This is a genomic window from Paenibacillus sp. 7523-1 (assembly GCF_002276415.1).
In the GTDB taxonomy this organism is placed as follows: domain Bacteria; phylum Bacillota; class Bacilli; order Paenibacillales; family Paenibacillaceae; genus Paenibacillus; species Paenibacillus illinoisensis_A.
Map to the genome: position 1 here is coordinate 865,071 of NZ_NPBR01000005.1, position 89,712 is coordinate 954,782.

At 46.1% G+C, this 89,712-nt stretch carries 89 protein-coding genes (1 of these 89 cut by a window edge); all 89 read right to left on the minus strand.

From position 1 onward, the window contains the following. Positions 1 to 162, minus strand: the start of a protein-coding gene (locus tag CHH60_RS07245) for a RicAFT regulatory complex protein RicA family protein (protein ID WP_095358694.1). It extends 252 nt beyond the left edge of the window; the window shows 162 of its 414 coding nt (coding positions 1–162); it begins with the start codon at positions 160 to 162; the stop codon falls past the left edge of the window. Positions 163 to 427: 265 nt separating this feature from the next. Next, entirely contained in the window at positions 428 to 1,984 is a 1,557-nt protein-coding gene (gene miaB / locus CHH60_RS07250; RefSeq protein WP_095358570.1) for a tRNA (N6-isopentenyl adenosine(37)-C2)-methylthiotransferase MiaB, read from the minus strand. 411 nt (positions 1,985 to 2,395) lie between these two features. Further along, a complete protein-coding gene (gene pduL / locus CHH60_RS07255) occupies positions 2,396 to 2,968 on the minus strand; it encodes a phosphate propanoyltransferase (RefSeq protein ID WP_017689107.1) in 573 nt (190 codons plus the stop codon). Positions 2,969 to 3,168: 200 nt separating this feature from the next. Continuing rightward, positions 3,169 to 4,134, minus strand: a complete 966-nt coding sequence (locus CHH60_RS07260) for a dipeptidase (protein ID WP_095358571.1) — start codon at positions 4,132 to 4,134, stop codon at positions 3,169 to 3,171. 102 nt (positions 4,135 to 4,236) lie between these two features. Then, positions 4,237 to 4,497 (minus strand): stage V sporulation protein S, encoded by a 261-nt coding sequence (locus tag CHH60_RS07265; protein ID WP_019005392.1) that lies wholly within the window; start codon positions 4,495 to 4,497, stop codon positions 4,237 to 4,239. Between the two features lie 117 nt (positions 4,498 to 4,614). Then, the gene (locus CHH60_RS07270) at positions 4,615 to 5,409 is read right to left on the minus strand and encodes a TIGR00282 family metallophosphoesterase (protein ID WP_095358572.1); all 795 of its coding nucleotides are present in this window, start codon (positions 5,407 to 5,409) and stop codon (positions 4,615 to 4,617) included. Positions 5,410 to 5,565: 156 nt separating this feature from the next. After that, on the minus strand, positions 5,566 to 7,107 hold the full coding sequence (gene rny, locus CHH60_RS07275; RefSeq protein WP_095287693.1) for a ribonuclease Y: 1,542 nt from the start codon (positions 7,105 to 7,107) through the stop codon (positions 5,566 to 5,568). A 306-nt stretch (positions 7,108 to 7,413) separates the two neighbouring features. Next, entirely contained in the window at positions 7,414 to 8,151 is a 738-nt protein-coding gene (locus tag CHH60_RS07280; protein WP_095358573.1) for a regulatory protein RecX, read from the minus strand. 278 nt (positions 8,152 to 8,429) lie between these two features. Then, positions 8,430 to 9,494, minus strand: coding sequence for a recombinase RecA (recA, locus tag CHH60_RS07285; RefSeq protein ID WP_095358574.1), 1,065 nt, complete (start codon positions 9,492 to 9,494; stop codon positions 8,430 to 8,432). Positions 9,495 to 9,732: 238 nt separating this feature from the next. Then, positions 9,733 to 10,989: a competence/damage-inducible protein A gene (locus CHH60_RS07290; RefSeq protein ID WP_095358575.1), complete on the minus strand. Its 1,257-nt coding sequence runs from the start codon at positions 10,987 to 10,989 to the stop codon at positions 9,733 to 9,735. 108 nt (positions 10,990 to 11,097) lie between these two features. Continuing rightward, a complete protein-coding gene (pgsA, locus tag CHH60_RS07295) occupies positions 11,098 to 11,685 on the minus strand; it encodes a CDP-diacylglycerol--glycerol-3-phosphate 3-phosphatidyltransferase (protein ID WP_095358576.1) in 588 nt (195 codons plus the stop codon). Positions 11,686 to 12,007: 322 nt separating this feature from the next. Continuing rightward, positions 12,008 to 12,499: a YajQ family cyclic di-GMP-binding protein gene (locus CHH60_RS07300; protein ID WP_095287698.1), complete on the minus strand. Its 492-nt coding sequence runs from the start codon at positions 12,497 to 12,499 to the stop codon at positions 12,008 to 12,010. A gap of 149 nt (positions 12,500 to 12,648) precedes the next feature. After that, the gene (locus tag CHH60_RS29725) at positions 12,649 to 12,813 is read right to left on the minus strand and encodes a hypothetical protein (protein ID WP_164848671.1); all 165 of its coding nucleotides are present in this window, start codon (positions 12,811 to 12,813) and stop codon (positions 12,649 to 12,651) included. Positions 12,814 to 12,886: 73 nt separating this feature from the next. Further along, entirely contained in the window at positions 12,887 to 13,942 is a 1,056-nt protein-coding gene (locus CHH60_RS07305; protein WP_095358577.1) for a helix-turn-helix domain-containing protein, read from the minus strand. 71 nt (positions 13,943 to 14,013) lie between these two features. Continuing rightward, positions 14,014 to 14,781 carry a DUF3388 domain-containing protein gene (locus CHH60_RS07310; RefSeq protein ID WP_095287700.1) on the minus strand — a complete coding sequence of 256 codons (768 nt, stop codon included), beginning with the start codon at positions 14,779 to 14,781 and terminating at the stop codon, positions 14,014 to 14,016. A gap of 187 nt (positions 14,782 to 14,968) precedes the next feature. Continuing rightward, entirely contained in the window at positions 14,969 to 15,232 is a 264-nt protein-coding gene (locus tag CHH60_RS07315; protein WP_095287701.1) for a DUF3243 domain-containing protein, read from the minus strand. Between the two features lie 121 nt (positions 15,233 to 15,353). Next, positions 15,354 to 16,103, minus strand: coding sequence for an elongation factor P 5-aminopentanone reductase (gene ymfI / locus CHH60_RS07320; protein ID WP_441339381.1), 750 nt, complete (start codon positions 16,101 to 16,103; stop codon positions 15,354 to 15,356). 22 nt (positions 16,104 to 16,125) lie between these two features. Next, complete coding sequence (gene yfmH / locus CHH60_RS07325) at positions 16,126 to 17,406, minus strand: EF-P 5-aminopentanol modification-associated protein YfmH (RefSeq protein WP_095358579.1); 1,281 nt, start codon at positions 17,404 to 17,406, stop codon at positions 16,126 to 16,128. A gap of 3 nt (positions 17,407 to 17,409) precedes the next feature. Next, positions 17,410 to 18,690, minus strand: coding sequence for an EF-P 5-aminopentanol modification-associated protein YfmF (gene yfmF, locus CHH60_RS07330; protein WP_095358580.1), 1,281 nt, complete (start codon positions 18,688 to 18,690; stop codon positions 17,410 to 17,412). Between the two features lie 130 nt (positions 18,691 to 18,820). Beyond that, positions 18,821 to 19,648: a spore cortex-lytic enzyme gene (gene sleB / locus CHH60_RS07335; RefSeq protein ID WP_095358581.1), complete on the minus strand. Its 828-nt coding sequence runs from the start codon at positions 19,646 to 19,648 to the stop codon at positions 18,821 to 18,823. 189 nt (positions 19,649 to 19,837) lie between these two features. Beyond that, positions 19,838 to 22,570, minus strand: a complete 2,733-nt coding sequence (locus CHH60_RS07340) for an FtsK/SpoIIIE family DNA translocase (RefSeq protein ID WP_095358582.1) — start codon at positions 22,568 to 22,570, stop codon at positions 19,838 to 19,840. 90 nt (positions 22,571 to 22,660) lie between these two features. Beyond that, positions 22,661 to 22,891 (minus strand): YlzJ-like family protein, encoded by a 231-nt coding sequence (locus tag CHH60_RS07345; protein WP_095358583.1) that lies wholly within the window; start codon positions 22,889 to 22,891, stop codon positions 22,661 to 22,663. Beyond that, a complete protein-coding gene (locus tag CHH60_RS07350) occupies positions 22,888 to 23,661 on the minus strand; it encodes a ClpP family protease (RefSeq protein ID WP_371859910.1) in 774 nt (257 codons plus the stop codon). Before CHH60_RS07350 ends, CHH60_RS07345 begins: the two co-directional genes overlap by 4 nt. Before the next feature lie 216 nt (positions 23,662 to 23,877). Then, positions 23,878 to 25,557 carry a ribonuclease J gene (locus CHH60_RS07355; protein WP_095287708.1) on the minus strand — a complete coding sequence of 560 codons (1,680 nt, stop codon included), beginning with the start codon at positions 25,555 to 25,557 and terminating at the stop codon, positions 23,878 to 23,880. Between the two features lie 473 nt (positions 25,558 to 26,030). Further along, positions 26,031 to 26,909 carry a 4-hydroxy-tetrahydrodipicolinate synthase gene (gene dapA / locus CHH60_RS07360; RefSeq protein WP_095358585.1) on the minus strand — a complete coding sequence of 293 codons (879 nt, stop codon included), beginning with the start codon at positions 26,907 to 26,909 and terminating at the stop codon, positions 26,031 to 26,033. Positions 26,910 to 26,954: 45 nt separating this feature from the next. Beyond that, positions 26,955 to 28,172 carry an aspartate kinase gene (gene dapG, locus CHH60_RS07365; RefSeq protein ID WP_095358586.1) on the minus strand — a complete coding sequence of 406 codons (1,218 nt, stop codon included), beginning with the start codon at positions 28,170 to 28,172 and terminating at the stop codon, positions 26,955 to 26,957. Between the two features lie 416 nt (positions 28,173 to 28,588). Further along, the gene (locus CHH60_RS07370) at positions 28,589 to 29,185 is read right to left on the minus strand and encodes a dipicolinate synthase subunit B (protein ID WP_095358587.1); all 597 of its coding nucleotides are present in this window, start codon (positions 29,183 to 29,185) and stop codon (positions 28,589 to 28,591) included. Then, on the minus strand, positions 29,182 to 30,081 hold the full coding sequence (gene dpsA / locus CHH60_RS07375; protein WP_095358588.1) for a dipicolinate synthase subunit DpsA: 900 nt from the start codon (positions 30,079 to 30,081) through the stop codon (positions 29,182 to 29,184). Before dpsA ends, CHH60_RS07370 begins: the two co-directional genes overlap by 4 nt. A gap of 139 nt (positions 30,082 to 30,220) precedes the next feature. After that, on the minus strand, positions 30,221 to 30,667 hold the full coding sequence (dut, locus tag CHH60_RS07380; RefSeq protein WP_170948039.1) for a dUTP diphosphatase: 447 nt from the start codon (positions 30,665 to 30,667) through the stop codon (positions 30,221 to 30,223). After that, the gene (locus tag CHH60_RS07385) at positions 30,627 to 31,910 is read right to left on the minus strand and encodes a M16 family metallopeptidase (RefSeq protein ID WP_095358589.1); all 1,284 of its coding nucleotides are present in this window, start codon (positions 31,908 to 31,910) and stop codon (positions 30,627 to 30,629) included. The genes dut and CHH60_RS07385 overlap by 41 nt, the downstream gene beginning before the upstream one ends. Positions 31,911 to 32,005: 95 nt before the next feature. Further along, complete coding sequence (locus CHH60_RS07390) at positions 32,006 to 33,001, minus strand: polysaccharide deacetylase family protein (RefSeq protein WP_095358590.1); 996 nt, start codon at positions 32,999 to 33,001, stop codon at positions 32,006 to 32,008. Positions 33,002 to 33,178: 177 nt separating this feature from the next. Further along, entirely contained in the window at positions 33,179 to 35,281 is a 2,103-nt protein-coding gene (gene pnp, locus CHH60_RS07395; protein WP_095358591.1) for a polyribonucleotide nucleotidyltransferase, read from the minus strand. Between the two features lie 232 nt (positions 35,282 to 35,513). Continuing rightward, on the minus strand, positions 35,514 to 35,783 hold the full coding sequence (gene rpsO / locus CHH60_RS07400) for a 30S ribosomal protein S15 (RefSeq protein ID WP_056700672.1): 270 nt from the start codon (positions 35,781 to 35,783) through the stop codon (positions 35,514 to 35,516). Between the two features lie 159 nt (positions 35,784 to 35,942). Next, positions 35,943 to 36,881 (minus strand): bifunctional riboflavin kinase/FAD synthetase, encoded by a 939-nt coding sequence (locus CHH60_RS07405; RefSeq protein WP_095358592.1) that lies wholly within the window; start codon positions 36,879 to 36,881, stop codon positions 35,943 to 35,945. Between the two features lie 70 nt (positions 36,882 to 36,951). Further along, positions 36,952 to 37,875 carry a tRNA pseudouridine(55) synthase TruB gene (truB, locus tag CHH60_RS07410; RefSeq protein WP_095358593.1) on the minus strand — a complete coding sequence of 308 codons (924 nt, stop codon included), beginning with the start codon at positions 37,873 to 37,875 and terminating at the stop codon, positions 36,952 to 36,954. Continuing rightward, positions 37,869 to 38,846 (minus strand): DHH family phosphoesterase, encoded by a 978-nt coding sequence (locus CHH60_RS07415; RefSeq protein ID WP_095358594.1) that lies wholly within the window; start codon positions 38,844 to 38,846, stop codon positions 37,869 to 37,871. Before CHH60_RS07415 ends, truB begins: the two co-directional genes overlap by 7 nt. Before the next feature lie 19 nt (positions 38,847 to 38,865). After that, entirely contained in the window at positions 38,866 to 39,225 is a 360-nt protein-coding gene (gene rbfA / locus CHH60_RS07420; RefSeq protein WP_095358595.1) for a 30S ribosome-binding factor RbfA, read from the minus strand. A 25-nt stretch (positions 39,226 to 39,250) separates the two neighbouring features. After that, positions 39,251 to 41,851 carry a translation initiation factor IF-2 gene (infB, locus tag CHH60_RS07425; protein ID WP_095358596.1) on the minus strand — a complete coding sequence of 867 codons (2,601 nt, stop codon included), beginning with the start codon at positions 41,849 to 41,851 and terminating at the stop codon, positions 39,251 to 39,253. Continuing rightward, on the minus strand, positions 41,844 to 42,173 hold the full coding sequence (locus CHH60_RS07430) for a L7Ae/L30e/S12e/Gadd45 family ribosomal protein (protein ID WP_170948040.1): 330 nt from the start codon (positions 42,171 to 42,173) through the stop codon (positions 41,844 to 41,846). The genes infB and CHH60_RS07430 overlap by 8 nt, the downstream gene beginning before the upstream one ends. After that, complete coding sequence (gene rnpM, locus CHH60_RS07435) at positions 42,163 to 42,471, minus strand: RNase P modulator RnpM (protein WP_095287722.1); 309 nt, start codon at positions 42,469 to 42,471, stop codon at positions 42,163 to 42,165. Before rnpM ends, CHH60_RS07430 begins: the two co-directional genes overlap by 11 nt. A 25-nt stretch (positions 42,472 to 42,496) precedes the next feature. Next, positions 42,497 to 43,594: a transcription termination factor NusA gene (gene nusA / locus CHH60_RS07440; protein WP_095358597.1), complete on the minus strand. Its 1,098-nt coding sequence runs from the start codon at positions 43,592 to 43,594 to the stop codon at positions 42,497 to 42,499. A 123-nt stretch (positions 43,595 to 43,717) separates the two neighbouring features. Then, positions 43,718 to 44,179: a ribosome maturation factor RimP gene (gene rimP / locus CHH60_RS07445; RefSeq protein ID WP_095358598.1), complete on the minus strand. Its 462-nt coding sequence runs from the start codon at positions 44,177 to 44,179 to the stop codon at positions 43,718 to 43,720. 257 nt (positions 44,180 to 44,436) lie between these two features. Beyond that, complete coding sequence (locus CHH60_RS07450) at positions 44,437 to 48,759, minus strand: PolC-type DNA polymerase III (protein ID WP_095358599.1); 4,323 nt, start codon at positions 48,757 to 48,759, stop codon at positions 44,437 to 44,439. Between the two features lie 146 nt (positions 48,760 to 48,905). Next, positions 48,906 to 50,360 carry a proline--tRNA ligase gene (gene proS / locus CHH60_RS07455; protein ID WP_095358600.1) on the minus strand — a complete coding sequence of 485 codons (1,455 nt, stop codon included), beginning with the start codon at positions 50,358 to 50,360 and terminating at the stop codon, positions 48,906 to 48,908. A 62-nt stretch (positions 50,361 to 50,422) separates the two neighbouring features. Further along, a complete protein-coding gene (gene rseP / locus CHH60_RS07460; protein ID WP_095358601.1) occupies positions 50,423 to 51,694 on the minus strand; it encodes an RIP metalloprotease RseP in 1,272 nt (423 codons plus the stop codon). A 113-nt stretch (positions 51,695 to 51,807) separates the two neighbouring features. Continuing rightward, positions 51,808 to 52,947: a 1-deoxy-D-xylulose-5-phosphate reductoisomerase gene (locus tag CHH60_RS07465; RefSeq protein ID WP_095358602.1), complete on the minus strand. Its 1,140-nt coding sequence runs from the start codon at positions 52,945 to 52,947 to the stop codon at positions 51,808 to 51,810. Between the two features lie 77 nt (positions 52,948 to 53,024). Continuing rightward, positions 53,025 to 53,819 carry a phosphatidate cytidylyltransferase gene (locus tag CHH60_RS07470; RefSeq protein WP_095358603.1) on the minus strand — a complete coding sequence of 265 codons (795 nt, stop codon included), beginning with the start codon at positions 53,817 to 53,819 and terminating at the stop codon, positions 53,025 to 53,027. A 16-nt stretch (positions 53,820 to 53,835) separates the two neighbouring features. After that, entirely contained in the window at positions 53,836 to 54,603 is a 768-nt protein-coding gene (locus CHH60_RS07475; protein WP_095358604.1) for an isoprenyl transferase, read from the minus strand. Positions 54,604 to 54,692: 89 nt separating this feature from the next. Then, complete coding sequence (frr, locus tag CHH60_RS07480) at positions 54,693 to 55,247, minus strand: ribosome recycling factor (protein ID WP_095287800.1); 555 nt, start codon at positions 55,245 to 55,247, stop codon at positions 54,693 to 54,695. Then, entirely contained in the window at positions 55,247 to 55,975 is a 729-nt protein-coding gene (gene pyrH, locus CHH60_RS07485; protein WP_095287801.1) for a UMP kinase, read from the minus strand. Before pyrH ends, frr begins: the two co-directional genes overlap by 1 nt. Before the next feature lie 229 nt (positions 55,976 to 56,204). After that, positions 56,205 to 56,855: a translation elongation factor Ts gene (gene tsf / locus CHH60_RS07490; RefSeq protein WP_095287802.1), complete on the minus strand. Its 651-nt coding sequence runs from the start codon at positions 56,853 to 56,855 to the stop codon at positions 56,205 to 56,207. 120 nt (positions 56,856 to 56,975) lie between these two features. Beyond that, on the minus strand, positions 56,976 to 57,674 hold the full coding sequence (rpsB, locus tag CHH60_RS07495; RefSeq protein ID WP_047842496.1) for a 30S ribosomal protein S2: 699 nt from the start codon (positions 57,672 to 57,674) through the stop codon (positions 56,976 to 56,978). 273 nt (positions 57,675 to 57,947) lie between these two features. Then, positions 57,948 to 58,583 carry an endolytic transglycosylase MltG gene (locus CHH60_RS07500; protein WP_095358605.1) on the minus strand — a complete coding sequence of 212 codons (636 nt, stop codon included), beginning with the start codon at positions 58,581 to 58,583 and terminating at the stop codon, positions 57,948 to 57,950. A 3-nt stretch (positions 58,584 to 58,586) separates the two neighbouring features. Continuing rightward, complete coding sequence (locus CHH60_RS07505; protein WP_095358606.1) at positions 58,587 to 59,156, minus strand: hypothetical protein; 570 nt, start codon at positions 59,154 to 59,156, stop codon at positions 58,587 to 58,589. A 66-nt stretch (positions 59,157 to 59,222) separates the two neighbouring features. Then, positions 59,223 to 59,537, minus strand: coding sequence for a hypothetical protein (locus CHH60_RS07510; RefSeq protein ID WP_095358607.1), 315 nt, complete (start codon positions 59,535 to 59,537; stop codon positions 59,223 to 59,225). A 51-nt stretch (positions 59,538 to 59,588) separates the two neighbouring features. Continuing rightward, complete coding sequence (locus CHH60_RS07515; RefSeq protein ID WP_095358608.1) at positions 59,589 to 60,998, minus strand: DUF342 domain-containing protein; 1,410 nt, start codon at positions 60,996 to 60,998, stop codon at positions 59,589 to 59,591. A 60-nt stretch (positions 60,999 to 61,058) separates the two neighbouring features. Continuing rightward, positions 61,059 to 61,847, minus strand: coding sequence for a FliA/WhiG family RNA polymerase sigma factor (locus CHH60_RS07520; protein WP_095287807.1), 789 nt, complete (start codon positions 61,845 to 61,847; stop codon positions 61,059 to 61,061). A gap of 15 nt (positions 61,848 to 61,862) precedes the next feature. Then, positions 61,863 to 62,306, minus strand: a complete 444-nt coding sequence (locus tag CHH60_RS07525) for a hypothetical protein (RefSeq protein ID WP_095358609.1) — start codon at positions 62,304 to 62,306, stop codon at positions 61,863 to 61,865. A 4-nt stretch (positions 62,307 to 62,310) separates the two neighbouring features. Then, positions 62,311 to 62,808: a chemotaxis protein CheD gene (locus CHH60_RS07530; RefSeq protein ID WP_095287809.1), complete on the minus strand. Its 498-nt coding sequence runs from the start codon at positions 62,806 to 62,808 to the stop codon at positions 62,311 to 62,313. Continuing rightward, positions 62,801 to 63,421 (minus strand): chemotaxis protein CheC, encoded by a 621-nt coding sequence (locus CHH60_RS07535; RefSeq protein ID WP_095358695.1) that lies wholly within the window; start codon positions 63,419 to 63,421, stop codon positions 62,801 to 62,803. The genes CHH60_RS07530 and CHH60_RS07535 overlap by 8 nt, the downstream gene beginning before the upstream one ends. A 9-nt stretch (positions 63,422 to 63,430) precedes the next feature. After that, on the minus strand, positions 63,431 to 63,889 hold the full coding sequence (locus CHH60_RS07540) for a chemotaxis protein CheW (protein ID WP_095358610.1): 459 nt from the start codon (positions 63,887 to 63,889) through the stop codon (positions 63,431 to 63,433). A 36-nt stretch (positions 63,890 to 63,925) separates the two neighbouring features. Next, entirely contained in the window at positions 63,926 to 65,992 is a 2,067-nt protein-coding gene (locus CHH60_RS07545; RefSeq protein WP_095358611.1) for a chemotaxis protein CheA, read from the minus strand. Between the two features lie 33 nt (positions 65,993 to 66,025). Continuing rightward, positions 66,026 to 67,438, minus strand: coding sequence for a protein-glutamate methylesterase/protein-glutamine glutaminase (locus CHH60_RS07550; RefSeq protein ID WP_095358612.1), 1,413 nt, complete (start codon positions 67,436 to 67,438; stop codon positions 66,026 to 66,028). 33 nt (positions 67,439 to 67,471) lie between these two features. Further along, entirely contained in the window at positions 67,472 to 68,359 is an 888-nt protein-coding gene (locus tag CHH60_RS07555) for a MinD/ParA family protein (RefSeq protein ID WP_095358613.1), read from the minus strand. After that, positions 68,356 to 69,711 carry a flagellar biosynthesis protein FlhF gene (gene flhF, locus CHH60_RS07560; RefSeq protein WP_095358614.1) on the minus strand — a complete coding sequence of 452 codons (1,356 nt, stop codon included), beginning with the start codon at positions 69,709 to 69,711 and terminating at the stop codon, positions 68,356 to 68,358. Before flhF ends, CHH60_RS07555 begins: the two co-directional genes overlap by 4 nt. Beyond that, positions 69,708 to 71,741, minus strand: coding sequence for a flagellar biosynthesis protein FlhA (gene flhA / locus CHH60_RS07565; RefSeq protein WP_095358615.1), 2,034 nt, complete (start codon positions 71,739 to 71,741; stop codon positions 69,708 to 69,710). The genes flhF and flhA overlap by 4 nt, the downstream gene beginning before the upstream one ends. Positions 71,742 to 71,765: 24 nt before the next feature. After that, a complete protein-coding gene (gene flhB / locus CHH60_RS07570) occupies positions 71,766 to 72,848 on the minus strand; it encodes a flagellar biosynthesis protein FlhB (RefSeq protein WP_095287816.1) in 1,083 nt (360 codons plus the stop codon). 23 nt (positions 72,849 to 72,871) lie between these two features. Continuing rightward, positions 72,872 to 73,660: a flagellar biosynthetic protein FliR gene (gene fliR, locus CHH60_RS07575; protein ID WP_095358616.1), complete on the minus strand. Its 789-nt coding sequence runs from the start codon at positions 73,658 to 73,660 to the stop codon at positions 72,872 to 72,874. 10 nt (positions 73,661 to 73,670) lie between these two features. Next, positions 73,671 to 73,940: a flagellar biosynthesis protein FliQ gene (fliQ, locus tag CHH60_RS07580; RefSeq protein ID WP_095358617.1), complete on the minus strand. Its 270-nt coding sequence runs from the start codon at positions 73,938 to 73,940 to the stop codon at positions 73,671 to 73,673. 25 nt (positions 73,941 to 73,965) lie between these two features. Then, complete coding sequence (gene fliP / locus CHH60_RS07585) at positions 73,966 to 74,721, minus strand: flagellar type III secretion system pore protein FliP (RefSeq protein ID WP_095358618.1); 756 nt, start codon at positions 74,719 to 74,721, stop codon at positions 73,966 to 73,968. Then, positions 74,718 to 75,254, minus strand: coding sequence for a flagellar biosynthetic protein FliO (locus tag CHH60_RS07590; protein ID WP_176476006.1), 537 nt, complete (start codon positions 75,252 to 75,254; stop codon positions 74,718 to 74,720). The genes fliP and CHH60_RS07590 overlap by 4 nt, the downstream gene beginning before the upstream one ends. 11 nt (positions 75,255 to 75,265) lie before the next feature. Beyond that, complete coding sequence (locus tag CHH60_RS07595) at positions 75,266 to 75,631, minus strand: response regulator (RefSeq protein ID WP_095287820.1); 366 nt, start codon at positions 75,629 to 75,631, stop codon at positions 75,266 to 75,268. 28 nt (positions 75,632 to 75,659) lie between these two features. Then, positions 75,660 to 76,928, minus strand: a complete 1,269-nt coding sequence (gene fliY, locus CHH60_RS07600; RefSeq protein WP_095287821.1) for a flagellar motor switch phosphatase FliY — start codon at positions 76,926 to 76,928, stop codon at positions 75,660 to 75,662. Continuing rightward, positions 76,918 to 77,916 carry a flagellar motor switch protein FliM gene (gene fliM / locus CHH60_RS07605; protein WP_095287822.1) on the minus strand — a complete coding sequence of 333 codons (999 nt, stop codon included), beginning with the start codon at positions 77,914 to 77,916 and terminating at the stop codon, positions 76,918 to 76,920. The genes fliY and fliM overlap by 11 nt, the downstream gene beginning before the upstream one ends. Positions 77,917 to 77,955: 39 nt before the next feature. Then, positions 77,956 to 78,417, minus strand: coding sequence for a flagellar basal body-associated FliL family protein (locus CHH60_RS07610; RefSeq protein WP_095358620.1), 462 nt, complete (start codon positions 78,415 to 78,417; stop codon positions 77,956 to 77,958). Further along, entirely contained in the window at positions 78,417 to 78,638 is a 222-nt protein-coding gene (locus CHH60_RS07615) for a flagellar FlbD family protein (protein ID WP_056700597.1), read from the minus strand. The genes CHH60_RS07610 and CHH60_RS07615 overlap by 1 nt, the downstream gene beginning before the upstream one ends. A 68-nt stretch (positions 78,639 to 78,706) precedes the next feature. Next, positions 78,707 to 79,522, minus strand: coding sequence for a flagellar basal body rod protein FlgG (gene flgG / locus CHH60_RS07620; protein ID WP_095358621.1), 816 nt, complete (start codon positions 79,520 to 79,522; stop codon positions 78,707 to 78,709). 81 nt (positions 79,523 to 79,603) lie between these two features. After that, positions 79,604 to 79,987: a TIGR02530 family flagellar biosynthesis protein gene (locus CHH60_RS07625; RefSeq protein WP_095358622.1), complete on the minus strand. Its 384-nt coding sequence runs from the start codon at positions 79,985 to 79,987 to the stop codon at positions 79,604 to 79,606. Next, positions 79,984 to 80,526, minus strand: coding sequence for a flagellar hook capping FlgD N-terminal domain-containing protein (locus CHH60_RS07630; protein ID WP_095358696.1), 543 nt, complete (start codon positions 80,524 to 80,526; stop codon positions 79,984 to 79,986). The genes CHH60_RS07625 and CHH60_RS07630 overlap by 4 nt, the downstream gene beginning before the upstream one ends. Positions 80,527 to 80,546: 20 nt before the next feature. Then, a complete protein-coding gene (locus tag CHH60_RS07635) occupies positions 80,547 to 81,917 on the minus strand; it encodes a flagellar hook-length control protein FliK (RefSeq protein WP_095358623.1) in 1,371 nt (456 codons plus the stop codon). 35 nt (positions 81,918 to 81,952) lie between these two features. Continuing rightward, positions 81,953 to 82,891: a MotE family protein gene (locus tag CHH60_RS07640; protein ID WP_095358624.1), complete on the minus strand. Its 939-nt coding sequence runs from the start codon at positions 82,889 to 82,891 to the stop codon at positions 81,953 to 81,955. A 44-nt stretch (positions 82,892 to 82,935) separates the two neighbouring features. Beyond that, the gene (gene fliJ, locus CHH60_RS07645) at positions 82,936 to 83,388 is read right to left on the minus strand and encodes a flagellar export protein FliJ (protein WP_095358625.1); all 453 of its coding nucleotides are present in this window, start codon (positions 83,386 to 83,388) and stop codon (positions 82,936 to 82,938) included. An 11-nt stretch (positions 83,389 to 83,399) separates the two neighbouring features. Continuing rightward, positions 83,400 to 84,719 carry a flagellar protein export ATPase FliI gene (fliI, locus tag CHH60_RS07650; RefSeq protein ID WP_095358626.1) on the minus strand — a complete coding sequence of 440 codons (1,320 nt, stop codon included), beginning with the start codon at positions 84,717 to 84,719 and terminating at the stop codon, positions 83,400 to 83,402. Further along, positions 84,706 to 85,560: a FliH/SctL family protein gene (locus tag CHH60_RS07655; RefSeq protein ID WP_095358627.1), complete on the minus strand. Its 855-nt coding sequence runs from the start codon at positions 85,558 to 85,560 to the stop codon at positions 84,706 to 84,708. The genes fliI and CHH60_RS07655 overlap by 14 nt, the downstream gene beginning before the upstream one ends. Continuing rightward, positions 85,553 to 86,569 (minus strand): flagellar motor switch protein FliG, encoded by a 1,017-nt coding sequence (gene fliG / locus CHH60_RS07660; protein ID WP_095287832.1) that lies wholly within the window; start codon positions 86,567 to 86,569, stop codon positions 85,553 to 85,555. Before fliG ends, CHH60_RS07655 begins: the two co-directional genes overlap by 8 nt. A gap of 11 nt (positions 86,570 to 86,580) precedes the next feature. Beyond that, complete coding sequence (gene fliF, locus CHH60_RS07665) at positions 86,581 to 88,164, minus strand: flagellar basal-body MS-ring/collar protein FliF (RefSeq protein WP_095358628.1); 1,584 nt, start codon at positions 88,162 to 88,164, stop codon at positions 86,581 to 86,583. A 147-nt stretch (positions 88,165 to 88,311) separates the two neighbouring features. Next, entirely contained in the window at positions 88,312 to 88,623 is a 312-nt protein-coding gene (gene fliE / locus CHH60_RS07670; protein ID WP_095358629.1) for a flagellar hook-basal body complex protein FliE, read from the minus strand. A 57-nt stretch (positions 88,624 to 88,680) separates the two neighbouring features. Next, complete coding sequence (gene flgC, locus CHH60_RS07675; RefSeq protein ID WP_095358630.1) at positions 88,681 to 89,130, minus strand: flagellar basal body rod protein FlgC; 450 nt, start codon at positions 89,128 to 89,130, stop codon at positions 88,681 to 88,683. A gap of 5 nt (positions 89,131 to 89,135) precedes the next feature. Beyond that, positions 89,136 to 89,543 (minus strand): flagellar basal body rod protein FlgB, encoded by a 408-nt coding sequence (gene flgB / locus CHH60_RS07680; protein ID WP_095287836.1) that lies wholly within the window; start codon positions 89,541 to 89,543, stop codon positions 89,136 to 89,138. Positions 89,544 to 89,712 lie beyond the last annotated feature (169 nt).

Below are 89,712 nucleotides of genomic sequence, written 5' to 3' on the forward strand. Positions count from 1 at the left end.
TGTTGCAATCAATTGCTGGATACGCTCATGATCGCGAATTTTGGACTCAGCCTGTTGGAAATGTCTTACTTCCTCGCTTGTGCCGAGCATATCAGCCAATTCTTTGGCTTTTCCCATAATGTCGTCGCGTATGACCAGATTGCGCGTATCGTAGGTAGGCATTCCATAATGGTTGTACTGCACTTCTTCTTCCTGCGCCACTGAAATCGCTCCATTTCTATGAGATATTATAAGATGAATTGTTTATTCTCGCCTTAGCCGCTCCGATTCCAGTGCCATCTTTCAATCGCTGTTATAACCGGATTTTCTGAACTATTTTTCATAGGGTAAAATCCGGTTATAAAGGCGAACGCTACGCTTTTCCAGATTGGCACCGCACTCTCCGCTAAGTGCAAATCCAACATTCATCTTATTCGGTTGTCTTGTATTACTGATTGGCGGCTACCGTCTCGGTGAGCAGGTTGCCACGGATATAAAAAGTCATCGGATCGGTAATTTCCACGTTCACAAATGTACCGATCAATTCTTTGGGTCCTTCGAAATGTACCAGCTTATTACTGCGTGTACGTCCTGCAAGGACGCTCGAATTCCGCTTGCTCTCGCCCTCGACGAGCACTTCAACGATCTTGCCACGTTGCTGTTCATTGCTTCTGTGGCTGTATTCGTTGATGGTTTCATTCAGGCGTTTCAAACGTTCCTTCTTCACTTCCATCGGCACGTTATCCTCCATCACCGCAGCAGGCGTACCTTCGCGAGGAGAATAGATAAAGGTATAAGCAAAGTCATATCCTACTTCGCGCACCAGTGACAACGTGTCTTCGAACTGCTCATCTGTCTCACCTGGGAAACCAACGATAATGTCCGTGGTCAGAACGACATTAGGGATGGCTCTCTTAATTTTATCCGCCAGCTGGAGATAATGTTCACGGCTGTACTTACGACTCATGCGCTTCAGCACTTCTGTGCTGCCAGACTGTACTGGCAAGTGGATGTGTTCCACCAGGTTTCCGCCCTTGGCAAGCACCTCAATCAGTCGATCATCGAAATCCCGTGGGTGACTGGTTGTAAACCGTACACGCGGAATGTCGATTTTGCGAATATCGTCCATCAGGTCACCGAAACTGTATTTCAGATCCGTAAAATCCTTGCCATAAGCATTCACGTTCTGCCCAAGCAATGTGATTTCCTTGAATCCCTGTCTTGCCAGCTCACGAACCTCGGCGATTACATCTTCCGGTCTGCGACTGCGCTCTTTCCCCCGTGTAAATGGAACGATGCAATATGTACAGAATTTGTCACAGCCATACATGATATTCACCCAGCCGCGCATGCCTTCACGTTTCTTCGGCAGGTTCTCGATAATGTCGCCTTCCTTGGACCAAACCTCAACAACCATTTCCTTGCTGAAGAGCGCTTCCTGAATCAGATGCGGCAATCGGTGAACGTTATGCGTACCAAAGATCATATCCACAAAGCCATGCTTTTGCATGATCCGGTTCACGACACCTTCTTCCTGAGACATGCACCCGCATACGCCAAGCAGCAGCCCTGGACGCTCCGTCTTCAGCGTTTTGAGGTGACCCAGCTCACCAAACACCTTATCTTCCGCATTTTCACGGATGGCACATGTGTTCAGCAATATAATGTCCGCCTCTTTGCGGTCCTCGGTTGCCTGATATCCCATGGATTCCAGGAGTCCCTTAATGGTCTCGGAATCATGCTCGTTCATCTGACAGCCGTACGTGTATACGATATAGTGTTTGCCTTTACCAATCGTTTTCAGTTCGTCCGGTACTGCATTCTCATAGAGCACCTGAACGTCTTCCTTGCCCCGTTGTTTCTCCTGACGATGATTAGGCTCCGACTTGATGTTGATCTCACGGCCCCGAATTCGAATCTTTTTGCTGAATTCATCTTGCGAAATTACTTTGGCATCGGAGAAATCAAAATACTGGGAGTAATCCTTTTTTGAGTCTTTAGCCATTTCCTTCGGTCACTCCTTACAGCCTCTATTAATAAAAGTTTCAAGTTCTTAAGACAACACGGTGCATCAGGCAGTTGTATATACGTTCGATATGAGCAGCAACCTCTGCAAAAAAGTCACCATCTCATATTTCTAACTTCTTTATCTCTCTTGGATTCTTATCGATTTCATACAACATGCACCAAAAGAGCATTACATCAAATTATAACATGATCTGGGCTGTAATTCCACATTCCAAACCGCCATTGATTTAACAATCCTACCATACAAACTCTGCCTCATACATGACGCAAAATACACAAAAACCCGAGCACAAACCCCTTCGCTGTGTAAAACAGCTTACCAGGATGTACTCAGGTTTTCTAAGTTGCTCCAACCGAAGAAAATTCAGTTGAATGTCGATTCAGTTGATTAGTCGATAATTTCAGCAGTGTCGCCGTTACGTGCGCCAGCAGCATTTGCTTCATCTGTGTCAATATGCATGTCCAGTGCGAAAGAGTCGGATACACGAGCCAGTACATTTTCAAGTACCAGACCACGATCTCCGCCAAGGCGAACTTTCAGCATTTGTTTGTCTTCGATACCCCATTTAGCAGCATCGGAAGTATGGAAGTGGATATGGCGGGCAGCAACGATAACACCTTTATCAATCGTAACTTCACCAGCTGGTCCTTTGATCGTGATGCCAGGTGTACCTTCAATGCTTCCGGACTCGCGAACAGGTGCCTTAACGCCAATGGCGAAAGAGTCTGTCATCGAGATTTCCAGTTGTGTCTCAGGACGCACAGGTCCAAGGATACGCACTTTATCAAACTGTCCTTTGGAACCGATGACTGCTACTGTTTCGTTCGCAGCATATTGACCAGGTTGGGACAGAGGTTTAAACTCAGTCAATTCGTAACCTTTACCAAACAAAATTTCAACGTGCTCTTGGGATACATGAATGTGACGGGCGGATACGCCCACTGGTACTGTTTTACTCATCGTGAATTTCACTCCTTGTTTATCTGTGGCCTACGATTAGGCTCTTAACAATCCAATGGTATTATACCCCTTTTTGACGTGAAATGAAAACGAACTGCTGAAAATTCATGAAATACACTTATTTCACTATCAATAATATCCTTATTCTGTAAAACAATCTGTATTGAATGCAGTGCTTTCGCTGTTGTAATTGGTGTTTATTACAAATTCCCCTCAGGCAGATGTTTCCCAAGATAACTCATGGCATTATCCCACAACCAGCCGCGTACCAGCTTCTCATCGTAGTGTTGGAGAAGGGTTTCGATCAGCCTCGGATATTGGCCTGTGTGTTCAAGATCTTGAATGTATGTGGGTATACCATCAAAATCCGAGCCCATCATCAGGTGCTGCTCCCCGCCAAGCGAACAGATCTGTTCAATATGTGGCAGCAAATGTTCGATTCTAACTTCTCCCTCCTGCTTCACAAACCAGGGAACAAACGTTAGCCCAATCCGCCCTTCCCGTGCAATGATAGCCCGGATCTGATCATCCTTCAGATTACGCACATTTGGACAAACCGTATAGCTGTTGGAATGTGAAGCGATAAACGGACGCTCACTCAGCTCAGCCAGCTCCCAGAATCCCTTCTCCGTGAGATGTGACACATCCAGCAGCATGCCAATCCGGTTACAAAGGCGGACCAGCTCCCTGCCTCTCTCGGTCAATCCTGCTCCTCGCTTCTCCAACACACCATCAGCTGCCCAGTTGGCATAATTCCAGGTGAGCCCTACTATTCTTACTCCCATTTGGTAACATAGCTCTAGATAAAACAGATTCCCCTCGAGTCCGTCTACACCTTCCAGCGTCAACAGCCCCCAAGGATTAGCCGTTTGACCGACCTCACCAACCTGTTCCCGCCATAATAATTTGTTTACGCCCCCAAGCCGTTCAGGGCTCTTCTCCACACGTGTGTGATATACCTCCAGCTGACCAACCACATGTTCAAACTTGCCCCTGCCGAGCACTTCAGGCAAATAAATGGCAAATGCCTGCAGACCCACATTCCCTTGCTTCATCCGCTCCAGATTGACATCCAGTGTTGAACCATCTTCGAAGGACAGTTCAGATTGCATTAACATTTTGCTGAGCGCATCACAGTGGAAATCGGCTACTTGCCACTTGGTCATGATTAACCCTCCCTATGTAAACCTTATTCTTATTAAGCCTATAGACAGAATGCAAAAAAACCTGTCTACTCTGTAAACAGGTTCAATGCATAATCACATGTATTATCTGGGCTCTACAATCAGCTTAATGGCCGTTCGATCCTCACCGTCTATCACAATGTCTGTAAAAGCTGGAATACAAATCAAGTCAACTCCGCTTGGTGCTACAAATCCCCGGGCTATCGCTACCGCTTTAATGGCTTGGTTCAGTGCTCCCGCTCCAATGGCCTGCAGTTCAGCATTTCCACGTTCACGAAGAACTCCTGCAAGTGCGCCGGCTACGGAATTGGGATTGGACTTTGCTGAAACTTTTAATACTTCCATGGTAAGTACCTCCCTGGGAATGTTGAATGTTTGTTTCCACTTACTAGATGTTATTCGCGGGAGGTAAAAAAATTCCTTCTTTTTAGACGGGTTTCCTTGCAAAATGGGGCAATACCCCTATTCCATGCGCCACTCGTCTTCCATCAGGCGGATTTTTTCAATTTTGGTTGCTGCACCTGTGGACTCGTCAATTTCAACGAATACACCATGGAAATGCCACTTGCCGTCATCAACTACAAAACGTACCGGCAGCTGGGTATAAAATTTTCGTAGTACGGCTTCACGCTCCATACCGAGGATTCCATCTCGCGGCCCGACCATGCCCGCATCCGTCAAGTATGCTGTTCCACCAGGTAGAATACGGTCATCATTACTTTGTACATGTGTATGTGTACCTACAACCAGTGACGCACGCCCATCCAGATGCCAGCCCATGGCAATCTTCTCGGAAGTCGCCTCGGCATGCATATCGACCAGAATGCATTTATGATCCCGGCGCAGCTCATCCACAATCTCATCCGCAACGCGGAATGGGCAATCAAGCGCGGGCAAAAACGTACGACCCTGCAAATTCACGATCGCCAGCTCCTTGCCTTCACCTTTGACCACCGTGTATCCTCTGCCTGGTGTTCCTGGTGGAAAGTTGGCAGGTCGGATCATGCGCGGTTCGTCATCTATAAAATCAAAAATGTCCTTATTGTCCCAAGTATGGTTGCCAAGCGTAATCCCGTGCACACCCCAGTTGAAAAATTCGTTGGCAATAGCCCCCGTGATTCCACGGCCAGCGGCTGCATTTTCTCCATTAACAATAACCACATGTGGTTTATATTTCGTCTTCAGATATGGCAAGTTCTCCTTCAAAGCCTTACGTCCTACATTACCCACAATATCACCGATAAACAGCACTTTCATTGCATTGCCTCCTTAATTCCCCGCAAGCTTAACTTGGTATAACCAGCATCAAGTCTTTACGGGCATTCCTAACTCACTAGTTCGTCCTATCAAGCCCATTACCGGGCTTTCAACAGGAAAAGTGGCCCACTACAGCGGCCACTTTTCCGTAAAGCTCTATTTAGCGTATTCAACCGCCCGGGTTTCCCGGATGACGGTGACTTTGATATGACCCGGATAATCGAGTTCATTCTCGATCATCTTCGTGATGTCACGTGCGAGACGGAATGCTTCTGCATCGTCGATTTTCTCAGGCTGCACCATAACGCGAACTTCGCGTCCAGCTTGAATGGCATACGATTTCTCGACACCTTCGAACGATTCCGAAATCTCTTCCAGTTTCTCCAGTCGTTTGATATACGTCTCCAGTGTTTCGCGGCGTGCACCCGGTCTTGCTGCAGACAGTGCATCTGCTGCACCAACCAGCATGGCAATGACCGAAGTTGCTTCGCAATCCCCGTGATGGGACGCGATACTGTTGATTACTACCGGATGTTCTTTGTATTTCTTCGCCAGCTCCACGCCGATTTCAACGTGTGATCCTTCCACTTCGTGATCCAGCGCTTTACCGATGTCATGCAGTAGACCTGCACGTCTTGCAAGTGTAACGTCTTCTCCGAGTTCGCCAGCCATCAGTCCAGCCAGATAAGCGACCTCCATTGAATGCTTCAAGACGTTCTGACCGTAACTTGTACGGAACTTCAACCGGCCCAGTATTTTGATCAGATCCGGATGCAGACCATGTACACCCACTTCAAAGGTAGCTTGCTCACCATATTCACGGATGCGCTCGTCCACTTCTTTGCGGGATTTCTCCACCATCTCTTCAATGCGTGCCGGGTGAATGCGTCCGTCAGCCACCAATTTCTCAAGGGCAGTACGGGCAATCTCACGACGGATCGGGTCAAAGCCCGACAGAATAACTGCTTCTGGCGTATCATCGATAATAAGGTCAATCCCCGTAAGGGTTTCAAGTGCACGGATGTTACGTCCTTCACGACCGATAATCCGGCCTTTCATTTCTTCGTTAGGCAAAGTGACAACAGATACGGTTGTCTCTGCCACATGGTCAGCCGCACAACGCTGAATGGCAAGGGTAATAATTTCGCGGGATTTTTTGTCCGCTTCTTCCTTCGCCTGCTGTTCAATGTCCTTGATCATTTGAGCCGTCTCATGACGAACTTCCTGTTCTACGTTGGACAGTATGATACTGCGTGCATCTTCCATAGTGAGGTTGGATATACGCTCCAGCTCCGTCACCTGATTTTTGTAGATCATTTCGATCTGCTGCTGTGTCTCATCAATACGTTTCTCTTTGTTGGCCACTTGCTCTTCTTTACGTTCGAGTGATTCCATCTTTTTATCCAGCGACTCTTCTTTTTGCAACAATCGTCTTTCTTGTCGTTGAATTTCATTCCGACGTTCACGAGTGTCTTTTTCAGCTTCGGCCCGAATGCGATGAATCTCATCCTTCGCTTCCAGCACCGTCTCTTTCTTCTGTGCTTCTGCCTCTTTCTTCGCGTTCTCAACGATCTGTACGGCAGCTTGTTCCGCACTGGAGATTTTAGCCTCTGCAAGAGATTTGCGAATAAAATATCCGACTCCGAACCCAATAACGAGCGCGGCCACAACGAGAACGATCGTGATTGCAATGTCCATACTGTTCACCTCCTCGTTGGTTCCTCCAAGGCACTCCTTGGGTCAATCTGCTGTTTTCAAACTTACATATGTTTGGGAATAACGTTACCTACGGCGATCCCCCGCCGATTTTCATTTCAAGTGTACATGTTACCACGTACTATTCGCTGCCTTCAGCGAATCCATAATCATGAAGGGTAAATCCTAAGAAACCGAAACCGCTTTTTTGGAAGGAAAAAGGGTTGTCCATTTCTTACAGACTCATGTCCATTTTAGTATTTGACGAAAGAAATTGTCAAGAGAATGCAGTACACTGTGTGGTCTCTGTTAATCCCATGGTAACAACTCGTCATCTTCAGAATCTTCGACTTCATCTTCTTCAATTAAACAATTCACAACTTTACGTACCATATCCATAGGAAAACCGCGTCTCATCAAGAAGGGAAGCGTTTTGCGTTTCTTCTCTGCAACGTCCCCTTTGACTTGGTTCCACTTCTTTCGCCCTGCGGTCAAAGCTGTCTCAAACTCTACATCCGCATCCACGCCTTCAAGCGCTTCAGCGATGAGCTCATTGGCAATGCCCTTTTGACGCAGCTCTTGCCTTATCCACAGTTTTCCCTTCCTCTGCCCTGTCATACGCTGCCTTGTCCATTCCTTCGCAAACCCTTCATCGTCCACAAGCTTCTCCTGCTCAAGCCGATCGAGTACTTCTTCAATTAATGGTGCTGCAAACTCTTTCTGACGAAGTCGCTGGCTTAATTCATGCCTTGTACGCTGTTTGTGCTCTAAGTAACGCAATGCCTGAACATAGGTTTGCTGCCGCTCATCCGCTACTATAATCTCTTCGAGATCTTTCTTCACAAATGTGTTGCCCCGGGTCATTCGATATTTGATCATTACATCTTCCAGAACCGTAATCGAGTACATACCGAACGTGATCCGGTACCGGGCCTGCCTGCTTTTTGTTCGTTCTACCCGTGTAATGACAAGTTCTTCGTTATCCGGGAATTGGGAGATCCCCTCCAGTTCTGCTGTTTCGTACAAATCATCATCATGTTGATCCATTCAGGCCTCTCCCTCCTTTTTGTTCAACTCTGTATCTTTCTAAATTATGAAATACCTATCTTCTTAAAGAAACCTGCAGACCAAAATGCAAAAAGCCGGGAATCCAACCCGGCACCAGCTCACTCAATAAATGTGCTAACAGCCCCTGTCCAATGGACAGGAGCTGTTAGACAGCGCGAGAAACACGCGCCGTCTCCCCTAGCAGGATCGGTACAATTCACCCCAATCCGGGAAGACCAGTAAGCAACGCCTTCTGGATCCTCCTGGCAAGGGAAGAATTACTCGTTAATCTCAAACAATTCTTGTTCTTCTGCTTCTTCTTTTTGTTGATCTTCGCTCGTAGGAGCAGGAACTACCGTCGTCAGATTGCTGGCTTCACGAATTTTTTGCTCGATCACTTGAGCGATCTCTTTATGCTCTTTCATAAACTGCTTCGCATTTTCACGACCTTGACCCAGACGTTCGCCTTCGTAAGAATACCAAGCACCACTTTTATTAACGATGTCGAGTTCTGTACCAATATCAATGATACTACCCTCTCTGGAGATACCTTCACCATACATGATATCTACTTCTGCTTGTTTGAACGGTGGTGCAACTTTATTTTTGACAACCTTCACACGGGTACGGTTCCCGATGATGTCATTACCTGATTTAATACTCTCAATACGGCGAACATCCAAACGAACTGTAGAGTAGAATTTCAGGGCACGTCCACCAGGCGTTGTCTCAGGGTTACCAAACATTACACCAACTTTTTCACGAAGCTGGTTGATAAAGATGGCAATGGTTTTGGATTTGCTGATTGCACCAGACAATTTACGCAACGCCTGAGACATCAGACGTGCTTGCAAACCAACGTGGGAGTCCCCCATTTCGCCTTCGATCTCAGCTTTTGGTACCAAGGCAGCAACAGAGTCAACAACGATAATGTCAACAGCACCACTGCGCACAAGTGCTTCAGCAATTTCCAATGCTTGTTCGCCCGTATCCGGCTGGGACAAAAGCAATTCATCAATGTTAACACCCAGTTTACTTGCATATTGAGGGTCAAGAGCATGCTCGGCATCGATAAATGCAGCTTGTCCACCGACTCTTTGCACTTCAGCAATCGCATGCAATGCTACAGTTGTTTTACCTGAAGATTCAGGTCCATATATTTCAACAATCCGGCCTTTTGGCAAGCCGCCTGTTCCAAGTGCTATATCCAGAGCCAAGGATCCGCTGGGTATGATTTCCACTTGCATGTGAGTTGACTCACCCAGTTTCATGATAGATCCTTTACCAAATTGCTTCTCTATTTGACGGAGCGCCATATCAAGCGCGGCACGACGGTCTGACAATATGCTCACACCCTTTACTGTTTATAAGATAATGATACCTTGTTTTAACACGTTTGCCAAGCTTTTTTTCGAACATACATTCGTTTTTTTTTATAAAGGCCGAGGCGCCTCTTCCTAGGCAAAACTTGCAATGAAACAGAAAAAAGAACCGCAAACAAGGCTAAGTGCCTAATTCTACGGTTCTTCCGTCTGCTTAGATTATATCTGATTATCCCTGTAAAAGCAATTCAAGGTATACCTAGTCCATAGCGACAAGTTTGCGCCATAAACGGTACAAAATAGCCTTGGTCGAACGGATGCGGACCGTCTCCCGATTACCGTTAATACGCAATTCGTGAATTTCCGTCTCTTTCCCCCGCTCAGCGAGTGCGATAAAAACCAGACCTGGCGGCTTACGCTCAGAGTATCCTGGACCAGCTACCCCTGTAACGGCCAAACCAAAATCGGAATCACCTATCATGCGTACCTGCTCAGCCAATACTTTAGCAACTTCAGGGCTCACAGCCCCGGGAGCATCTTCACCCTCCAGATAGTCATGAGGAACATTCAGCAGCTTTTCCTTTATCTCGTTGGAATAACATACAATTCCGCCTTTGAGCATGGAAGCACTGCCAGGAACCGAAGTCAGGCTCTGCATAACAAGCCCTCCTGTACAGCTCTCAGCCGCGCTCAGGGTCAGACCCATATCAGCCATCATGGTTACAATTGTGTACTCTATAGGCACATCCTCGTTCGCGTAGAGGTGTTCAGGCAACCGTTCCCGAATGAGTACCTCCATGGCATCCAGCTTCTGTTTGGCCTCATTCTCACTTGGAGCCTTGGTGGACACCCGTACCGTTACCTCTCCCTCACTTGCATAAGGTGCAATCGTAGGGTCGGTTTGACTATCAATCAGGTCAAGCAGACGGTCTTCCAATGCCGACTCACCGATCCCGGCAAATTTCAACATTTTCGAATAAATCGGCATTTCTTTCGTAAGAACATGTTGGAACAACCAAGGTTTGACCTCCTGCTCAAACATGGGAATCAGTTCTTTTGGTGGCCCAGGCATGACAATATAATGCTTCCCATTATCCGAGATGGCATTACCCGCTGCAAGACCCGTTTCATTAGCCAGCGGGGTCCCTCCTTCAACCACGATGGCTTGACGCCGGTTATTCTCCGTCATCTCCACATTGCGATCCCTGAAGAAGCTTTCGATTTTATCCATTGCCATCCGATCAATATGTAGGCTGCGTCCCAACACTGCTGCTATGGCATCCTTGGTTAGATCATCCTGCGTAGGTCCGATACCGCCTGAGAACAAAATGACATCAGCTCGCCCTTGGGCAATTCGAATGGCTTCACTGAGACGATTCAGATTGTCCCCTACCACCGTTTGAAAATAAACGTCAATCCCGATAGCAGCCAATTCACGGGATAAATATCTGGCATTCGTATTTACGATCTGTCCGAGCAGCAACTCTGTTCCGACTGCGATAATTTCTGCCTTCATTCAGCATCCTCCTGTACACAATGTGAGTGATCAAAGGGCAATAGGATGTTTTCCTATTGCCCTTTGCGCAAGCTGTCCTTCATAAATTACCCGTTTTACCTTAAACTTTTACGCTTTTGATAAATTAAGCAAATTTTTGTTTTTGATGAAATAATCAATGCCAGACCAAATCGTAATGATCGCTGCAGCCCAAACGGCTATAACATCAACATGTACCCCAGTATAAGAGAACGGGAAGTTGTTAAGCAGGAGCAAAACGATGGCTACAATCTGTATTACGGTTTTCAGTTTGCCCCAGTTGCTGGCCGCAACAACCGATCCATCCAGCAAAGCAATTTGGCGAAGGCCAGTCACCGCAAACTCCCGGCTGATAATGACGACAGCGATCCATGAGTCCAGCTTACCCATCTCAACAAGTGAAATGAGCACTGCAGTCACTAGCAGCTTGTCAGCCAGCGGGTCGAGCAGCTTGCCCAAATTGGTGACCATATTGTTTTTCCTTGCCAGGTATCCATCAATTCCATCCGTACTGGCTGCAATGATGAAGATAATGGCAGCGATCAGCTGATTATACGGAAGCGAAAAACTTCCAATCTGCATAGGCTCCGGATAAAATGGAAAGTCCACGAGCAGAAACACCATTAAAAAAGGGATTAAGCAAATTCGTGCAAGCGTAATCCGGTTGGGTAAATTCACAAGACGCCCTCCCTCTTATCCTCCAATACTTCAAACAATCATCCTAACCCCGTATCCATCATCCGGAAGGTGAACATGTAAAATACACTGAGTACACCACTGATCTCATATGTAAAAACGCAAAAAATAAAGTCAACCGTTCAAACGCAAAATCGTTTAAAACGTTCCGGCGACCTCCAAAAGGTGTACTGCTTTTCACAAAGTCAGCAAAACGATGATGACTGGGCTTTATGCTTGATTGCTAGCAATGCACACTTAGTATAATATACGCCAATTGCAGTGTCAAAACACGTTTTCCACAACAAAAATGGACGTAACAAACTTATTTGAAATTGGTATATTGCAAATCAAGAGGCAGATTAGCACCATTCAAAAGCTGCATAACGGCTTGCAAATCATTTTTACTCTTTCCAGTTACCCGGAGCTGGTCCCCTTGAATCTGGCTCTTCACTTTCATTTTGGAATCACGAATCAGAATATTGATCTTTTTCGCGATATCCTGATCAATCCCCTGTTTAAAACTCAGACGCTGGCGCACTGTCCCTGATGAAGCTGGCTCCACTTTACCATAGTCAATGTTTTTGAGCGGCAGATTCCGCTTCGCCATTTTGGATTGAAGTACATCAATAACAGCCTTAAGTTTGGTCTCATCGTCCGATACAATTGTCAATGCATCCTTGTCCAGTTTCAAGCTGCTTTTACTACCTTTAAAATCGTAACGTGTACTGATTTCCTTTTCCGTCTGAGTAACGGCATTTGTTAATTCCTGCAAGTCCATTTTGGACACGATATCGAACGAATTCTCTGAGCTCAATCTGGTCACCCTTTCAATTAATCATTTGTTCTGTGTAACATTATAGAGGATTCGCCCGGGAAAAGTCTAATTTTGAGGGGTAAACAAACGAAAAAGCATTTTCAGCCACCGCTTTTGCAGTAACCAAAAATGCTTTAACGCAGAGCAATCTAATATCGGCTGCGGTTGGGCTGTCTGAACATGTCGAGCACACCCAGAATGACGTGCGCAAGTCCGAAGCCCAAAATTCCGTAACCCCAAGCGCTTGGAGTCAAATAATAACCCAGGAGGCTGACAATGATTCCTAAACCTGTGACGATCCAGCTGACTGTCATAGCCATCCACCTCGCTTTACCGAAAGTTAACTGCTAGTGAAGACAAACTTATTGTCCCCCGCAGTTAATGCCCTTATTCGCCGCCTGTGACAGAGCCTTCGGTTCCTACATCGGAGCCTTCGACAGAGCTCGCATTTGTTCCGGTAGACGCGCCTGTGCTTTCATCTCCCAATTGGAGACGAATCCGGTTGGTGGCCTTCCCATCCGTTACGACTTGACCACCAACTTCAATGGTCGTAGCCGCAGCATATCCAGACTTAATGTACAAGCCGGTGCTATCCAGATCAAATGACATACTGTCTCCATCGGCTGTCATACCAAATTGCAGTTTTTCTCCGCTTGAATTCTCACCTTTATACACTTCCAGCCAGCTCTGACCTGAAGCATTAATAGTAACCTTAACCGGTTGACCTGCACTTCCATTTACTTTGAAATTTGTAATATTACCTGATTTTCCATCTTCAGCAACCGTTACAGTCCCTGCATTATCTGCTGGCTCTTGATCTTCGGTGTCATCCGGGGTTTGTTCGTTCGTCTGACCTTCGGTACCCTCACCAGTCACGTCGGTCCCCCCACCATTGCCGCCTGCTTCTCCTTCTGCCTGACCGGTTTCTTGTCCTGCAGCTTCGTTATCCGGTGGAGTGGACGCTTGACCATTGTCCGTCGTCTCATCCGGTTGATCATTCGGCGTTTGCTGACTATCTGTAATTTTGGTTTGATCGACGCCTTGTGTATCCGCATCATCTCTATTCATGACCACATACACGTACAGCAAGGCAACAATCAGAATCGGAAATGTCCACATTAACGCTACTGACATCCACCGATTGCTGCGCTCAACAGGTCGACTTGAACGTTTTTGAATCACGGGCTCCATGGTTGCTTCTGTTTCCTCTGCCGGTACATCTTTCTTGTGTCCCTCCAGCAGCTCATCAGGGTTTAGTCCAACCGTCTCCGCATAGGTTTTAATGAAAGCTCGCACATAGAAGCTGCCAGGAAGCACCTTATAGTCCCCAGCCTCTATTGCTTCCAAGTACCTCTTGCGAATTTTAGTCATTTCCTGTACATCGTCGAGACTCATCCCCTTTTGCAGCCGGGCCTCTCTTAACTGCTGACCCAGTTCAGACATGCTATCTCCTCCTTATGTTTATCTTTTTCTCTTTGGTTGTTGCTATCTATTCCATGATTCCGTACGGAGCATTACAGTTCGTCGGTGTAACTGGCCGTAAACGTATCATAAATAATTTCCTCATTCGGATTGTTGCGAAGTTCAATAATGATATCAAAATCGTTATAGTCATATTCTGATTCCTGCACAAAAATATCAGGATGTTCAATGACCTTGGTACTCGGCATCGTCATAATGTCCTGCAACAGATTATAATGCCGTTCACTGGAACGAATCGTACTTACGATACCATCAATGATGAAGACATTGTTTGGGTTCATTTCGTCCTCGGAAAGTTGGCTCCTTATCGTTTGACGAAGCAAAGTGGACGAAACAAACGTCCATCGTTTCATCGCACAGACGCTACCAGCAATAATGGATTCCGTTTTTCCGACACGAGGCATGCCCCTAAGGCCAATCACCTGATTGCCTTCCCTTTTAAATACTTCACCCAAAAAGTCCACGAGTAACCCAAGTTCGTCTCGTGTGAAACGAAAAGTTTTGCGATCGTCCGAGTCGCGGTCAATGTACCGGCCATGACGCACAGCCAAGATGTCGACCAATTTGGGTTGACGCAGAGCGGAAACCGTAATGCTGTTCACTTTTGCAAGCATTTCACCCAGCAAACGAATCTTCTCATCGTCGTCGGATTCGAGCAGCATTCCTCTTGTTTTGCCCTCAACACCATTAATGGTCAATATATTCACTTCAAGCATCCCCAGCATGGAGGCAATGTCCCCCAACAAACCGGGTCTGTTCTTATGTATTTTATATTCCATATACCATTGTTTAGATTCCATTTAAACACCCCGTAATGCAATATTCCACATTGTTCGACAGCAGCAGATCGTGCCCGAAGGACACCGAACTGAGACATCTTCTAAAAATGGGTCACGTTAATGATATATAAAAAGAAAATGAATTACAAGAACAGGTCTGTAATCATTAGAGAAAAGCCCCCTTGCGGGAGCTCTCCATCGGTGGATCTTATGCGTTTTGTTTGGCCAATTTGACCATCAGGCGCGCAATCGTACGACGCTCTTCGGCATCGCCGACATCCCATATTTCCTTCAATGCCCGGTTGGAATGGTTCGCTGGATCCACTTTCTCATCCAGAAAGTCACCAATCTCATACGCAAGTTTGTTGATGGTATCTTCACTCATCCCCATCTTCTCTGCTTGCTGTACGCGATCACCCAAGAACTTTTTCCATGTGTCAAAACTGCTGAGCACCGTTTTTTCTGTTGACATGATAAATCCTCCTTAGCTGTCGCATGAGATTTAAAATCAACAGTTGTAATATGTGCCTATCGAGCAATTAATATTCAGGATAAATCATCCATTCAGCCGAGACCCGCTAAACTTCCATTCTTCAGGTAAGCCAGCCGCCATTCGGACTAATGATCTGGCCGTTAATATATCCGGATTCCGGTAGCGCGAGAAAATAAACAAGAGAGGAAATTTCATCAGGCTGCGCAAGTCTCCCAGCTGGAATTTCCTCCTCCAGCATTTTCAGTTCATCCTGATCCAGATGATTCAGCATAGAGGTCTGAACGGCTCCGGGGGCAACTGCATTTACAGTAACACCGGAAGGTGCAAGCTCTTTCGCAAGAGCTTTTGTAAAGGCATTTACGCCCCCTTTCGTGGTGGAATACAGTACCTCACAAGATGCACCAGATAATCCCCAGATGGAGGATACGTTAATGATTCGTCCGTATCGCTGTGAAATCATGTGAGGCATCATGATCTGAGTACACAGAAATGTGCCTTTCAAATTAATGGCCATTACTTCATCCCATATTTCTTCCGTCACGTCGGACAACAACCCATAATGTGATATGCCTGCGTTATTTACCAGAATGTCAGGCATTAATCCATGAGACTCCAATTTTTCACGCATACGCTCAATCTGTTCCCGACTGCGGAGATCCGCAGACACCGTCATGACTTTACCGCTGCCCTTTTCCATGCACCTTCTCGCTGCTTCATTGGCTGCCTCATGGGATTTCATATAGTGAATAACCACGTTCATACCGACCAATGCAAATCGTTCTGCAATAGCTGCTCCTATACCACCGCTTGCTCCAGTAACCAGTACTGTCATATCTCCAATCGGCTTCATTTGTCCTGTTCCCCTCTCCATTTTACGGACTCACGACAAGCGATACAGCCAGTTGTTCCCAGCGAATATGCTCTTTCAGTCTGCGATTTACTTCTTCCAGTGTGATGGATTCATATATCGGAATCATGTTGAAGAAATCACCGCCACGGAACTGCTCACGTGTAAATTCATGGGCAATATTCTCCGGTGAATTAAGCATGCGCAAATATCCCCCGATTTTCTTTTTGCGTGCTCGCTCAAAGTCCGAAGCTTCGAATCCCTTTTTAACAATGACATCAACCTCTTCCCGTATGCGGGCCAGCAATAGATCCGGGTCTTTAGTATCACCACCAACTACAGAGAATGCATACTGCGGCGAACTAATGTATTCATGTCCGAAGCTATCCGATATGAGATCCTCATCATATAGTTTTTGAAATAGGGCCGTGCTAGCTCCAAACAGAAGATCCAGCATCAATTTGGTCGTCATATCACGCCGGAGCAGGTCTTCCCCCGAGAATCCAACATCCGTTTCCTTAAAGCCAAACAGACACTTGGGCAATGAAACCGCGAGCCTTGCTTCCCTCCTGGCCTCCACAACCCCACTGGGCTCCTGTTCAAATATCCGTTTGATTTCACCTTGAGGTTCGTAGTTTTTCTCTGCCTGGTTCGAACGAACCATATCCATGACTTCTTGAGGTTCTACTCCACCTACAACAAATAAAAGCATATTACTTGGATGATAAAACGTATTGTAACACGTGTACAGCGTTTCTTTGGTTATCGTGCCGATCGATTCCACCGTTCCCGCAATATCGATATGGACGGGGTGTTTTTGGTACATTGCTTCAATCAATCCAAAATACACACGCCAGTCCGGATTATCGGCATACATATTAATCTCTTGTGCAATAATGCCTTTTTCCTTGTCCACATTCTGGTCCGTAAAATAAGGATTTTGCACAAAGTTGACTAATGTTTGTATATTTTCATTCACATGTTCTGTCGCAGAAAACAAATATACGGTCTGGTCGAAACTCGTAAATGCATTGGCAGATGCCCCATTGGATGCAAAAGTTGCAAAAATATCACCTGTCGGCTCCTCAAACATTTTATGTTCCAGAAAATGAGCGATACCGTCGGGAACCTGAACTTCTTCCTGACCTTTCACCTGAAAATGATTGTCTACAGAGCCGTATTTGGTTGCAAACGTGGCAAACGTTTTTTGGAATCCGGGTTTAGGCAATACATAGACATGAAGCCCATTATCCATGACTTCGTAATACAGCGTTTCCTGCAAATGTTCGTAATGTATGCTCTCCACCAGTTATTCCCCCTTCTCATCCCGCAAGAAGTAGATCGTGTCCAGACGGAATTGCTCTGCCGCCTCACGAACGTTTTCTTTGCTGATTTGCTCAACCTGAGCGAGCAGCTCGTCAGCGGTCCGCTCCTTGCCCGATAACTGACGATTAAAGTCATACGCAATCATCTCAAAAGCCGAATCCTGCATTTCTTTGAGCAGATTGCGGATCATCGCTTTGGTCTGGGACATTTCCAGATCACTAATATTTCCACTTTTCATTTCATCTAACTGCTGCTTGATGATCGTCACAGCTTTTTCATAATTAGGTATTTCAATCCCGGATTGAATCGTCGCGATGCCTTTATGTCCGTCATACCGTGAGGAAGCATAGTACGCCAGACTCTCCTTTTCACGAACATTAACGAACAATTTGGAATGCGGATATCCTCCAAGAATGCCGTTGTACATTAATGCTGCTGCATACTGCGGGTCGCCATACGTAATAGACGTGCGAAGTCCCATATTCAGTTTACCTTGGTTAACATTTAGTCGTTCAACAACCGTCTCCACTTCTTTGTCACCGCGGACGGCCTGGTTTGTCACATAGTTAGAGGAATGGGTACGATTTACATCAAAATGTTTTTGAACTAGACTCTCCACTTCTTCGAGCGTCGTGTCACCTACAACATACAGATCCATGCTGGCCTGCTGCAGCCACGTCTGATAAGCGGTCGTTAGCACATCGGGTTCGATTCCCGGCAGATCCTGAGATTTCCCTAACGGATGCAAGCGGTACGGCTCATTTTTACACATTTCCTCGATACTGCGCTCTGCCGCATAACGCATTTTATCATTAACAACAGACTCCAGCTGTTTGCGGACGGTCTCACGTTCTGAATGCACATAGGCCTTCCTGAAATGCCCATCTTCCATTGCCGGCCGAGTAAGTACCTCTCCCAAAAATGCAAAGGAACGGTCCAAAAGCTGTTCATCCCCGCCTACAAAGGAATCATTAATCGTGTCCATCCGGAATTGTACAATCTGATAGTCTCCACGTTTGTATACGTCAAAACCAAATCCAGCTCCATACAAATGCTCCAACTGTTCACGAAACTCCGTTGTTTCAGGATAAGACTGAGTTCCACGACGAAGCACAAATGGCGTAAGCGCTACTTTGGTGACCGTTTCTTCTTGCAGCGGGACTCCTGCATACAACGAAATGGCAAAAGTCTTGAAACGTTTAGTGGGCAGTACATGGATACGAAACTCCTTTTGACTGCCCCGTTCAAATCCTGATGTATTCAAATGTCAAAACCCCTTTACGGCGTCATTTGTTAGGCAATATTTCAGTAACTCTCAAGTGCAACAACCATTTTAACCCATGCAAAAGGCAAGAAGCAACCGAAGACGCGTCTTCTGGTTGCTTCCAACATCATCACATACAAAAGATATGCTGACCGATTGTTTTCACCTGAGGACGGGTCCAGATCCACTTGGAAGTAGCCGTCTTGGGATTGAAGTAATACAGGCAGCCACCAGATGGGTCCCAGCCATTCATTGCCTGCTCAACTGCTTTACGGGCTTGAGCATTGGGTTCCAGATAGATCTGCCCGTCAGCTACAGCGGTAAATGCACCAGGCTGGAAAATGACGCCGGATGGTGTATTTGGAAAACTCGGTGATTTAACACGGTTCAATATGACTGCTGCTACAGCAACCTGACCTTCAAAGGGTTCTCCCCTAGATTCGCCATATACCGCATTGGCCATAATCTTAATCTCATTCTCCGATAAGCCCATGGAATTGGCGGAACCCATGTTGTCCTGCTCTTTGTTTGCATTGTCGGTTTTGTCCGTACCCTGGCCTGACGATTCCTTGTGGAGTGGAGGCTCGGTCGGGGACCATTGTTTAGTTGCATTGTACAATCTCAGTTTAGTTTTAGCGCCAACCACGCCATCCGCTTTCATACCGAATTCAGATTGAAACCACTTTACGGATTTTAGTGTGCTGCTGCCAAAGTTACTATCGATTTTACCATTGTAAAAACCTAAGTACTTCAGTCTGCCTTGTAGCTCGTATACATCCTGTCCATAACTTCCATATTGCACGGTGTTGCTGCTGAAGGTGGGCAGCGATTTCTCTTCCACCTGGGAAGTATTTGGTTTGGATTCTTGGATTGCCGAATGGTCAGGGAGCAAATAACGAATTCCCAATGCAGACATCAGCAAGATCGCAGTGAAAAGCCATATGTTCATTTTTCGCATCGACTGTGCTCTACCTTTCTCTTGTGGGATTAACAGAATCGCTAACGTTATTATGACAAGCCTGCTTGCTTCCTATGCACCAAATCATCCGATCATTGGACAACATGGCAAAACCTCAACGACCATCAACAACAAAAAAGCCCCCAACTTATTGTCAGGGGCTTGCATAGATACAATTCTTAGTGGTACTTAAGAACTTATTTTGTTTTGTTGATATTGTTCCAGCGAAATTAGAACCTCCCTTGGCTTACTGCCCTCATACGGGCCAATAACGCCACGAGCCTCCATCGAATCGATCAGACGTGCAGCGCGAGTATAACCCACACGCATGCGCCGCTGAAGCAAGGATACGGAAGCTTGCTTCGCTTCCAATATAATTTGCACAGCCTGCTCGTACAGTTCATCCTGTACTTCATCTGCCGCTTGAACGGAGTCATCGACTTCAGGAACAATCGATTCATCGTACTGGGCTTCGCCTTGTCCACGCACATAATTAACAATATTCTCAACTTCTTCATCACTCATGAAAGCTCCCTGCACCCGTACAGGCTTGGAAGCCCCCATTGGCATGAACAGCATATCACCGCGACCCAGCAGTTTCTCGGCTCCACCCATATCTAAGATCGTCCGGGAGTCCACCTGTGAAGACACACCGAATGCGATCCGGGAAGGGATATTGGCTTTGATGACACCTGTAATGACATCTACAGAAGGCCGCTGCGTGGCGATGATGAGATGGATTCCGGCTGCACGCGCCATTTGCGCAAGACGGGCAATGGCATCTTCCACATCCCCGGCTGCAACCATCATCAGATCCGCAAGCTCGTCCACTATAACAACGATGTATGGCAACACGGCTGCCGGGTTATCCTTCATCAGGTTGTTGTAACCTTCGACGTTCCGTGTACCCGATTTGGAGAACAGCTCATACCTTTTCTCCATCTCGACCACAATCTTTTTGAGGGCCAGCGAGGCTCTCTTGGGATCCGTAACTACCGGTGCCATCAGATGAGGAATGCCATTGTATACGTTAAGCTCAACCATTTTCGGGTCGACCATCAGAAATTTCACTTCATCCGGTTTCGCTTTGTACAGAATACTTGTGATAATCCCGTTAATACATACCGATTTACCAGAACCCGTAGCACCTGCAACAAGCAAATGGGGCATACGGGCAAGGTTGCCGATGATGGTCTGACCAGAAATATCCCGTCCAAATGCAATAGTCACTTTGGATTCTGCATCCTGAAACGTGGATGTTTCCATAACCTCACGCATCGTTACAACGGAAACTTCACCGTTAGGCACTTCAATACCGATCGCTGATTTACCCGGAATCGGTGCTTCCATCCGGATATCCTTGGCCGCTAATGCCAGTGCGATATCATCAGTCAAACTTACAATCCGGCTAACTTTTACACCTATATCCGGCTGAATCTCATATCGCGTAACTGCTGGTCCTCTAACAACTTCAAGCACTTTCGCCCGCACACCGAAGCTTTCCAGTGTGGCTTCAAGCTTCCGGGCAGTTTGCATATAATCTTTTTGATCCCCACCCTTACCGCCGTTGTTAGGCTTCGCAAGCAGGCGGAACGAAGGGAGTTTATAGGGCTTCGGAGGTGGTGGAGGCGGTTTAACAGGCTCCATCTCCTGCCCCTCAACACTTTCACCGTCCATCACCGAAGATGAATTATTTAACCCACCAGGTTGTCCTTCCGGGCTGTTTTCCATCTCACTCAGGTCATCAGCACTCGCCTCGTTTACAGGCCAATCCGCTCCATCTACCAGTTCATCACTAATTTTGATCGGAATGTCGGCTTCTCGGCTGGAATCTGAAAAGTCCTCAGGAAAAGGATACGCATCGTCCAAATCGTCATCCTTCACATGATCCTCGGATCTGACGTGTTCGAAGAAATCACGAATAATCGGAGCCGAACTGGTTTTCGGTGAAGCAGTCTTTCCAGCAGAGGATGGAACATCCGAGACAAATGATGGCTCTTCATTCCATGATTCTGCGAAATGATCCGGCTCAGCGCGATATAACACTTGCTCTGCTGCCGGTGGCTGCTCTTGCTCCATCTCTCGGTCTGATTTGGTTGTCTCCCGATCCGAACCCCACTTACCAAACAATTGGAAGAAAATGGGTGCTTTCCGCTTGGGAAGATGCATCTCTTCCAAGTCATCCTCTTCATCCTCTTCAATATCTGCCGGAATAGGAACCACTTTACGTGCTGCTCCACCTTTTTTTCCCGAGGATGTTGCAGCAGATCGTGCTGATGGTCTGGACTCCAGCTTTTTGTAGATCGAACTGCCGGCATCCCATACCTTCGTTCTGAATATACGCACCAGATCGACATAGGACAGATTCGTAATCAGCATAAAACTGATAATAAACATCACGATCATGATCAAACGCGCGCCAAGACTACCGAACAGCCAGAGGAACAGAGCAAACTGAGCAGCCCCAATGTAGCCACCACTTATGTCCTTATTTAACATGGAATCACGTTCACCTGGGGCAGGTTGAAGCAGTTCGGTCTGCATATCATTATGTACTTGTGTAATCACCGCACCAGGCTCGAGAGCCCCCACAGGAATAAGCTTCTGATGCATTGCAGATACGGTGCTCATCAACGTTAAAGCAAACACCAGAAGAACAAGCCCGGTCTTGCGAGTAGTCCAACCGCTTGGCCACTTTCGATGAATCATAACCATCAATCCGTAGTAGATCCCAACCAGCGGAATGGCAAAATAGAACTTCCCTAGCATTAATCCGAACATTTTGGATAGTGAACGTCCTACCGTTGCTTCTCCGGATAGAGCGATAACCGCCAGAGTAATGAGCACTATACCATAGATTTCATATTTTAAAACGCCGCTGAACGCAGCGCCTTTTTTCTTCTTCTTTTTTCTTCTGGCCAAAATCAGGTCACCCCCAGAAGAATATTATACCATACAAATTTAATCCGTACATATGTTCTTTTCTTGCCCTATTTGTCTTTTTTCGTCATGTTATGTTGGTCCCGCGTTACCTGAAAGAGGAACTTTGGAGCCAGGCATATTGGCGGGATCAAGGTACGCTTCAAGCGGGCAGTCAAGCAAACGCACTATAACAGCTTCGCTCTCACTAACCGGTCTGATCTGCATCAATAAACCGTTAATCTTGACTTCACGCGTATCCTCCCCTTCATTCCACATCCCCGACCAGAGATGTTCCGGCGGCATTACAGTATACATGGTCATTGTGTAAGGCCTCCTGCCTGCAGGGTCTGTCTCTTGTCTCCCATAAGTTTGTTCAGCTGTGCAATGGCTTGTCCAATACCGCCAACCGCATCCATTAATCCGTATTTGACTGCATCAGCACTCCCCACGGCGGTACCGATATCCCTGTTCAATTCCCCTGTCTTAAACATAAGTTCTTTGAACATGTCCTCCGAAATATTCGAATGCGTGGTGACAAAGCGAACAACCCGTTCCTGCATTTTCTCCATATACTCGAATGTTTGAGGCACCCCAATGACCAGTCCGTTCATCCGGATGGGATGAATCGTCATTGTTGCACTTCCGGCAATCAATGAATAGGTGGATGCTACTGCAATTGGAACCCCAATGCTGTGTCCTCCCCCAATAACAACGGTAACGGTAGGCTTGCTCAGAGAAGCAATCATCTCGGCAATGGCCAACCCTGCCTCCACGTCTCCTCCCACGGTGTTCAGAATAATCAGGATGCCTTCAATCCGGGGATTCTGTTCAGCAGCAACCAATTGCGGGATAATATGCTCGTACTTCGTGGTTTTGTTTTGCGGAGGCAGAATCAAGTGACCTTCGACCTGTCCAATAATCGTCATACAGAAAATATTGGACTCTCCTGCAGGTGATTGAGTCTGTCCGAACTGCTGGATGGCCTCTGTAACTGGAGCCAACCCTTTGTCATCTTGGGCAGGCATGCCCGGTGTCTCTGTCTCGGGTTGATTCGACTTGGATGTCTGTTTGCCATTTATATACTCACTCATTAGATTAATCCCCTTCCCCATAACCATTTTAATGTATTCCTTAGTATGGGGAATTTTCCAGTCTACTTATACCCAATGACCTGCCAAAAATCTCTCACATCCTCCATGGATCCAAACCGTAAAAAACAAAAAAAGCCCCTGATCTACGAGGAACCGTCCAATATTACTCGTAGATCAGGGGCGACTGTGTGCCTGAATATATGATTTTAATGTATTTTAAACTTCCATGATAATTGGCAAAATCATCGGTCTGCGACGAGTTTGCTCATACAGGAAGCGTCCCAGTGCGTCTTTTACATTCGTTTTGAGTGAAGCCCACTCGTTTACGTTCTCACTCATCAACTTTTGCAGAGTGCTGCTGACAATACGGTTGGCTTCATCAAGCAATCCTTCGGATTCCCGTACGTATACAAATCCACGGGAGATGATATCCGGACCGGATACAATTTTACCATCCTGTTTGCTCAGGGTAACTACAACGACAAGAATACCATCTTGGGATAACAGTTTGCGATCACGCAATACGATGTTACCTACATCGCCTACACCCAATCCGTCGATCAATACGTTGCCTGCAGTAACTTTACCGGCCTTGCGTGCTGCTCCGCCTTGAATCTCAACCACTTCACCGATATCCGTGATGAAGATGTTATCAGGGTCGATACCTACAGATTCAGCAAGAACGGCGTGGCGGCGCTGCATACGGAACTCGCCGTGAATTGGCAAGAAGAATTTAGGTTTCATCAGGTTAAGCATCAGCTTGAGCTCTTCCTGGCTACCGTGTCCGGATACGTGTACACCGCTGTTCGCACCACTGTAATGCACATTAGCTCCGAGACGGAACAGTTCATCAATGGTACGGCCTACATACTTCTCATTACCTGGTACCGGCGTTGCTGCAATAATAACCGTGTCACCAGGAAGAATGTCTACTTTACGATGAGTAGAACGAGCCATCCGAGTCAATGCAGACATTGGCTCGCCTTGACTTCCTGTGCAGAGAATAACAACACGGTCAGCAGCCATTTTACCAACTTCTTCAGGTTCAATGATCATGCCGTCCGGAATATCCAGATAGCCCAGATCCGAAGCAATACCTACAACATTCACCATGCTGCGTCCAATGACAGCCACTTTGCGGCCAGTCACTTCTGCTGCATTAATGACCTGTTGAATCCGGTGTACGTTGGAAGCAAAGGTAGCGACAACAACACGCTGGCTCGCTTTACGGAAGATATCTTCCAGAACGATACCCACATTTTTCTCAGAAGGCGTAAAGCCTGGTTTCTCGGCATTGGTACTATCTGACAAAAGCGCAAGTACGCCATTTGTACCGATCTGTGCCATACGTTGAAGATCGGCATATTGACCATTGACTGGTGTGTGGTCGAATTTGAAGTCACCTGTATGAACTACAGCACCTTCTGGTGTTTCAACACATACACCAACGGAATCCGGAATACTATGGTTAGTAGCAAAGAATGTTGCTTTCAATACCGATCCAAGTTGAATCTCGGAATCAGCATCAATCAGAATGCGTTTTGTTTCACCCAGCAAATTGGCTTCTTTCAGCTTGTTTTCCACCAGTCCGAGTGTAAGCTTGGTTCCGTATACAGGGACGTTAAGGTGTTTCAGAACATACGGCAATCCACCGATATGATCTTCGTGACCGTGAGTCAAAATGATACCTCTTACTTTGTCACGGTTCTCAGTCAAGTACGAAATGTCAGGAATGACAATGTCTATTCCAAGCATATCTTCTTCAGGGAACTTAAGGCCAGCATCTACGACAACAATGTCGTTAGCGTATTGGATGACATACATATTTTTACCAATCTCGCCTACGCCGCCCAGTGCAAAAATCATCAGTTTATCGTTATTATTTTTCTTAGACAAATGAATCTGAACCTCCTATGGTAGTTGGACGTCGTACCTTATTATTTTATTTATTGTAAGTTAAAAAAGTAATCTCCACATAACAAACCAATAGATAGGCATGTATGCAAAAGAACACCTTTATTCACGATATTTGGAAGAAGTTCTTCGAAGTAATTCCCCTTCACCAACAAGTTGGGTTTGAAATCATTCCTTCTTAGCCGTTCCTTCCCTTTTCACCGCAAAGCCACATCTCGAAACGATGTCGCTTTCAATTTCAAAAAAATACCGCACCCAGTCACTTGACATCATTATACATGATTAAAAACAAAAAAAACAAGTCACTCTGTCGTTGAGCCCTAGGTTTCCCTTTATCAGCAAGGATGAAACAACCCAAAAAAGCGAAAAAAGAACCGCTTCTTCTTTTCCAGAAGAGCGGTTCCTGTCTGTTTAAAAAAGGTTGCCAAGATTAATAATTTCAAGACTTGTGCCTGCTATTCATTAAACAAGCCACGGATAAAGCTCTGCTCGTCTTCGGTTGGAGCAATGAGCGGTAGACGTACAGAACCCACATTCATCCCACGTAACGTCAGTGCATATTTCACTGCAACCGGGTTCGGCAAAGGCTGAGGACACTCAAACAAACCTTTGAACACCGGGAAAAGCTGCTGATGCAACTTCGTTGCCTTTTGAGTGTCTCCGCCGACAAAGGAATCAATCATCTGCTTCATCTCTGAACCAACCACATGACTCGCGACGCTAACAATGCCGTATGCCCCCACCGTGATAGCTGGTAAGCCTGACGCATCGTCTCCCGTATATACTTTAAAATGATCGGGTGCACCTGCAGCGACGAGTGTCACATGCTCCAAAGAAGCACATTCTTTCGTAGCCACGATATTCGGTATCTGAGCCAGACGAAGCGTTGTGGCCGCAGACAAGCAGGCTGAGGTACGCCCTGGTACGTTATATAGCATAACAGGCAGTTTGGTTGAGCTCGCGATGGCTTCAAAATGTTGGAACATGCCTTCCTGGCTTGGTTTGTTGTAATAAGGAACGACCAAAAGGACCCCATCCACGCCGACACGTTCAGCTTCTTGAGTCAGATGAATCGAATGGGCAGTATTGTTAGACCCTGTTCCGGCAATGATTTTGCATCTTCCTGCAGCATGCTTTACTGCAAACTCAAAAAGCTGCACCTTCTCACTGTCGCTAAGTGTAGGAGATTCACCGGTTGTACCGGACACCACAAGTGCTTCAGATTTTTGATCTGCAATTAAATAGTCTATAAGCCTTGCAGTTTCCTCCCAATGAATCTCCCCCTGTTCGTTGAACGGAGTGACCATTGCTGTAATCAATCTTCCAAAGTCCAATTCGATTTCCTCCTTCAAAACAGGTCTGGCTCCGATCGCTTCTATTTACAGATGAAGTTCGAATGAGGTATGAAGCGCCCTCAGGGCCTGAACCATATCTTCTTTTTTTACAAGTACCCAGATGGTTGTGTTCGAATCTGCCGATTGCAAAATCTGAATGTCAGCCAGTGTTAACGATTCAACGATTCTTGCCATGATGCCAGGCACACCGTTAATTCCACCGCCGATCACCGAAACTTTGGCACAGCCGGACAGACTTTGAGGTTTAAGACCAATCTCTTGCAATACTTGAATTGCTTTTTCAGAGTCACTGTCAAATACGGTATAGACGACTCCTGAAGGGGTAACATTAATAAAATCAACACTAATCGAATTTTCAGCCATTGTTTTGAAGACTTTCAGCTGCAGCCGATCTGCGCCTCCAGGTACATCCACTGTGATTTGGGTAACATTGCTAACGTAAGCAATACCCGTCACATAACGATCTACTATGCCTGTCTGCACATCCTGGAAGCCTTCCGGATGGGTAACAAGGGTTCCTTCGCTGTCGGCAAAAGTGGAACGCACGCGTACAGGAATCTGGGATTGCATTGCAATTTCAACTGCTCGGGGGTGAATAACCTTGGCCCCATGATGCGCCATATTACAGATCTCCGCATAACTCACCACAGTTAACGGACGTGCATCCTCAACAATTCGCGGATCGGCAGTTAAAATGCCGTTTACATCCGTATAGATATCCACCATCTCCGCATGAAGAGCAGCCCCCAGTGCCGTCGCTGATGTATCACTACCCCCACGACCTAAAGTGGTAAAGTCCCCGCTCTCTGTCTGCCCTTGGAAACCAGTAACAATAACAACACGATTCTTTTGAAGCTCCTCCAGCACACGAACAGGACGGACATCCAAAATCCGGGCATTCCCGAAATTGTCGTCCGTCACAAAGCCTGCCTGCGCACCAGTCAGTACAGTGGTGGGGATGTTTTCATGTTCCAGAAGACTGCTGAGCGTTGTAGCTGATATGATTTCACCGCAGCACAATAATAAATCCTTTTCACGTGCAGACAGCGAATTACCATTTTGTGCTGCCCAGTCGAGCAGTGTATCTGTAGCATAGGGTTCACCCCGGCGGCCCATAGCGGACACAACAATGACAAGACTAAGTCCTGCCTCAAGTTCACGTTTAATATGACGGAGCACGTGCTCTCTCGCCTGAACTGTAGAGAGCGACGTGCCTCCAAATTTCTGTACCATGATACGCATCTTAATTCCTCCATTTGTGTACGCAAGAAGACTGGACACGGTCAAATCAACAAATGGATCAACCCAGGGAGCGTTCCGATGCAATAAATTCAGCAATGATTACGACATTATATGCCGTTTTTCCTCTGTAGATTGCTCAAAGCAATTCACAAACTGAAGCTCGGTTGTCACCGATCACGACATGCATATCTTCATGAACGCATCCCGCTTGCGATCATTTCACTGCAAGCAGGAATGCCCTTCAACGACAGGAACGCGTACACAGAAAGCTGTTAAACTTCCGACATATCGTCCCCCATGATTTTCTTTGTCTACCCTAACCAAGTTCAATTCTTCATGCGTATAACCGTTATCCTGGAACTTCTCCACTCCGAAATCAAACCCGTAAGCATTAGTTAAACTTGGTTAATAAACGATTAAGCCTGTGCAGAACGTTCCACAATCATTGGCTGTAACTGTTTACCTTCCAGTGCACTCCAGCATGCCTCCGGAATAAGTTCCATTTTAGCTACTAACGAGTTTGGTTTCTTCACCGGATCATCCTGCCCGAACGGTACAAAGTACATATATTTTGCCACAAGCAGTTTGGCGATGTTCGCGGCATTCAGTCCTAGACCATCATTTGTGGAGATAGCAAGCACTACCGGACGCTGATTCCGCATCTGGGCTTTGGCTGCCATCAGCACAGGGCTATCGGTCATCGCATTAGCCAGCTTACTGGTGGTGTTCCCTGTGCAGGGAGCAATCACGAGCACATCAAGCAATTTGGCTGGCCCGAGCGGTTCCGCCTCAACAATTGTAGAAATAATATCATTACCGGTTATATCTTTCAACTGTTTTTGCCAGTTCTGAGCCGTACCAAAGCGTGTATCCGTTGTTAATACCGAATTAGAAATAATCGGAATGACATTTGCGCCCTCAGCCACAAACCGGCTAATTACCGGCATAACCTCTTCAAACGTACAATGAGAACCTGTAATCGCATAACCTACCGTTTTACCCTTCCAGTTCATAGTTCAACCTCCCGTGCGTTTTGTTCTTCCAAAAGCAAACGGATCAACACGTCGGCAATAATGCCGCCAGCCGTTTTGGGAGCAACAATGCCGGGGAGGCCTGGCGCCAGAAGCGCTTTAATGCCGCGTTTTTCAGCATATCTGAAATCGCAGCCGCCAGGAGCGGATGCGAGGTCAATAATGACTGCTTTTTGCGGCATTCTGGACAGGATTTGTGCTGTGATTATCATAGTCGGTATCGTATTAAAAAGCAAGTCAACTGCCCCGGTTTGAGCGGCCAAATCCGTTGTCATGAAAGGCTTCCAGCCCATGATGTTAGCCCTAGCTGCATCTTCTTCCCGTCTGATTCCCACCCGTACATTTGCCCCAAGACCCTGGAGCGTTTTCGCCATTGTGAATCCCGTTCGGCCGAGCCCAAGCACAATACATTCCGACCCGTGGATCGTGAAGTCCGTCTCCCGAATCGCCATCGCGACCGCTCCCTCAGCTGTCGGTATCGAGTTGTAGAGCGCAATATCGTCACGATCCAATACCTCAATAAGCCGCAAGCCGTTATCCACGCACAACTCACGCAAAAATGGCTTTGCCATTCCTGTGAAAACAATACAATGCTCTGGCAATGCCGCTATCTGTTCTTTTTTGAGGAAAATCGGCAAGTCACTGAATGAGGTGCTTACTTTCCCCTGATCATCACATCCAACCACGGGCAGCACCAGCACATCCGCAGATGCCAACACCTCATCCTCCAGCTCATGATGTTCGATCCCCGGAATAGAACGCTCCAGCTTGTCGAAACCGACCACACTCACTGTGGCATCCAGCTCTGCGCATTTTTGAATGACTTCAAGCTGCCGCGCATCTCCGCCCAGGACTACTATCCGGACTCCGGTCAGCATCGGGACGTCACTCCTTTCACCACATGTATGCCTTATCGTATGCAGGGGCCCACAGGGGGGTGAAAACATTTCCTATCTCTTCTTCAAACAAAAAAGGCCTTCCCACATGGGAAGGCCCTTCATCATTCGTAGTCGTTTATTATTTTCCGGTATGACCGAATCCACCTTCGCCGCGAACCGTTTCCGAAAGTTCGCTCACTTCGGTTAGTTCAACAGCAGGCACAGTTTGAAACACGATCTGGGCAATGCGTTCACCCCGTACAATCGTGAATGGCTCCTGGCCTAGATTAATCAAAAGCACTTTAACCTCACCCCGGTAATCCGCATCGATGGTACCCGGTGTGTTTAAACAGGTAATGCCATGTTTGAACGCCAGGCCACTGCGTGGGCGAATCTGTGCTTCAAGGCCCGCAGGCATAGCCATAGCCAGACCTGTCGGAATCAGCGTGCGCTGTCCCGGCTGCAGTACAACGTCCTCCTGAAGCGCAGCAACTACATCAAAGCCAGATGCAAGCTCCGACATTTTTTGAGGCAGTTTTATATCTTCATTGCCCGGTAACTTTTGAATTTGAACGTAATGCAACAAAATCATCCCTTCTTAATCCAGCAATGGTGCGATCAGAGGCACCGACCATAGCAAGCGCAAATGGCTCCGCGAACATCAGGTCAAGTACAGCATCGATATCTTCCATCGTTACTTGTTCAATTTTGGCAATCATTTCATCCAGCGTATGGTGTCTGCCCAGCATCAGTTCGTTTTTGCCCAAACGATTCATCCGGCTTCCCGTGCTTTCCAAACTGAGAATCAGACTTCCCTTCAGCTGTTCTTTTCCTTTGCGCAGTTCATCTTCCGTCAGACCGTTAACTGCAAGATCCTGTAGTACCTCTTTGGTCAGGTCCAACACTTCTTTTGTTTGTTTTGGTGCAGTACCTGCATATATCGTGAACAGACCGCTATCCGCATGTGAACTGTGATACGAATATACGGAGTATGCCAGTCCGCGTTTTTCACGAATTTCCTGGAACAGTCTGGAGCTCATGCCGCCACCAATAGCATTGTTCAATACAACCATGGCAAACTGCAGTGGGTCTCCTATTTTGCAGCCCGGGAACGAAATACAGATATGGTTCTGTTCCGTTTTCTTCTTGTGAAAGAGCTGCCCGCTCTGGAATTTGGGAACGGTAATCTGTTCTGCCTCACCATGAACGTCAAATGATCCAAAGTGTTTTTCCATCAACTCAATTACACTGTCATCAATATTACCTGCAATACTAATCACTGTGTTCTCAATGGTGTAGTGCTCTTTCATATAAGCACGCAGATCGTTCGAACCCATCGCTTTGAGTCGTTCCTCCGTACCCAAAATCGGGTAAGCCAGTGGATGCTCTCCATAAGCAGCCGTAGCCATCAGATCATGTACCATATCATCCGGGGTATCCTCGTACATTGAAATCTCTTCCAGGATGACATTTTTCTCTTTGATGAGCTCGCCATCATCCATTTTGGAACGGAAAAACATGTCAGACAATACATCTACAGCGATAGGCAGATGTTCATCCAGTACTTTAGCATAATAACACGTGTATTCTTTTGAAGTGAACGCGTTCACGTTACCGCCGATAGCATCAAACTGTTCCGCAATTGCCTTGGCATCGTAACGATCCGTTCCCTTGAACAACATGTGCTCAATAAAATGTGATACTCCATTGTTAACAGGCTGCTCGTTGCGCGATCCTGTCTTGACCCATATACCAAAAGACACGGAACGACAGGTCGGAATCTGTTCCATGACTACCCTGAGGCCATTGCCCAGCTGAATTTTTTTCACGGTTGGCCCTCCTACATCTCTATAATTGCCCTGATCTCCAAAAAACGAAATCGACATTTGGTTCCAACTGTTTGATATTAACAAAAAAACGCCGCTCACTCAACCGCTGGAGCTTTTATGCGTTCCGAAGATAACGTCTCACTCACTGTACCCAGAACGAGGCCTTTCGCACGAATCGAATCAATCATGCCTTTTAGTGCTCCTGATGAGGATGCAGTGGGATGCATCAAAATTAACGTACCCGCTTCCACTTTTGCCCCAATTTTATTTACAATGGAAGCTGAACTTGGCTTTCTCCAATCGACGGTATCCAGTGTCCAGAGGACCGTTTGCAACCCCATGCTTGAGGCAATGTCTACGGTTTTCTGATTAAAGTCACCTGACGGGGGGGCAAACCAGCGGTTTTCCACCCCTAGCGTCTCTTTGAGCAGATCCTCTGTCTTGCTTATCTCAAGTCTGGCCCGTTCTGCACTCAATCGACTCATGTTCGGATGAGAGTAGGCATGGTTGGACAGTTCATGACCTCGTTTCTGAATCTCTTTGGCGAGCTCGGCATTTTTCTTTAACCAGCTTCCATCCAGAAAAAAGGTCGCCTTCACCTTCTCGGCATCGAGCGTGTCAAGCATCGGGATGATATACTCATTCCCCCAAGCCACATTAATCATAAACGAAACCATCGGTTTTGCCGGATTCCCCCGGTATACCGGATGAGCCCCAAGATCCTTGAGTTGGATTTCTGGTTCAACCTGACGATAAACATATGCAATTTTGGTATTGAGGTTACCACCCAGTGCCTTGCGATACGTGGCTTCCACATCAATCTCCAAGCCGTTATATCCCGGTATCGCCTTCCACACCCTGTCCACTTTGGCGTTGACCGGAGCTACTCTTGTTTCGGCCGCTTTATCCCGGATCGCCGACAACAGGGCATCCTCTCCAGTCGCCTCTTGAAACATATCGAATGCATTTTGTGTCCCCGGGCCATCCCGAATCTCCGTAATGTATGTACGTACACTGCCTACTTGTCCGACCAGTATGACAGCCGCCACACCCGCCAGAACTGCAACCAGCTTTTTGGATTGGTTTTTCACAGTTCCATCCTCCCGCCGTCTTTGTCCCCATCATATGAGGACAAGGGCAAGAATATGAACAAATTCAGGCAGTCTTTTGAAACCCATTACCGTTTCCGATTTTAGACGTTAAAAAAAGAGCCAGAAATACACATTCTGTCTCTTCATTCAATGGATCTGTAAAAATCAAGGCAGAGCTTAGGACTGCGCCGGAGCTTCAGCCGTCAATACTGCTTTGCGGGACAAGTTGATACGACCTTGTTGGTCAATTTCCGTTACTTTAACGGTAATGGAATCACCTACGGCTACAACATCTTCTACTTTGGCAACACGCTCTGTTGACAGTTGTGAGATGTGAACCAGACCCTCTTTGTTCGGCAGAACTTCGACAAATGCACCGAATTTCTCAACACGTTTTACTTTGCCGACATAAATCTCGCCGACCAGCACTTCACGTACGATTCCTTCGATAATCGATTTTGCCTTATCGTTCATGTCCTGGTTGGAAGAAGCGATAAATACGCGTCCATCCTGTTCAATATCAATTTTAACACCAGTTTCCTCGATGATTTTATTGATAATTTTACCACCCGCACCAATAACATCACGGATCTTATCCGGATTAATATGCATAGTCGTAATCTTAGGCGCATATTGAGACAGCTGCTCACGCGGTGTTTTCATTACTTCAGTCATTTTGCCCAGGATATGCATACGACCTTCTTTGGCTTGAGCCAAAGCTTCGGACAAAATTTGACGATCAATACCATCAATTTTAATATCCATCTGGATCGCTGTTACACCTTCAGGTGTTCCTGCCACTTTGAAGTCCATGTCGCCCAGGTGATCTTCCATACCTTGAATATCACTAAGAATGGACACATGCTCTCCATCTTTGATCAGACCCATAGCTACCCCAGCAACCGGAGCTTTAATTGGTACACCAGCATCCATCATCGCAAGCGTACTTGCGCAGATACTTGCTTGTGAAGTTGATCCGTTTGATTCCAATACTTCTGATACCAGACGAATTGTGTACGGGAAGTCCGTCTCCGAAGGAATAACTTTAGAAAGAGCACGTTCACCCAATGCACCATGTCCAATCTCACGACGGCCTGGAGCACGCAATGGACGAGCTTCACCCACGCTAAATGGCGGGAAGTTGTAATGATGCATGAAGCGTTTGGTTTCTTCCAAACTGATTCCGTCCAGAATCTGAACATCACCCAATGCACCCAAGGTACAAATGCTAAGCGCTTGTGTTTGACCACGTGTGAACAAGCCGGAACCATGTGTACGCGGCAGCAAAGATGTATCACACTCAATTGGACGAATCTCAGCAAGTCCGCGTCCATCCGGACGAACCTTATCATGTGTGATCAAGCGGCGCACTTCTTCTTTGACGATGTCGTGCAGCACTTCTTTCACGTCTTTGAGCAGTTCAGGAGTCTCGATGTATTGCTCTTCAAAATGAGCAACGGTTTCGTCATTCACTGCATCAATCGCATCTTGACGAGCATGCTTCTCAGCGATTTTAACTGCTTCTACCAAGCGAGCACTCGCATATTCACGTACAGCACTGTTCACTTCCGCATTTACAGCGTGCAGTTTTACAGCCATTTTTTCTTTGCCGGCCACTTGAACCAGTTCTTCAATGACAGCCACAATGTTCTTGATTTCATCATGTCCGAACATGATAGCTTCAAGCATGACTTCTTCCGGAACTTCGTTTGCTTCTGCCTCTACCATCATGATGGCATCTTTGGTTCCTGCAACAACGAGTTCAATTTCACTGACTTCAAGCTGTGCAATGGTTGGGTTGATAATGAATTCGCCATCAATACGTCCCACTTTTACGCCACCGATTGGCCCGTTGAATGGTACATCCGAAATGCTCAGTGCAGCCGATGTACCGATCATGGCAGCAATCTGTGGTTCACAGTCCTGATCAACACTCATAACGATGTTTAGAACTTGTACATCATTACGGAAACCTTCAGGGAACAGTGGACGAATTGGACGGTCTGTCAGACGACTAGCAAGAATGGCTTTCTCGCTTGGTCTTCCTTCCCGTTTAATGAATCCGCCTGGAATTTTACCTACAGCATACAATCTTTCCTCATAATTCACCGTGAGTGGGAAAAAGTCCAGATCTTTCGGTTCGCTTGATGCTGTAACGGTACACAAAACAACCGTATCTCCGTATGTTACTTTAACAGCAGCATTTGCCTGTTTAGCCAAACGTCCTGTTTCAAGCACAAGCGTTCTTCCACCAAGCTGCATTTCAACACGTTTTTCCATGAAATCCCTCCTTCTAATCGTTCCTAACACAATGGATTCTGCATTTTCTCAGTATTTCCTGCTTGTCCTGCATTCATTAACTTGCAAAACAAAAGCTCCTTGCGGAGCTGTCATCTACAAATATATGGCAACATGTTCATCTACAAAACAACCCGGCTGTAAACTCCGCTTGTCCTCAATACAGAGGAACGTCGGAAAACAGCCAGGTTGGTTTTGAAAACATGTACGATAATTAGCGACGCAATCCGAGTTTCTCGATCAATGCGCTGTAACGTTTAACATCTTTGTTTTTCACGTAAGCCAAAAGCTTACGACGTTGACCTACCATTTTCAAAAGTCCACGACGTGAGTGGTGGTCTTTCTTATGCGTACGCAAGTGGTCTGTCAAACTTCTGATGTTTTCCGTAAGGATAGCAACTTGCACCTCAGGTGATCCAGTATCGGACTCATGAGTTTTGTGCTCGTCGATCAGTTGTTGTTTACGTTCTTGAGTCAATGCCATCCTATTCACCTCCTTCATTATAATCGCCATTAGCCTCGTTACCGCCGGTGAGAGCGTGCAACCAAGCCAAGGTTGTCTGTTGTCCAAAACGACAACGTAGTACATTATATCATAGTTGCCTAACCAAAGTAAATGTAAACATACATTTTACTCAAAATTTCAACCTAAGAGTCTTGCCGCAGTCAAGGCATCTTCCCGAATCTGGCTGATCAGAGCGTCGATGGAGTCAAACTTGCGTTCTTCCCGAATATAGTGAACCAGTTCAACCTTCAGTTCCTCATCATAAAGATGCCCTTCAAAATCAAGCACATGTACTTCAAATGTAGGCTTCATCCCGCTATCGTGGAACGTAGGTTTCACACCGAGGTTCATTACCCCTCGCAACGACTGCTTCCCATGATATACGCGTACGGCATACACACCTTTTGCTGGTGCCACATAATGATCTGTTAATTCGAGATTGGCAGTAGGGAAACCAATAGTCCGGCCGCGTTTCTCTCCGTGGATAACGGTTCCTCTGATACTGTATGGTCGTCCAAGCCACTGACTTGCCTCATCCAGTTCTCCACGTTTAAGCAAACCACGAATTAAAGAACTGCTAACCTTCTCGCCATTAAGCAGGAATGGAGGTACAGTTTCTACAGCCATCTCATTGCTGCCCAGCGAACGAAGCATCTGTTCATCACCAGCTCCCTTGTGACCAAAACGGAAGTCAAAACCAACGACCGCCGTTCGTGTCTGAAGCGGAATCAACAGATCATGTACAAACTGCTCCGGTGTCAAATGTGAAAATTCTTCATTAAACTCCACAACATATAACACGTCAACGCCCATCTCTGCCAAGATATCTTCCTTATCTCTCAGGGGCGTCAAATAACCTTCATAATCTCCTTTGCGCATGACTTCCTTCGGATGCGGATGGAAGGTCATTACCGCTGACTGCATGCCCTTTTCACGAGCAATGCGGACAGCTGACAGAATGACGCTTGCATGTCCGAGATGCATTCCGTCGAATTGGCCAATGGCCAGCACCTGGGGTTGTCTACGCAATTCATCGGAAGTTAATGTCTGCGGATACGTTAGCATTACGGTTTTCATACAATCATTCACCTGCATTTCACTTGATAGACCGAGCTTAACATCACATGAACCTAAACTCAAGGCCTCTTTATTCCGGTAAAAATACCTTAACAGCTCGAACTGTTGGTTTATGTTCATCCCGTTCGAAAATACCGAGAAATGTGCCATCCTGAGCATATAACCGCAAAAGTCCTGGCTGTTCCACGGGCGGTTCCAATAGACGTGCAGACAATTTCTGTCCTTGGAGAGCGCCTTTGGTGTTATCCTCTGGAACTTTATGGGCAGGCATGTAGTCAACCGCATCATCTACCGAAATCAGCACTTCAGCCAGCGTACCTGCGGCCATGTGCTGTTCCACATCCTCAAATCGCAAGCACCGATCCGCTGTGATTCCTGCAGAAATGGTACGCTCAAGCTGTACCATGGTAGATGGGTAACCCAGTTCTCGGCCGATATCTACGCACAATGTTCGAATATATGTTCCTTTAGAACATAATGCCCTGAAGGAAATATCTGTCGTGTCACCATGCGTTTCGATTCCGGTCAGTTCAATCTCGTAAATCGTAACCTCACGGCTCTTACGCTCCACTGTTTTGCCTTCACGTGCAAGCTCATACAGACGTTTACCGTCGACTTTTACCGCTGAATACATGGGTGGAACCTGCGAAATCGTACCCTTAAACTGATTCAGGACCTCAAGCACCTGTTCTTCGGTAACTTGGACTGATTCTTCCGCACGTTCAATAACCGCACCTGTCAGATCCTCCGTGTCCGTAGACAGGCCCAATCGTAGTGTTGCCAAGTACTCTTTCGGAAGTTCCTGCATGTATTCGACTACCCGTGTGGCCCGACCGAGGCACAGCGGAAGTACACCTGTAACTTGTGGGTCCAATGTTCCGGTGTGTCCAATACGCTTCATTTTCAGAATGCGTCGCATTTTGGCTACAACATCATGCGAGGTGAATCCTGCCGGCTTGTATACAGGCAAAATTCCTTCAAGTGGTTTTACCATTGCGCATTCACCTGCTTCAGCACTTTGGCTACGATCTCTTCCAACTCACCTTCCACACGACACCCGGCAGCCAGTACGTGGCCTCCCCCGCCAAATGTCTGTGCAAGCGCAGCAACATCGACTTTGCCTGCCGACCGAAGAGACACTTTCACCGCGTTATTGTTGATGACTTTGAAAAAAATCCCCACTTCTACACCTTGAATATTACGGGGATAGTTTACAACGCCTTCGAGATCCTCATTAGCCGCTCCGCAAGCAATCATATCTTCAGGCGTAATAACCACCCAGGCAATTTTTCCATCCTCTGTCATCTGCAGACTCGAAAGCGCCTGATTCAATATCCGAACTTGGGGAAGCGTAACCTGTTCAAGCAAAATTTGCGCAAGGTACGGTCCATTTACACCATGCTCAAGCAATTTGGATGCTGTTGACATCACATTTGGACTGGTATTCGCGTACCGGAACCCGCCTGTATCCGTAAGCAACCCTGTATAGATAGCCGTTGCAGCATCTTGATTCAACGTCACCGGGAACAAGTTTACAAAATCAAACAGGATCTCTGCAGTAGCTGCTGCATCCGGCTTAATGATATTAACCGTTCCATAAGCATCATTGGTGGGATGGTGATCAATATTTAGAATAACAGCATCTTCTTCGAAATAATGGCGAGTTAGGCCCACTCTTGCAAAATCTGCACAGTCTACACAAATCACTGCTTTATATTTACGCTGCGGTGGTTGCTCGGTCATGTTCACGATTTCATCTGCACCCCACAAAAAGCGCATCCGCTGCGGGATCTCACCTTCATTGATCATCGTGAATGTCTTCCCCAGACATGACAGCAGCCAGCCCACTGTTATCGTCGAGCTGACTGCGTCACCGTCCGGCTGTACATGCGACACGACCAGGTAATCATCATGCTCCAGCAGGAATTGCTTTCCTGCCTGAAGCGCCTGTTCATAAGTGTGCATTGCCGTCTCCTTTATGCTGTTACTGGGATTCGTTCTTGTCGGTACCGATGTCGCCAAGCAGCTTCTCAATACGGCTGCCATAAGCGATCGATTCGTCGATCTTGAATATCAATTCAGGTACATGGCGAAGTCTAATTCGCTTGCCCAGCTCGGAACGCAAAAATCCATTTGCTTTATCGAGTGCTTTAAGCGAGTTATCTTTTTGCTCCTGTTCACCGAAGACACTCAGATAAACTTTGGCTTGCGACAAGTCGTTAGTCACGTCGACACCTGTTACGGTAATGAAGCCGATACGTGGATCTTTCAGTTCGGACTGGATGAGCACGCTCAATTCTTTCTTGATCTGCTCGCCCACTCTACCTGTACGAATCTTGGCCATAGTTGTTCACCTCATGCTTCCTTGCTTATCGTTGTACCGTCTCCATAACAAAGGCTTCGATAACGTCGCCTTCTTTGAGATCGTTATAGTTATCAAGAGTAATACCACATTCGTAGCCTTGAGCTACTTCTTTGGCATCATCTTTGTAACGTTTCAGTGAATCAAGCTTACCTTCGTAAAGAACAATGCCATCACGAATCAAGCGTGCTTCCGCTGAGCGTGTAATTTTGCCGGAGGTAACCATACATCCTGCAATGGTACCCACTTTGCTGATTTTGAACGTACTGCGAACTTCAGCATGACCGATTACATTTTCTTTGTAGATCGGATCAAGCATTCCTTTCATCGCCTGTTCAATCTCTTCAATAACGCTATAGATGACACGGTGAAGACGGATGTCTACTTGCTCTTGATCTGCAGTTATTTTCGCCTGATTGTCAGGACGAACGTTGAAACCGATCACGATGGCATTTGATGCAGCAGCCAAGATGATGTCGGATTCGGTAATTGCACCAGCACCGCTATGAATGATCTTCACGCGCACGCCTTCAACCTCGATTTTTGCAAGTGAACCCTTCAATGCTTCAACAGAACCTTGAACGTCACCTTTGATAATGACATTCAGATCTTTGATTTCGCCATCTTTGATGTGTTGGAACAGATCGTCCAGTGTTACACGTGTGTTGGTACCCAGATCGGATTCACGTTGCGTGATCGCACGTTTATCAGCGATAGAACGAGCTTTACGCTCATCCTCAAATACCATGAATGGATCTCCCGCACCTGGAACTTCAGTCAACCCTGTGATCTCAACAGGAGTAGAAGGTCCAGCTTCTTTCAGACGGCGACCTTTATCATTCACCATCGCACGTACGCGACCGAAGCAGTTACCTGCTACAAAGGCATCTCCAACTTTCAACGTACCATGCTGTACCAAAATACGGGCAACTGGGCCGCGTCCTTTATCCAGCTCGGCTTCGATCACTGTACCACGGGCACGTTTGTCCGGGTTCGCTTTGTACTCGTTCACTTCAGCAACGAGCAGGATCATTTCAAGGAGACCTTCCAGACCCATTCTTTGTTTCGCCGAAACGTTAACAAAGATGGTGTCGCCGCCCCATTCTTCCGGAACGAGTTCATAGTTGGTCAGTTCTTGTTTTACTTTGTCCGGATCTGCACCAGGCTTATCGATTTTGTTAACCGCAACGATAATAGGCAGACCGGCTGCTTTTGCGTGGTTAATAGCTTCAACAGTCTGTGGCATAACGCCGTCATCCGCAGCAACAACGATGATGGTAATATCCGTTACTTGTGCACCACGAGCACGCATCGCTGTAAACGCTTCGTGACCCGGTGTATCCAGGAACGTGATTTTTTTGTTGTTGATTTCTACTTGATAAGCACCGATATGCTGCGTGATTCCGCCAGCTTCGCCGCCCGTTACATTCGTGGAACGAATGGCATCAAGCAGTGTTGTTTTACCATGGTCAACGTGACCCATAATCGTTACAACTGGAGGACGGGATTGCAGATCCGCAGGATCATCGTTCTCTTCCACAGTTTCGAAACGATCGTCTTCAAGCACAATCTTCACTTCAACCTCAACACCGAATTCACCTGCGAGCAGAAGAATGGTATCGATATCGAGCTCTTGGTTAATTGTAGCCATAACACCCATACCAATGAGTTTCTTGATAACTTCGGAAGCATCTTTGTGAAGCAGCTTCGCTGTTTCACCCACAGTCATATCACCACGTACGATGATTTTCTTAGGTGTGTTATCAATTTTCTCGCGTTGTTGGTACTGCTGCTGGTTTCTGTTACGGTTGTTCTTGCCACCACGGTTACCGCGGAAGTTGCCGCCACGGTTGTCATCGTAACGACGTCCACCGCCGCCACTGTTTGAACGGTTGCCGTTGTTATTACCGGAATTCCCTTGACCGCCTCTGCGCTGACCTTGACCTTGATTCTGTCCTTGGCCACCGCTGCGGTTACCGCCATTGCCAGTGTTGCTTGGCCCAGCGCTTCTCACTTGACCGCCACCACTGTTGTTAGGCCGTTGTCCTGAACCTTGTGGACGTGAAGCTGTGCTGCTTGTTCCGCCTTGTGGACGTGAAGACGTACTACTTTGTCCGCCTTGCGAAGGTCTGGAACGATTACCTGTTTGTCCGCCCTGGCTGGAGCCTTGGGAAGAGTTCGTTCTGTTGCGGCTATCTTGGCCGCTGGGTCTTTGGGAGCCGTTGTTATTGTTTGAATTTGGTCTATTGTTCATACCTACCTGCTTTTCCTGTTGTATTTTTGTTTGTACGGGACTACCGGATGAATTACTGTTGTTCGGCGTGTTCGCTCCGCCGGCCGGCTTGTTGCTGTCCACTGTTTTTTCACTGCGCACGGACGAAGTAGCGACTGGTTTAGCCTCGCTGTTCTGTTTCGATGCTGCAGTGGATTTTATATCTTTAAAAAATTGTTCCACCTTACCCACTGAACCATTCTCCATGACGCTCATATGATTGTTTACGGGAATATCCAGTTTTTTAAGAATGGTTATAATTTCTTTGCTGCTCATATTAAGGGACTTCGCATATTCATAAACTCGCAATTTATCCTTGTTTTCCTGTTTACTCAATATACTCCACCTCCGACATTATACCGACTTGCTTGGAGATCATTTTTGCAAACCCACGGTCCGTTACCGCAAGAACAACCCGCGTTTCTTTACCGATACTTGAACCCAGACTATCCCGGTCAAATCCGATCACCAGCGGAACTTTGTAGGTTCCGCATTTGTCGCGAAATTTCTTCTGTGTATTGGCCGAGGCGTCACCCGCAACAATAACCATCTTAGCTTCGGAAGAACGGATCGCCTTGAGCACGATTTCTTCACCTGTCACCAGTTTGCCTGCGCGCATGGAGAGTCCCAGATAAGACAACGCTTTGTTATTCATCATGATCACGCTCCTGCGCTGCGATGAAATCATCTTCAACCGAAGCGAAATCAGCAGCCAATTGCTCGTAAATTTCAGGTGAAACCTTGCCCTTCAACGCCCGATCCAAAGACCGGTTTTTGAGTGCAAGTTTAAAACAGGATTCCTTGCCGCATAAATAAGCACCACGTCCGGACTTTTTGCCAGTCAAATCGATCAGCACTTCATCCTCTGGCGTTTTAACGATACGGATCAGTTGCTTTTTGGGCATCATTTCTTGGCACGCCACACATTTGCGCAGCGGTACTTTTTTCTGTTTCATACGTTAGCGCCCCCCGTGCTTTACTTTAATCGACGGAGACGGAATCTTGGTGCATTTCTGAAGAAGAGTCTTTTTCTCTGCCGAATTCCTGTTCCGCCTGGCTCTCGCTCTTGATGTCGATTTTCCAGCCGGTCAGCTTCGCTGCCAAGCGGGCATTTTGGCCCTTGATGCCGATAGCGAGGGACAGTTGATAGTCCGGTACGATGACACGGGCCATCTTCTCTTCTTCAAATGCTTGAACTTCCAACACTTTGGAAGGACTCAATGCATTAGCCACATATTCGTCTACCTGTTCGGAGTAACGAACGATGTCAATTTTTTCACCGCGCAGCTCACCCACAATGGTCTGCACGCGCATGCCTTTAGGGCCTACACATGATCCAACCGGGTCAACTTCCTCATTGCGAGAATGTACGGCAATTTTGGAGCGGAAGCCCGCTTCACGTGCAACGGAGCGAATCTCAACAACTCCATCAAAGATTTCAGGAACTTCCAGTTCAAAGAGACGTTTCAATAGACCCGGATGTGTGCGGGACAAAATGATTTGCGGCCCTTTGGTCGTATTCTCGACCTTAGTGATGTATGCCTTGATACGGTCACCATGAACAAATTTTTCATTCGGCATCAATTCGGTTAACGGTAATGCCGCTTCGATTTTGCCCAGATCGATGTAGATATTGCGCAAATCCTGACGCTGCACCACTCCCGTAACGATATCCTCTTCCTTGTCTACGAAAGCGTTGTAGATCAGGCCGCGTTCGGCTTCACGAATCCGCTGGGTCACTACCTGTTTGGCAGTCTGTGCGGCGATACGTCCGAAATCGCGCGGCGTAACCTCAATCTCCGCAATATCTTCCAGCTGGAAGTGTGGGTTAATTTCACGTGCAGCAGGCAACGAAATTTCGGTGCGTGAATCGAGGACTTCCTCCACGATTAATTTGCGTGCATATACACGAATAACTCCAGTGTTGCGGTTCATATCAACACGCACGTTTTGAGCGGTGTTGAAATTACGTTTGTAGCTGGAGATTAATGCCGCCTCAATCGCTTCAAACAGCACATCCTTGCTGATCCCTTTTTCCCGCTCCAATTCATTCATTGCTTCAATAAAATCCATACTCATGAATGTTGATCCCCCTTTCAAACATGGCATCTCATACGTAAAACGGCGAAAGGCTCAAAACTCATGAGCACCTTGCCGTTATCGTGAGATGTGTCTTTTTCATTAATAAAGTGAACAAGGCACTTAAAACAGAATGGCCAAGCGCGCACTGGCTACCTTATCATAAGGAACCGAGTACTGCTTCTTGCCTGCTTCGATCACAAGTTCCCCGTTATCAAAGGAAAGCAGTTTACCTTCAAACTCCTTGATTCCATTCACTGCTTCGTAGGTAGTAACAAATACGTTTTTCCCTACGGATTTTGCAACATCCTCCGCTTTTTTCAGTGGACGTTCAGCTCCCGGAGAAGACACTTCAAGGAAATAGACGGTTGGAATCGGATCGTTCTCATCCAGCTTGGCGCTCAGCTGTTCGCTGATCAAGACACAATCATCGATGTCGATGCCACCCTCTTTGTCGACATAAACCCGTAAAAACCAGTTACTGCCTTCTTTGACGTAATCGATGTCAACCAGCTCGAAGCCTTGTTCATTCAAGTAGGGTTGGATCATTTCTTCCACGGTAGATTTAATCTTCGTTGTGCTCAAAACCGATAACCTCCAACTTAGGTTACGCCGACATGTTAAGCCGACAATTTCGTAATACCCAAGATTCTTGTATACCAAAGACTAAAGAGTGGGTTTCCCCACTCTTCAGAAATTCGTACTATCTCGTTCACTTCAGAAATTATAACATAGTCTGGTAATAGTGACAAGTAAGCGATCTTTCAGGTCAATTGCGTACTAATGAAGAAAAAATCACGCAACCCTCTGAAAGGCGTTTTTTTTGACGGGTTAAGCTTCCATCAAAACAGGGATAATTGATTGCTTTCCGGCAGCCCCCGGAAACAGCCCATGCCAGACAATAGTTCGACAATCGTTTTACTTGCCTTGGATTTTTGCTGAAAATCTTCAATCGACAGAAACTCACCATGATCTCTTGCCGCCGCAATATTACGTGCTGCATTATCACCGATTCCCGCCAGTGCAGAAAATGGAGGAACCAGTGCATTTCCGTCTACGATAAATTTGGTAGCTTCAGAACGATACAAATCAATCGGTTTGAGTGAGAATCCACGAGCTGCCATTTCCAGAGCCATCTCAAGCACAGGAAGCATGTTTTTTTCTTTTGGCGGTGCCTGGAAACCCAATTGTTCAATTTCAACAATTTTCCGATAGATCGCATCGTACCCCTGACAAACCAGCTCGATGTCAAACTCATCTGCACGAACTGTAAAATAGGTTGCGTAGAATTCAATAGGATGATACAGCTTGAAGAATGCAGTACGAACTGCCGAAATGACATAAGCGGCCGCGTGGGCCTTCGGGAACATGTACTGGATTTTGAGGCAGGAGTCAATGTACCATTGTGGCACTTTGCAGTTTTTCATCTCATCAATCCACTCCTGAGGCAACCCCCGCCCTTTACGAACACTCTCTGTAATCTTAAAGGCCAGACTTGCATCCATCCCCGCTTTATAAATGAGGAATAACATGATATCATCCCGGCAACCAATTACCGTTTTAATGTTACATGTACCGTTCTTGATCAATTCTTGTGCGTTTCCAAGCCAAACCCCTGTTCCGTGGGACAACCCCGAAATTTGCAATAAATCGGCAAAAGACGACGGCTGGGATTCGACAAGCATTTGTCGCACAAACTTCGTCCCCATCTCCGGCACACCAAAGGTTGCAACAGGTGAACGGATCTGTTCAGGAGTTACTCCCAGTGCTTCCGTAGAGTTGAACATGCTCATGACTTTCGGATCATTCATCGGAATGGTGGTAGGATCGACCCCGGTCAGATCCTGCAGCATCCGCATCATCGTCGGATCATCATGTCCTAGAATATCCAGTTTCAACAAGTTCTCTTCAAAGGCATGATAATCAAAGTGCGTTGTTTTCCACTCTGCATTAACGTCATCCGCAGGATATTGAACAGGAGTGACATCTTCCACTTCAATATAATCCGGCACAACGACAATTCCCCCGGGATGTTGTCCCGTGCTCCGCTTGACCCCTGTACAACCTGAAGCCAGTCGATTCAATTCTGCTCCGCGCCATTTCTTATGATGCTCTTCCTCATATTTCTTGGCGAAACCAAAAGCTGTCTTCTCGGCAACGGTACCAATGGTTCCAGCCCGAAACACGCTTTTTTCACTAAAGAGTACTTTCGTGTAGTTGTGAGCATGTGGCTGGTAATCACCCGAAAAGTTCAAATCGATATCGGGAACCTTGTCCCCCTTAAAGCCAAGGAACGTCTCAAACGGTATATCTTGCCCTTCTCCCTTCAGTCTGCCTCCGCAGTCGGGACATTCCTTCTCTGGAAGGTCGAATCCACTTGGTACACTTCCGTCCAGGAACCATTCGCTGTGCTTACATTCAGAGTTTACACAGATATAGTGAGCCGGAAGCGGATTAACCTCGGAGATGCCAAGGAAGGTTGCGACAACCGATGATCCTACAGATCCCCGGGAGCCAACCAGATAACCATCCTGATTCGATTTTTTCACCAGACGCTCCGAGATCAGATAGTTGGCGGAGAAACCGTATTTGATGATCGGCTGGAGCTCTTTCTCTAGGCGTGCCACTATGACTTCAGGCAGGTCTTCACCATATATCGACTTTGCCGTATTGTAGCAGGTATTCCGAATCTCTTCGTCCGCACCTTCCAGTATTGGCGTAAACAGTTTATCCGGGAACAGCTTGATTTCCTCAAAGCGATCAGCAAGTTCTATCGTATTCGTGACGACAACCTCGTAGGCTTTATCCTGACCCAGGAACTGGAATTCCTCCAACATTTCTGCTGTGGTTCTAAAATGGGCATCCGGTTTGCGCTGGTCTTTCAGCGGACTGAAACCGGTAATTCCGTGGATGGTAATATCCCGATAGATTTTGTCCCTCGGCTCCAAATAGTGCACATTGCCTGTAGCAATAACCGGCTTGTTCAATTTGGCTCCGATATCAATTACTTTACGAACCGCAAGTTTCAGTTCCTCCGGTGTGGCCACAAGTCCCTTGTCCACTAGATGCATATACATCGTAAGGGGTTGAATCTCCAAAATGTCGTAAAACTCGGCGATTTCTTCGGCCTCTTCCAGTGATTTATTCAGAACAGCCTCGAAGAATTCTCCTTTTTCACATCCGGATATAATAACCAGTCCTTCGCGCAAGCCGACCAGTTTAGACTTCGGAATACATGGGACACGCTTGAAGTATTCCGTATGAGACAAGGACACCAGTTTATACAAATTCTTCTTGCCGACATCATTCAATGCGTAAATCCCGCAGTGGAATGGACGTGTATTCGACAGATCAACCCCAACGTAATCGTTCAACCGGTCCAGCATGGTTAAGCCTTTTAACTGGGCTGCATCATTCACTAGTCCATTCAGGATTCCAGCAAGTGCAATCGTATCATCAATCGCCCTGTGATGGCTTTCCAGTGCAACTTTGTATTTGTCAGCCAATGTGTTGAGTCGGTGGTTTTTCATTTTTGGATACAAAAGCCGCGCCAATTCCAACGTATCCAGCACAGGGTTTGGCAGCTCAGGCATACCCAAATTTTTAAGGGACGCCTGGATAAAGCCCATATCAAATCGTGCATTGTGCGCGACCAGCACGCCATCACCCGCAAACGCAACAAAGTCACGAATGACCGGTTCAAGCTCCGGTGCATCTTTGACCATCTCATCCGTAATGTTGGTCAATTGCTGAATGTTGTACGGGATTCGTTCATGTGGGTTTACAAAGGTGGCAAACCGGTCGATCTCTTTGCCCTCTTGCACTTTAACCGCAGCAATCTCAATAATCTTGTTCTGTGTAACGGAAAGACCCGTCGTCTCGATATCGAATACGATGTAGGTCGCAGTTTTCAGATCAATTGGCTGTGGTGCCAGAACAACGGCAACGGAATCATTCACTACATTGGCCTCTAGGCCGTATATCATTTTGATGCCGTTTTTCTTCGCTGCTTTGGCTGCCTCCGGATAGACTTGTACTCCACCGTGATCGGTGACGGCAATTGCCTTGTGTCCCCACTCCGCAGCAGTTTTCACATATTTATCGATGGAGGTTACAGCATCCATGGTACTCATAGTTGAATGCAGATGGAATTCCACCCGTTTCTCCTGCGCGGTATCTTTTCTTGATGGAGGTGCTTTGATTTCGGTCAGATCCGAAGGAATCATGGCCAGTTCAGGAATTTGCATAAACCGGTCGTACTCTACGCGTCCGCGAACCTTGACCCATTTCCCATTGGCCAGGAGGCTCAAGATTTTAACATCCTCTTTTGTCTTCGCAAACATCTTCATCTGCATCGAATCTGTAAAGTCGGTCAGATAGAAGGTAAACAGCGTATTTCCGTTCCGCAGCTCCTTGCGGTCCAGACCAAAGATCGAGCCCTGAAGTGTAATTTTCTTCTCTTCATCCTGAACGTCCTGCATCGGTACAGCTGGCTCTTTGATCTCATAGCCCATCTGCAAGCGTACATCGCCCTGATCTTCGTCTTCTGGAGCTTCCATTTCGGTCACTTCGCTCATCATCTGTTCGATGACCTGTCGCTCCTCAACCTTCTTCTGCGCCTGGAACTGCTCCATCGCTTCCTTATTGCTTCCCACTTCACCAACTTGTAGTTTAATGCGGAGCGGGAGATGAAAATACTTTTCATAGAATGTTGTAATCGCTTGATCAATCTGTTTCTTGCGCGCCAGCTCCATCGATGTAGAATCACTCATGGTCAATTGCAGCAAATCTGCTTCACATTCAAAGGTAGTTCGGTTCATCCATCCATTTACGGATGGAATCTCGCGAGTAACCCATTCTAGAAACAAATTCCAATATTCACTGACAATATCACCGGGCTGCACTTGCTCTGTATACTTAAAACCAAATGTAATTTTGGCGATATGATTCATTTTCTCCTGAATATGCAGGCTAAACGTACGATAGATCGGCGCAGGGACCAACGTATCCTTACAGATCAGGATATGCCATTCCCGGTTGCTGCGGTTCGTCTCTACCTGTTCAATCCATCCGTCCAGAAAATAGGGATCGGTCAAACCTGCAGGCAGCTCTGCCTGTTTCATCAACAATTCAAACCGTTTTCGTTTCTCCTCGAATCCACTCATCGTGTTCCTCCTTGTACCCCCTTAAAACATGAAAAGCTCCTGCAATCAAAAATGTCCCCGATCCGAACCCGCACCGACTCATTTTATCCGACAGAAGCCTTCCACTACTTACTCATACGGAGAATATTCCTGATGTTAATGATGACCTAGTAGGCTCTTGCAAACACTACTGTGTTCTTCGCCTTTTCACCACAAGCCAGGCACGTATGCTTTTCTTCCGCAGGCTGGAACGGAATGTTCCGGCTTGTTGCACCTGTTACTTCTCTTACTTTATCTTCGCAAGCTTCGGAGCCGCACCAGCCGGCCAGCGTAAAGCCACGTTTGTTTTCCATCAATTCCTTCATCTCATCGAGCGTATCTACAGAGTAGAAGTTGTCCGACATAAATGTCCGTGCACGTTCCAGCATATCAGATTGAACCTGATTCAGCATATTCTGAATTTCTTCCACCAGATTCGCCTGCTCTACTACTTTTTTCTCACCAGTGATCCGAGACACAAGCACACATACACCATTTTCCATATCGCGAGGACCAATCTCGAGACGAATTGGAACTCCGCGCATCTCGTATTCATTGAATTTCCAGCCTGGACGAACGTCGCTGCGGTCATCCATTTTAACACGAATGCCTGCTTTTTTCAGTTCAGCGAACAATTCGTCCGCACGACCCACAACGGCATCACGTGTTTTTGGCGGTCCAATCGGAATCATCACGACTTGGGTTGGTGCCACTTTTGGAGGAAGTGCCAGGCCACGATCATCACCGTGCACCATGATCAGCGCACCGATCAAGCGTGTACTTACGCCCCACGATGTCGTATACGCATGCTCAAGCACATTTTCCCTGCTGAGATACTGAATTTCAAATGCTTTTGCAAAGTTAGTACCCATGAAGTGAGAAGTTCCGGCCTGTACGGCACGTCCATCTTTCATCATCGCTTCGATGGAGTATGTATCCACCGCACCTGCAAATTTCTCTGATGGCGTTTTTTGACCAGTGATGACCGGGATTGCCAAATACTCTTCTACGACTTCGCGATAGATTTCAAGCATGCGCATCGTTTCTTCACGTGCTTCTTCTTCCGTTTCGTGAGCCGTATGACCTTCCTGCCAGAGGAATTCGCTTGTCCGCAGGAAAGGCAATGTTCTTTTCTCCCAACGAACAACGTTAGCCCACTGGTTGATCAGAACTGGCAGATCACGATAGGATTGAATCCATTTGGAATACATGTGACCAATGATGGTTTCGGAAGTCGGACGAATTGCCAGGCGTTCTTCCAGCTTTTCACCACCAGCTTCGGTAACCCAAGGCAATTCCGGGTTAAATCCTTCAACATGTTCTTTTTCTTTTTGGAAAAAGCTCTCTGGAATGAACATCGGGAAATACGCATTGCGATGGCCCGTTTCGCGGAAACGACGATCAAGTTCATCCTTGATATGTTCCCAGATTTCAAATCCGTCAGGCTTGAACACAATACATCCGCGAACCGGCGAATAATCCATCAGATCGGCCTTTTTTATAACATCAATGTACCAACGGGAGAAATCCTCGCCCTGTGGTGTGATTTCAGTCACGAATTGTTTATCATTTTCCTTTGACATAAGACTCCAGCGTCCTCCCATAACGACCCTCTCTGCAAATTCAGAGTGTAGTCAAACCATAATTATCCGTTAATTAAACGTAGTATATCATTATATGTTACAGCCAGCATCAGTACAAACAGCATGGCAAAGCCTACAAAGTGAACCATACCTTCACGGTTAGGATCAACAGGCCGTCCTCTTAGCGCTTCAATTCCAAGGAATACCAATCGGCTGCCATCCAGCGCAGGTATTGGCAACAGGTTGAAGATTCCAAGATACAAACTCAAAATAGCAGCCCATCTTGTTAGTTGTTCAATGCCCTGTTTGGCAATCTGACCTGTTACTTCAAATGTACGTACCGGTCCGCCAATGTCGTCCATGTTAAACTGATTAATCAGATGTTTGAAACCTTCAAAGATGACTTTTGTGGTATCCACCATGGCTAAACCTGATACTTTGAACGTTTCTGCAAATCCAACAGATCGGGTGGGCAGTGTTGGCACGATTCCCACCTTACCACCCTCTTGTCCCTCTACAGTACGGGGCGTAATCGTTATATTGAACGTTTCATCTCCCCGACGCAGGGTCCATTCCATCGGCTTGTCTTTCGACTCAGCAATCATAGCCACCATTTTTTGCGAATCAATACCTATAGCCGTACCATTGATGGTCTCAATGATATCTCCTTCTTTCAGGTTGGCCTGGTCGGCAGCGCCGCCCTCAAGTACTTCACCGATTTGCAGATTTTTAGGGTTTTCCACCGGAACTCCGGCCATTTGTGCATACACAGCAAACAAGACAAAAGCCAGAATGAAGTTCATCAATGGTCCAGCAAAAATCGCCATCGCCCGTTGTCCAACCGTCTTGCTGCCAAACTGCCGGTCTTTCGGAGCAATTTGTGTTTGTTTACCGCGACTAACGAGCATTGCTTGTGGATGTATGCGGTAGTGTTGTACCTCTCCATCAACATCCAATTGCATTTTCAACGCATTCTCCATATCAATGGAGATCACTTCGCCACGTATTACATTTTTACGATTATCCAATTGGTCCAGATAAATCATTTTCACTTGATCATCCATCGGTCTAACCGCAATAGTCTGACCCTCTTGGATTTCTACAAGCTCGGGGTCTTCACCAGCCATACGTGCATATCCGCCAAATGGAAGCAAACGCAATGTAAACTGGGTCTCGTTTCTTTTATATGAGAACAATTTGGGACCAAAACCGATCGCAAATTCCCTTACAAGAATACCGGCGCGTTTGGCAAAATAATAATGCCCCCATTCATGAACCGTCACGATGACAAAGAACATGAGCACCGTTAAAAATACAACTTGTATGGTTTCCAATCCCTATCCATCCTCCTTCACGGCACGAACCGAAGTCTGTCCCTTTAGATTATCATTATTCCAAGGTGCCGCACAAGAGAATCACTTCTTCCATATTTGTGATGAAAAAAGGATTACAGACTAAAAGCATGTTTACGACTTTCCTGGTCACATCTTGCAATTTCTTCGAGATCAGGATTGTCCACATTGCGGTGTGCATCCAGCACGGAAGCAATAATATCCTCTATTTTAAGGAACGAAATCTCTTTGCGCAAGAAGCGTGCCACAGCAACCTCATTCGCGGCATTAAATGCCGTAGTTGCAGTCCCTCCCATTTTACCACACTCATAAGCAAGTCTTAAACAAGGGAACCGTTCCATATCCATCTCACGGAATTGCAGCTTGCCTGCTTGGGCCAAAGAGAGTCGCTGTGCTGGTGAAGGCAGCCGATCCGGATAAGTTAACGCGTACTGAATCGGAACACGCATGTCCGGATTGCCAAGTTGAGCAATGATGCTCGTATCCTCAAATTCAACATAGGAATGTATAATACTCTCTGGGTGAAGCAGCACGTCAATCTGGTCATAGGTCAACCCGAACAACCAATGAGCCTCTATCACTTCCAAGCCTTTATTCACCATCGTTGCGGAATCAATCGTGATTTTGGAGCCCATCGACCAATTGGGATGCTTCAGGGCATCTTCAACCGTAACATCCCGCAGCTGTTCACGTGAGAAATCGCGGAAAGAACCCCCTGAGGCCGTAAGGGTAATTCCTGCTACCCGGTTACGGTTTTCTCCGTTAAAACATTGAAATATCGCAGAGTGCTCGCTATCGATCGGCAGCAGAGAGACACCTTTTTCCACAGCTCGCGCTGTCACAATATGTCCTGCTGTCACCAGAGTTTCCTTATTGGCAAGCCCTATTTGTTTGCCTGCTTCAATGGCAGCCAGTGTTGATTCGAGTCCTACGCTCCCCATGACAGCTGTCACCACAGTATCTGCGTCTGTCCCGGCTGCTACTTCCACCAAGCCCTCTTTTCCATAAAAGAGCTGCGTTCCCGCAGGTAAGTGCGGGGCGACCGTCTCAGCCAATTCTTTGGTACCTACAGATACCTTTTTTGGCCGATAGCGATTGGCTTGTTTGATTAAAAGTTCCGTATTCCCTCCGGCAGCCAGGCCCTCCACCTGAAAAAGCTCAGGATGCATGTCAACGACATCCAATGTTTGAGTTCCAATCGAACCGGTGGATCCGAGAATTGCTATTTTCTTCATGCTGCACCTCATCTTTATTTATCCATCGCGTGCATAATTTCGAATCCATTGGTTATACACGTCTTATGTTCAAAACATTAGTAAGGCAGAAGCATTAGTATATGTACAAATGGAAACACAACAATCCAGCTGTCGCACCGATCCAGAATACCTCCATGCCCCGGAAGAAGGTTGCCGGAATCCTTAATATTGTACACACGTTTGTAAGCGGATTGGATTAGGTCCCCCATTTGGCCGACTACAGCACATGCGAGCCCAATCAATATTGCTCTCTGCCAAGATAACAAGCCATCCGATAACACCGCAAACACAACAGATGTTACAACGGCAATCACAATACCGCCCAACGCGCCTTCCACCGTTTTGTTAGGACTTATTGATGGCCATAATTTGTTCTTCCCCATGAGCTTCCCAACAAAGTAGGCACCAGCGTCACTGGCCCAGATTGAGCCTAATAATAGGAATGTCCAAAAGAGCCCGTGATGAAGATGTCTGGACTCAGCAATATAATAAAAACCGATGCCTATATACAGCACACCCAAAAAGAGCATGGCGATTGTATTCACAGGAATCCTGTTCTTGGTTATCACCGAGGCCGTCATTAAAACAAGCATAACCAGCCAACTAATCTGGAACAGCGTCAGCGGTCTGCCTTCCCACACCATTTCCCATGGAAAGACAAGTGCAAAAACACCTGCATATCCAATCAGGGCTACACCTGAAAAAGGTTGTACCCCCGTCATTTTCACAAATTCATAATAACCGATGAGAGCCATAAGCAGTACCAGGCCATGATACCAAGGTCCGCCCAGCATGCAAAAACCCAAAAACAACACACCTGCTACTATCCCTGTCGTTAATCGCTGTTTCAACGGCTTCATCCTCCATCTATTTCAAACCGCCGTAACGCCTTGTTCTGCGCTGATATTCGGCTACTGCTTCAAGCAAGTGCTGTTTGCCAAATTCGGGCCAGTATATATCCGTAAACCATAACTCGCTATATGCAAGCTGCCAAAGCATAAAATTACTGAGCCTTAATTCTCCACTTGTCCGGATTAACAGATCCGGATCAGGCATATCCACAGTCAACATATGTTTGTCTATGAGCTCAGGTGTAATGTCTTCTGCCGAGAGTTCCCCCGACTGGACCTGCAGCGCAATCTGCTTCACACAGTCCGTCATTTCTCGACGACTTCCATAATTCATTGCAAAGTTCAATACAAGCCCCGTATTGTGTTCCGTAAGACGAATTGCTTCACGTAGGGCATTAACGGTATGTGAAGGTAACTTCTCTTCCTGCCCCATCATGCGTATGCGGACATTCTTCTCTATAAGTTCATCTAACTCAATCGCCAGAAATTCTTGTGGAAGTCTCATTAGAAAATCCACTTCTTCTTTTGGACGTGTCCAGTTTTCTGTCGAAAAAGCATACATCGTCAGATATTTGATGCCCAGTTCATCCGCCGCGATGGTTGCACGTTTCACTGCCTTCATGCCATTCTGATGCCCAGCTATGCGTGGCAGACCCAGACGTTTGGCCCATCGACCATTCCCGTCCATAATAATGGCAACGTGCTGCGGGATATTATCCTCGGATATAGTCAGCGTTTCCTGCTTTTCAGCCCCATTCCACCACGACCGAACCCGTTTGATCATTCCTGTTCCTCCAAAATCCCTGAAGTTTCTTCACCTGAAGACTAGAAAAAGAGACAAAACCCCACCGTATTGGAGGGGCTGCGCTTGTCTTACACTTCCATAATTTCTTTTTCTTTGGCAGCGAGTACCTTATCGACTTCAGCAATAAACTTGTCGGTCGATTTTTGGATATCGTCCTGATGTCTCCGGGACTCGTCCTCGGAAATCTCTGACTTCTCCATTTTTTTGATATCATCATTCGCATCACGACGAATGTTACGAATCGCAACTTTCCCTTCTTCGCCGAACTTTTTCGTCAGTTTAACGAGTTCTGTTCTGCGCTCCTCTGTAAGTGGAGGAATGGACAAACGAATCATGTTACCATCGTTGGCCGGTGTTAATCCCAGATCCGACTTCATGATCGCACGTTCAATTTCGCCCATAGAAGATTTGTCCCACGGCTGAATCATCAGCGTACGGGAATCTGGTGTGCTAATATTTGCAAGTTGATTAAGTGGTGTCATTGCTCCATAATACTCTACCTGAACCCGGTCCAGAAGAGCCGGAGTTGCACGTCCTGCACGCAAAGTGGCAAGATCACGACGTAACGCTTGAATGGCTTTATCCATACGTTCTTCGGCATGTTTTTTAACCGCTTCTGGCATTAATCTACACTCCCTTTAACGATTGTTCCGATGCGTTCACCGAGAACTACACGTTTGATGTTACCTTGTTCTGTAATGGCAAATACGATCAACGGAATGTTGTTGTCCATACAGAGCGAGGACGCCGTCGAATCCATTACACCAAGATTTTTGTTAAGTACATCGAGGTAAGTCAGTTGCTCATATTTCTCAGCAGTACTATCCTTGAACGGATCGGCCGAGTATACGCCATCAACTTTGTTTTTAGCCATCAGGATGACCTCTGCTTCGATCTCCGCTGCGCGCAGTGCTGCTGTTGTATCCGTGGAGAAGAACGGGTTACCTGTACCTGCTGCAAAAATAACGACACGGCCTTTCTCTAGATGACGAATAGCTCTGCGACGGATATATGGCTCTGCAATTTGCTGCATGGCAATAGAAGTCTGTACACGTGTAGGCACTTCAATCTGCTCCAATGCATCTTGCAGTGCTAGCGAGTTCATTACTGTAGCTAACATTCCCATATAGTCGGCTGTTGCTCGATCGATGCCGTTTTCGCTGCCGGCGATTCCACGCCAGATGTTTCCACCACCACATACGATGGCAACCTGCACACCAAGTTCAACAACTTCTTTTACCTGCTGAGCAATCGACGAGATCGTCTCTGCATCAATACCATAGCCGTTTTGACCGGAAAGGGACTCCCCACTAACCTTTAAGACAACGCGTTTGAATACTGGCTGTTCCAATTGTTCACCCTCCACTTTAAACTTGAGCACCTTCGGTGTTCAATCAACAAAACTTCTCGCGCATGGCCTCCTGCTTAAAAAGAAAGGAACACGACTGTGTTCCACTCTTTTAGAAAAACGATTAACCGGTTAGGCACTGTTTTCCTGAGATATAAGGGAGCTCTGCTTCGAAGTTTTATCATTCTTATATCTTCGAAAACCAATTTCTGCTTACCGGTATAAAACCGTCTTATTTGTTCACTTGGGACATAACTTCTTCTACGAAGTTATCTACTTTTTTCTCCAAACCTTCACCCAGTTCGTAACGAACGAAACGACGGATGGAGATGTTCTCACCGATTTGGCTGATTTTTTCGTTCAGCAATTGGGAGATTGTTTTGTCTGGATCTTTGACGAAAGTTTGTTCCATCAGGCAGTACTCTTCGTAGTATTTACCGATACGGCCTTCAACCATTTTCTCAACGATTTTTTCTGGTTTGCCTTCGTTCAGCGCTTGAGCTTTCAAGATTTCTTTTTCTTTTTCCAGCTCTTCTGCAGGAACTTCTTCACGAGTTACGAATTTCGGACTAGCTGCAGCGATTTGCATAGCGATGTCTTTAACGAAATCTTTGAATTGGTCTGTTTTACCTACGAAGTCAGTTTCGCAGTTAACTTCTACCAAGACACCAATACGGCCACCAGCGTGGATGTAAGATTCTACAGTACCTTCAGTAGCTGCACGTCCTGCTTTGTTTGCAGCTGCGGAAAGACCTTTCTCACGCAGAATTTCAGCCGCTTTTGTGATATCACCATTTGCTTCTTCCAGTGCTTTTTTGCAATCGAGCATACCAGCGCCCGTTTTTTCACGAAGTTCTTTTACTGCACTCGCGTTAACTGCCATTATTAATTCCCTCCAAAATAAGTATTGTACGTACACGTACACTCTAAAAAAAGGGCAGTGAGAGGTTATCCACCTACCAACCACCCTTTTCATTTAGTTCATTCGTTATGTTCGAATCTATTAAGCGGAAGTTTCTTCGCCTTGGTTAGCTTCGATTACGGCATCAGCCATTTTACCTGTCAACAGCTTAACAGCGCGGATTGCGTCGTCGTTACCTGGGATAACATAATCGATTTCGTCCGGATCGCAGTTAGTATCAACGATACCTACAATTGGGATACCCAATTTGCGAGCTTCAGCAACAGCGATACGCTCTTTGCGTGGATCGATGATGAACAGGGCGCTTGGCAGGCCTTTCATATTTTTAATACCGCCGAGGAATTTCTCCAGACGATCTTTTTCTTTGCGAAGCAAGATAACTTCTTTTTTAGGCAATACAGCGAATGTACCGTCTTCTTCCCAAGCTTCCAATTGTTTCAAACGATCAATACGTTTTTGAATCGTTTGGAAGTTAGTCAGAGTACCGCCCAACCAACGTTGGTTAATGTAGAATTGACCAGCGCGTTCAGCTTCTTCTTTAACAGAATCTTGAGCTTGTTTCTTAGTACCCACGAAAAGAATTGTACCATTCTCTCCTGCGATTCCTTTAACGAAGTTGTAAGCCTCTTCGACTTTTTTCACCGTTTTTTGCAAATCGATGATGTAAATTCCGTTTCTTTCAGTGAAGATATAACGATCCATTTTTGGGTTCCAACGACGAGTTTGGTGACCGAAGTGTACCCCAGCTTCGAGAAGCTGCTTCATGGAGATTACTGCCATCTTCACACACCTCCTAATATGGTTTTTATTGTGTCCTCCGCCGGCATCATTTTTCGCCAAGACTCTCCATCAGGAAAGCACCCTCAACAAAATTAGCACATGCGTGTGTTTTAACACCGTTATCTAATATAGCATAACTGCTTGGCTGATGCAACAGTCTTTGAAAGCAAAAAATACCTAGTCGCACAACGTTTTTATGTTATGTGAAATCTCCGACTATAATTATTGCCCAATTGGACTATAAAATAAAAGAACCGTCTTGCCTGAGTGTACTCAGCTTGACGGTTCTTGAGTAATTTTGGCGATGATCGATTTGAAGCTTTCCCCTTTTTCAAGTGCGTACGTTCCCACCTGAATCTTGGTGTTAATTCGCTCTGCCTTTCCCGCCTTAATGAAGGCCTGAGCATCATCTACTATGCCAGCTTTCTCGAGATTTCCAGCGACAATCGCCAAACTGTTACCAGAACGCACTCTAAATGTGACTGTTGCCTTTTGAGGCGTATTCGGTGACGATGGCTCTGCTGCTTTTGGCTCGCTCACATTATTCGGACTCTCATTGCCACTTGAAGCGGGCTGCTGAGGCTCCGTGGGAGCTTCCGGATCACTTGTATCCTCTGCCTTCTCCGGAGCAGTAGCCGTTTCCCCCTGCATTTCACTGCTCTCCTGCTTCTTCTTTTGTACCCATTCGGCTTCCGTGTATAGTTCGTCCTCTGTACCGACTAGCTTCAAATCCATGCTTTTGGCAGCCAACTCCAACTCTTCCTTCGTCAGATTGGCTGCAGTTGCAGTCGGATCCGTTTCCAAACTGCTGTCAGATAGGGCGTTTTGTCCCACTGTGGCAAGCTGAAGCAGCACTGCTCCAATGATCATGCCCGTTCCAATTCCAATCCATAGGGAGCGCTTGTCCATCTCTTAGCCTTCCTCCCGTTCTGCCAGCTGAAGAATCAGCTGTACTTCTCCACGCTGTATGCCTGTCTGTTTTGCGATCGCATCCACTGATTTGCCTTCATCATACAAATGAAACACTTCTGAATATCGATCTTTGATTGACTCTCGCTCATTGACAGGCTCTTGGCCACTTGGTGTTGGCTCGGTTTCTGAAATCTGCTTAGCGGCGTCATCTCTCACACTGGCCACAAGAGCCTGAGCCTGCAACGCATTGAATTCATCCTTTGATATATCTGAAACATGATGGGTGTCGGACTCTTTGCTTTTTTCAAGTTCATTGAGACGCTTCTGCAATTCTTCAAGCTGCATTTGCATGCGCTGATCTGCAGCAGCTGCCTCTCCCTTCATTTCAGCAACACGCTGAATAAGGGCATCATTATCGCTTTCGATTTCAGCCATATAATGTTCCAGTGTGGATTCCATCTCTTGCACTAATTGTTGGCTCGGTTCTGGCTTCTTATTTTTCTTGGGCATGATGAATGCATATGCAATGGCACAGGCACCTAATATGACAATAATAACCCATGGTGACAAATTGGTTCCTCTCCTTTGGATATCGCCTTCAAAGCTCAAGTCTTCATTTTTGCAATACGGAAAGGGTTACAATGACAGGTCCACATGCTTTCCTTTGTACGGATGCTCCGCAGGTTTGACTTGCTCTGACATCTGGATCGTTTCCTGCTCCCGGGAACCCCCTTCGTGCTCTCCATTACTAGATTGACCGTCTCGTACACCTGTATGTGCTGTTTCTTCCATCGCTTCACTGCGCTGTCTTGCCTCTTCTGCTTCCTTGGCCGTTTGCACTGCCAGTAAATTCTGGTCCGTGACCGGCCGCTGCTGATATTCGCTCTGATACCGACCGGCTTCACTTGTTCGTGGTACTGCAATCTGCAACTCTACTGCCTTAAAACTCATACGCTCACCTCACGGTTTCGAATGGTTTTCTACCTGTGCCTGATGCTGTACTTAAACGAATGGAGTCATCGTAATGTCCCCGTCATGATAATAAAATGAAATTCTACTCACAGGATCTTTAATAAATTTGGTGTATCTGCCGATAACTATCTTAGAGCCTCCGTAAATCATCTTGAGAATATCCACCCGGGCTCTGCTCGTATCTTCCAATACTTTTTCAATTTCGAAAATACGTGACTTGGTTTCCTCATTAAGACGAAGTGCAGACTTTTGTGTAGCCGTAAGCTTAACTCGCATTGCCATTTTGTCAGGACTCAGTTGTCCAGCAGCAGCTAATTGGTCCAGCAGTACCAATGCTTTTTTCGTTTTGTCCAAGGAATCCATCTGTTCCCTGAGCCCTTTACGCAATTCACTCAGTTCGTTACGCAGTTTGGGTAGAACACCAACTTCAATCGAAGTTACTGTCGACATGCTGTTCCCCACAATTCGTGCTGAAACATTTTCACCGGCTTGAATGGATCCACCAACAATAAGGCCTTTAGTGCCGGCACAGATCACGCCCCTGCCTGCACGGATATTGGAATGCATAATGCTTTGGGAGACGAGAACATCTTCACCTGCATCTACGTTACCTTCCTGAATGAAGGTGCATTTGACATTGTGACCCGCCTGAACGAGCCCTTTGTTATATCCGATAATACCACCAGTGATCTCAACAGAGCCCCCTGCTTCTAGCTCTGCGCCTTCGACACCGCCGACAACGCGAATGTCACCCGCAGCTTTAATTTTAAAACCAGTCAGTACATTGCCGCGTATGACCACCGTACCTACAAAATCAATATTACCGATATTGTAGTCTACATCGCCATTTATCTCGTATACCGGGAATACATTCAGTTTGTTCCCTTCCGTTTTGGTCACGAGTCCATCCAATGCGGCATACATTGCAGATCCATCCGGATTAATAACAACATTTTTCCCCACTTTGAATCGTGCGTCTTTCCCTGGTCGAAAAGGAATTTCCTCACCAGTAACGGCCTGACCTACTGAACCATCTACTGGAGGAATGCGCTCGGCAATGATTTGACCTGATTTTACATTATTCAACCGAGTTACTTCTTTGTAATCCACCCTGCCATCTTCTGCTTCCAGAGGCCGCCGTTCACTCGCATCGTCCATGCCAACCAATACCTTGATGTATCCGTCTGTTCCAGGAACAGCCGCGATGCCTTCGGCGATCTTCAACTGCGTATTCATATATGTTTCAGGTTGATTCACAAACACGAGCAGTGCTTCACGCAGCACACCATACTTAATGCCCTGACCCGCAATAAACTGTTCCAGTTCATCCAGCGTGCAGGTGAAACCTTCTTCCTGCTTGGAAAACTCAAGGTAGGCCGTACTTTTATCTTCCGATAAAACAACGCTAAGGCATTGTTCCAAAGCAATTCGCTGTGTCAATGCAGTTCTTCCTCCTTTTAGACTTTCCACTCCCCGAAATCCGTGTAATCAAGCTTTCTATTAATCTTTGCGCATTAACAGATCCTTCTGTTTTTCGAGCGTTCCACGGAGTCTCAAAATGGCTTTGGAATGCAGCTGAGATATACGCGATGGTGAAAGAGACATCACTTCAGCGATTTCACTAAGCGATAAGTCTTCATAATACAAGAGGGAAACTACCGTTCTCTCTTTAACTGTCAGCTTATCGAGTCCCTGAACCAAAGCATCCTTCAGATAAAACTCGTTCACTTTGTAATCTGGATTTTTGGCCTTTTCATCGACCATTAAGGAAAGACGTGTCTCTGATTCTTCTTCCCGAATCGGGTCTTCAAGAGAACACAGTGACATTACCGCCACTTCCTGGAGCATATGTTGGAAGTCCTTGGTCGACACGTCAAGATACTGACTCATTTCTTCATCGCTTACTGACCGTAAATAGGTTTGCTCCAGCTGCTGATAAGCATCTTCGATTCGTTTTGCCTTTTCTCGCACAGAACGCGGAACCCAGTCTCCTTGACGCAAACCATCCAGAATCGCTCCACGAACTCGCCATGAGGCGTACGTCTCAAATTGAAGGCCTCGTTCATAGTCGAATTTCTCAAGAGCATCAATTAGTCCCATGACGCCGTTACTCTCCAGATCATCTTTTGGGACATTTTTGGGTAATCCGACAGCCAAACGACCGGATACATAATTCACAATGTGAAGATATTTTTCAATTAAAGCTTTTTTGGCTTCAAGATCTCCGTGTTCTTTCCACTTTTCCCACAGATCAGCATGGTTCAAATGTGAAGCTTTACGCTCGTCCAATTGCTTTCACCCTCCTTATTTGTCTGTCAGGTGACGAACGGCCTGCGCCAATTCTTCCGGATCCTTGGTCCGGACCAGTTTAGGCGGATCCAATGGGGCGAAACCCGTTGGAGCTTTCGTCTCGGATGGCGGAATCTCTTCCCCAGAGGAGGCGTTCTGTCCATTCTTGAGCAAGTCGTTTAGCTCTTGTCCATCGTCTTCGAGTTTAATGTCAACCTGCGAACCTCTCATTTCTGGACCAATTTGGGGATCATAATCGAAACCCTTACTTCCTGCAGACGGGGTCAGCAGCATCCCCAGTCCCCAGCGCAAACCAAAAGCAAGGGCGTACCAGGCTACGAATCCGATTAACCCGCGAATTAAACTGGTCATCAACAAATTACTGCTGTATGCTACAAAAAAAGTCAGAATAAATCCGACTATGCCTGCTCCAAGATTAATGCGGTAGTTTCCTATCATAGTTTTATAATTCCTTTACACCCATTTGTACACTTCTAATATTTAAAATCCCTGTTTCACAGTCCATTTCAATGGTCCGGCCATAATTTCCACCAGTGTCTTCAGCAAGAAGAGGAATATTAAGCTTTTGCAACCATTCCCGGCAAGATTCCGCATTCCTCGGCCCAATACGCATGGTATCTCCGGCCCCTGAAAAAGCAAACATCTGAGCACCACCTGCCATTTTGGACACGATACGTGAACGAGATGCACCGAGTTTTAACATTTTTTCTAATAACTCAGGCAACGCCGTATCGGCATATTTAGCTGTGTTCAATTTTCCTTCTCTTGCAATCTCTGAAGAAGGAAGCATCACATGCGCCATTCCAGCCAGCTTCAAATGCGGATCATACATCGTTAACCCCACACAAGAACCAAGCCCTGTCGTGCGGATTATGCCAGGAAGGTGAGCAATGTTCAAATCCGCCATACCGACTTTAACGACGCTTTTTTCTTCAATCATGATCCAGAGGCACCCCTAAAGATTCAAATATCTTGGCAAATGACAATGGATCGGGAATCAGGAAAAATTGACCTTCCACCTGATCTTCTCCTTCAAAGAACGATGTGTCAATTAAAAGTGCATCGTCTCCCATTTCGCCAAATTGCAGCAGCCCATAGCTGAGTATTGCCCCTGCCATGTCAATGGCAAGTCCGGGAACCGTTGGATACATCGACAGTTTGGTGAAATCCGCAAGTGATGAAAGATATGAACCAGCCAGAATATTACCGATTTCTGATAACGCAGACTGTTCCATATCCGTAAACATGAGGCCATCTTTCAGATCAAAACCAGCAAGCCGGTTAAGCAGCATTTTGGCGGCTTCCGGGGTCATCATGAAAAACAGATTACCTGGCGCCTCGCCTTCAACACGTAAAAAGACAGTCACCACGATTCGTTCGTCCCCGCCCACTTTTTCAGCTACTTCTTCAAAAGGGAGCATCTGTACTGTCGGCACGCCCATGTCAATCGGTCTATTTAGAAGTTGAGACAACGCCGTTGCGGCGTTGCCTGCTCCAATGTTACCGACCTCTTTGAGCACATCCATTTGGAATCCCTCAAATCGGTTGAACATCTCCACGTGTTAGCCCTCGACACTTTCCAGCTGTACAACTTCGCTTTTATTCAATACTTCATGCAGATTAAGCATGATCAACAAACGCTCATTTTCCAATTTAGCCACTCCGCGCAGATATCTCGCTTTGACTCCACCCACCACTTCCGGCGGACTGTCAATTGCGCTGCTCTTAATGTCAATTACGTCATTGGCAGCGTCAACGATGAATCCAACCTGCATGTCACCTACAGCTACAATGACAATTCGAGTTTGATCCGTATAATCTGTTTCTGGCAGATTGAAACGACCACGCAAGTCGATAACAGGGATAACAACCCCGCGAAGATTAATAACCCCTTTTACGAAGGAAAATGTCTTAGGGACACGAGTAATCGGCATCATACGTTCAATCGTCTGAACTTTTTCAACCTCAATACCGTATTCTTCAGATCCTAGCTTAAAGACGATGACTTTCAATTCTTCCATGAATAAAACCTCCCTATAAGTGTAAGGCTTAGTTGCTTATTTAATAAATGCGTTAGGGTCAACGATGAGAGCTACTTGTCCATCTCCCAGGATGGTTGCTCCGGAGATTCCTTCAATGGAAGGAAGATAGGTTCCCATTGATTTGAGAACAATCTCGCTCTGTCCGATAAACTCTTCCACGGAAACCGCTGCTAGACGATCTCCTTTGCGGATGACAACGATTTCTGTTTCCGACTCATCCTCATCATTGAAATCAGGTACGCCAAACACTTCGTTTAGCGACAAGTACGGAATGAGGGATTCACGGAACGTAATCATTTTATTACCATGAATATTGCGAACTTGTTCACGCTGCACAATGGCCGTCTCCACGATGGAGGACAATGGAATCGCATATTTCTCGGAACCAACTCGTACGAGCATTGCAGCGATAATTGACAACGTCAATGGCAGTTGAACCGAGAAATTAGTGCCTTTGCCTGGTGTGGAATGAATGGTTACATTACCGCCAAGCGAAGTGATTTTGGATTTTACAACGTCCAAACCTACTCCGCGACCAGAGATATCCGAGATTTTGTCTGCTGTACTGAAACCAGGAGCGAATAAAAGCTGATTAACTTCATCATCGCTCATCTTCGCACCCTGCTCTTCCGTCACGACACCGCGTTTAATGGCTGTTTGTAAAAGCTTCTCACGATAAATTCCTTTGCCGTCGTCTTCAATCTCAATGAAAACATGATTGCCACTGTGGAAAGCTCGAAGGTTAACTGTACCCATTTCAGGTTTTCCAGCAGCAACACGTTCTGCGATTGATTCGACACCGTGGTCCACAGCGTTACGCAGCAAATGCACCAGTGGGTCACCGATCTCGTCAATGACCGTACGATCCAATTCGGTTTCGGCACCTGTAATGACCAGGTCAATTTTTTTATCCAAGGTTTTGGCTAGGTCACGAATCATTCGTGGGAACCGGTTAAATACGGTATCTACAGGTACCATGCGCAGCTTGAGAACGATATTTTGCAGGTCTGAGCTGACTCTGCTAAGATGAGCCACAGTATCGGATAGATCATTATTACCCGTTTCACTTGCCAACTGCTCCAGACGTGACCGATCAATCAGCAATTCGCTGAATAAATTCATCAGTACATCCAATCGCTCAATATCCACTCGGATCGTACGCGAAGGTGCGGCTGCCTGTTTAGTTGGTGCAGCAGGTTTGGCTGCTGGTTTTTCTTCTGTTTTGACCGCAGTTGCGACCTCTTGTGATACGGCTGTTGCTATGGCGACTGTTTCAGCTTCAACTGCAGCTGCAGCCTGATTGGTCATCTGCTGAAGAGTTTCTTGATCCAGCTGAATGACTTTGGCACTTTCTATCTCTGAAATGCTTAAAATGCTTTTTTCAAGTTCCTGCGCTTCTTTGGTTGTTATGTAATACAACGAGAAACTGCGCTCAAACTTCTCCTGCTCAATATCCTGAACCGTAGGGAAAGACTTCACAACTTCACCCGAACGCTCCAAGAGATCAAAGACCATGTAGGCACGTACACCTTTCAGCTGGCTATCCTCACTAACAAGCACATCAAGGTAGAAAACTCGATGCCCTTCCGCGATAGACTGGTCCAGAACAGAATATTGGAATTCGTCCAGATCAACAGCCGATGAAATGCTTTCTACCGGCTTAGCCGTTGTTGTAGCAGCTGGAGTTTCACCACCTGTCCATTCACCACTTTCAATAGCTTGAAGGGAAGCGACAATTGCGGAAACATCGGCTTTACCTTCTCCACCACTGGTAATATCCTGAACCATGGATTCAAGCGCGTCCAAACTCTTAAACAGAGTATCAAAAATATAGTCCTGCATTTTCAATTTCTCATTACGCACAAGATCTAACACATTCTCCATTTTGTGTGTCAATGATGCCAAATCCTCAAAGCCCATTGTTGCGGCCATACCTTTCAAAGTATGAGCAGAGCGGAAAATGACTTGGACTATACCCAGATCCTCCGGATTGCCTTCGAGTTGAAGCATGTTGTCGTTAAGGGATTGCAGATGATCATTAGACTCATCAATAAACATGGATAAGTATTGGTTCATGTCCATTGTGAGGCACCTCCTCCATGAGTTACACTCCGTTTATTTCACTGCTTGAACAAGTTTTGGGGCGATCTCCTGCAAAGGCAGAAGATGACGTACGCATTGCAGCTCTACAGCAGAACGCGGCATTCCATACACCACACAGGTCTCTTCATTTTCCGCAAAGGTAGACGTTACACCCGCTTCATACAGCTTTTTCATCATTCTCGCTCCATCACTGCCCATACCCGTCAGCAAAACCAAATGCCGCTGAAGCGACGTAAAAGGCAATAACGACTCAAACATCGTATCCACTGAAGGCCGATGGCCATTCACCGGATGCTGCTCCGTAAGCTTCAGGATATACCTTCCATCGGTTGCTTTACTTACGACGATGTGATATCCACCAGGAGCGATATAAGCGGAACCTTTCTTTAGAACCATACCTTCTTCAGCCTCAACGACATGCAGCGGGCTGAAGGTATTCAGCCGTTGTGCCAGAGACCTAGTAAAGTTGGGCGGCATGTGCTGCACAATGATGACAGGTGCAGGCAAATCAGCAGGCAGTTCCTCAAGCAAAGTTTTAAGGGCCCTTGGGCCTCCCGTAGAGCAGCCAATTGCCACAATTTTGTTGAATGCACTATCAGTACCCGTTACTGCTTTTGGTAATGGTTGACTTGAGGATGCAGCCGTTTGCTCCATTGCCGACAGTATTGGCTCAGCATTCCGCAACTCCTTCGGAGTGTGAAGAGGCTTAATAGGTTTAGGCACCTTAGCTTCTCTTGTATTAGGAACACGATCTGGGCTCTTTGCAGCTTCCAGTTTTTTGTCTGACCGCTCTTTTTTCTGATCTGCCAGCGGCATGTTTCGCTGCAGCACTTTGGGCTGGGGTCGATCACTTGGTTCACTGTTTGGCCGTGTAACTGGCTGAACAGGATCAATCCTTTTTTGAGCGGGTTCTCTGCGAACTTGTGCAGGAGCATCACGCTGTACTCGCTGAGATTGACGCAAGAGATGTTCCTGAATCTCTTTCGTCTGTTTTAAAGACTCCTCACGCTCTGCTTTTCGCTTGATTTCGTTCATGGCCGCCCGCATCCGCTCGACGAGGGCCTTGCCTACCTGAGCAATATCCTGATCATGTGAAATGGAAGGCTTACGTATAAAATCAAAGGCTCCTGCCTCAAGCGCCATGATGGTTTCCTTCATACCTTGCTCATTAATACCTGATAGCATAATTACAGGCACCGATGACTTCTGCATGATCGATTTCAGTGCATCCAGCCCATTCATCTCAGGCATTTCTACATCCATCGTAATTACATCTGGCTTTAAATCCACTGCTTTTTCAATTGCTTCCTTGCCGGTTGATGCCGTTGCCGCAACTTTGAATTCCGGGTCAGCTTCAATTAAATCCGTGACAATTTTGCGCATAAAAGCGGAATCATCGACAACCAATACTTGATACACCGCCATGTTTTGTCCACCTCTGTTTCCTTTATTCAAGAATCATGTTGTCTTCCTAAGCCACTTTTTCATAAATCCCCTGATTCCTGTCAAGGTTCCGGCTTCGTTAACCGCAGGTTCAGCCAAATAGCGAAGGGCTAGCCGCTGTATATCTCTGGAAGCTTTTGAATGGGGATAAGCCAAACTGTAAGGCACTTGTCTCTTCACCGCTTTAACAACATTCGGATCTTCAGAAACATACCCAAGCAGGGGGATATCCGTTTGTAAAAAACGCTTGGCTACTCCTGCTATTTTGTCCGCCACCTGTTCCGACTCCTGTTCATTTTCAACACGGTTAACGACCATCCGAAAAGGTGTAGCATTTTCCTGACCATGCATCACTTTGACCAGTGCATATGCATCTGTTATGGAAGTGGGTTCAGGTGTGGTTATGATCATACATTCGTCAGCTGCACCAATAAACTTCATATTCTCACGAGAGAGCCCCGCTCCAGTATCAAATATGACATAATCCATCTCCTGGGCAACCATTTCCACTTGCTCTGCAAAGAATTCCAAATCACGGTCCGACAACGAAAATAACTCTTTCATGCCAGATCCACCAGCAATGTAAGGTAGTCCATTCGCACCAAGCTGAATGATTTCCTGTATGGACTTCTGCCGATACAATAAATGATACAGATTATAGGGAGATGAAGTCCCCATAAGGACATCAATATTAGCCATACCGATATCTGCGTCAAATACGAGTACCTTCCTGCCCAGCGTTTGCAGCGCAAGGGCAAAGTTTAACGTGAAATTGGATTTCCCTACTCCACCTTTGCCGCTGGCAATCGTCAAGATTTTCGAAGAGCGACCACTGCGCTGGGTTTTGTCCAATGCACTCGGTGCTGACACCAAACTTCGAAGAGAGGCTGCCTGGTCCTTCATTTCGCGAGTTCTCCCAGCAATTGTTTAGTCAATGAAGCCGGATCTGGTTTGAGCAAGTCATCCGGAACATTCTGTCCATTGGTCACATAGGCAAGTTTCAACGGGAAGTGGTGCAGTAGATTAATCATTGGACCGCAGGTGCCCGTTTCGTCCATTTTGGTGAAAATGATTTTATCCAACCCATACTTGCTGAAATGTTCGGTAATCTCAAACATGTCCGTGCTTTTGGATGTCATGCTCATGACGAGAAAGGTTTCACTATTCTCTACTGGTGCCAGCAGACTTTGCAACTCAGAAACTAGCAATTCGTTTCTATAATTTCTCCCTGCAGTATCCATGAAGATCAGGTCACAATCCTGCAAACGAGATATGGCTCGTTGTGTATCTCCTGGAGACTGTACAACTTCAAGTGGAACATTCAAAATGGAAGCGTAGGTTCTAAGTTGTTCTACTGCTGATATACGGTACGTATCCGATGTAATGAATCCCACTTTCCGATGATGCTTAAACATCTGCTCAGCCGCCAGTTTGGCTATGGTCGTTGTTTTCCCCACACCTGTGGGTCCAGCAACATAAACAATACGAGTGCCAGATAATATCCCCGCATCGATACGTTCCTCCAGAAACGTTAAAATCTGTTTCTGAACGGATTGAACAATCTCGTTTTCGTCCAACTCTTTAGCATGTAACTGCGTCTGAACCGTTTCAAACCATGACTCAAAAACTTCCGTCCGCACCTCTTGATTAATCAGCCGCTCTCTAAGAAAAAGAAACTCTTCAGGTACAGGGTCAGCCAATTCATTCTGTCTAGATAATTGAGTCATCATCTTTTTGAGTTCTTTCAGTTCAGACATCAGTTCTTGTTGCCCCGGTTTGTTTGGTTCCTGCACAGCCGGAGACGATGAAACCGAAAAATCCGCCCCTTCCGGTCGCGGTTTATAATCCATGCTTGACTCAAATTTACCGTGCCCTCTATCTGAATCAATGTTCATCGATTCAGCATGAGCAGCGGTTTCGTTACGTTGTTCATCGGCAAATTGTTCAACAATCTGAGCAGCCGATTTCGATTCACTCGCTTCGTTCACAAATGAACGAGCCGTCTGCCTGTACGCTTCAGGAACATATGAACGAGGCACTGACGCAACTTGGTTCTGTATCTGGTTCTTGGCTTCTTTTTTATCTTCCTCTTCAACCGCAGCTACAACTTCAATTCTCTTTTTGCGAAACATTCCCATCATTCCGCCCACCTTAATTTCTTTGGTGGACAGAATGACAGCGTCACTTCCTAGATCTTTCCGAATTTGAAGCATAGCCTCGGGCATGGTCTCAACAATATATTGTTTTACTCTCATAAGTTCACCACTCCGACACTTTGGATTTCAACATTCGGTTCCAACTCACTATAGGAAAGCACCGGTATGTCCTGCATGGTACGTTCAATGACTTGACGCAGATACATACGAATGGTTGGAGAAGTTAATACGACAGGTTGTTGACCTGATTGGATTAATCGATTGACCTGCTCGGTCAATTTTTGATACACACTTTGTGTAGACGCAGGATCCAGTGCAAGGTAACTTCCTTGATCGGATTGTTGTACACTTTCGGCAATTTTCTTTTCCAATCCAGGCCCAACGGTAATCACTCTAAGTGTTTCACCTTTTTGGGAGAACTGTTGGGTAATCTGACGGGAAAGCGATTGTCTTACGTACTCTGTCAGAACATCCGGGTCTTTGGTATAAGTCCCATAGTCAGCCAGTGTCTCGAAAATCGTAACCATATCCCGGATGGAAATTTTCTCGCGCAGAAGTTTTGCCAGCACTTTTTGTACATCCCCAATGGCCAAAACTGATGGAATCAGTTCATCGACAAGTGCAGCATAATTCTCTCTGAGATTGTCCACAAGCGCCTTCGTCTCTTGTCTGCCGAGAAGCTCATGTGCGTGTTTCTTAATCAGTTCCGTCAGATGGGTAGCCACTACGGATGGCGGATCCACAACGGTGTAACCAGCAAGCTCAGCTCGATCTTTGGTCACTTCGTCGATCCATAGAGCAGGAAGGCCAAAAGCCGGTTCCGTAGTTTCAATTCCTGTCACAGATTCTTCTTCGTACCCAGGGCTCATAGCGAGATAATGATTAAGCAGCAATTCACCGCCACCCACCACATTACCCTTGATCTTAATGACATACTCATTAGGTCTCAATTGAATATTGTCTCGAATCCGAATAACAGGGACAACGAGCCCTAATTCAAGCGCACATTGCCTACGTATCATAATAATCCGATCCAGTAGATCTCCACCCTGCTGGTTATCGGCCAGAGGAATCAAACCGTAACCAAACTCGAACTCGATTGGATCAACCTGAAGCAAGTTAATTACACTTTCTGGACTTCTAACCTCTTCGATCTGTTGTTCCTCCTCCATCTGTTCTTCTGCCTCTTGTTTGGATTTCAGCGTATTTTGCATCCTCCATGCGGCAAAAGCCAGTATACCTGCCAAAGGTATGGTCGTAATGGCGTGAATTGGAGTGAAGAAACCAAGCATTGCTATTACAAAAGCTACAATATATAAGAGCGTCGGGTATGTAAACAACTGCCCCGTAATATCATCTGCCAAGTTACCTTCGGATGACGCTCTAGTGACGATAAGACCCGCTGCTGTAGAAATCAGAAGTGCAGGAATCTGACTGACCAATCCATCCCCGATTGTTAATACAGAATAGGTGGACAATGCATCTGCAAACGGGAGACCATGTACGGTCATGCCGATAATAAATCCACCAATGAGATTGATCAGCAAGATGATGATACTCGCGATCGCGTCTCCTTTTACGAATTTACTGGCACCGTCCATTGCACCGTAGAAATCAGCCTCTCTCTCAATTTTCGAACGACGTTCACGAGCCTGTTGTTCATTGATCAAGCCTGCGTTTAAGTCCGCATCAATACTCATTTGTTTACCTGGCATCGCATCGAGTGTAAATCGTGCAGCAACTTCAGCTACACGTTCTGAACCCTTGGTGATGACGATAAACTGAACAACAACCAGTATGAGGAAGACGATGAAACCTATTGCAATCTGACCGCCCGCGATCCAGCTTCCGAAGGTTGCTACGACAGACCCCGCATTCCCATTTCCAAGAATCAGCTTCGTTGTTGAAATGTTCAAAGCTAATCGGAACAATGTCGTAATCAGCAATAATGCCGGAAAGATGGAAAATTGTAACGCTTCCTTGCTGTTCATCGCTACAAGCAATATCATCAATGCAAGTGAAATGTTGACAACCAGCAGCATGTCCAACAACCAGGTTGGGATCGGGAGAATCATCATCAACACAATGCCAATGATACCCGCAAGGACAGCAATATCTTTTGTTTTCAATGAATGTACGGCCTCCGATCCCTTTTATTTCGTTCTGCCCTTTAATTTATATACATAAGCCAGCACTTCGGCTACCGCTTGAAACAAATCAGCCGGTATGGCGTCGCCAATCTCGGCCCTCTGGAACAATGCCCGTGCCAGCGGCTTGTTTTCCATTGTAATGACACCGTGCTCTTTGGCAATCTCCCTGATGCGCAAGGCGACGTAATCCTGACCTTTGGCAATAATCTGAGGTGCTTCCATCTCAGACCCTTCATACTTCAGCGCTACTGCGAAGTGTGTCGGGTTTGTGATGATCACATCTGCATTTGGAACCTCCTGCATCATGCGCTGTACAGCCATGCGACGCTGACGTTCCCTGATTTTACCCTTGATCAGCGGGTCACCTTCCATTTTTTTGTACTCGTCCTTGATGTCCTGTTTGGACATCCGAATGTTTTTCTCGTAATCATATTTCTGATACATATAGTCAAACACTGCGAGTACCATTAAGGCCACAGCAATTTTGACACCCAGATTGAGGGTGATTGAAGCCGAAAAATGTAATATGGCATCCAAAGAAAAATGGGAAAGTGAAGCAATATCCGATTGATAACTTGTAATCGTACTGTAGACTAGATAACCGATAATCGACATTTTCAAAATGGATTTTGCAAACTCCACTAATGAACGGAGTGAGAAAATGTTCTTGAAACCTTTGATAGGATCAAGCTTCTCAAGCTTTGGCTTCAAGCCTTCTCCCACAAGTAGAAATCCAACCTGCATATAATTGACGATCAAGGCAACAACCGCCGCACCTATCAGTACGGGTGCTAGCAGCAGCATAACTTCAATGCCGTAGCGCATCATAAGGGCCATTACATTCTCGCCGGTAATCTCCAAGCTCAGCCGATTCATAAAGATATCTGTAAATAACCGAACAATGCGTTCTTTGTAAAAATCACTGAATACCATCATGATTAAAAAGGTGAACAGGAGAATGGATGCTCCGGAGATCTCCATACTTTTGACAACCTGTCCCTTTTTGCGCGTATCCTGCCTTTTTTTCGGGGTGGCTTTCTCCGTCTTCTCCCCTGCGAATAACTGAAGGTCAAGCTGAAATTTCATTTAAATCCTGTCCTCCGTTTCCTTTAGCCCGGCCTCTGTCCGATCGTTCCAAGCAACTTTTCCATAGATCTAAACATCGCTTCGAACAATTGGCTAAATACAAAGGCGAAGCTCGGAACCATCAAAAGCAATATGGCGATTCCCACCAGGACCTTTAACGGCATACCGACAGCAAACACATTGAATTGAGGAGCAGTTTTAGCCAAGAAACCCAATCCTACATCCGTCAAAAACAAAGCCACTACAATGGGTGCCGACATTTGGAAGGCAAGCATAAAGGTCTCGCCTAATGTATGAACGAGAAACTCAGCAATACTACCGTCGGCCAATCGTATGAAAAAGGCATTGGATAAAGGTATCCAGCGATAGCTGTACACAATGGCGTCCAGAAGGTAGTGATGTCCATTCATCGTCAGGAAAAGCAGCATAGCAAAAGCATATTTGAAATTACCTGTCAGCGGTGCAGAAGCACCAGTCATCGGATCAAATACATTCGCCATACCAAAGCCAATCTGAAGGTCAATGAATGTTCCCGCCGTCTGCACGGCTGTCATGATCAGATAGGCTACGAAACCTAGCAGCAATCCTATTAATATCTCCCGGATAATCAACAGAATGTAACTCAGATCGGTAGGCACTTCCTGATTCATGCCATAAACTACATAAACCGTTAATGTTACAAATGCCGAAAGACCAACCTTAATGGAATTCGGCACATTTCGAGCTGAGAATACTGGAGCAGTTACAAAAAATGATGCAATTCGACAAAACATAAGCAGAGCGACAGGAAAACTTTGCAACAATGTCTCCATGTGCGAAAGCCTACCCTATATATCTGTATAAATTATCGAGAATGTTATACGTAAAATCTACCAAAATATTTAAGATCCAAGGTCCGAATAAGAGCACTGCCAAAAGTACGGCAATAATTTTCGGTACAAAGGCTAATGTCTGCTCCTGAATTTGGGTCGTTGCTTGAAATACACTGATTATGAGACCCACAACTAGAGCAAGTATAAGCATGGGTGCGCTAGCCAGCAGCGATGTATATACTGCTTTCCCGGCCAGACCTATAACAAATTCTGAAGTCATGACCGTCCTCCTTCAACTTTCCTACTCATGTGTTAAAGCTCAGCAGCAGTGACTTCACTACAAGATACCAACCGTCCACAAGAACAAATAGCAATATCTTAAAAGGTAATGAGATCATGACCGGTGGTAGCATCATCATCCCCATAGCCATGAGTGTACTTGCTACTACAATGTCTATGACTAGAAACGGAATGAAAATCATGAATCCCATCTGGAATGCTGTCTTTAATTCACTGATTGCATACGCTGGCACCATGACAGTAATCGGTATGTCTTGATATGTTTCTGGTTTTTCGGTCTGATTATATTTCATAAATAGCAGTAGATCTTTCTCCCTTGTGTGGGAGAACATAAATTTCTTAATGGGATCTTGTGCCTTTTCAAGCGCTTCCGTTTGCGTAATGTCTCCTTTGAGATAAGGCTGAAGAGCTACCTGATTAATGGAAGACAGCGTCGGTGACATGATAAACAGTGTCAGGAAGAGCGCTAAACCGACAAGCACCTGATTGGGCGGCATTTGTTGCGTCCCCAAGGATGTCCGTATAAAACCGAGAACGATAACAATTCGGGTGAAGCTGGTCATTAACACCAGTATTGCAGGCGCTATACTTAACACCGTAATTAACAGTATTATAGACAGAGAACTCGTACTTGGTGTTCCTCCATCTCCGCTTCCGATTTGGATATCGATGTTCGGTATCGGTTCGGCAAAGGCAACCGTCACAGATGCCAGGCTGATAAGCCCCATCAAACAACATGCTAGCCAAATCTTTTTCTTCATGAATCCCTCGACCGATCTGTAGTATTGTCTTCTTCCAGGAGCTTGTCCATCTTCTCTTTTCGGTTAGGCATCTGCCGCAGTTTCGACTCAAACAGCTCGTGAAAAGAGGCTGTTTCCTCAAGTTCCATTTCCCTTGGTGGTTCTTTCTTACGCAAGCGGGATGCCAACTTGTTGATTAATGGTGAAAGGCTTCCCTGTTGTGAAGAAGCTTCTCTCTCAAATGAATCAACAATTCTCTGTGCCTCTTCTAAATCTGAAATTTTGTCTAGCAATTGTATATTTTCGCCAACACCGACCAGATAAACATTGCCACCAATTTCTATGATCTGAAGTGACTTGTTCGGCCCCAGCCCCACACCACCCAAAATACGGACTGTACCACTTCGGAACCACTGCTGATTCCGTTTGTTCAAAAAGCGGAGCAGGTAGACGATAAGGACCAGGATGACGGCCAGGACGACAATCACCCATACAAGCTGAAAATAATAGTTGGTCCCAATGTCAGCTCCTCCAGGAGTATCACCCTGCGCCATCATCATGTGTCTTACACTCCCAGCGTTTTGCTGATAGCTTCGATGACTCGGTCAGACTGGAATGGCTTAACGATGAAATCTTTGGCACCAGCCTGAATCGCATCAATTACCATCGCTTGTTGTCCCATAGCTGAACACATAATGACTTTAGCGTTCGCATCGATTTTTTTAATTTCTTTCAGTGCTGCAATACCATCCATCTCAGGCATGGTAATATCCATCGTGATCAGATCAGGACGAAGTTCCTTAAATTTCTCAATTGCTTGTGCTCCATCCTGAGCCTCGCCAACGACCTCATATCCGTTTTTGGACAAAATGTCCCGGATCATCATTCTCATAAATGCAGCGTCGTCCACGACTAAAATTCGGTTTGCCATCTTGATTCAAGTCCTCCCTAAATTGTGCTTATTGTAATTTCTGAATTCGGTCCCATTGGCTTACGATATCTATAACACGAACACCAAAGTTTTCATCGATAACGACGACTTCTCCCTTAGCGATCAGTTTGTTATTGACCAAAATATCGACAGGTTCGCCGGCCAGTTTATCCAGCTCGACAATTGAACCTTGTGAGAGTTCCAATATATCCTTAATTTGCTTCTGGGTCCTTCCTAATTCTACGGTGACTTTAAGGGGAATGTCCATCAATAAATTCAAATTATTTTCGTCCACCTGACCGTAAGCCCCGTTTTGCAAATTGGCGAACTGGACGGGTTGTACATTCACATTCCTGTTCGGCATACCGCCGTAGTGTTGTGGTGCACCATATGGTTGCTGTGGTGGCATCCCGTAAGGCTGTTGTGGCGGCATTCCTTGCGGCATACCCATTGGCGCCTGTCCATACCCATTATAATCTGGAGCAGGCTGTTGCGGCGCCTGTGGAGGCATTTGCTGTTGAACCGGTGGTTGTTCCGGTGCCACAGGTGGAGCTGCCGCAGCTGGTGCTGCATGGGATGGTGTTGTGACTGGTGCATTAGCCGTTGATTCTTGTGCTCCGCCAATCAACATATCCACCATGTGTTTGGCGAAATCAACAGGCAAAAGCTGCATCAGATTGGAGTCTATCAAATCACCAATCAGGAGGCGAAACGATACTTGAATTAACGTTTCGTCATGCGGGAGATTGCTGACACCCTCGCCACTTTCCATATTGAGAATATCAATGCCTGGCGGAGAGATATTCACAAATCGGTTGAAAATCGTAGACATGGAGGTTGCTGATGAACCCATCATTTGGTTCATTGCTTCCTGTACTGCACTGATATGGATCTCATTCAGCTCTTCATCCGCAGGATTCCCTTCGCCTCCAAGCATCAGATCAGCAATGACTTGCGCATCACGCTTCTTGATAACTAGTGAATTGATCCCTTCAAATCCATCCACATAATTGACATGTACTGCAACGTGTGGCTTTGGAAAGGCTTCTTCGAATTGCGAACGGCTGATAATGGATACCTTCGGTGTTGTAATATCTACTTTTAATCCCAATAGCGTGGACAATGCTGTCGCTGCGCTACCAAACGTAATATTACCAATCTCCCCCAATGCATCTTGTTCCAGTTCAGTCAAAAAGTCATCAACTGTTTTTTCAGCAGGTTCCGTGCTACCCATCGATTCGGATTGCCGGAGCAAAGCATCGATTTCTTCCTGGGACAAATAATCCTTACTCGTCAAATTCTTCAACTCCTTCGGTGACAATCTTATCTATTTGTACAGCCACACGGTCTTTTATCGTTCCCGGACTGCCCATATACTTCAACCTGTCGCCCACTTTGATGGATAATCCCTCATCAACCGGTTTGTTCAACGTAATGACATCGCCGACCGAAAGGCCAAGGAATTCCGAGATCGAAATTCTGGATTCACCCAGTTCCGCAACAACTGGCAATTTGGCTTTGTTCACACGTTCTCTAAGGGCATCGTATTCTTCCGGCGCTCTTGTTTTCTTCTCTGAAACAAACCACTGATGTGTCGACAGCCTTGACATAATAGGTTCAAGAACGACATGCGGGATACACAAATTGATCATGCCCGTAGTGTCACCGATTTTGGTGCTCAGCGAGATCAAGGCAATCGTTTCGTTGGGTGATACGATCTGCATAAACTGTGGATTCGTCTCCAGTGCTTCCATTCTCGGCGATATGTCGAGCACTGTCTTCCAAGCTTCCTGCAAACTTTCGAACGCTCGGCTGAAGATTCTCTCCATAATTGTCGTTTCTATTTCAGTCATTGAAGCTATTTTAGTCGGCGCACTTCCCGTACCACCCAGCAATCGATCCAACATCGCATAACCAACATTGGGGTGGACCTCCAGCACCATTCGTCCTTGCAACGGTTCTGCTTCAAATATATTTAATATCGTCATTTTAGGAATTGAACGAATAAATTCATCATAGGGCAATTGTTCGACCTGAACGACATTAATTTGAACGAATGTCCGCAATTGGGCTGAAAAATAAGTGGTGAGAAAGCGTGCAAAGTTCTCGTGAATTCGAGTCAAACTTCGGATATGATCTTTGGAAAAGCGAACCGCCCGTTTAAAATCATACGATCTAATTTTTTTCTGAGTTTCTTCCTTTTTTAATTCCTCGGCATCCATCTCACCTGAGGAAAGTGCTGCTAATAGGGCATCAATCTCATTTTGTGATAATACATCCACCATGTTCTCACCCCCTTACCGTTTTACAGCGTGCTCTGTTCATTACATTGATGCCATCAAAAAATAAGTAAAGTTCGTGCTGCTCAGCTTCGGTTCAGGCAATGCTTCATTGATCAGTTTCGTCAGTTTTTCATTAAACTGAGAACGTCCCTTGGCTGTTTTCAACTCTTCTGGCTGTGCATCCGCAAAAGTCTGAACAATAATTGGTTTTACGGTAATTTCTTTAATTTTCTCGAAATCTTCTTTTGCTGTAGCGTCAGCCAGTTTAAAAGCCAGATTGACTTGTACGATGTGATTGGTATCTGCCAAATTGGTTTTGATGTCGGTAATCTCGGAAGTAACCTCGACAATTTCATCGGCAGTCATCTTTTTGGCTTCAGCAGCCGAAGCTACATCTGTTTCAGCTTTATTACCCGTCTGTCCTTGCATAAATACAAACACAACCACCACAATGAGTGTTATGGCAAGCAAAATCGTTGCCAGCCAGGGCATCATCTTTTTCATCAGGATTCCTCCGTTTGCTGCACTTTGATAGTGGCTGCCTGAACCCCGATTTCACGGTTGTATTCTTTGATTTTGGAAATGACTTCATCTGCCTTTTCAAGGACAATCAGTCTCTTACCAGTTACCAGAGTAATATACGTATCCGGCGTTTCTTCTACAATCTCAACCATCAGCGCATTTAACCACATAGGAGAACCATTTAACCGCGTTACCGAAATCATGCTAAGCCCCCTCTCGATCAATGTGGAGGAGCGAGCCCCTCCACGCATTAAAACTTTCTAATCAGCTATTAACGTTTCAGGTTAACAACTTCCTGAAGCACTTCATCGGATGTTGTGATGATCCGTGAGTTCGCCTGGAAACCACGTTGAGCGACGATCATCTCTGTAAATTCACCCGTCAAATCCACATTGGACATTTCCAGTTGGCCTGCAATAACCGCGCCTGTTCCAAATTCGGTGCTGTTCGCTGTTACAATTTCGAATTCGCCATCAGCATTGGCATTTGCAGTAATGCGGTACAAGTTACCACCGATCTTTTCCAGACCTTCCGGGTTGGTTACTTTACCGATCCCCAGTTGTGCACCAGCTTCAGTAGTACCATCATCCATTGTTTGGTTGATGATTCCATCTTGACCAATAGTGAACGAAACTACTGTATCATCCAGCGTAATAGGCTCACCACCGCTATCTACAACGAACAAACCATCTGAAGTTACAAGGTTACGGTTAGCATCAACATGGAAATCTCCAGCACGCGTCAAGAAAGGAACTTCTTGCTCACCGCCAAGTGTTACCAGGAAGAAACCGTCACCGTTAAGACGCAAGTCAGTTGGGTTGTTAGTGGTCATTGGACTTCCCGCTAGATGCAGCGTATCTATGGAACCAACGGATACACCCAAACCGATTTGCTTTGCATTCACACCACCGTTTTCATCTCCAGGCGCTGTTACTCCCGCCGTGGTTTGGCTCATGATATCTTTGAACATGACCCGACTTCCTTTGAAGCCAACGGTGTTTACGTTTGCGATATTATTACCAATAACATCTAGTTTGGTTTGAAAACCCCGCATCCCGGAAACGCCAGAGTACATCGATTTCAACATGATTATAAATCCTCCCAGCCTTAATTTGGTTACCGCATCAGTCGGTCAGCGGTGTTCCGGCTCCCGAGAAGGGCCAGCCGGTTAAGAAATGATTACTGCACTATCGATTTGTGTAAATACATTATCCTTCATGCTTTCGCTATCCATAGCTGTGACTACAGTGCGATTTTTAACATTAACAATAAAGGCCATATCCTGCATCAGGATCAGAGATTCTTTTGCACCTTTGGCCGCAGCCTTGTCGAGTGCAGTTCCAATCTGCTGCATTTGCTCGCTTTTCAGCTCAATCCCCCGCTGTTCCAATCTCTTGGCAGCATGGTTGCTAAGCTTCAACAGATTGTCCTCAAGCACTTGAGCAAAAGGTCGTTCGGGAGTGATTGTTGTGTCACTCTGTTTAGCACGATTAAGCAAGTTAGGTGTTACTGGGCCTGTATATAGTTGTCCTACCGTTATTCGTTCACTCATAACGTGTTCCCACTATCTTGAACAGCTGTTTCAGCTTCCTCGCTTTCATTCACTGGTGCTGAAGCATCTGCAGTACTCTGAGCCTTGGTTTCTTCCTCTTCGATTGGAGCAGGATTCGAAACCTGAATAATTTCATTCAGCTCAATCTCGTCGTTGCCTACTTTAGCGTACTGCACACCATCCCGTACGATAATTGAATCTACAATCCCCTGACGAAGTGTTCCACTGTCCTCTTTATTAGAAGAAAGCCAGCTAATTTCTCGTCCAATCATGCTTGAAACCGCACCAAGAGACTGATTCAGCGTTTTGAGTTGCGACGAAATGTTAACAAGCTGTTCTACCGAACTGAACTGCGCCATTTGAGCAATAAATTCCTTATCCTCCATAGGCTGCATCGGATCCTGATTTTGAAGTTGGGTGATTAGTATCTTAAGAAACTGATCCTTTCCTAACTCCTTGGTAGCTGCACTAGTTGTGGCTGTGTTCGAAGCCGAGTAGTTCGGCCATGTATTATTAGTAGAAACAATTTCAGTAGCCAATATTTTCACCTCATTTCTATTTAAGCTTTAGCTGTAAACGAGCCTCCTTGGAAGTCGTTTCCTTCCTCATTCTCACTGCGCCAATTCCGCAGTTCTTCCTGAAGGTTTGCCGTAGTTATTGCATCGTCTGTTTGCTCTTCACGTTCCCGTGAGCGGCGCTGATCTTGCGAGTTATTTCCTTGCTGACGTCCGTCGTCATGATACATTTCTGAACCTAGAGAACTGCTCTGAGTGACTTCGATTCTCTCCACTTGTATACCTTGGGATTGAAGCGAGGTACGAAGCTGGGTCATTTGCTGTTCTAGCATATCCTTCGCCATCGCATGTTCAGTCATGAAGCGTGCAACCAATTGTCCGTTCTGCAAGGTAATCTGCACATCCAGCTTACCCAGATGTTCTGGTCGAAGTGAGATCGTAGCTTCTGAAAAGCCTTTTTGCTGCACGATATCCAGCTTATTCACCACAAATTGCGTCATTTCCTTTGCAAACTGTGATGCCTGCATTACAGGTTCAGCTGGCTTAGCTACCGTTGTGCCCGAAGTACGCATGGATAACTCACCGGCTGTAATGACTTTCGAATGATCCATTTCTCCACCTTCACTCGCAGCCGAGGAAGTGTCCACATCTGTTTCACCTGTCACTTTAAGCTCTTTAGTAGAAGACAGAATCGCAGTCAATTCTTTCTCCGTAGATGGAGTAGCTTTGGTTTGTACACCTTGATCTTTTAATGAATCCATGGAATCAACGATTGTTTTAAGTTCCGTCCATCCTTTATTGTTGCTCAGATCAACTCCAGCCTCCTGCAGCTGATTCTGGAGAGTTTGAAGCAACTGCTTAAACTCAGCTGTATTTTTGGCTATAGGACTATCTGGTTCAGTCATGCTTGCAACCAACTGAGTAAGTACATCCTGCAGTACAAAGCGAACTGCAGCTGGATGTTCAGTAAGATCCATAACCGCAGTAGCGTTAACAGTTGTTGGCGCATTTACTGTTCCATCCGCTTTTTCCGTTTCAACGGAAGCACCGTTTAATTGGGCATACAGCTGTTGAATCAGATTTTGCAATTCTGCCAGTAATGTCGGGTCATTCTCCAGAACTTCATCTAGCGAATCCAAGCCACCAAACAACGAGTCCAGAACAGCTGTAAGAGACGTTTCTTCCCCTTCTTCACTAGTTGCTAGAGTTATAGCTAACGGATTAACAGTTAAACCTCCAGCAGTAGCCGAGTTGTTTTCTTCCGAAGTGGTACTATTCAATGACTGTGCCAGTGTTTGCAAAAATCCACCATCGGTCCCTGTAACCCCACCTTTAGATTGCGTTCCAGACGAAGTTTGCGCTGCTCCCGTTGTCTTTGATGTGGCTACTGAGGTCATTTGGTATACGATTGACATTTGTTTCACCTCCTTTCGAATTAAGATCGTGATACCTACTTATTGCCCATTAACCGGTTTAAGATTTTCGCTGTTTCAGCTGAATTCTCTGTAGACATATTCTCAAGTAATTGTGAGCGCGTTGCATCGTCTACCGAATTCAAAATGGTCAATGTTTTATCTGGACTGAGTTTATACGTCTCTAGCAGCAATTTTGCGCCGCTTGAGGCCGACATTGAAGAGAACGTTTGGCTGAGCTGTGTTTTGTCCAGGTTTTTCGAATTGGTAGTAGACGTGGTTGTGGTCGCAGCCGTTTCTTTCTTCAATCTGGATTGCAAAGCATCGAGTGCCAGATCTCCGGATGGTTTTGCATCCTTCATCATCATCGTGACATCTGCCGCCGTTTTCGGATCCATTTTCTCCAACACTTTCGTACGGGCAGTCGACTGCATCGCACTCAGAAGAAGTACCATTTCTTCATTAGTCATGTTCTGTAAAATCGGTGCTGCTTTGCTAGGACTCATATCCGCATACATTTTGGCCAGATCCTTAATCTGTTTCTGATAATCAGACTCGCTCTCCGGAACCTCAGCGGCTGCAGTTTCTGCTGCTTTCTCCGCTTCATCCAATTTCGCTTGCAGATCACTTGCCTTTTTTGCTTCAGTCGTAGTAGCCTCTTTTGCTGCCTGGAGCTCTGTTTCTTTAGCCGCAACCTGAGACTTCAACTTTTCGATTGTTGCTTCAGCACTCTCCACTTGCTTTTCGCTTTCATCCAGCTTTTCCTTTTCTGGATCCAGCACAGGATCAGGCACCCAATCCTTGACTACCGGAATTTTGTTAGCTAGCTCAAGCATGTTATTACGTATATCTACATTAAATAAGGTAAGCAGCACACCGAGCAGTACGACGGTGAAGACAATGGGGATCGAAATCATTAGAAACTTTTCCCAACCGCTACCTGATTCTTTCTCGATATCTGTGTCTTTAACAGCCATTATTTCATTCCTCCTTCACGAGACAACTTCGCTTGCGAAGCCCATCAGATTGCGCGTCCGGTCTTTGCAGCGAAGCGTACAGTAGCCATCTCGTCCAGATCGTTCTGTTCCCGGAGGAGCATCTCCTGCTGAAATTTGCTTTTGGCTTTGTCTCTCGCTTCAAGCCACACTTTTTCATCAACCATCTTACCGTTCAAGAACGTCTGATTTCGCTGCACATTGACCTGAGCGTGTTTAACATCCGTGTTCTTTTTGGTGATGCACTCATCCAGGTGATACACGTATCGGTGCATTTCTTGCAGACTGGATACAGAAGCAGTGCTCTCCGTTGCGGATTGAATGACACTAATCAGTTCGTTTTTATCATTCATAAGTTGTAAAAGGTGTTCTTCCTCTGTTTGAAGTTTGCCGATTGCTGTGGATAACATCCACTCCGCTTGTGTTTTTTCATTGCTCTTCAGGTCAACTACCTTTTGGAAATGATATCGAAATTTCATCGTTTAACCTTTCATCTCCTTGCAAATTCAAGAATCAAACGTTCCTGCACTTCACTCAGTGTTACTTTTTCATCCACTTTTTGCTTGGTAAAGTTCCATATGCTTTCGATTTGATCCATCGCTTCATCAATAGCTGCATTCGACCCTCTTTGATAAGCCCCAATGTTGATCAAATCTTCCGATTCTTTGTACACGGCCATCAATCGCTTCATATTATTAACGGCTTCCAGCTGTTCTTCAGGCGCGATATCTTTCATGACACGACTAATGCTCGCTAACACATCGATTGCAGGGAAATGTCCTTTGTTCGCGATGGACCGATTCAGCACAATGTGACCGTCCAGAATACCCCTAACCGCATCCGCAATCGGTTCATTCATATCGTCACCATCAACGAGTACCGTGTAAAATGCTGTTATGGAACCGGTTGGTCCAGTTCCCGCACGTTCCAGCAATTTAGGTAAACTCGCAAATACAGAAGGTGTGTAGCCTCTCATGGCTGGAGGTTCACCTACAGCCAGTCCAACTTCCCTTTGAGCCATGGCATAACGAGTAACGGAATCCATCATCAACATGACATTCATGCCTCTGTCCCTGAAATATTCCGCTATCGTGGTGGCAATGACTGCCCCTTTAATTCGAATCAATGCCGGTTGGTCAGAAGTTGCGACTATGACGACCGAGCGCTCCAGCCCTTCTGGCCCAAGATCACGTTCAATAAAATCACGAACCTCGCGTCCCCGTTCACCCACAAGAGCTATAACATTCACATCAGCGGCCGTATTACGGGCAATCATGCCCATCAATGTACTTTTACCAACACCCGATCCGGCAAAAATACCAACCCGCTGACCTTTACCAACAGTCAACAAACCGTCAATCGCTCTAACGCCTACACCCATGGTTTCCAGTACACGCGGCCGTTCCATCGGATTCACAGGTTTATTTGATGTGGAGAACATCGGCATCCTTGAAGGTAGCAACGATCCATCCAGAGGTTGACCAAGTCCATCAAGCACTTTGCCCAGCAGCTCTGAACCAACCTGAACTCCAAGCGGCTTCCCGGTACCTACAACATCGCACCCCGGACCAATCGATTGCAATTCACCCAAAGGCATCAGCAGCACTTTGTTATCCCGGAAACCAACGACTTCTGCTTGAATCGGCTTCTCCGATTTCCCCGGATAGATGTAGCATACGTCACCGATGCTTGCGTCAGGACCTTCGGATTCAACCATAAGCCCGATAACCTGTGTGACCTTACCATTAATCCGAACAGGATCAAATTGGCGTAAGTGCTCCATGTAACGCTGTGAACTAAGAACCTTCATGTTGATTTTTTCGCCCCTCATCCTCAAGTGCTATGCGGACCAGTTCTTTTTTTATTTCAGAAAGTTGTGTATCAATACGGGCATCCACGCTTCCAAAAGACGAGCGAATGACACACCCTTTGTCTTTTACCGTTGCATCCGGCAATATTTGAAGTTCGGCTTGTGAATCGATGGATAAGGACAACTCTTCACGCGCAGCTTGTACAAAAGCAAATTGCTCTGGAGCTACACACAAGGCAATCATTCCTTGTTCACGTTTCCGTGACAGATTCTGACGGATCAATTCGAGAGTATGCTCTGGTTCAACAGTGAGCTGCTTATCAATAACCTTCTCTGCAATTCCGCATGCCAGCTCTACAAGAAAAGGCTCTGCTTCCTGGATAATTTGATCTTTTGCTACATAAGCCTCTTGCAGTACTTCCTGAGCTTCTTTCATCATCTGTTCGATCTGCACTTGGAGATCCAGTTCAGCTTGTACTTTGCCTTCATCAAAACCCTGCTGAAAACCTTGTGAGCGCATCGCTTCAATTAAATGTTCATCCTGCTGACGCTGTTCTTGCCACCAGCTATCGATCTGCTCACGGGCTTCTTTAAGCATGCGTTCCGCTTCCTCGGAAGCTTCGCGTACCTGCTTTTCTGCAAACTCCTTGGCATCCTCCAGCATCTCCGCAGTCAGACGTTTGGTTTCTTCGTCTACACGAGCCTGTAACGCCTCTGTCTCTGCACCTTCCACTTCACTATCTGTTCCTTCAGTTTCAGGACCACCATAATGATGATGATTTTCAAGACGTTTGCGGTCATCAACCGGCACATACTGGAAAGATTTAATCAAATTAGACAATGATATCATCTCCTCCGCCGCGAGCGATAATGATCTCACCAGCTTCTTCCAGTCTGCGGATCGTTCCTACGATACGAGTCTGGGCTTCTTCCACATCACGCAACCGAACAGGTCCCATGAATTCCATTTCTTCTTTGAATGTCTCGGACATCCGTTTGGACATGTTGCGGAACACTGCATCGCGAACTTCTTCGCTCGCCACTTTGAGTGCAAGCTGCAAGTCTGCGTTGTCGATATCGCGGATGATACGTTGAATTGAACGATCGTCCACGTTGACAATATCCTCGAATACAAACATGCGTTTTTTGATTTCTTCGGCAAGTTCCGGATCCTGAATTTCCAGAGAATCCAAAATGGTACGCTCCGTACCCCGGTCGACCCCATTCAGAATCTGTACGATCGACTCGATGCCACCTGCGTTTGTATAATCCTGTGTAACCGTTGACGACAACTTTTGTTCCAATACACGTTCCACCTGAGAGATAACCTCAGGGGATGTGCTGTCCATGACAGCGACTCTTCGCGCAACATCAGCCTGCTTCTCCTGAGGTAATGAGGATAGAATTGCTGCTGCCTGCTCGAATTGCAGATAGGATAGTACCAAGGCAATCGTCTGTGGACTTTCGTTTTGAATAAAGTTTAATATTTGGTTTGGATCCGCTTTGCGTGCAAAGTCAAATGGTCTAACCTGAAGCGTAGCTGTCAAACGATTAATAACTTCAAGTGCCTTTTGCGATCCAAGTGCTTTTTCCAATATTTCCCTTGCGTAAGTAATACCGCCTTGAGAGATGTATTCCTGGGCCAGACAGATCTGGTGAAACTCCGCCATAATCATATCTTTTTCGGAAGCATCAACTTTGCGAACATTGGCAATCTCCAATGTTAATTGTTCAATCTCCTCATCACGCAGATGTTTGAAGATTTGTGCCGACACTTCCGGACCTAGTGTAATCAACAAAATTGCTGCTTTTTGTCTTCCAGTCAAACCTTGACTGCTTGCCTTTGCCAATGCGCTCACCTCTATTCGTCAGCCAGCCACGTACGCAGCAGATTGACGAATTCGTCTGGCTTTTTCTTCGCCAAACTCTCCAATTGTTTGCGCACTTGACTTTCGTTCGTTACACTGTCCAACGTAATGGACGGGAACTCTGTTGCTACTGGGAGAGGAATCTCTTCTTCTTCCTCTTCGTTTTGTTTGCGTCGACGGCGTACGAGGAGGATAACGACTGCTGCGATTAACGCGGCCACCAATGCTCCTACGCCCCACATCATACCTGTTGATAGCTGGAATCCTGTTTCTGCAGCGGCTGCTGTCTGGAAACCTTGGGATATAACCGAAACTTTCTTGGTCAGATCAGCGTCTGTAATTACATTACCTGAATCTGCAAGTGAAGCTCGAACGATATTCACCAAAATATTTTCAATTGCATCTTGGACAGGTTGTTGTAATTCTGTTTGCCCTTCAGGTGGTTCAACGGCTACGTTAATGGTTAAATCTTTAACAGTATAAGGACTGGAAATGATATCTTTGGCAATTCGATTGACTTCGTAGTTTACAGTGCTTGATGATTCCTCAGAAGTAGAATTCCCCGTTGCATCCGCTGAAGGATACCCAGGAACTTCTTCTTGACCGGTACCTGCGACACCGCCTGTTGGAGTACTCGCACCTGTATAACTCTTTTGAATCTCCTGGACACTGATCTCGATGCCCTTCATGTTCTCTTCATCAACCGGTGTAACCAGATTCTCTTTGCTTGTCACTTTATCGAAGTTAAGCTTGGAAGCAACGAGTACATTTACTTTGTCTTCGCCTACGATTTGAGACAGAAACTGTTTTACATTGTTGCGTACGTCATTTTCAAACTTCTTCTGCAAAGCCATGTTTTCCTGAACTTCGGAAGATAATCCACCACTGCCTCCACGGGCAGTTGGAATCAACTCGGCTTCATCCGTGTTGGTGATCGTAATATTTTCAATCGGCAGGTTGGGAATAGCGGTTTTCACCAAGTTAAAGTATCCATCCACCGCTGCCTGATTCGGGTGATATCCCGGTTTAAACTGCAATGCTACGGAAGCGGATGCCTTGTCCTGCTCTTCTAGGCCGGCAAAGATATTATCTTTCGGCATATTGACCAAGACTTTTGCATCTTGAATACCCTGCATGCGCTGGAGTAACTGTTCGACCTCTCCGTTAATCGCATTGTTGTATTTAACATCAAATTCCTTGTCCGTCATCCCGATCGGTGATGAGGACTCCTCGAATGATTTATATCCTAATGAACCATTCTGAATAATTCCTTGTGATCCTATGTTGACTTTTGCAAGTGCAACATCCGTGCTTGGTACCGATATGGTTTTCCCGTCTGCGCTTAATTTGTAGGGGATATTGGATGAATCCAGGTAGTTAATGACTCCTGCTGAGTCACTGGAATTCAAATCAGTAAATGCCACTTCATATTCTGTTTTGGACAGCTGCATAGTTAGTACAACCGCTGCCAGAATTAAAAATAAAAAGGTGGAAACCAGTAAAACTTTCTGTTTTTTGCTGAAGCTATTCCAATACTGGGTTACTTTATCCCTGTACTGGGCAATTCTCTCATTCACTCTGTCACCCCATCCGAAACTTTGCTTAGTCTGTCCCGAGCCATCAAAGTACTTCTATTACTAAAGTACGAGATTCGCCTCAGGAGCAGCATCGCAGCTGCTTGTTGTAATGATCAGCGCTGGTATCGAAGCGCAATCATGCTCTATTTACATTTGCGTACGCATAATCTCTTGATACGCTTCGACTACTTTGTTTCGGACTTGCGACGTGAGTTGCAGACTCAACAGGGCCTGTTCTGAAGCGATCATTACCTGATCCACGTTCACATTACCCAATAGAAATTGATTGGACATTTCATGTGCCTGTTTCTCTTGCGTTGCCACGGACCCTAATGCCTCTTGTAAGTATGTACCGAAGCTCTGAATGGTTTCGGCTGGTGTCGATGTTTTGCTAACGGAAGCATTTTGCATCTGCAACGGTTGAACTACCTGTGTATTAAACATGTTGTTCTGAATCATCAATGTCTCCCCTTTATCCCATTATTCATGTTAAAACCTCATTGACATTACCGTAATCTATCTTCCGATCTCTAAAGCTTTTGTTATCATTGCTTTGGTTGAATTTAGCGCTGTTACGTTTGCCTCGTAGGACCGAGAAGCTGATATCATGTCAACCATCTCTTTCGCAATATCCACATTTGGCATATACACATACCCTTCAGCGTTGGCATCTGGATGAGAAGGATCATATACAGGTTTCAGAGGAGACTGATCTTCACGAATCTCTGATACTCTAACTCCCTCACCCGAGGCCTTATTACCCATCTGATTCTGCAGGATACTGCTAAACGAAGCTTTGTTTGGTTCGAGAACTACCATTTTTCTTTTGTAGGGAACGGCTTCGCCATTCGATACACTGGCGCGAGTCGTCTCAGCATTGGCGATGTTAGAAGATATTACGTCCATCCTCAAGCGTTGGGCTGTCAGGGCCGAGGAGCTAATGTTAAAACTGTTACTGATATTCACCTAAGTTATCTCCCTTCCACTCCAACACGCATCATTTTAATCTGTTCATTCACTTGTTGAATATAAGCGTTGTAACGCAACTGGTTCTCCGCCAGAAGGCTCATTTCTTTGTCGATATCGACATTATTCTGGTTATTATTCATGGATGTCGAATGATCCATTGTTACTACAGGTGTAGGAACGGAAGAGGAAGGTCCTATGACAAAATGCCTTGAGTCCGTTACTTTTCCCTTAAGAACTGGCATATCTCCATCCGTTTGCTGCTTTAAAATTTCTTCAAAAGATACGTCAGAACGCTTGTAGTACGGGGTGTCCGCATTCGCAATGTTGTCTGCAATCGTTTGTTGTCTAGTGTTGGACGCATCGAGTGCACCTTGTAATCTTTTAAAGCTAATATCATTCAAAAGATTCACGATTTCCCTCCTCTCCTTAGAAATTATGGAAAAAGATTCAATCTTTTCCCTTCAAATTCGCTTATGTTTTTCGACAAAAACATTCGCCTTTTCGCGTTTTTCTAGGACTTAAGTAGAATTAACTCTGATGTTGTCGTATAACATAAGTTTCTTCGAGATTGGCATTTAT

Excerpts from the sequence above, each read along its gene's own strand:
- truB (WP_095358593.1), bottom strand. The coding sequence starts at position 37,875 with ATGGTAAAACCACTTGAAGGAATTTTGCCTGTATACAAGCCGGCAGGA.
- sleB (WP_095358581.1), bottom strand. The coding sequence starts at position 19,648 with ATGCGAAAAATGAACATATGGCTTTTCACTGCGATCTTGCTGATGTCT.
- proS (WP_095358600.1), bottom strand. The coding sequence starts at position 50,360 with ATGTCAAAGGAAAATGATAAACAATTCGTGACTGAAATCACACCACAG.
- CHH60_RS07610 (WP_095358620.1), bottom strand. The coding sequence starts at position 78,417 with ATGAAAAAGATGATGCCCTGGCTGGCAACGATTTTGCTTGCCATAACA.
- CHH60_RS07545 (WP_095358611.1), bottom strand. The coding sequence starts at position 65,992 with ATGGACATGAACCAATACTTATCCATGTTTATTGATGAGTCTAATGAT.
- CHH60_RS07525 (WP_095358609.1), bottom strand. The coding sequence starts at position 62,306 with ATGATAGGAAACTACCGCATTAATCTTGGAGCAGGCATAGTCGGATTT.
- CHH60_RS07550 (WP_095358612.1), bottom strand. The coding sequence starts at position 67,438 with ATGGCGGTGTATCAAGTATTGGTTGTCGATGATTCCGCTTTTATGCGC.
- miaB (WP_095358570.1), bottom strand. The coding sequence starts at position 1,984 with ATGGCTAAAGACTCAAAAAAGGATTACTCCCAGTATTTTGATTTCTCC.
- rpsB (WP_047842496.1), bottom strand. The coding sequence starts at position 57,674 with ATGGCAGTAATCTCCATGAAGCAGCTTCTCGAAGCTGGGGTACACTTC.
- CHH60_RS07500 (WP_095358605.1), bottom strand. The coding sequence starts at position 58,583 with ATGGACAAGCGCTCCCTATGGATTGGAATTGGAACGGGCATGATCATT.
- CHH60_RS07270 (WP_095358572.1), bottom strand. The coding sequence starts at position 5,409 with ATGAAAGTGCTGTTTATCGGTGATATTGTGGGTAATGTAGGACGTAAG.
- CHH60_RS07370 (WP_095358587.1), bottom strand. The coding sequence starts at position 29,185 with ATGAACTGGAAGGGTAAAACGGTAGGTTATGCGATTACAGGTTCTCAT.
- CHH60_RS07590 (WP_176476006.1), bottom strand. The coding sequence starts at position 75,254 with ATGGCGCAGGGTGATACTCCTGGAGGAGCTGACATTGGGACCAACTAT.
- CHH60_RS07625 (WP_095358622.1), bottom strand. The coding sequence starts at position 79,987 with ATGAGTGAACGAATAACGGTAGGACAACTATATACAGGCCCAGTAACA.
- CHH60_RS07350 (WP_371859910.1), bottom strand. The coding sequence starts at position 23,661 with ATGAGTGAGTATATAAATGGCAAACAGACATCCAAGTCGAATCAACCC.
- ymfI (WP_441339381.1), bottom strand. The coding sequence starts at position 16,103 with ATGAAGCCGATTGGAGATATGACAGTACTGGTTACTGGAGCAAGCGGT.
- CHH60_RS07290 (WP_095358575.1), bottom strand. The coding sequence starts at position 10,989 with ATGAAGGCAGAAATTATCGCAGTCGGAACAGAGTTGCTGCTCGGACAG.
- fliP (WP_095358618.1), bottom strand. The coding sequence starts at position 74,721 with ATGAAGAAAAAGATTTGGCTAGCATGTTGTTTGATGGGGCTTATCAGC.
- fliI (WP_095358626.1), bottom strand. The coding sequence starts at position 84,719 with ATGAAGGTTCTTAGTTCACAGCGTTACATGGAGCACTTACGCCAATTT.
- rbfA (WP_095358595.1), bottom strand. The coding sequence starts at position 39,225 with ATGGCCAAGATTCGTACAGGTAGAGTGGGCGAGCAGATCAAGAAAGAA.
- CHH60_RS07405 (WP_095358592.1), bottom strand. The coding sequence starts at position 36,881 with ATGAAAACCGTAATGCTAACGTATCCGCAGACATTAACTTCCGATGAA.
- CHH60_RS07510 (WP_095358607.1), bottom strand. The coding sequence starts at position 59,537 with ATGAGTTTTAAGGCAGTAGAGTTGCAGATTGCAGTACCACGAACAAGT.
- fliJ (WP_095358625.1), bottom strand. The coding sequence starts at position 83,388 with ATGAAATTTCGATATCATTTCCAAAAGGTAGTTGACCTGAAGAGCAAT.
- CHH60_RS07265 (WP_019005392.1), bottom strand. The coding sequence starts at position 4,497 with ATGGAAGTATTAAAAGTTTCAGCAAAGTCCAATCCCAATTCCGTAGCC.
- CHH60_RS07615 (WP_056700597.1), bottom strand. The coding sequence starts at position 78,638 with ATGATTTCGGTAACGCGGTTAAATGGTTCTCCTATGTGGTTAAATGCG.
- pduL (WP_017689107.1), bottom strand. The coding sequence starts at position 2,968 with ATGAGTAAAACAGTACCAGTGGGCGTATCCGCCCGTCACATTCATGTA.
- rnpM (WP_095287722.1), bottom strand. The coding sequence starts at position 42,471 with ATGAAACAGAAAAAAGTACCGCTGCGCAAATGTGTGGCGTGCCAAGAA.
- CHH60_RS07415 (WP_095358594.1), bottom strand. The coding sequence starts at position 38,846 with ATGCACACTTATGAACAGGCGCTTCAGGCAGGAAAGCAATTCCTGCTG.
- flhF (WP_095358614.1), bottom strand. The coding sequence starts at position 69,711 with ATGAGAGTAAAACAATATATTGTTGAGACCATGCCCGAGGCTATGCTT.
- CHH60_RS07345 (WP_095358583.1), bottom strand. The coding sequence starts at position 22,891 with ATGACCATGTATACTGTAATGCCGCCGGAACATCTCTGGTCGGGGATG.
- CHH60_RS07260 (WP_095358571.1), bottom strand. The coding sequence starts at position 4,134 with ATGACCAAGTGGCAAGTAGCCGATTTCCACTGTGATGCGCTCAGCAAA.
- flhB (WP_095287816.1), bottom strand. The coding sequence starts at position 72,848 with ATGAAATTTCAGCTTGACCTTCAGTTATTCGCAGGGGAGAAGACGGAG.
- CHH60_RS07555 (WP_095358613.1), bottom strand. The coding sequence starts at position 68,359 with ATGAAGGACCAGGCAGCCTCTCTTCGAAGTTTGGTGTCAGCACCGAGT.
- CHH60_RS07305 (WP_095358577.1), bottom strand. The coding sequence starts at position 13,942 with ATGTCTGAACTGGGTCAGCAGTTAAGAGAGGCCCGGCTGCAAAAGGGG.
- CHH60_RS07530 (WP_095287809.1), bottom strand. The coding sequence starts at position 62,808 with ATGATTGAAGAAAAAAGCGTCGTTAAAGTCGGTATGGCGGATTTGAAC.
- CHH60_RS07595 (WP_095287820.1), bottom strand. The coding sequence starts at position 75,631 with ATGGCAAACCGAATTTTAGTCGTGGACGACGCTGCATTTATGAGAATG.
- fliR (WP_095358616.1), bottom strand. The coding sequence starts at position 73,660 with ATGGAGACATTGTTGCAAAGTTTTCCTGTCGCTCTGCTTATGTTTTGT.
- flgG (WP_095358621.1), bottom strand. The coding sequence starts at position 79,522 with ATGTTGAAATCGATGTACTCTGGCGTTTCCGGGATGCGGGGTTTTCAA.
- CHH60_RS07535 (WP_095358695.1), bottom strand. The coding sequence starts at position 63,421 with ATGTTCAACCGATTTGAGGGATTCCAAATGGATGTGCTCAAAGAGGTC.
- CHH60_RS07280 (WP_095358573.1), bottom strand. The coding sequence starts at position 8,151 with ATGGATCAACATGATGATGATTTGTACGAAACAGCAGAACTGGAGGGG.
- pnp (WP_095358591.1), bottom strand. The coding sequence starts at position 35,281 with ATGGAAAAACGTGTTGAAATGCAGCTTGGTGGAAGAACGCTTGTGCTT.
- CHH60_RS07450 (WP_095358599.1), bottom strand. The coding sequence starts at position 48,759 with ATGAGTGGATTCGAGGAGAAACGAAAACGGTTTGAATTGTTGATGAAA.
- fliE (WP_095358629.1), bottom strand. The coding sequence starts at position 88,623 with ATGATTCAGAACAACATGTTTAATACACAGGTAGTTCAACCGTTGCAG.
- rpsO (WP_056700672.1), bottom strand. The coding sequence starts at position 35,783 with ATGGCATTGACTCAAGAACGTAAACAACAACTGATCGACGAGCACAAA.
- tsf (WP_095287802.1), bottom strand. The coding sequence starts at position 56,855 with ATGGCAGTTAACGCGAGTGCAGTAAAAGAACTTCGTGAAAAAACGGGC.
- CHH60_RS07635 (WP_095358623.1), bottom strand. The coding sequence starts at position 81,917 with ATGTCAATCGTATACCAAATGACCTCAGTAGCCACATCAAAGACAACG.
- CHH60_RS07475 (WP_095358604.1), bottom strand. The coding sequence starts at position 54,603 with ATGATCAAACGGGTTCGGTCGTGGTGGAATGGGGCTGAAAAGCAGGAA.
- CHH60_RS07310 (WP_095287700.1), bottom strand. The coding sequence starts at position 14,781 with ATGGAATCTAAACAATGGTATATGGAATATAAAATACATAAGAACAGA.
- CHH60_RS07315 (WP_095287701.1), bottom strand. The coding sequence starts at position 15,232 with ATGTCAACAGAAAAAACGGTGCTCAGCAGTTTTGACACATGGAAAAAG.
- fliQ (WP_095358617.1), bottom strand. The coding sequence starts at position 73,940 with ATGACTTCAGAATTTGTTATAGGTCTGGCCGGGAAAGCAGTATATACA.
- CHH60_RS07540 (WP_095358610.1), bottom strand. The coding sequence starts at position 63,889 with ATGGAAGAATTGAAAGTCATCGTCTTTAAGCTAGGATCTGAAGAATAC.
- CHH60_RS07430 (WP_170948040.1), bottom strand. The coding sequence starts at position 42,173 with ATGATGAATAACAAAGCGTTGTCTTATCTGGGACTCTCCATGCGCGCA.
- dpsA (WP_095358588.1), bottom strand. The coding sequence starts at position 30,081 with ATGCTGACCGGAGTCCGGATAGTAGTCCTGGGCGGAGATGCGCGGCAG.
- fliM (WP_095287822.1), bottom strand. The coding sequence starts at position 77,916 with ATGGTGGATGTATTATCACAAAATGAGATTGATGCCCTATTAGCAGCA.
- CHH60_RS29725 (WP_164848671.1), bottom strand. The coding sequence starts at position 12,813 with ATGACAGTCAGCTGGATCGTCACAGGTTTAGGAATCATTGTCAGCCTC.
- rny (WP_095287693.1), bottom strand. The coding sequence starts at position 7,107 with ATGGACATTGCAATCACGATCGTTCTCGTTGTGGCCGCGCTCGTTATT.
- frr (WP_095287800.1), bottom strand. The coding sequence starts at position 55,247 with ATGCCAGAAGCGGTTAAAAAACATGCCGAAGAACGTATGGATAAAGCC.
- CHH60_RS07465 (WP_095358602.1), bottom strand. The coding sequence starts at position 52,947 with ATGAAGAAAATAGCAATTCTCGGATCCACCGGTTCGATTGGAACTCAA.
- nusA (WP_095358597.1), bottom strand. The coding sequence starts at position 43,594 with ATGAGTATGGATTTTATTGAAGCAATGAATGAATTGGAGCGGGAAAAA.
- CHH60_RS07640 (WP_095358624.1), bottom strand. The coding sequence starts at position 82,891 with ATGGCTGTTAAAGACACAGATATCGAGAAAGAATCAGGTAGCGGTTGG.
- dapG (WP_095358586.1), bottom strand. The coding sequence starts at position 28,172 with ATGCGTATCATGGTACAGAAATTTGGAGGCACGTCGCTCTCTACAGTT.